The organism is Micromonospora sp. DT43, assembly GCF_049841645.1.
Classification (GTDB): Bacteria; Actinomycetota; Actinomycetes; order Mycobacteriales; family Micromonosporaceae; genus Micromonospora.
This window is the reverse complement of sequence record NZ_JBNCKR010000008.1, coordinates 1-115,343: the sequence shown is the minus strand read 5'-3', so window position 1 is coordinate 115,343 and position 115,343 is coordinate 1. Positions and strand designations below refer to the sequence as shown.

Here is a 115,343-nt window from a genome sequence, read left to right as displayed (position 1 = left end):
CGGGTAGGCGGGGTCGAGCGGCACGTAGGCAGCTCCCGCCTTGAGTACGCCCCACATCGCGACGAACAGGTCGAGGCCCCGGTCCAGACAGATCGCCACCCGGTCGCCGGGTTGGAGACCCGCGGCCCGCAACCGCCGGGCGACGCGGTTGGCCCGCACGTTCACGTCGCCGTAGCTCATCGTGTCGCCCCGGAACGTCAGCGCCGGCGCGTCGGGGGTGGCCGCGGCGTGCCGCTCGAACAGCTCATGGACCGTCGTCGCGTCCGGAACGGGCGCCGTGACGTCGTTCCAGTCGTGCAGGATCCGGTGCCGCTCCTCGGCGGTCAGCAGCGGCAGCCGTAGGACCTCGGTGCCGGGGTCGCTCGCGGCGGCGGCCAGCAGGGTGAGCAGATGGTCGGCCAGCGCCGCCACCCGTGGCTCGTCGAACAGTTCGGTGGCGTAGTCGATGGTCAGCAGCGGTCCGTCGGCCGGGAAGTCCAGGCCGACGGCGAGGTCCACCATGGTGGCGGCGGGCGCGACTTCTCCGGCGTACCGGACGGCCGTGCCCCGCGGCGCCGGGGTGTTGTGCACGGTGAGCATCACCGGGCTGAGACGGTTCCGGTTGCCGCTGCCGGGCCGCGCCAACGCGTCAACCAGGTCGGGCAGCGCGAGCGTCTGGTGGTCGAGGTCGGCCAGGACAGCGCCGCGGACCCGCGCGACCAACTGGGCGAACGTCGGCGCGCCGGCCACGTCGCCACGCATGGGCAGGATGTTGAGCAGCGGCCCGACCAGGGTGGCCTCGCCCGCCCCGGTACGCCCGGCGACCGGGGTCAGCACGGTCACGTCGGTTCGACCGGTGTAGCGGGCAAGGACCGTCTGCAGCCCGGCGAGCACCACCATGAACAGGCTCGCGCGCTCGCCTCGGCCGTACGCGCGCAGCCGCTCCAGCAGCGCGGGGTCGACGTGACGGGTCAGCCGCGCGGCAGCGAAGGACCGGGCCACCGGGCGCGGCCGGTCGGCGGGCAGTTCCAGGTCGAGGTCCGCGTCGACGAACCGCTGCCGCCAGTACTCCCGCAACTCCTCGTCGGAGCGGGCGGTTGTGTTCCGCGCCGCCAGATCGGGCAGCGCGACGGCAGGGGCCAGGTCGGGCTCCGTGCCGCTACGGGCGGCACGGTACAGCGCGGCCAACTCCTCCCCGACGACAGTGGCGGACCACCCGTCGAACACCAGATGGTGCACGACCAGAACCAGCTGCGTGCCGTCGGCGCCCAGGTACGCCCGCGCGAGTGGCCCGGCGGCGAGATCGAACTTCGCCGTGACCGGCTCCCCCCGCACCAGCTCGAGCCTGGCGTCGGAGCCGATCACCATCCGCGGTTCTGCACCGTCGTCGGGAAACCGGGCGCGCAGCAGTGGGTGTCGACGAGCCAGCGCCGTGAGGGCTCGAGCCAGCGCGGCGGGGTCGACCGGCTCGGCGAAGCGGTAGCGGATGCCAAGCGTGTGCGCGGGCAGGTCGGCGCAGACCTGTTCGGCGACCCAGAAGTCCCGCTGTAGTGAGCTCAGCGCCACCGGAACGCCCTCGGCCACGGCGACCGTCTCGGCCACCCCGCCGGCGTCGGCGCTCGTGACGAGGTTCGCCACCTCCGCCAGCGTGGGCGCCGCGTACAGCCGGCTCAGCGTCAGCTCCACGCCGTGCTCGTGCCGCAGGGCGCTGATCATCCGTACGGCGTCGAGTGAGTCGCCGCCGAGCGCGAGAAAGTCGTCGTCCTGGCGTACCTGCGCGATACCGAGCACTGCCGTCCAGATCCGGGCCACCGCGCGCTGCGCCGGGGTGAGACCGGTGTCCACGACCGGGCCGTCCGGGACGACCGTGGCCAGAGCCAGACGATCGACCTTGCCCTGCACGGTCAGCGGCAGCCGGTCGTGGCGCACCAGAGCTGCCGGGACAAGGTACGCGGGAAGCTCCTCGGCCAGGGCGGCGCGAACCGCGGTCAGGTCGATCCCGCGATCGGCCACCACGTGCCCGGTCAGCCGCCCCTGGTCGCCCCGATCACCGAGCACCACCACGGCGTCCTCGATGCCCGGCGCGGCCCGCAGCGCCGCCTCGACCTCCCCCGGCTCCACCCGGAAACCACGGATCTTCATCTGCTCGTCGAGGCGCCCCAGGAACTCCAGCGACCCGTCCGCGGCACGGCGCACCCGGTCCCCGGTGCGGTACTCGCGGCCGACGGGCCCCGGCCGGAACCGCTCGGTGGTCAGCTCCGGCCGGCGCAGGTACCCGGTGGCGACCTGAACTCCGCCGATCGCCAGCTCGCCGGCTTCACCGTCGAGGGCCTCGGCGCCGTCCGCGCCCAGTACGCGACAGGTGACGCCGGGCAGTGGGTGCCCGATCGGCACGGCGTCGCCGGCCCATCCGGTCAGGTCGGCGACGGTGGCGACGACAGTGGTCTCGGTCGGCCCGTAGGTGTTGAGCAGCCGTACCCCGGGACTGGCGGCGCGCTGCCACCGGCGCACCGCGTCGGGCCGCGCGGCTTCGCCCCCGATGATCGCCAGCCGGACCTCGGCGGGCAGTGTCGCCTCGGCACGGTCCAGGGCGGCGACCACCTCGTGCCAGTACGCGGTCGGCAGGTCCAGCACGGTGACGCCCAGCCTCGCGCAGCCGTCCAGGAACAGGTCGGGGCGACTGATCATGTCATCGTCGCGCAGCACCACGGCCGCCCCGCAGGTCAGTGCCGGGAAGATCTCCTCGACGCTGGCGTCGAAGCTCAGCGACGCGAACTGCAGGACGCGGTCGGCGGCGGTGAGCTCGTAGCGCTGCCGGGCGGCGGCGCAGAACGCGGCGAGCGCGGACATCGGCACGACCACGCCCTTGGGCCGCCCGGTCGATCCGGACGTGTACACGACGTACGCCGCTCCCGCGCCGGCCGCTGCGTACGCTTCCGCGCCGACCGGGATGTCCGTCGCGGCGACGCCGTCCGCGGTGATGACCGCCCGGGGCCTCGCGTCGGCGAGGATGAGCTCCTGACGGGCCGCCGGATAGGCCGGGTCGATGGGCACATAGCCCGCGCCCACCCGCAGGACCGCAAGCATCGCCACGACAGCGTCGCTGCTCCGCGGCATGCGCAGCGCCACCAGGTCGCCGCCGGACACCCCGACGACCGTCAACTCCGCCGCCCGCTCCTCGACGCGGGCAACCAGCTCCGCGTAGGTCAGGTCACCCCCGCCGTCGACCACCGCCGCAGCCGCGGGCCGGCGCCGGGCCTGCGCGACGACCTGCTGCCACAGTGGACCCTCCTCCACGGGCGGTGTGCGGATGTCGATGGCCTGACTCATGAAGGGCTCCCGGGTGTAGCGACAGCGAAAGGCGTGCCGGCGCAAGACCCTAGGGATCGACTGAGGTTCGCGGATGAACGCCGACCGACGCTCGGAAGGATCTTGATCACGGGCTCGTTCACCTGGTGAACGCCACGGCCCACCGGCCAACGATGCCGCCGCCTGCGGGAACATCGTTGACGCGCACCGGGATGCGATGAACAACGCGTGAACTCGACGACGTGGGAGTGGTCACCGCACGGCTCGGGGGCGGATTCCTTCTGGTCAGTCGGAATTCGCCGCGTCTCTCTACCTTGCCATCGGATCACTACCGAGAAGTAGCTGGTCCTTCGATCCTGACGAAATGAGGACTGATGGCAGTAAGCAAGCGAGTGGGCCTGGGTGCTGCGGTGGCCGCGCTGATCCTGACGCTGCCGGGCGCCGCGTCCGCAACCGAGCGGAGCACGTGGAACCGGGCGGAGTTGATCAAATTCGCGATGCTGCCGGCAGCGACCTTCGTTCCCGGTAGCGAACCGTCCGGCTCGTCACTCGGCACTGCCCCGATCAACGGCATCGTTCCGCCGTTCGTCGACCAGCCGGTCCAGGGATTCAGCGGCGTCCTACGCAACACCGACGGCACCTTCGACGTGTTGTCCGACAACGGTTTCGGCAACAAGGCCAACAGCGCCGACTTCCTGCTGCGTATCCAGCGGGTCGCGCCCAGCTTCGCCGACGGCGCCGTCGACGTTGTCGGCGGCATCAACCTGACCGACCCATACGCCAAGGTTCCGTTCGCTCTCACCCGCGCCGACCGCGTGCTCACCGGTGCCGACTTCGACGTCGAGTCGATCACTCGGACGGCCGACGGCACGTACTGGATCGGTGACGAATTCGGTCCCTCCCTGCTGCACTTCGACCGCGCGGGCCGACTGCTGCAGGCGCCGGTGCCACTGCCTGGGGTGTTCGCCCCCGAGAACCCGACCCGCGGTACGACCCCGGCCAACCTCGCCAGCAGCAAGGGCTTCGAGGGCATGGCCCAGTCACCGGACGGCGCCACGCTCTATCCGCTGCTCGAGGGCACGGTCGCGGGCGACCCGACGGGCACGCTCCGGCTCAACGAGTTCGACGTCAGGACCAACACCTACACGGGTCGGCGCTGGACCTACACGCTCGACGCTGCCGACCACTCGATCGGCGACGCGATCATGGTCGACCGCGACCGCTTCCTGATCATCGAACGGGACAACGGTCAGGGTGAGACGGCGACGGTGAAGAGGATCTACCTGGCCGACAAGCGCGACCGGAACCGGGACGGGCGCCTCGACAAGACGCTTGTCGCCGACCTGATGAACGTCGCCAACCCGCGCCACGTCGGCGGGTTCGGTAGCACCTTCACGTTCCCGTTCCAGACCATCGAGGACGTGGTGATCCTCGACGACCACACGATCGCCGTCCTCAACGACAACAACTTCCCGTCCTCCTCGGGCCGCACCGCCGGCCAAGCGGACAACAACGAGTTCATCGTGATCAGGCTGGACCGTGGCCTCGATGCCGACAAGCGCGTCCTGCGTCGCTACTGATCTGGACATCAGGGGTGGGTGGCCTGATCCGCCGCCCACCCCGTACCGGGCAACCGCAGTCACACTTCATCCCTGGCCGATTACGGATAGGCCCCGAGGACGGTCGTGATCAGCGCGGCGGAGACCGCCAGGCTCAGAGCTAGTAGCGCTCCGGTAAGGCGGTGATGGAAGGCCGGGTTACGGGCCAGCGGTTGCTGCAGCGCCGTCCACGTCGTCGCGCCGAACAGCGTCAGCGTGAGGACCACAATAATGATCATGGGCTGACCAAACGTCAGGGGAACCGGCCTCCTCGAACGTTCCACCGACGGCGAGGGAAAGCCTGCTCCCCGCAGGTGAACTTTGCGCAAACGAATGAATGTCGAGTGGATGTCCGGGCACCACCTGTGCGGACACTCAAGACGACGTGCGAGGTGCCTGATGACCGAACCCGAAGCCAGTGACGGTCTCGCTGACCCGGAGATCGCCCTGCAACGCCAGGTCGAGACGCTGAAACAACGATTCCCGGATGCTGACGAGAGCGAGATCTCCGCCCTCGTGCACGAAACGCACAAGCGCCTCAAGGACGGGGCGAGCATCGACTCACACCTGGTCGCCCTGACCGAGAAACAGGTGACTGAGGAACTGCGCAGCGGCGGTGGGACCGTTCACATCCGTAGCGACAACACGGCCTGAGGTTCCCGCAACGGTTCGCTGTGGTGGTGGACACGAAGCCGTTGTTTGACAGTCGCTCGCGGCCGTGCGCGACGTAGCGTTGAGGGCTGCCCAGGGCCGGTCGCATACGGCATGCCTGGTCGACGCCGATCCGCGAGACGAAAATGGTGAACGCCGGGTGCCCGTGACGAGTGAAACCCAGGTGGCCGCGCTACCGCCAGCTGCCGAACCGACGATCCCGGCGGTCTTCCGATCCGCCTCGGCCCCGGCCCGCCGCACGCTTGTCGACATTCTCGACGACTCCGTGCGCGCGCACGCCGACGCGGACGCGCTCGACAGCGGTGCCACCACATTGACGTACCGAGACCTGGCCGATGAGGTCGAGGCGGTCCGGAGGTCGCTGGCCGGGCACGGCATCGGTGTCGGCGACCGCGTGGGCGTCCGCATCTCATCCGGCACCGCCGAGCTGTACCTGGCGATCCTCGGCGTTCTCGCGACCGGCGCCGCCTACGTGCCGGTCGACGCGGACGATCCCGAGGAACGCGCCGACCTCGTCTTCGCCGAGGCGGGAGTCACGGCGGTGCTCGGGGACGGGTTGACGGTGTCGGTGCGTCGTACCCCCGTGGGTCGGGTCGGTCGGCCCGGCCCGGAAGACGACGCCTGGATCATCTTCACCTCCGGCTCGACGGGCACCCCGAAGGGGGTGGCGGTCAGCCACGGCGCGGCGGCGGCTTTCGTCGACGCCGAGGCGCGGCTGTTTCTCGTCGACGAGGCGAGCGAGGCGATCGGCCCACAGGATCGGGTACTGGCCGGGTTGTCGGTGGCGTTCGACGCGTCCTGCGAGGAGATGTGGTTGGCGTGGCGGCACGGCGCGTGTCTGGTGCCGGCCTCGCGGTCGCTGGTCCGCAGTGGCGTCGACCTCGGTCCGTGGTTGGCCGAGCAGCGCATCTCGGTCGTGTCTACGGTCCCGACGCTCGCCGCGCTGTGGCCGGTCGAGGCGTTGGAGGAGGTCCGGCTGCTGATCTTCGGTGGGGAGGCCTGCCCACCGGAGCTGGCGCAGCGCCTGGCCGTCGAGGGTCGCGAGGTCTGGAACACGTACGGACCGACCGAGGCGACAGTGGTGGCCTGCGCCGCGCGGATGACCGGTGAGGGACCGGTCCGCATCGGGTTGCCGCTGGCCGGCTGGGAACTCGCCGTGGTCGACGGGTCCGGCGTGCCGGTGGCGATGGGTGAGACCGGCGAGCTGGTCATCGGCGGGGTGGGGCTCGCCCGCTATCTGGATCCGGGCAAGGACGCCGAGAAGTTCGCGGCGCTGCCCGCGCTCGGCTGGCAGCGGGCGTACCGCAGCGGTGACATCGTCCGGGCGGAGCCCGAAGGGCTCCTGTTCGTCGGTCGCGGTGACGAACAGGTGAAGCTCGGCGGACGCCGAATCGAGCTGGGTGAGATCGACGCCGCGCTGCAGGCGCTGCCCGACGTCGCCGGTGCCGCCGCGGCGGTGCAGCGCACCGCCGCGGGCAACCAACTGCTGGTGGGGTACGTCGTTCCGCACGAGGGCGTCACATTCGATGCCGCGGCGGCGGCGCTGCGGATCCGTGAGCAGTTGCCGGCCGCGCTCGTGCCGCTGCTGGCCGTGGTGGATGCGCTGCCGACCCGGACGTCGGGCAAGGTGGACCGGGCCGCGCTGCCGTGGCCGCTGGCCACCCCCCAGGACACCGCGGGCGAGCTGACCGCGACTGAGGAATGGCTCGCCGGCGGTTGGGCGGAGATCCTTGGCGTACGTCCCACCGAGGCCGACGCGGACTTCTTCAATCACGGCGGCGGCAGCCTGAACGCGGCGCAACTGGTGGCATGGATCCGGCGCCGGCACCCGCGCGTGTCGGTGGCCGACATCTACCTGCACCCGAAACTGTCGCGGCTCGCGGCGGTGCTCGACGCGCTCGACACCACGGCGGCGACGCGCCGGGAGGTCCGGCCGACGCCGAGGCGCGCGGGGCTGATCCAGGCCGCGATGGTGGTGCCGATGCTGGCGCTGGTCGGGCTGCGCTGGCTGACCGTTCTGGCCGCCCTGGGCAACGTCCTCGCCCTGCTCGCGCCGGCACCCTGGGCACCTGTCGTCTCGTGGTGGTGGGTGGCGCTGGGCTGGCTTGTGCTGTTCAGCCCGCCCGGCCGGATCGCGGTGGCCGCCGCCGGCGCGCGACTGCTACTGCGCGGGGTACGCCCCGGCAGCTACCCACGCGGTGGCGGCGTGCACCTGCGGCTGTGGGCCGCCGAACGCCTCGCCGAGCTGACCGGCGCCACAAGCGTCGCCGGAGCATCCTGGATGATCACTTATGCCAGGGCGCTCGGCGCGTCCATCGCTCCCGACGTCGACCTGCACTCCGCGCCGCCGGTCACCGGCCTGCTGAAACTGGGCCGTGGCGCGGCGATCGAGCCAGAGGTCGATCTGGCCGGCCACTGGGTCGACGGCGATGTCGTCCATGTCGGCAGGGTCCGCGTCGGTGCGGGCGCCCGGGTGGGGTCCCGCAGCACCCTGATGCCGGGCGCTCGGATCGGCAAGGGCGCGCGCGTCGCCGCGGGCTCGACGGTGGCCGGCGCCGTGCCGGCCAACCAACACTGGGCTGGCTCACCGGCCGCAGCCGCAGTTGCGAAGGATTCCGACGGGTGGCCCGGGCAGCGTCCCCCCCGGTCGCGGACGAGTGCGCGCCTCTGGCCGCTCGCGTACGCGTTGACCTCCCAACTACTGGGACTGGTTCCGGTCGTAGCCGCCCTGCCGGCGCTCGTCCTGCTCGGCTGGACGCTCGCCATCCGACCAATGGTCGGCTCTGTGCTGGCCGCCGTCGCGGTGGCGACCGTCGCCTATGTCGTGGGCTACGCGCTGCTGGTGCTCGGGGCCGTCCGGGCGCTCAGCATCGGCCTGCGCGCCGGGTACCACCCGGTGCAGGGGCGGGTGGCGTGGCAGGTGTGGACGACCGAGCGGCTGATGGGGATGGCGCGGGTGGGGCTGTTCCCGCTCTACGCCAGCCTCTTCACGCCTGTGTGGTTGCGGCTGCTGGGCGCCAGGGTGGGGCGCGGGGTGGAGGTTTCCACAGTGCTCGCGGTGCCAGCGATGACCACGGTCGCCGACGGGGCCTTCCTGGCCGACGACACCATGGTCGCGACCTACGAGCTGAGCCACGGGTGGCTGCGCGTCGCTCCGGCCCGCATCGGTAAGCAGGCGTTCCTCGGCAACTCGGGAATGGCGGCGCCCGGACGCTCGGTGCCGAAGCGGGGCCTGGTCGGGGTGTTGTCGTCGGCGCCGTTCAAGGCGAAGAAGGGCTCGTCCTGGCTCGGTGCGCCGCCGATGCCGCTGCGCCGGACCGTGGAGGCGGCCGACACCAGCCGCACCTTCGACCCGCCTTTGCGGCTGAAGCTGGCCCGGGCGGCGATCGAGCTGTGCCGGATCGTTCCGGTGATGTGCGCCGGTGCCCTGGCGACCGGCGTCCTGGCCGTACTCGCGCTCGTGTGGCGGACCGGCGGGTGGTGGGCGGCCGCGCTTACCGCCGGGCCGGTGCTGCTCGGCGCGGCGATCATCGCCGCCGCCATCGCGACGGCCGCGAAGTGGCTGCTGGTCGGGCGCCTCCGGGTCACCGAGCGCGCGTTGTGGACCTCCTTCGTGTGGCGCAACGAGCTCGCGGACACGTTCGTCGAGGTCCTCGCCGCGCCGTGGCTGGTCCGTTTCGGGACCGGCACGCCACTGCTGGCGGCGTGGCTGCGCACGCTCGGTGCGAAGATCGGTCGGGGCGTCTGGCTGGAGACCTACTGGCTGCCCGAGTACGACCTGGTGCGCCTCGGCGACGGCGCGACGGTGAACCGCGGTTGTGTGGTCCAGACCCACCTGTTCCATGATCGTGTGATGAGCATGGACGAGGTGACACTGGGCGCGGGGGCCACACTGGGCCCGCACGGCATCGTTCTGCCGGGCGCGAGTATCGGCGCGCGGACCACCGTTGGGCCCGGTTCGCTGGTCACCCGCGGCGACGCCGTGCCCTGCGACAGCCGGTGGCGGGGTAACCCGATCACCACCTGGCCTGCGCCGGCTTCGCGGCCGGCATGAATCCGAAGGCGTCGACATCGCGCGGTGCCACGCCCGGCGCTGATCGCTCCGGCGACTCGTACCTGCCCGAGCACGGCAACGGCGGCTACCGGGTGCGGCACTACGACCTCGACCTCGACTACCGGGTCGCGTCGAACCGCCTCGGCGGCCGGGCGGACATCACCGCGGTGGCCGTCCAGTCGTTGTCCCGGTTCACTCTCGATCTCGGTCGGCTCCGCGTTCAGGACGTCCGGGTGGACGGGCGCCCGGCGAAGTACCTGCACCGGCCGGACAAACTGCAGATCAAGCCCGAGCGGCCGATCGGCGCCGGGGACACCTTCCGGGTGGAGATCCGGTACGCGGGAAAGCCGGTGCCCATCTCCGGTCGCTGGGGCGAGCTCGGATGGGAGGAACTCACCGACGGGGTGCTCGTGGCCAGCCAGCCCAACGGGTCCCCGTCGTGGTTTCCGTGCGATGACCAGCCCGGCGCCAAGGCCACCTTCCGGGTGGCGGTCACGACCCCTTCCCCGTACACCGTGCTGGTGACCGGCGATCCGGTCCTCCAGCGGCGGGGTGCGGGCGCCACGACCTGGGTGTACGAACGGCGCGAGCCCACCTCGCCGTACCTGATGAGCGTCCAGATCGGGCGCTACGAGCTTGTCGACCTGGCCGTCGGTGACGTGGTGCAGCGCGCGGCTGTCCCGCCCGCGCTGCGCCGCAACGCCGCCCACGACTTCGGCCGGCACGGTCAGATCATGTCGGCGCTGCAGCGGCTCTTCGGGCCGTACCCCTTCCGCGAGTACGTCGTCGTGGTCGCCGACGACGACCTCGACGATCCGGTCGAAGCGCAGGGCATGGCGGTCTTCGGGCGAAACCACGTCGACGGGCGGCGCACGCACGAGCGGCTGATCGTGCACGAGCTGGCCCACCAGTGGTTCGGCAACAGCCTCACGGTGGCCGACTGGCGCCACATCTGGCTCAACGAGGGCTTCGCCACGTACGCCGAGTGGTTGTGGTCCGGCGTCTGCGGCGACCTGCCGACGGACGCCCTGGCCGCGCGGTGGTACGCGTGGGTCGCGGCTCGCCCCCGCACCGTCGTCGTCGCGGATCCCGGCGTCGACCGGATGTTCGACCCGCTTGTCTACAAGCGGGGCGCGCTCGCGGTGCACGCCCTGCGCAAGAGGGTCGGCGAGCAGTCGTTCTTCGCGCTGCTGCGAGCCTGGGTCGCCGAGCACCCGCACGCGACGGTGACGACCGAGCAGTTCCGGCTGCACGCCCAGCGCTTCGCCCGCGAGCCGCTGGACGACCTGTTCGGTGCCTGGCTCGACAGCCCGACGCTGCCTCCCCCACCTCGCTGAACACGCCGGACGCGACCGCCTCCGGAAACCCGGTGCCGGTCCCGGCCGACCGACGCAGCCGTCTGCGGCTGGCCGGCAGTGCCGGGACCGGCACCTCGAAGGTCAGGGCCGGAGCCACCACGGGCTGGTGTAGGCCACGGCGAAGTCGTTACACGGGTGACCGGCTGGGCCGGGGGTGCCGTTGGGCAGGGACGGGTCGGAGATCCGGAGCACCACCCAGTCGCCGTCGGCGACGTCGAGCGGCACGGTGAAGTCGGTGACCTGACCGTTGACGGTGTCGACGACGTCGACGACTGTCGGCGCCGAGGTGCCCGGGCGGAGGACCTGGATCCGCAGGGGCTTGCCGTCCCAGGCCGAGCCGCGGTCCAGATCCAGCAGGAACCGGACGTCGCCCGAGGTCACGTTCAGCACCCCGCCCATGCGTACGCCATTGGCAGTGGCGTCCACCCGCAGCCCCGAGACGCGCGTGGCGAAGGAACGGCGGGCGGCCATCGCCTCGAACACCGCGGCGCGGGTGTTCTCGGCGACCCACAGCCCGCTGCGGCCCTTGCCCTCGTGGAAGCCCCAGGTGGTGCCGTGCTCGTCGGTGACGCCGGTCAGCGCCGGCCGCCAACCGGCGTTCAGGCACGCCACCAGCGGTGACGTCGCACCGGACGACCAGCCCTCGAAGAGGAAGTCGTCGGTCCGGTTGAACATCTCCAGCCCCACGAGCTGGTCGCGGGCGGCGGCGTTGAAGGAGAAGTTGTTGAACCGGCCCGCCTCCCGACCGGGGTGATTGAAGCTCGCCAGGCCCCCGGGCCGACCGGTGAGCCAGTTGTACAGGCTGCCGGGGCTGCCGGCCCGCAACAGGTCGGCGAAGTCGGACGTGTTCCAGACGTTGATGTGCCCCTGCAACGGGTGCGACCACTCGAACCCGCGGATCGCGGTGAACTGACCCGGGTCGTTTGCCGCGTTGGCCAGGTCACCTGTGGTCCGCCACTCCGACGAGCTGAGCCCGTCGATCGCGAAGAGCGTCGCATGATCGGTGAGCGCGGCGACGTCCAGACCGGCCTCACGCATCGAGGCGAACGCGGCCTCGGCGCTGCCGTCACCGTCCGACATGACCGTGTGGTTGTGCATGTCCGCATGGACCAACGTCGTGCCCTGGGTGATCCGTGATGACCGGCCGGCGCCGACCGTCGCGGTCGGAGCGCCGGCCATCGTCGTGTTGGCCGCCCGGGCCGCGCTTGGCAGCGCGGCCAGCATCAGCGTCCCGCCGGCACCGGCCAGAAGCGCCCGTCGGCCGAAGCCTGCGGGAACCTCAACCTGGCCGTACGGCACCTCGTCGTCGGATCCGTGGTCGTGATGGCAGTGGTGCGGGTGTTGTCCAGTCATAGCCATATCAATGTTGGTGGATCTGGCGGAGACGTCACACCGAGTCGTCGGTCAGGCGAACACTGCAGTACGCCTCGTCCCGCATCGGCCGGTCCTGCGCATGGCCCGACGACGGGAGCGTTCACTCACCATCGCGCGGTGCCGGCGCGAGCAGCCGCAACGGCGCGACATCGGCGAGTGGTTCAGCGTCGGGGCTGGGCACGGTGCGGGGCAGCAGCGCGGCCAGACCGGCGCGTGTGGCCAGCACGATCAGCCGGTCGGTGCGGACCAGTGGCCGACGTTCCGGCAACGACCAGATGGTCTGTCCCGTCCGACCGGTCCGCACCGCGATCACCCACACCGCGCCCGGCTCGTTGACACCGTGGCAGTACCGTCCCTCGAGTTCGGACCCGGCGCCAACGGGCAACTCAGCCACCAGCAGTACCCGGCGGCCGACCGAGATGGTGTCGATGACCTGCTGGCCCATCATGGCGGCTGCGAACGCAGGCGCTGCCAAGGATGAGACGCTACGTGACTCGTCGATTCTCAGGATGCGCTGTGTGCGCTGCGCGAAGCCGTCGTCGAACAGCCGTAACACCACCCGCAACGGGGGCCTGGTCGCTGCCGACCGTGCCCGGTCCGCCTCATGCGAGGACCGCCCGGACAGGGCGGTCTCCAGGTTTGTGACATCATCGTCGGTCAACACCACAAGCGCCCGGCAGGTGTGTACGGACGCGGCTCGCAGTGTCTCGGGGCGGGTCGCGTCGCCGACGATCACCGGCAGACCCAGCTCACGGGCGACACCGATGCCTCGAGCCGACTCCGTGCGGTCGACGGCGACCACGGAGATGCCGACGGAGTGCAGTTCTTCCAGGACCCTGGTGCCGATGTTGCCGAGTCCCACCAGTACGACGTGGCTGTCGATCGGCTCGATCATGCCGCCGGCGGCGACCGTCAGCCGGGCGCGCACCAGCGAGTCCACCACCAGGGCCGTGACGGTGGGAAGGAGCGCTACCCCGGTGGTCACCAGTACCAGTGCGGTCGCCTTCTCGGTGAGCGGTGCGGCGAGTTCGACCTCGGCGGCTCCCATCGCCGCCAGCAGCGTCAGGTAGGCCGCCTCGGCGAGGTTCACGCCGCGGATGTACGCCAGCAGAACGCTGGCCGCGGCGAGTATCGCGGCCGTGCCGACCAGGGCCAGTCGCAGATTGCGGCTGAACACCAAGCCGAGGGCCCGAAGCAGGCGCGGCCTTCGACGCGGCGGGTCCATTCGAGGCCGCTTGTATGCGCGGACAAGGACCAGGTCTGCCGAATCCTGCTCCGCTGGAAGGACGACCGGCTCCGAGCCGGTCGTGTCGGCCAGGCCGCAAACCACGTCCGCCCCGGCCGGGTCGACGGCGCTGCGTGTCGCGGTCCGCAGAAGCTCACCCTCGGGCAGCCGCAGGTACGTCGGCGTCGCGTCCCCGAGCGTGGCGGCAACGAACGCCGGCGCGGCAATCTCGGATCCGGAGAGTACGGCGCAGTCCCCGAGCATCGCGGCCACGCCCTCGCCGAGCACCGGGTTGAACAGTCTCACCACGAGCCGAACGTCGGGAGCCAGTTCCCTGGTGATCATGGCGCCGTCCACGTTTGTCACATCGTCGACACCGACGAAGGCCACGGCCGCAGCCTCCCGGACCCCAGCCTGATCGAGCACTTCCCCGGTCAGGCGACGGGCTAGGATAATCTCCGGCTGCCCCTCCGCCACGCTGATATCCCGAGCGAGGTCGGCGAAGTCGGGTACGTCGTGTTCGCTCGACGACGGTAGGACCACGGTGACCGCGACATCGTAGCGTTCTGCCAGTTCAGTGACCAGACGGCGAGCGACAGCACCATCCCCACAGACAACAAACCGCTGTCGTGCCGGCTCTCGGGCGGAGCTCCGTCTAGTGTCTCCGGACACAGTCGCATGGTAATCGACATGGCTCAGGATGGCGTTGACACATGCGCCGGCGGACCGCACCCAGTTGCCACCGAGTCACCTACCCGTCAGCCCGGCATGCGACGCTCAACCTCCGCGACCAACAGGCCACGCCGCGTGGCCCCGGCCACCACCGCCGTAGCCGCACATTTCCTGGCATGACAGGACGGCATCCCCCAACCCCACCCCTTGCCCGGAGGAACGCAGACCATGGACCACGCATCTCAGCTCATCCAGGAGCGGAGCGCCCCGGCGGCCACGCTGGTGATCTTCGGTGCCTCCGGTGACCTGACCCGGCGTAAGCTGCTGCCCGCAGTCGAGAGCCTGGCTCGGCACGAGCGGCTCCCGGACCAGTTCGCGCTGGTCGGCGTCGCCCGCACGTCGATGACCGACGAACAGTTCGCCGAGAGCGCCCTCGGCGAACGCACCCTCGCGAGCAAGCGCCAGATCCAGGGCGGCGTGCGGTACGTAGCCGGCGGCTACGACGACCCGGAAACCTACAAGCGGCTCGTGGAGACCCTCGACGAGCTGGACGCACAGCGGGGCACGTCCGGCAACCGGCTCTTCTACCTGTCCACGCCGGCCGGGGCCTTCGAGCCGGTGATCAACGGGCTGGCCGCTGTCGGGCTCAACCGGCCGCGCGAAGGCTCCTTCTCCCGCCTGGTCATCGAGAAGCCGTACGGGCGCGACCTGGTGACGGCCCGCGAGCTGGACGGCGTCGTGCACAGCGCGTTCGACGAGCACCAGGTCTTTCGGATCGATCACTATCTGGGCAAGGACACCGTTCAGAACGTGCTGGCGCTGCGCTTCGCGAACTCGATCTTCCAGCCCATCTGGGATCGCTCCTGGGTCGACCACGTGCAGATCACCGTCGCCGAGACCCTCGGCGTCGGCAGCCGCGGCGGCTTCTACGAGGACGCTGGCGCGATGCGGGACATCGTGCAGAACCACGTGCTCCAGGTCCTCGCACTGGCACTGATGGAACCACCGGCCTCATTCGAGGCTGAGGGCCTGCGCAACGAGAAGGTGAAGCTACTGCAGGCGATCCGGCTCCCCACCGACCGAGACATCGCCGAGGCCGCGGTCCGGGGGCAGTACACCCGGGGCGGCACCCGCGAGGACCTGATGGCCGGCTACCGCGAGGAGGCCGGCGTCGACCCCCTGTCGCGGACCGAGACCTACGCCGCCATGCGGCTCAACGTGGACAACTGGCGCTGGGCCGGCGTGCCGTTCTACGTACGCACCGGCAAGCGTCTGCCGGCCCGGCTCACGGAGGTGGCACTGCAGTTCCAGCGGCCGCCGCACCTGCCGATCCCGACCGACCAGCTCACCGGCCTCGATGCTGACGCGCTGATCCTGCGGATCCAGCCGAACGAGGGCATCTCGCTGCGCTTCGGTGCCAAAGTGCCGGGCCACTCCTTCCGGGTCCGCACCGCCACGATGGAGTTCTCCTACGACCAGACGTTCGTCGAGGAGTCCCCCGAGGCGTACGAGCGTCTGCTCCTGGACGCGCTGATCGGCGACGCGTCGCTTTTCATCCGCAGTGACGAGGTACAGCAGTGCTGGCGGATCGTTGACCCGATCATCGACAACTGGGAGAAGGACAAATCGCCGATCCCCACCTACGAGGCCGCCTCCTGGGGCCCGACCGACGCCGACCGGCTCATCGGCCGGCACGGCCGCAAGTGGCGAAATTCCGCGTGACCCTGCCACCACCATCTGGCGCATCCCGCGTCTTCCCGGCATTTCCCACCGCGCGGCATGCCTGCCAGCAGCCCGCCCTTGCGGTTACGCGCCTCCACGACCCGACGCGGTACGCCCTCATGCCGATGAGCGAATGTCTATGCCTGTGCGCTCTCCGACGGTTCGACGCGCTGCTGTGCTGGACGGCGACGCTGGCCGTCGGGTAGATCGGCCTGCCGATGGTCCGATCGAAACGACTCAACGGGACCGGTGCGTCGGTTGTTCGGTATCGCCTGGATGGGAACGGATGTCAGGCGGATCAGGGTGATGCTGTAGGCGACGATCCACACGACCCATATCAGCCAGCCGACAAGGCCGAGGAGACCGACCGTACCGGGGTCGTCGACGACCAGAGGGCTCAGCACGGCCGAGCCGAACTGGAGTGCGGCGGCAAGCAAACCGATCCCGCCGTGCCAGCGGCGGATCAGGCCGGCGCGTCGGCCGCTGATGGACAGGCCGGTCATGGCCAGTGCCAGGAAGGTGCCGTTGAAGACGAACAGCGCGTTGTGTAGTGCCCAGAGCCCGGCGATCGCGCTGCTGTCCTGCGCGGTAGTTGACGCGAGCGCGAGCCGGGTGGCCATCACTCCGGTGAAGGTGATGTTCTGCATGATCACCCCGGCGAACCCGACCAGGGACCAGGCTGCGCCGTGCTCGAGGTCGGTTCGCCACAGCACGGAGACCGCGCCGGCGCCGAACAGGGTGGCCAGCGCCCAGGCGATCGGGGCGAGCGCTGACGCGAGGCCGACGACGTTCTGGTGGGTGGTGAAAAACTGGACAACGTCGTTGGTCTCAGCGCCGGTGTGGGGCAGGCCGGCTGGCACCAGGAAGGCGTTGGTGGAGGCGATCAGGATGGCGAAGCCGAGTCCGGCGAGTCCGGCGATGCGCGAGAACGTCCAGGTGCTTCCGACACCAAGTTTACGCAACATATATTCAATATAAGGCACGAAAACTGAAGGAGACAAGCCATTGACCGCCGAGACAGGCAGGCGGAGGTACGAATCGCTGCGCCGGGTGGCGCAAGCGGCAGAGACGAGGGGTGAGATCGCCAGCGCCGCTCGTCGACTGTTCCTCTCCCGCGGCTGGGCGGCGACCACGGTACGTGACGTGGCACGGGAGGCGGGGGTCTCGGTGCCGACCGTCTACGCGGTGTACGGGAACAAGACCGGGCTGATCCAGGCCCTGGCCGACGCAGCAGACCTCGCCGCAAATCCATCGCAGTCGCTCGCCGAACTGGAAGGGGCCGAGGACGATCCGGTGCGGCAGCTCGCGGCGATGGCCGGCTACGACCGGCGGCTCTTCGAACGTGCCGGTGACGTCATCGCGCTCGTACGCGAGGCGGGCCGCACCGAGCCTGCGCTGGCGAGCGTCTACCGCGACGGCCGTCAGCGGGGGGACGAGACCAGGATCCAGGTGTTCTCGTCCTGGCCGAGCGGCGTTCTCCGGCAAGGACTAGACATACGGTCGGCCGTCGATATCTATGCGGCGATCTGCAACGTCGACGTCTACACCACACTGACCGGTGAACGCGGCTGGCAACCCGATCAGGTCGAACGCTGGTGGACCGAGGCCCTGGCCCGCGAACTCCTGACCTGAAGTGTCACGAGGCGCCTCATGACAGGCCGTCCTGGTACGGAAGATTAACGAGGTGGACGACGACCACGAAGGCCACGCCCACCTCGTCGCATGGGCACCGCATCCAAAGCCAGGCGGGTACTGGCCGCGACGGACCGTCGGCAAGCCGGTCGCACTGATCCGGTATCCGCTTCTGCGTTCCCTTGAACCATGACGGACCCCGTCAACTCCGGCAGCGGATGCGGCGACGTGGCCACCGAGCCCGCGCCCACCTGACGACCATGGTGCGGCGCGGTTTCCCGGGAGTAAACGGGGCACCCACACAGAACCCCGCCGGGTCTGATCGCCCCGCTCACCGTGCCGCGCCGCCTCCCCGCATGGGTGCCAAGCGAACCTGTGGCAACCCTCCTGTCCGCAGTGCGCTGGCCGAATCTGCACCTCGACACGGTCCACTTCGCCGTCCCCACCTTGTCCACAGCGTGGCCCCCGACCACTGGGTGGATCCGTCGCGGTCCTCCAGCCTGACGGCCGGATGTTCGAGTCTGAACTTTCTTGCACGTTTCGGTCCGTTTCCTGGCATCTCTAGATCCGAATGGCATACATATGGTTCGATGCGATCAGACGATGACGTGCCACCCCTGGACACCGCAGGCCGGCGAGCCTGAGGCGTCGGCTGCCACACCTTGACCGGTTGACTGGAGATCTCATGACCAGCCCTCGATCCGCTCCGCCTCGGCAGACTCCGGGAGTAGCCAGCCCGCGCCGTGCCCGCGTCAGGCCCACCGCGCTGAGCATGCTGTCGATCGCAGCGCTTGTCCTGACGTACGTGGTAGCCATGCCGGTCGCATCCACGCCAGTGGGCCTGACCATGGAAGCAGCCGTCACCTACGTCAAACTGGGCAACCGGACCACCGGCAAGTTCATCGACGGCATGGGCCGGACCACCAACGGCGCCGCGGTCGGCCAGTATTCCTCGTCGTCCAGCGACAACCAGCAGTGGGCGATCGATGCCGTCGGCGGCTACGTCCGGATCAGGAATCGGGCCACCGGCCTGTACCTGGACGGGATGGGCCGCACGACGGGCGGATCTATCTGCGGCCAGTGGAGTGACAGCGGCAGCACCAACCAGCAGTGGATCCGGGAGGACTCCGGCGGCTACGCCAAGTTCAGGAACCGGGCCAACGGGCTGTACCTGGATGGCGGGGGCAGCACGTCCGACGGCGCCAACCTCGTCCAGTACGCGAACAGCGGCAGCACCAACCAGCAGTGGATCGTCACCGACGTGTCGACTCCGGGATCGGGCACGATCACGGTGGACGGCAACAACATCCGCGCCGGCAACGTCAACGGGCTGACGTTCAAGGGCTTCGGTGCGCTCAGCGCCAACAGCACCAGCGAGTTGCTGATGGATTACAAGGCCCAGAGCCCGACCGCGTACGCGCAGCTGCTGCGGGTCCTCTTCGGTGGGGAGAGTCCGGTCTTCACCAACGTGAAGATCGAGATGGGCAACGACCGCAACAACTCCACCGGACCGGACCCCTCGACCATGCGTTGGGAGTCCGAGACCCCCAACGTCAAGCGTGCGCAGGGCTTCCAACTCGCGGCCGACGCGAAGAAGGTCAACCCGAACGTCAAGGTGACCCTGCTGCGCTGGAACTCCCCCGGCTGGGTGAACAGCAACGACAAGGTCTACACCTGGTTCAAGAAGACCATCCTGAGCGCGTACCGGACCTACGGGTTCATGGTCGACTACGTCAACCCGGGGCTCAACGAGCGCGGGGCGGACCTGAACTGGACCAAGACCTATGCCAACCGGGTCAGGACCGACAGTGCCGACTTCGCCAACTCGACAGAGCAATCCCGGTACAACCAGCTCAAGGTCGTCATCTCCGACGAGGTCGGTGTCGGGTCGTTCGGCGGCAGCATGATCAGCGACGCCGGCCTGCGCGACGTGGTGGCGGCGGCCGGCTACCACTACAGCCCCGACGACGACAGCGCCGGCAACTTCAAGCGCCTGGCGATGGACTACGACAAGGAGATCTGGAACAGCGAAGCACAGGCGACCTTCGGCAACTCCGCCTTCCGCCCCAACAACAACATGCGGTCCCCGTCGGTGGTCGGAACCGGCTTCGGCGGCACCAACAGTGCGCTGGAAATGGGAAACACCATCATCAAGGGATTCGTCAACTCGCGCCGGACCAACTTCATCTACCAACCGGCCATCGGGTCCTTCTACGAGGGTGGGCAGTACTCCTACAAGGAGGTCGTCAGCGCCCGTGATCCCTGGTCGGGCTGGCTGCACTACGACGCCGCCATCGACGTGCTGCGGCACTTCAGCTGGTTCGCCAAGACCGGCTGGGAGAACTCCAGCAACACGGCCGGTATCTGGCGCGCCGTCCCCGAATCCAGCTATACCGGAGCGACCGGGACGAACCCGGTGGTCGGACGCAACGGCACGCCCAGCTATCTCACGCTCGCCGCGCCCGACCGGCGCAACTTCTCCACGGTCTTCATGAACGACAGCGAGTACACCCAGACGTACCGCCTCCAGCCGGTGAACATGGCCTACTCCGGCACTCCGGCCCTACAGCTGTGGGAAACCCGCGCGGCCGAACCCGGCCAGGCGTTCAACGCCAACTACCTGAAGCACCTCGGCAGCGTCACCGCCGACGACGGCGGGGTGTACTCCGTGACGGTCAGGCCGAACTCGGTCGTCACCGTGACGACGCTGGCCAACCACACCAAGCCCGAGTACCTGGAACCCCTGCCGGTGGAGGGCCAGCGCACCGTGCTGGACACCGACATCTCCGGCGACGTGCAGAGCACAAGCGACAACATCCTCTACGCCGACGGCTTCGACTACTCCGGCAAGACGGTCCCGGTGATCGGCAGTGGCGGCACCATCACGGGCACGGAGGACTTCATCACCTCGCGTGGCGGCGCCAGGAGCGTCATCCCGCGCTACGCCAGCGACCGCAACGGCGCCTTCGAGGCGTACCAGCCGGACGGATCGACCAATTACGTGCTGCGCCAGCAGCTGGACAGCCCGAGCCAGGGCCTGGGCGGTGCCTGGAACGGGGGAGACGCGGTCACCAGGATCGGTGACAGTCGGTGGCTCAACTACAAGGCCAGCGTCGACGTCTCCTTCGAGAACAGCAGCACCCAGAACGGCGCCAACCACGCCCGGCTGGGCATCCGCGAGCAGCACGGTGACAACGGTGCGCCGTACTCGGTGAGGTTCACCTTCGACGGGGGCTGGCAGTTGCTGGTCAACAACAGCGCGGTCGCCAGCGGCAACGTGGTCAGCGGCGCCGGCGGCGTGCGGATCGCTGGGTTCAACACCGCGCACAACGCGTGGCACAACATCGCGCTGAAGGGCGCCGGAAGCACGGTGACCGCCTACCTCGACGGCGTCACACTGGCCAGCTACACCGACCCGAATCCCAAGCTGTCCGGCCGGATCACGCTGGGCAGCGGTTACTACTTCACCCGGTTTGACAACCTACGGGTGGAGACGGTCGACGGAAGCCCGCCGTACTACTCCGAGGTGCTGGACAACCTGGAGATGTCCGACCTGGCCAACCCGCCCGCCAGGAAGCTGGTGTACGGCGGGTCCTGGGCGCACGAAAACGGTAAGGGCATGTACAACGTTCAGCGGAGCCTGTCCACCAGCCAGGGAAGCGGCTCGACGCTGACCTACACCTTCGCCGGCACCGGACTGGACATCCTCGGGCCGAACAACGGCTCGGCCGTCCTGCAGGTCAGAGTGGACGGTACGGTGGTCAACTCCGCAGCGAGCACGCTCGCCTCTCCCGAGTTCTATCAGACGTACGCCCTGCGCAACCTCGGCGCCGGCACGCACACCGTGGAGATCATGGTGCGCAGCGGCAGTCTCGTCGTGGATGCCGTCGGGGTCGTCCGGCCGTGATGCCGGTCGCGCCGGACGGCCAGCAGGCCGTCCTCGGCGTAGTCCGTGCTTCGGCGATCGGTCACCACCACCGCGGCGGCGCCAACCAGCTGCCTCAACCGTGACTGAGGACAGTTGCCCAGCCAGCCCTGGTGGGGAATGAGGAAACCACCGCCGAACGTGCGCTGTCCCCCGGCATCAACGATGCCACCGCCGTACGCGCAGGAAGCATGTCGTTTCGCAGTTCACGTCTCGGGTCGGCACCCAACCGGCGGAACAGGACGGGATCACTCTCGCGACCAGCGCCCCACGGTGGAGACGCTCGTCGACGGCCTGCTCGTCGGATTGGGCGTCACCCTCGGAAAGAGCCAGCGCGTCATCCTCACGATCGCACTCACCCTGGAGGTCTTGTGCCTCGGTCTGTCGGTGAACGCCGCATTGACCAAGCGAGGCGAATGGGCATCGGGTGGATCCCGGGGCTGCGGATAGCCAGCGGGGTTGACCCGGGGGGATCACGTTCAGGTGAGGCGGTAGGTGTTGGCCCGGCCGGGGCTACCTCACTCGGAGGGTGAGCAGGGTGATCTCGCTCGGCGCGAAGATCCGGAATGGCGGGCCCCAGAAACCGGTCCCTCGGCTCGTGTAGAGCTGGGTCCGGCCATGCCGGCTGAGGCCCTGCACGACCGGCTGGTCGAGCCGGACCAGGTAGTGGAACGGCCACATCTGGCCGCCGTGGGTGTGCCCGGACAGTTGCAGATCCACGCCGGCCGCGACCGCGTCGTCGATCTGCTTTGGCTGGTGGGCCAGCAGCAGCACGGGCAGCCGCGGGTCGGTGCCGGCGAGCGCCGCGGCGTGGTCGGCGCGGTGACCGGCGACGCCGGACGAGGCGGCGGTCACGTCGTCCACCCCGGCGACGACGAGCCGGGCGCCGCCCCGCTCCACCACAAGGTGCCGGTTGTGCAGCGGCTCCCAGCCGAGGGTCCGCATGTGCTCGACCCAGCCCTCCGCCTCGCCGTAGTACTCGTGGTTACCCGTCACGTACACCCGGGCCAGCCGCGCCTGGACGGCTCCCAGCGGCGCGGCCTGCGCCCGGCGCTGGTCGACCGTACCGTCGGCGATGTCGCCGGTGTGACAGACGATGTCGGCAGCCAACCCGTTGACCACCTCGGTGGTCCGGGCGGACCAGCGGGCCCGGTTGATCGGTCCATAGTGGGTGTCCGTCAGCAGCACCACCCGGACCCCGTCGAGACCCGCACCCAGCCGATCCACGGTGACGTCCACCCGCCGGACCCGAGGCACTCGCATCGCCTCGGCGTACCCCCAGACGGCCAGGACGACCGAGACGACCGCTGCACCGACCGCCACAGCCCGGGACCGCGCCGGATCGGCGACCCCCGCGGCTGCCAGCGGGAGCCGGGCCACGTTGCCGAGTAGCGCCCAGACGAACAGGATCCAGACCAGGCCAAGGAGTGTGTCCCCCGCCCGGGCCGCCGCGTCCAGCCGGCGGCGGCCGTGCCCGAGATACATCAGAACGGGGAACGCGACCAGCGCGACGACGAACACGCTCGTGCTGGCCGCCACGACCGGCGCCGGCCACCGGGCCGCCACCGTCAACGTCCACCACGGCAGCCCGAACAGCAACGCCAGGAGCGCGACCAGCGTCGCCCCGGACACCAGCGGTCGCAGCGACCCTCGCGCCGGCCTCACCTGTACGGCATCGCCAGCAGCCATCGTCGTCCTCCGTTCGGGTCCGTGCAGCATGACACGGTCCGGGCCGGATCGACCACGCCGGAAACCGTGAGTTCCGGGGCCAGACGTCGCTCAATTCGGGCGCCAGCGAGATCTCATCGCTCTCGTGGTTCGTGATTTTCGGCGCCGACGCTGGTTGAGGGGGTTCCGCCTGACGCCGCCGGATCCTCAACTCACGCATGATGACGGCTCATGGGAGACCAGGCGATCGGGGTTTCAGTGACCCGGCGGCCGGACTCGGCAACCCACCGCGCCGCTTCACGAAGGATGCCTAGCTGTCGTAGCGTTGCTGGGCCTCGAGCATGGCGTCGGTGTGGGCGCCGAACCAGCTCAGCAACCCGCACAGCGGTGCGGCCAGACTCTCCCCGAGCGCGGTGAGGGAGTAGGTCACCTGCGGCGGTGTAGTCGGCTCGACGTGCCGATCGACCAGGCCCGAGCGGGCGAGGGACTTCAGGTTCTGCGACAGCATCTTCTGGCTTATGCCGCCGATGCGCTGGTGCAGCGCGGAGAAGCGGTGCGGGCCGGTGATCAGCGCCGCGATGATCAACGTACCCCAGCGGGTGGTCACCTGATCCGCGATTGCGCGGGAGGGGCACCGGCTGTCGAAGGTGTCACCGGCCAGCAGCCGATACGCCGACTGAAGCTGCGGACTCACTGTCATGCAAGCAGCTTACGAAAAAGTGCGTACTTACTGGAAGTGAGCAGCTTCCTTAATCTCAGCGGCATGACCGAGTTGCAGAACCGCACAGCCCTCGTAACCGGCGCCGCCAAGGGCATCGGGGCCCACCTCGCCTCCGCCCTCGCAACAGCGGGCGCGTCGGTGATCGTCAACTACCGCACCGACGCCACCGGCGCCGAACGCGTCGTCAAGGACATCATCACCGCAGGCGGACGCGCGATCGCCGTCCAAGGCGACGTCGGTAGCCGTGAAGACGTCCGAGCGCTGTTCGCCACCGCCCGAAAAGCATTTGGACCTGTCAACATCCTGGTAAACAACGCGGCCATTGCCATGTTTGCCCCCTTGTCCGTTGTCACCGACGAGGACTTCCACCGGCAGGTCGACACCAACTTCCTCGGCCCGGTGCTGACAATGCAGGCTTTCGCCGCTCAGGAGGACCTCGGCCCCTCGGCGTCCATCGTCAACGTCTCTACGGCCGGCACATCCAGCCACCCGACCTACAGCGCGGTGTACGTGGGCACCAAGAGCGCGTTGAACTCGATCACCCGGATCGTCGCCAAGGAACTGGCCCCGCGCGGCATCCGGGTCAACGCCGTGGCACCGAGCGCCTCGGACACCGACGGCACCCGGGCGGCGGGCTTCATCGGCTCGCCCGCTGCTGAGGCCGCCATCGCAGACATCCCGTTGGGTCGCTTGGGCACGCCGGAGGACTATGGGCCCGTGGTGACCTTCCTGGCCTCGGACGCCGCCCGCTGGATCACTGGGGAAGTGTTATTCGCCAGCGGTGGTCAGCGCTGACCGGCAGCAGCAGTTCGGGGACCGACCATCAACCTGCCCGAAAGCCCGACCCTGAGCACCATGCGCCGAAGCCCACGCCACCACACCCCTGGCCGACCACAGCCAGTCCCACCACAAGCCAACAAACCCGCGCCGTTCCATCCAGTGCCCTGAACACGCGATCGGCAGGCCAACCGTCGACAGGAAGGACGATGGCTCCCCCCGCAGCAGCGGACAGGCCCAACCGCGTCACCTCCAGGCGGGCAACCGACGACGCTCACACCGTCGGCGGCTCGAGAGTCGCAGCGCCGACGGCGACGACGGACACGACAAGCGGGGCAGCGGCGAAGCTCGGACCCTGGGAAGGACACCCGCAAGTACCTGTGAGCTCTTCGCCCCCACGGGCGGACCGCCGGCCAGAGATCGGAACGCTCCGCTCGAGCGCACCCTGAACGCCGATGCGGCCTCGTGGAGGAGGCAAGCGCCACCCGGGCCGCTGCTCCCATCCGCTACCGGCCATACCCCGCAGTTATCGTGTCCGATGTGAACCTCGCGGTTCGAACGTCGATTGGTGCAACGCACGTATTCATCAGCGGTCGTAGTCGTCCGCGTCCCGGCCACCAGTGTCGGCTCACAGCTTCGAGTGCAGCGTCGATTACACCACCGACTGAACGGCAGCTATCGACATCTACGGGTGCCGCTGCGGCTCGCCGCACCACTGGTTGACCGTCGCGTGGGGCATGGTGGCCCGGGCGGCCGCCATGCCCCACGATGAACGGTCTACCGGAAGTCGGCCGCATGGTCAGTGGCCCACTGCGCGAATGTCCGCGCGGGTCGGCCGGTCAGTCGCGGGACGATGTCTGCCCACGCCTGGTTCGTCGGGGCGGGGTCACGCGCGGATTCCGCCCACATGGCGAAGATCCAGTCGACGAACGTCTCCGGATAGCCGTTGCTGATCCACTCGGCTCGGGCCTGGGCCGGATCGAGTTCGTCGAATCGCACCGTGGCACCGATCGCCGTGCCGATCGCGTCGACCTGCGAGACGGTGGTGAGCGCGTCGGGGCCGGCGAAGGTGTAGGTCCGGCCGGCGTGGCCGTCCTCGACGAGCACCCTCGCGGCGACCGCGGCGATGTCCGCCTCATGGGTGGGCTGGGTCACCGCAGCCCCGTACGGCCGGCGGACCACCCGACCTTCCTTGATGGCCGGGGCCCAGTCCAGCCAGTTCGCGGCGAACTCCCCAGGCCGCACATGCGTCCACTCCAGACCGGAATCCTCGACCGCACGCTCGACCGCCAGGTATCCGTCCTCACGGTCATCGGTGTCGGCCAGCGCCCCGGACAGCACGACGATGCGCCGCACGCCGGCTCGCTTCGCGGCAGCGACGACGTCACGCGCTGTCAGTCCGACTGGGAACAGGTACATCCGCTCCACACCGTTCAACGACGGCTCCAGGGACGAGGGGTCCGTCAGATCGCCGCCGACGACCTCCACCCCGTCCGGAAGATTCGCCGCCGACGGCGTCCGCGTCAGTGCGCGGACCCGGTGGCCGGTCTTCACCAGTTCGGCGATGACGTGTCGGCCCACCATGCCGGTGGCACCCGTGACCAGAATCGTCATCGTGTCACCTGCGGCCGGAAGTCGGCGGCATGGTCGTTGGCCCACCGGGCGAACGTGCGCGGTAGTCGTCCCATCACCCGCAGATAGGTGTCCGTCGGCGGCAACGCGCCCGTCCCGTCGACCGCGTCGGCGAGCAGCGCGATCATCCAGTCGGCGGTCTCCTCATCGGAGCCGTCGCGCAGCCACTGCGTGCGCGCCTCGGCCGGATCGAGCTCCTCGAATCGCACGTGCACGCCGATGGCGGCCCCGATCGCGGTGACCTGCTCCGCCTGCGAGACCTTCGCCGAGCCGGTGACGGTGTGCGCGACACCGACGTGGTCGTCGGTCAGCAGTGCCGCGACCGCCACGTCGGCGACGTCAGCCTCATGGACCACCGGGTAGCCAGCGGCCGCGTACGGCCCGCGGACGACCTGTCCGGTCCGGATCTGATCGGCCCACCGCAGCGCGTTGGCGGCCAACAGGCCCGGCCGCACATGGGTCCACTCAGCGCCGCAGTCCTCCACCAGCAGTTCCAGTCCGCGGTGTGCTTCCCGCTCTTCGGCCAGGTGCCGCCCGAGGGTGCCGTCGCCTCCGGTTCCGGGTGCGAACCCGGCCGCCGCCGCAGAGTGCACGACGAACCGGGTGACGCCGGCCTTGACCGCCTCAGCGACGAACCCATGGTCGGTCGCGGCATACGCGAAGGGGAACAGGTACACCGACCGCACTCCGTCCAGAGCCGCTTGCCAGGTGTCGGGACGTTCGAAATCTCCCAGAACCACCTCGGCGCTGTCCGGCAGCCGGCTTGTCTGCGGCCGGCGGGTCATCGCCCGCACAGGTCGCCCGGCCTGGACCAGTTGGGCCACCACCTGGCGACCCACATTTCCGGTCGCTCCGGTTACTAGGATTGTCACGTTGCTCCTTTTCGAATACCTGGAGTGGGCAATAGACCGCCGCCGCGAATCCACGACCAATGGCGCGGCGGCGGTCACCACGCAGGCTAGGTCGAAATCCCGAAAGCCGCACATCGCACATATGTACGAGTACGCCTTCGTCGCAGTTCGGTTGCGCCGGTGTTCCGGATGGTGCAGGGCACCACGACGCGCGGCATTGCTCGCGGAGGTCAACATCGAAGTCGATCTCCTCAGAGGGCATTGGCCAAAGATCACCAAAAACGGAAGGGGCGGGCCAGACGCGGAGATCGACAGCCTCCGCGTCAGCGGGCCGTGATAGCACCTCGGCCGGGAGTGGAAGGTGTGGGCGGCCGCCCGGCGGGGGTGCATCGGAAGGCCCACTCCTGGCTCAACGCAAGAAGCGTCGAAGCGTCGTCAGCTAATAGCTACTCGCGGGTAGAAGTAGGGTGCGCCAGTTGCGGTACGGTCCCGGCCATGGAACCTCACAGGTACGGCAAGGTCATCCGACTCTCTCCCGGTGACTTGGTCACATGTCGCCCGCACGGCCACACCCGTTCGGTCGAAGATCTCACGGGCGAACCGGCGATCGTGGAGATCGACGGCTACCGGCACTGGAGGTGGCCGTGCGGAGAAGACGGCGAGTTCATCATGCCGGTCCTCGTAACGACCGCGCGGGAAGATGCCACCCACCTGCTCGACTGACGAGACGGGTCGACTGCTATCCCCGCCGGGGGCGCGTTCTTCGTCAGACCTGCACCACCCAGGCGAAGCCCTGGGCGGTCAGGGTGGCCATGCTGCTCTGGACTACTGGAACAACAATCGGTTGGCTCGGCTGAGGGAGACGGGAGCCGCAGGTCTTCCCCGGAAAGCCGACGGCCTACTGCTCATCACTGCCAGGGGCAGGCCGTTCACCCCGGCCGGGATCTCCACCCTGGTCCGTCGGCTCGCCCGGGTAGCCGGCCCACCCGCCGCCGACCAGGTACCCCGCACAGCCTGCGCCACTCGGCCGCCACCGCCGCTCGGGACGACGGCACCCCACTGCGCGATGTGCAGGACCTCCTCGGCCACGCCGATCCCCGCACCACCCGCCGCCACGACCGCAACCGCGGCAGCCTCGACCGCTCCCCCGTCCACCGACTCGCCGTGCTGTTCGGCGAATCAGGCCGTGCAGCTCCGCCAGGGGCACCGAACAGGACTGGTCTGCGACCGGGTTCCTGGGTATCGCGGTATTGTCCGTTGGCCCGGGTCGGCTCCAATGGACTCATGCCGTCGATGCAACGCGATCAGCCAAACACTGAAACTCGTCACCCTGGTGGTGTGCCCGCTCCTAGACGGCATTGGAAAGTCGCAGGGCAGTGCCCGGTCGAGCCGCAGGTGCTACGTCCTTCGCGGCCGGCGTCGACTCGGGTCGAACTCGTCCCGGCAGGGCCGATTGAGGTCAAACCCGACCCATGGCAGCGGTTCGTGGCCATCGGTGGACTCGTGACCGCGGTCGGCAGCATCCTGTCGGTGCTCTTCGTAGCCATCGGCCTGTACGTGACCAACGAGGCCAACCGAGACACCGACGAGGCCAACCGGGAGCAGCAGCGACTCACCGCCCAAGGGCAGATCACCGACCGGTTCACCAAGGCGATCGAGCAACTCGGACAGCCCGGCACGGAGAAGGTAGACGTACGTCTCGGCGCGATCTATGCCCTGGAGCGCATCATGCGCGACTCGGCCGTGGACCAACCCGCCGTCGTCGACATCCTCGCCGCATTCGTCCGCGTCCACGCGGCCACAGCCCCGTCGGCGGACTCCGTGACTCCGTCCCCACGCCCGCCGGTCGAGGTCGATATCCAAACCGCGCTCACTGTGCTGGGCCGACGCAATGCCACCCATACCGGCAGCAGCCCGGCCAGGCTCACGCCAAGCCCCGCCCCGCTCGACCTCAGCGACACCAGCCTGACCGGCGCGCACCTGCGCGAGGTAGACCTGACAGACGCGGACCTGACCCGCGCGGACCTGTACGACGCCGACCTGACAGACGCCGACCTGACCCGCGCCGACCTGACCCGCTCGGACCTGACCGACGCCGACCTGACCCGCGCGAACCTGACCGACGCCGACCTGGCCGACGCCGACCTGGCCCGCGCCTACCTGACCGACGCCGACCTGACCCGCGCGGACCTGACCCGCGCGGACCTGACCGGCGCCGACCTGAGCCTCGCGGACCTTCCCAACACCGACCTGACCGATGCCGACCTGATCCGCGCTGACCTGCCCGACGCGGACCTGACCCACGCGGACCTGACTGGCGCGAACCTGACTGACGCGAACCTGACCCGCGCGGACCTGACCGACGCCGACCTGACCCGCGCGAACCTGACCGACGCCGACCTGACCGACGCGAACCTAACCTGCGCCAGGACCGACGGCGACACCCTTCTACCCAAGGGGGTAGCCCGGCCGACACCGTGTTGAGAGAGAGCAAGATCGCTCACCTGCAGATGCGGATGCGGGAAAACACCGATCAGTACCTGAAGAACCTGCTCCAGTCGGAGAACAGCCGGCTGCGCGGCGTGGCGTCAGACGACGATGACTGTCTTGCCGAGCAGCCTGCCGTTGCTTGCATCCTGGTGGATGGTCGGCAGTTCCTCCAGCGGCCGGCGGTCGGCGATGTGCAGCTTGAGTACGCCGTTGTCGATGCGGGAGACGAGGTCGGCCAGGTGGGAGGCGTCGGGGCCGACCCACACGCCGGCCGTGCGTACCAAGCGTGCGTCGTCGGCCGGCACCGGGCCGGCGGAGCTGACGACGATGCCGCCGTCGGCCACGTAGGAGGTCAGCTTCGCGAGGTCCTCGGGAGCCAGGCGTACGTGGTTCACCACCACGTCGAAGGGACCACCGACAGGGGCCGGACCTGCGTCGAGGTCCAGCGGATCGACGACCTTCTCCGCACCGTAGCCGTTCAGGCGGTCGGCATGCTGAGGGCCGTCGACGGCGGTCACCTTAGCGCCGGCCTCGACGGCGAGCTGGACCACGAGGCTTCCCACCGCACCGCCTGCCCCGTTGACGAGAACGGTCTGGCCGGCCTTGATCCCGGCGAGTTCGACGGCTGCTTGGCGAGCGGCCAGCCCGGTCAGGGGTAGTGAGGCGGCGTCGGTTAGGGGGATGCTGCGGGGCGCGGCGGTCACCAGGTCGGCCGCCACGACCGCGTACTCGGCGGCTCCGCCGTGCTCATGCAGCGGGAACATGGCGATGATCGGGTCGCCGACCTGCAGTCCGCTGACTCCGGCGCCGAGCTCGGCAACGGTGCCCGCGACATCGAGGCCGGGGGTGATCGGCAGCGGGGTGGGGATCATCTCAGCGAGGACACCCAGCCGGATGTGGTCGTCGACGGGATTGAACGAGGTGGCCACCACCTTCACCAGCACTTGGCCGGCGCCGGGGACCGGACGCTCCACCTCCTCCTGGCGCAGGACCTCGGTGCTGCCGAACTCGTGGTAGCGAATTGCCTTCACTGCACTCTCCTCATGGTTTCGGGGTGTCGGGTCCGTGGCGATCGGGGAATCTCCGGACGCCGCGCCGCCGCCGCACTTGCCTGGGCAACTGTGAATGAGTGTGCTTGACTTGCCTAGGCAAGTCAAGGTGCGCGGCATCACAGAGACCGACCGGGTCAGTGCCTGCCTCTGAGCAGCGAAAGGCATCTGGGAGCCAGGGTTGCCCAGTCAAGTAAGCTGCGCGTATGACCGGCACTCCCCAATGGCTCGACGACGAGCAGCAAAAGCTCTGGCAGGACTTGCGCACCGTGGTCATCGCGCTGCCCACGCTGCTGGACCGCCAGCTGCAGCGGGACGAGGGCATCTCGAACTTCGAGTACAGCGTGATGGCTCGGCTGTCCATGACCGAGACGCACACGATGCGGCTCAGCGACCTTGCCGCGCAGTGCGACAGCACGCAACCACGGCTGTCCAAGCTGATGGTCCGTTTCGAGCAGCAGGGGTGGGTCACCCGGTACCCTGACCCGAACAACGGCCGGTACACCCTCGCGACCCTGACTGACGCCGGACTACATAAAGTCGAGGACAGCGCCCCAGCTCACGTCGAACGGGTCAGGCAACTGGTGTTCGACCCACTAAGCGCTGCACAGCAACGCCACCTCGCCGCCGCGCTCTCCCGCATCGCCGCTCTGATACGCGAGCAACTCGACGGCCGGTGAACGACGCCCACCGAACTGAGCTCGACACCTCAGCCCAGGCCCCCAGGGCTCCGTCTTGGCAACGGCGATATAAGCGCGAACGACCTCGCACACCCGCATCGCCCAACGATGCGCAGGGATGACGAGCCTGGTTGCCGACCCCGATAAATGGGGGTTTTCGGGGGGCAGTTCAAAACCCATAAACAAACTGAAAGCCCTGACCAACGTTTCCGCTGGTCAGGGCTTTTTGTCTGTCGGGACGGCCGGATTCGAACCGACGACCCCTTGACCCCCAGGACGATTTGCTAAGCGTTCCTGCACGTCACGCACGCTGTCCCCAAGATCAGGCCGTGTAGTCGACGGGAGACGTCGTCATCGTGAACAACACGCACGTGATGCACGGCCGACGCGGCTTCGCTGATCCGGCCCGGCGCATCCCGGTCCGGATGGGCTACCTCACGCCCGAGTCGGTCGGCCGATGGTGGCGCGAGCCGGCCGCCCTGGACCGCGTGCCGCCGGTCCGCTGATCGAGCAGGGCGCCGGGGTGCGAGAGCCGATGCCGGTAACTTACCCGTCCGTTGCCTGGCTGGGCGGATCATGTGATCAATACGGTTAAGGCAGCCGCGGCGGATCCACCGCCCAGATCGTTGTCGACATCGGCGGTCCAAAGGGGACAGAATGAAGGTACGGGAAGACTTTGAGGCGATCGTACGGGATCTGTCCGGGCTGGACCTGAACGGATTCCAGATCGATCCGCAGCGGCCGGAGCTGACGCTGACCACGCTCTCCATGTCGCCGGGAGTAAGCCTCGTGGATCCGTCGCTGACCACGAAGAGCTGCACGCTGGCTTGTGGCGGTCAGGGCTGCAAGTGCGTCTGTGACTCCGTCTGTCATGTGCACGAGGGCTGAGCTCGTCCGGCGGGTTCGCTGGGCGACCGTTCGGCCGGCCGGTCCTGAGGGCTGCCTGCGCGGCCGGGGCGCGGCGAGGACACCGGACGCGGACCTGGCAGTCCACCTCACCGCCTGACGTACGGGGGGTTGTCCGTCTGCCCGAACGGCAGGTCAGCCGTCCGGGCGCGGGCAGCGCGTCGGCCTCCGGGGTGTGGTGTGATGCGCCCCGCCCCGGAGGCCGGTGTCCATAAGGCAGACGTTGCGGTGTCCATGGTCTCCTGCCAGCGGGGTTCCTCCCGCAGGATGGCGCATTGCGGTGCAGCCACTCCTACGGAATGGCGAAGCCGTCAACGAGCGTCCGCATCTGCAGGCGCAGCTCGTTGAGCAGACCGTTCACCACGGCGGTTATCACCTTCGAGCGGGCCGGCGTAAGCGGCCGTGCTCCAGGAACCACCCCTTGTGGGCCTTGAAAACGCCGAGCGCGTACAGGTCGCGGACCCGGGAGAGCAGCGCCCGGACCGCCGGGTCGGCGGTGTCCTCGACGCCGGTGAAGAACGTCTCCAGGGTGACCCGGTCGACGTGCACGGCGGCAACGGCGAGGACGTGGTCCTGAACGTCGTTGATGTCGAAGGGACGGTCCTTCGTAATCGCCTGACGGAACCGCAATACCAACAACCCGCGCCTACGAAAGATCGTCCAGAGGGGCAAACGTTGCCTGACACGGCACCAGAAGCGGCTGAGGATGGGCTGGACAGTGCAAAGCTCTTGCGGGCACGCGCGATGAGAGTGGCGCGGGACCGGGCGGGAACCCGCCGGCGGCCGAGAGACCCGACCCGGGTGAACGGCGGCGGTCGGGGACCGCCCCCGAGAAACGAGATCTCCAGTATCGACGGTCATCGCAACCGTCACAACCGGCGGAGCGGCCACGGACGATCGGCCCAGTCCGGTTTGGCCAACTGCTTGCGTGACCTGGCCCGGGCAACCCTGTCGTAAACTGTGGGAGCGTGCCCACGCCGTTGGCAAGCACGGTGAGCGAAAGGGGCGTGATCGTCTGACTTGCCGAAGTCCGAACACCGTTCGCTCATCGACCCCTCGAACGACCCACCCAGGCCAGGACCACCGGCCGCACCCTCAAGGAGAACGCATGTCCCGCTCGACCGGCTCCACTGTCGCCCGACGCCGCCGGTGGTCTGCACTGTTCGCCGTCGGTGCCGCCACGGCGGCCATCGTCGGCACCGCCGCACCCGCGGCAGCCGGCCCGGTGAGCAGCGCTGCCGCCGCCCCGTGTCCGTTCAGCGCGACACTGTGTCTGTTCGACCAGACGTCGTTCGGCGGTGCGCGGACCGCCGTCACATCGTTGGTCCCTGGAGGCACGTGTGTCAGCCTGAACGACAGCGGCTGGGGAAATCGGGCACTCTCGGTGATCAACACCGCTGGCCGCAGCGCAGCCCTGTTCTCCAACGATGATTGCCTCGGCAACCCGTTCCAGGTGGCGCCGAACGCCAGTCTGCCAGACCTGGGTAGTTTCAGGCCGCAGAGCGTCTGGGTGTCGTAGCCATTCCCGTGACCCGGCCCGTGCGGTCGCGGTGCGCGCCGCCAACGCCGTGATCCCTGGCCGATGTTCCTGGTCACGCCCTCAGTGTTGCTACGCCGATAGCGGCGCAGGATCCGCGCCGCTACCGGCCTGTTCCGGCGCCTCGTCGCGACGGCCTGACCTCGGCCACTTCCTGATCCCGGCCGACGCGACGAGGCGCCGGTCGTGGCGCAACCAGATTTACCGCTACGGGCGCCCCCAGAAGCGACGACGATCGTCCAGAGCGTCCCTCGATCTGTTCGGCGCACGAGGCTGGCCAGGATCCGGTCGACGTCCTCGGCCAGCGCTGTAAAGCCGGCCGTCACCGCCTCATCGCGCATGACCTGCGCCCACCTGATGGCCTCGGTGCCGCGTTGGGCAGCGACCTCGACCCGCGCCAGCCCGAGACCGGCCGATCCGCCGCATCGGAATGCTCAGCCGCTCGCACAGCGCGTACGCCTCGCCGAACCGGCTTGCGCGTTGACAGCGGTGCAGATCGGCTTGATCTCGTGCCTGAGCGCGTCCCAGTACTTGCGGAAGAAGCCCGTCCGGGCCGGTCAGCGGCAGGCCCTATTCCTTGGCCGACCGGACCAGCTCAGCGGCGGCCTTCGCCTCCACCGACGACTCAGCCACGTCTCCCGTCCTGTCTGGTCGTTCAGTGTCGTGGTCATCACGGCACCCTCCTCACCTGGCACAACGCCCGGCAGGCCAGGCCGGAAACACCGTTAGATCCACAGAGCCGTCGCCAGCTGCCAAACAGCTCCCTGTCAACAGAGAGCCGAGAGCGACGCGGGGAAATCACGCCCTGTCTGTCCAAGATCGCCTGCCGTTTAGTGGACCAGCAGCGACTACACCACGCCGATGCGACGCGCCTACCAGGTGGTTCAGAGAGAAGCAGCCGAGATCGGCTCGCAAAACTACCCAAGTCAAGGGGGCCAGCGGCGCCTTACACGGCGACAGATTGCGCCAGACCGATATAAAAAGGGCTTCCGCAAGTCGTTGACCTGCGGAAACCCTCTCACTGTCGGGACGGCCGGATTCGAACCGACGACCCCTTGACCCCCAGTGAACTAGCAGGGCTGCCAGCAGCTGCCGAACATTACTGCCTTGTGCCGGAACTGCAGGTAACTGGCGATGTGAGGTTCGGACCACGCCAGACGCTGCCGGAGTTCACCGGGCCGTCCGTGAGACGGCTGTGAGATCTCACAGCCGTCCGGCTGGCGGAGAGGCGCCTGATGGAGACCAGCAGCCAGGGCCTCTCCGCCGGCTGTTGCACGTCCAACCGGCTACCGCGCCCCAGCTTCCCGGAAGAGCACATCTAAGGAATGTCGCGTAACCCTGGTGCCTGTCCGTTGGGGATGGTCGGACAGGATGCCGGGGTGCAGGTGGTGACGGCGGCCGACCCGGCTTGGATCTTCCCGCTCAACGGGCTGATCCGCCCAGTTCGGCAGACTGGTCCGGCTGGTCGCCGAGCGTGGCAGTGATGGCATCGCCGACGGCCGGCCACCGGGGTGCCGGACGGATAGATGGTGAGGAGCCGCACCGGCAGCCCCCGCCACGGCGGTCCGAGCAGGCTGTCCGCCGTGGTGGGGCCCAGCACGGCGAAGCCGTCGCCGAGCGCCAGCCTGCTAACCCGGCGCGGCCACCTGTACCAGGTCGAGTGGGACCAGGTGCGCGGCCTGAGCGGCATCGCCGACAACCCGGGTGCGGCCAACCTGCTCGTCCGTGCTGGACGTCGAGCAGGCGCGCATCGGGTGATCCCGGGACGAGGGTCCGCGGCTGGGGAAACATCGTCCTGACCACGCCGCCTCGCCGACCGCCGGCCATCAGGCCCCGCCGGTACCGGCTTGAACTCGAACCGTTCCACGAAACGCCCTACCCTGGAGATCGTCTGGACCGCTCGCCACACGGCGGAACATCGACCAAAAGCTCCTCTTCGATCTTCAGGGACGGTGCGGACCGAAGCGGGCGACCCTTCCCCCAAAGATCCTACGATCGATGTCGGTGGCGCCGGGGTAGTGCTGGACGAGATCACATGAGCTGTTTGAGCAGCCCAGAGAACTCACTCAGCTCGTTAACCTGCTGATCGCTGAGGGATTGCTCGTCGAAGTGGGCTATCTGGTTCCGTATCACCCTGACCCGGTTCAGATGGGCAACAAACTGAACCCGGTCAACGCCGCCCCAGCCCAGGGCTTGCCAGTTGCCGTCGGCATGCGGCCGCTGCTTCCAGTTCGACTGATGGCCATCCAACAATTTGACGTAATCGCCGAACATCAGTTTCGAGAAGTCTCCCGAGTGATTCGGACCCTTCAAGGCGCGGACCGGATCGCCGGTCAGCTTGGGCCCGAGGCACTTCCGTAGACGGAACTCGATCTCGCCGACGAGGAAGAAGGGTAACGCGAGCGTGTGGAAGCGCCCGGTGATGTCAGCGCCGGTGATGATCCCGACGAAGATGCCGTTGTAATCCCGCACCAGCAGATAACCGTGGTACGTGAGCTCCGGCAGGTGCGTGAAGAGTTCTTGGTGCACCTCGGCCATGGGGATCGAGTCCTGGACCATCGAGTTGGCGAGTGTCGGCGTCTGGCCCTGCTCGTAACGGGCGGCGATCGAACTCCACGTGACGACGCCCTTGAGTTCGGCGAGGCCGTCGATCACTGGCAGTTGGCAGAAGCGCTTCTGGCGCATCAGGTAGGTGGCGGCGCTGAGCAGGTTATTTGAGGTGACCGAGGTGATTCCTGAGCGGGCCGAGGGGATGTCGCCGATCTTGAACGACTGCTGCGGCAGCGTGCCGGGCTGGACTTCCTCTTCGGTCTCGCTTTCGGCTGCTGGCGCCTCATGCTGCGCGACAACCAGGATGTCGGTCATGATTCCACAAGTGGTGAAGGACGGCTGGGTGTCGAGCCCCACCTCCTGCAACGCCTCCTGGATCACCGGCACGGTCTGGTAGTTGCGTACCCGCGCGCCGAACATCGCGAGTAGCTCCGGGATCCGCAGGGTCTGCCCCTTCAGCGCGAGCAGTTCCTGACGAGTGGGACGTGGAGCATCAGTCATGGTCACCGGTCCATCTCGGCACGCGAGACGGTGCGCTTACCCATGGCCTCGGTTACCAGCTCGACGAGTCGCGCGGATCGATCGGCGTAGAAGGCTTCGAAGTCATCCTTGTGCAGGGCCGCCGGATCCATCACGTGGGTCGCCACCACGTCGTCGAACCATTCCGGCCGTGTGCTGGTCTCCCGGGCGAGCACCCGGAGGTAGCCCGAGGGTGCGCCAACCAGGCTTTTGCTCGCCCGGTACGACAGCGGGGTCTTGTTCACGATTGAGTTGCCCCGGTTGTCGTGGGGCCCGTGCCGGGCGAGCCAGGCCTTCGGAAACACCTGCCGGATCCCGACGGCATTCTGCAGAAGGGTGCCGGGGGTGAGCGGACCTTCGCTGTGGTACCAGTCGACCGCACCCTGCTTGACGAGGAGTGCGTAGATTCCCTTGTAGGCGGCGCTGTTGCGAGTGGTCAGGGTGTCCAGCCGATCGCCGAGGAAGGCCGCCTCAGTGATTGTGTCGGGTATGACGTTCGAGCCGCTCATCGCCCTGGCGACGAGTTGCTCGACGTCGCGGGTGAATCGACTCTCCGTGGCTCCGCCATACATCTCCCCCAGCACGCCGCACCAGTACCAGCGGGTGAGGAGATCCCGGTTTGCGGCCTCATCCGTCTGCTCGGCGAGGATCGCCCGCACCGCAGCCATGGGTACGAGCTGCGTCCGGTACGGAAGGTCTGTCTGGCGCACGATGAACTGCTCACCGAGGAACTCACCGACCCATTCGAAGGCGCTGGCCACCCGCGGCGCGAGCCGGATGAAGTCGTTCAACGGTAGGTTCAGCAGATCGCGTCTCTTGCACGAGACGGCCTTGGTGAGCCTCTCCTGCTTGCGTTCCCAGGTGTTGACGAGCGTGACGGCCTGCAGAAAGTCGCTGCGGCTCAGCCCGTCGTCGATTCCCTGCTCGATGCGCCCGAAGACCGGGTAGGAGGTAGCCAGGCTTTTCTTGATGTCCTGCCAGGCGTCCGGCAACCGGTAGTAGTCGCCGTGGGCCTTCTCGTACTCGTGGTCGCCTGCGTAGGTGGCGGTCAGGAGCTCGAAGACGTTCAACGGCACACCGCCGGTGTTCACCCTCTCGAACACGGAGCACACCGCGTCCTTGGTCGTCGAGGCGGCGAGCTTGATCATGGGGATCTGGAACGACCGGATGTTGTGCAGAATGCGCTGGTCGAACTTGGCCCACAGGCTCCAGTTGGCGTCGTCCATCAGGACGAACTCCTTCTGCCAAGCCGTTACCTGGTCGCCGTCGAACACGACGCTCAGCGGGAAGTGCCTCGCCTCGCACTCCAGCGTCCGGCTGCGGAGATCGAGTTCCACTGTACGGGCGAAGTTCGACCGCAGGACCCGGTCCTTCGGCACAGACACGATCGCGTCATCTCGATCAGCCGATGACCCCACGGCCTTGCGGATATCCACGTAATACCAGCGCTCGAGTTCCTTGTTGCGTTCGTCGACGGTCCGTACCGGCTGGTCGAGATGCAGGGCTTGGAACAGTGAGGTGAGCCGCTGTTGACCATCCAGCAGCAGCAGGTCGGGAGTGACGATTCGACCGGATTCGGCACCGGTGAGTGTGCGGGGTCGGAACGGCGTCTTGCCGCCGGTCTCCAGTGTCATGACAACGCCGAGCGGATAGTCGAGAGTGACCGTCGCGATCAGCTCCCGGATCCGCTGGTCGTCCCACTTCCACTCGCGCTGGAAGTCCGGCAACTGCAGTACTCCGGACTGCACATCTTGCAAGACCTTCTGAAGTTTTGGACTGTCAAGAGCCACCGAGCGGTCCCCCTGGGAGTTCGTCATGAGAGCGACCGGCCAGGGTATCGATGCATCTCGCTGACCGTCAAGGGCAGATTGCCAATGACCGATACGTCTAGTTACGCCAGGGATATTAGCGTTTTAGGTCACTTCCAACAATCTGCGGTCGGGACTCGACCTGGGGGTGCGGCGGTGCGGGATGAACACGGGGGTTCCGACGTGGAACGGGGCGCCCGATGTCGCCCGGGCCCCCTTCGCAGCGGGATCACCCCGACGTGCGCGGAGAGCAGCTCGGGGAAGGGGTGCGGAACCAATGGTGTGGACGGACTATTTAGGTTGTCTTCTACGCGACCGTGAACCGGCACAAGTCGGTCCGGATCACCATTCTGTCCCACGTGCGAAGAAGTCCGCAGCTTTTCAAGATCGCCTTCTCCAGCTCTAACTGCGCGACCTGCCCGCACAGCCACACCTAGGGCGCTGGGGCCTGGCTGACGTTCAAGAAAGACGATCTGTCAACAGCCCTCATCAATCGTGCCCTCGTCGACTACTACGCCGTCCTTGGCGTAGACCACGACAGCAGTCACATCGACAAGCTCGTCGCGCGCCCACACCCGGGCATTGCGACACATCCAGTCGCCTGACTCCCTACCGGACGCGCCACTGTCTACTGGCAGATATAGATTCAGCTCGTCATCGACTTGAGCGACCGCCCTCGGCTCCACCCATGAGGGCGGACATGGGTCCTTAACGCCGCCACAGATTGACGACCTGAATGACGCGGACAGCGACGGATCGTTGACCGGCGTCCTAGGCGTTGGGCTCGGCTCCTGCATGGGCCGTGCTGCTGAGGATGCCTGGGTACCTGCGATGCGGGTGCTGCTTGGGGTTGATGTCGGCAGCGAATCCGCGTCTGTCGACCTGGCCGAACTGCAGGCGGTTGTGGCAAGCGCAGCGATGAGGACGACAGCGGCGGATGGCCCGATTCTGGACATGAGTACTCTTCCTCAACACGTGCTCGCTGCCGGAACTGTGGCCCAGGATCCTATCCAGATCGCACCGCTCACCGAAGTCTTCGCCGTCCTGCCTGCCGTCGACCCGCTCTTCCGGAGCATGCCGGCACCCGGCCCGCCACGCCCACGGATCCGCACCGCTTCGCAACTAGCTGACGGGCCTACGGAGGTCTGCTCGGCTTGCCCAGGTCGACGGCGGACAGTGAGGATCCGCAGAGCGACCATCCGCGGAGCCGCTGGCCGAAGCTCGAAAAAGCTCTGGGCGGACCACCTCGGCCATCCGGTTTCCCTGCCAACTCGCGGTTCGCCTCGACAGTGCTCGCAACTGGATCCCGCGCGGCGCTGAAAGGTCGAAGATGCCGCCCAGGACCGGCTGATTGCACACTTTCGCGACCGTGGCTGGACTGCGCGGGGACGTCCGGTTCGGCACTCCCTACAACGCCATCGCCACCAGAAATGATCGAACGCTGCGGCTTGAGGCCAAGGTTACCGAGACCAGGGGTGCGACAGAGATCTTCTCACGACGCGGGGTGCAGTGGGCCCGGGAGCACCTCGCCGCCTGTGTGCTCGGCACATCGGACGACCTCGGGCAACGAAGTGAGGCACTCCCCTACAGAACGCATCCGCCATCCTGTCTGCCATCGACCCGCCCGCCGGGGAGCGGGCCGCCGCCCGGCCTGCCACCGCCTGCGGACCTCGACGGCTCGTACGGACGCTGGCGGGACGGGCGGCGGTCTGCTCGGCTTGCCCGGGTCGATGGCAGGCAGGATGGCCTACCGCCACCACCGCAGAGCCGGAGGCCGTGGACGGCCTCCGGCCATCCTGGAGCCGGAGCGCCCCCGCCGGAGGCGCAATGACCGCAAACCAAGGGTCGCGCGACTCGCCGACGCAGCCGAGGCCCCTCCCTCACATCGCGCATGGTCACACCGCCCCGCCCGGAGACCGCGCCCGACCACCGGGGCCGCACCCACGTAGTGCCGCCCGTCGTGCCACGCGAGGGCCGAAACACTGCTGACTCCGACTCGCGAAATCCCGGAATGCGTCCTCACCTCACATCTCGCCCTCTGCCTGGAGATTAGAACATCAGTACGCATTGGCTAGGCCATTGGCTTGCGCGTGTCGCTGGCATGAGGGCGGCGGGCGAGATATGTTGTGCGGCTCGCTGCTGGGCCGACCTTCGGCCCACCCCCATTCGTTATCCGGCACGAGACAAACGCGGCGACTGTCCACGGCCGGTATGCCGAAAGGGCTCTTTCGTGGTCGCCGAACACCCGTCGCAGCGTGTCCTGCTCACCTGGGCTGATATCACCGCCGCCGCCGCAGAACTTGAGCCGGATATGCGGGACCTACTTCTGGAGCTGATCAGGACCAAGAACCCGAATCTGGCGACGAGTGTCACCACCGCTGACGGGCCTTGGTACGTACGGAACGTGCATGTGCGGGGCCACATCGGAGTCGCCGAGGAAGCCGTCGAACTGCCTCTGAAGCCAACTGCCGGCCTCACGATCGTCACCGCGCGTAACGGCACCGGCAAGACGAGCATCGCCGACGGCGCCCGGCACACCCTGAGCAGCGGAACCAAGCGGTCCTATCAGGTACTGGCGAACAACATTCATTGCCCGCACCGCGATATCGTCGCCACAGTCAGCAACGGGCGACGCGACATAGAGATTTTCTGCGGGGCAGATGAGGTCGTTCAATGGCGCAACGCGGACGGTTCGGCCAGTACGCCGCCTAGCGAATGGACGGAGGCATTCGAACGCTACATGCCAGTACTGCTGTATCCGGAGATGTCCCAGGTCATTCAAGATCCGAGTAATCTGCACACGTTCCTAAAAGACGCGCTTGAGTTGACCGCACTCGAAGAACTGCAGGCCCTACTCAAAACTGACCGGGACAAGGGCGCGGCGGCCAGGCGCCTTGTGGAGGCCGCCCACACGAGTGCGCTGAACGGCATCGTCAAGGCGGGCCAGGAAGAACTGGCCAGGATGGTGCGGAACTGCGGCGCGTTCCCGGACGAGGAGGCCCAGGCTCGGATCATGGTGCTGACCGAGACCTTGCCGGAGACGGCGCCGCCGCCGCTGGGGCTACCCGACACCTGGGCGGTGGATGACGGGCTTCGCGTACGGGCCGTCAACGCGCTCGTCCGGCTGGAAAACGCCATCGGTTCGGATGCGGCCGGGGCAAACGCGCTCCTGGCGGTGCTTCAGAAGGCACTTGCCCTCGGAGACGCGCGGCTCGACGACCTCCGTGACCGGGACGTATGCCCGGTCTGCGGGACCGCCGGGCACGAGTGGGTACGGCGCGCCTCCGAGGATGCCGAACGGCTGAGGACGGCCACCCGGGAGCTGCGCAGTGCGACGGCCGCCGCGGCTACCGCACTGCGGGACCTTGGCAGGAGCTTCCCGACTGCACTGACCGAAACGCTGCTCCGGGCACTCACCCAATCAACGGATCCCGCCACTGAAATACGGATAAGGCAGTGGGACCGGCTCGTCCGCCTGGCTGCCGACTTCGCCACCATGGCGCCATCCGTGGCGTCGCTGACTGAGGCGCTCGACGAGAGCGCCGATCTAGTCAGCTGGTACGCGAAGGTCCGCGACGACCTTCTCGCCCGGCGTGACGACGTCATCGCCGCACAGGCGACTGTCCGCGCGCACATCGGATCGTGGATGGACGTCCGCAGCCAGGAACGGCCGGCACTAAAAAGGCTCGCTGTGGCCGAGCGGCTGGACCGCAAGGTCGACCGGTGGATCCGAACCGCGCGTGAGGACATCTTCGCACCCATCGGAAAGGAGGTGATGGAGTTGTGGTCCGTGCTCAACCCAGACGCGGACCTCAAGTTGACTGGCATCGCTCTCACCGGCGGTACGAAGATGCGGCGAAATGTGGCGTTGGACCTCGTCGACGGCGACGTCGCGCTGCCGGCCGGCAAGAACAGCTCCGCGGTCCTAAGTACCGGCCAGCGCAACGCACTCTCGCTGGCCACGTACCTGCCCCGTGCTACCCAGCCAGAAAGTCCGTTCGGATTCCTCATCCTCGACGACCCGATCCACGCGTTTGACACCTGGCGAGTGCGGTACCTGGCTCGGCACCTGATGACCCTCGCTGAGCGCTTCCAGGTCGTCGTGTTCACTCACGACGACCGCCTCTGGCGCGAGCTTCGTGGCCTGGGCGCGATGCCAACGCACATCCGGATGGACCGGCACGGTGACGGTCGGCCGCAGGTCCGAGTTAGGCACGTGGCTAGCCCCGGGATTCAGCGGCTTGACGAGATCCAGCGAATCCTCGGGGCGGAGAAGGGAGGATCCATCGGAACCCCCGCCGCCGTCACCGCAATGACGCTTGCCATTTGCCGGCAGGCCGTCGATACCGAAGTCGTCGCACAGATCGAGATGCTGGGCAGACAGGTCGGCTCGCCCGAGGCCACAGTCGTCGCCGACCTCCGAAGAGCGCGGAAGACTCTCGACCAGTTGGCGCTCCTAAACAACTATGCCCGCCGTGCGGGCCTGCGAGCCGTCGACGTCAACGGCTTCACCCCGACCGTGCACGCACTCAACGGCGCAGCGCACGGCCGCGCCCCTGAGGGAGACCCGCAGCTTTGGGTACGCCAAACTCGGAAGATCATTAAAGCCGTCCAGCAGATCGGGAGCTGAGATGGCCACCTACCCGGACGTCGAGCTAGCGGATCTCCAGGCCGCCTACCGAGGGTGGCCCGGCAGCCCGACCGAAAAGGCGGCGCTCGCGGCGCTGGTGCTCCGCGTTCGCATCGAGCGCGCAGCAGCCGGGCTGCCCAGCACAGTGATTGCTGCGAAGCCTGACATCTCCATGATCGAACGACGGCTGTACCTCAGCATCGGCGAGCCTGGGCTATCGCCAGCGGCCCAGCTCTGCCGCATGCAGACGATCGCCGGCGCGCTAGAGGCATACGTCGCGATCTGCGAGATCCTGCACGGGCGCAACCCAGATCCGGCACCTCCTCTGAGGGATATCGATGCATGGACTTCGGCCGTTGACGCACTTGAGGAAGACCTCTACCCGGCTCACGCAGTACCGCGGGAGCGCACGTTGCAGGACGCAGCCACTGGCGGATAAGTGGCAGTGACAGCTGGCCGACCGGTCACGGTCAGCGAGCGTAATGATCGATGGATTGAGACTCCAGGCAAGACAACAGGGACCAGGAGGCGCATAGGGTCTGGAGGGGATATCAGGAGAGCGCTCGGTCCCCTACGATAGGTGACGCATCAAGATCCAGTCTTCGCCGATCGATCGCATCACGCTGGACGAATCAGCCAAGGCCGGACCAATGGAAGAACCGTCAGCTCTGCTGCGGTCCCGGAGCATTCGGACCGTGCGGCGCGGCCTGCGACGGTGACGGTGAAGGTCGACAGTTAGGTAGTCGAGTGAGCGGCAATCAGGTTACGTCCGGCGCCCCGCCCTACGAGGCGGCCCCGGAAACACAGGTCCGCCAGGTACGGGATGCGTTGCTGCGAGAATTCGGGGATCTGATAGACGTCTCGGATCTCGCCAACAAACCACCCAACGAGCGCGAGCAGTCGCTTCTGTCACGCGCCCTGGCCGCCCTGGCGGTGCGCGACCTGACCGGCTGCGAATCGGCGGCCGCCGCCGAGGCGGTCATCGACGGCCGGGACGACATCGGCATTGACGCGGTAGCCACCGACGAGAGCGCGTCACATCTCTGGCTGGTGCAATCGAAGTGGAGCGACAAGGGCAGGGCACGGTTTGAGCTTGCCGACGCGCTCAAGTTCATCGAGGGCCTCCGGTACGTAGATGCTCGCAGGTTCGATCGCTTCAACATCCGCTTCCAGAATCTCGCCGACCAGGTCGCGGCCGTGCTCAGCAACCCGGGATCGAAGATCACCCTGGTGACCGCCGTGATGCGGACCGACCCTCTGGCGCGCGACGTCGCGCAACGGCTCTCAGACGCCCAGGATGAGTTCAACCAGCTCGGCAACATTCTCGACCAACGCAGCTACCTGGCCCGCGACATCTGGGAGGTAGTACGCAACGACTTCGCGGAGCCTCCCATCGCGCTGACCGTCAGGATGCAGGACTACGTCAAGATCACCGAGCCGTATGAGGCGTTTCAGGGTCTCGTCTCGGTGGCCGACATCGCCGCATGGTACGACGACCACGAAGACCGCCTGTTTGACCGTAATATTCGCAAGCCACTCGGCATCACGCAGGTCAACCAGGGTCTAACCGACACGTTGACCGACGAACCGCACAACTTCTGGTTCTTCAACAACGGCATCACCCTGCTCTGCAACACACTCGCCCCCGACTACTTCAGTCGGGCCACGCGGTCACCGGTCGCGCTCAAGCTGGACGGCGCTAGCGTGGTGAACGGCGCGCAGACCGTCCACGCGATACACAGGGCCTCCCGGAAGGACGCCGCAGCGATCGGCGATGGGTACGTGACCGTCCGGGTCATCTCGCTCACAAACTGCCCGGCGGGCTTCGCCGACGCGGTGACCACGGCCACAAACACCCAGAACCGGGTGGAACGGCGCGACTTCGTCGCTCTCGATCCCGTCCAGAAAGCGATTAGAGAGGACTTCCTCCTCTCGCTTCAGAAAACGTACGCGGTCAAGCGGGGAGAACCAGAACCGTCACCGGAAAGCGGTTGCTCAGTTGAGGCCGCAGCCACTGCTTTGGCCTGCGCGCACCGGAACTCTGATCTCGCCGTGCGGGCCAAGCGCGGCGTGGACCTGCTCTGGGAGCAGGGCGCTCAGGGCGCTTACCAGCTGTTGTTCAACGCGCAGGACCGGCCCTCCGCCCATCAGGTCTGGCGCAGTGTCCTCGTGCTGCGGGAGATCGATGCCACGCTCCATCGCACTGCGAAGGTCCGTCAGGCCCGAGCCGAAGCGATTGTGGAGCGCGGAGACCGACTCCTCACGCACATCGTCTTCCAGACTCTGGACCTCGACGGCATCGACGAACCCGACACCGACTGGGACGCCATCCTCACCCAGGTGCCGAACGCTGTCGAACGTGCCACAACCTGGCTCGTCCATCACGTTGATGCCGAGTTCGGCGCGAGTTCGATCGTGTCCAGCACTCTCGCCGACCCCGACCGCTGTCGCACCCTCGCGGGTCTGGTCATAGCGGACCTAGAGCGCGGCGTCCCGGTTCCCGACCTGCCGCCTGAATACCGGGTCGTGAGGATCCCGAAGCAACAGCGCCGGCCCAACGCCGTGCCCACACTGATCGATGCCAGAGCGCTGGCTGACGGCACGCCGTTGACCTATCGGGCAGCTGGCCGGCCCGAACGGGAAGCGATGGCTGCGTGGCTTGCGGAAGACCCAAGCCGGGGCAGCGCTACGTGGGTCAACCAACGGGTACGCCCGATCTTGTGGGCGGCCGACGGAAAGCGTTACTCCCCTTCCGGCCTCGTGCAGGAGATGTGGCGGTTAGCAGGATGGAGTAAGGCGCCGGTCGCCGCCCAAGGTCCGTCCCGGTGGTACGTATCTGGTGGAAAGTCCCTGTGGGCGCTAGCGCGGGAGACTCTGGCGTCCCTCAGTGATGACCCCGACGAGAGGGCGTGAAGCATAGCCAGCACGTGCCTTGCATCGTGCCGCGCATTCGTCAGTCGACGAGGTAGTGTGCTTCGATGTAGGCGACGGTGGAATCGTATGGCTCCCCCACCGGCTTCAACATGTACCGGCGGAAGACGGCTGCGGTGGCTCTGCGGACGCCTCGGTTGCGCGCGTCTGCGTTGTCCCATGATTGGGCGAGGGTTCGGGTGACCACCTGGTCGATCTCCTCGGCCAGGTTTCTCTCCGTGACAGTGAGACCGGCCGGTGCGTGGTCGTGAATGATTCGTGACAGGACGCCTATGTGGTCGTCGTCCAGCACAATGACCGCTTCGTCGGGATGCTTCTCGGCGTTCACGATGGCGCGTGCAATTCGGAGGGCTTCGGACAGGAAGTCCAGGGCGTCCTGGGCGTTCTGGATGATCCGGTCCCGCAGCAGCCTGATCCGCTCGGCGAGGGCGGTGTACCTCGCCGACCCTGGTTCGACCCCCTTGTCGAGCGCGGCCTTGATCTGGTCCAAGATCTCCGCCGCCGACGGGGGTTTCTGGTCCTCACCGTCGTCCTTGCCGGGCTTGGGGCGGACAAGGGCCATCAGCTCTTTGAGGATGGTGATGCCCTGAGCGTCCAGGACGAGGGCTTCCTCCTGGGAAGCAACCACCGAGAAGGAGTGGACGTGGGCGTTGATGATCTCCAGGACCATTGGTCCCAGCTCGCTCAGCCGTTCTTTCCTCTCCTCGTCGGAGGACTTCTTGAACAGGGTCGTGTACACGGACCCGAACAGCCCGAAGCCGTCCCTGTACTTGGCGACCCGCTTGTCAGCGCTGATGAGTGGGTACAGGCGGGCCAGGAGCCGGTAGTCCCTGGAGAACACTTCGGCGGCGCCCGGGTTGGCATCCAGGAAGACGTTGATGGCCCGCACAGACTCGTATCCGTGGACCGTGAGGTCCAGGTCGTCAACGTTCGCGAGGAGGTCTTCGATGCGGGCGAAGGTCGTGCGGAACTCGGCGACCAGCTCGGAAACATCGGTGACGAACCCGCCGCCCTTGCCGCTCCCCTCCGCGGTGGGGTCGACGACGGCCCGCTGCACCTCTTCGGCCAGGCCGATGTAGTCCACGACCACGCCGGAGGTCTTCACGAACCCCGTCGGGGACACCCAGGTGCGGTTCGGGCGGGTGATCGTCTGGAAAAGGGTGTGGGCCTTCAACGGCTTGTCCAGGTAGAGGACGCCCTCGTTGGGGGCGTCGAACCCGGTCATCAGCTTCGCGGTCACCACCAGGAAGCACAGCGGGTCGTCCGGGGTGAGGAACCGCCGCTTCTGTTCCTCCTCCTCGGCCTCCGAGAGGCGGTACGGCCGCATGGCCGGATCTTCGTCCTTCGAGTCCGAGACGGAGATGTTCACCTCGGCGGTGATCCGGTCGTGCTTCCCGACTTCGGCGAGCACCTGTGAGGCCTCGAAGCCGGCCAACAGCTCGTTGATCTTGTCCGTGTACACGACGGCCAGTTCGCGGTTGTAGGCGACTACCTGGGCCTTGAGGCCGTTGCGGTAGGCGCCGGCCAGGTAGTGGCCGACGATGTCCTGGCAGACCGTATGGATGCGGTCGGGGTTGGCGAACACCGAGGTGAGGCGTCCGAACTTGCGGGACAGGGCTTCACGGTCGGGGTCGTCGAGGTCGAAGTCGTCGGCAAACTGGTCGAACTCGGCCTGCAACTCCTGGTCGTTCATCTCGAACGAGATCGGGTGGGGGTCCAGCATGACCGGGACGGTCGCCTCGTCCTGCAGAGACCTCGACACGGAGTACCGGTGCAGCACCCTGCCCGGGTCGGTCTCCTCGCCGAAGAGGGCGAAGGTGTCGGTGGTGAGGTTCCTGAGAGGGGTGCCGGTCATCCCGAAGAACTTCGCGTTGGGCAGTGCCGCGCGCATCTGCTCGGCCAGGGTGGGCCTGCCGGCAAGTCGCCCCCGGTCCCGGCTGACGGCTTGGGTGCGATGCGCCTCGTCGACCAGCACGATGATGTTGTTCCGGGTCGACAGGTCCTTGCCGGCGTCGGCGAACTTGTGAACGGTCGTGGAGATGACGCCGCGCACGTCGTCGGCCAGCAGGGAACGCAACTCCTGGCTGGTGGCGGGCTGGTGGAAGTAGGCGTGGCCCATCGCGGAGGTGAACACCCCGGAGGTTTGCCGGACGAGCTGGGTACGGTCGGAGAGCAGGATGATCGTGGGTGACTCGGTGCGGGTGTCGGCCAGCAGCAGCGAGGCGGCGAACACCATCAGCAGCGTCTTCCCGCTGCCCTGGTGGTGCCAGATCAGGCCCTTCCGGCCGCTAGCAAGAACGCGTTGGTGGATCAGGTGGGCGGCTTCCATCTGCGGATAGCGGGGCAGGTACTTCTTGTCCACCCCGCCACCGGAGGTATCGAACAAGGCGAAGTTGGCCAGCATGTCCAGCACGGTGGCCGGGTTGAGCAGCAGCTCGACGGAGCGCTGCACGTCGGCCTGGCCGGCCAGGTTCTCGTCGTCGGCGGTGGACCGGAACGGCTGCCACAGGTTCGTGGGCGCACCTGCCGCACCGAATCGCAGCTTCAGCCCGTCGGAGGCAACGGCGAAGACGTTGGGGGTGAAGAACCACGGGTAATCGGTGGCGTACACGTCGTTGATCTCGCGGGCGGCGTCTGCCCACCCGGACTTCGCGGTCGGCGACTTCACCTCGACCACTACCAGGGGCAGCCCGTTGATCCAGTACACGAGGTCGAACCGGCGGGAGGTTTTACCGGGGACAGTGATGGTCACCTCGTCCGAGACAACCAGCGTGTTGGCGGTCGGGCACTCGACGTCAATGACCCTTAAGGCGTGCCACACGCCGTCGGCGTCCCGGAACTCCTTATGCCCGCGCAGCAGGTGCAGCACCTGCTCGTTGGCACGCACCAGCCCGCCTTCGACGGCGTTGACCGTGGCAATGATCTCTTCGACCACCGCGTCCACGTCGAACCCGTCAATCACCCCAGGGTTAAATCGGACGATGGCGTCCCGCAGCTGCCCGGCGACCACCGTCTGCGTCGTCTCACGCGGCAGCGACCTGCCCGCTGTAAAACGCCAGCCCATTGGGAGGGACCACTGGATCATCAGGTTCTGAAACTCGCGCTCCCGAATGCCCTTTGCCACCGCTCAGACCTCCAGCTTGGCGGACTCGATGTCGATCGTGCGATCCAGAAGCCCCGATAGCAGCCCGGCACGAACGCTGCGTAGGTGGTCAGCTTCGGCGCGGATCGCGGCGATCTTGGCGTCGATGGCCTGCACCGATTCAACCTGGAGCTCGCGCATCTCAGCGTGGGGCCAGGGAATCTCAAGAGTCTTCAGCCACCGAACTGCGAGATTCCCAAGCCCCGTGCTGCCGCTAGCAGATTCACTCATCTGGTGCTGGATTCTCGGACTGCGTAGCACGAGGTAGAGGTAGTCCCTTGCTTCGACATCGGCAGCATCCAGGATGAACTGAAACGCGGACACCGCCGCACCGTGCACTTCCTCCGGCGGGAGGTAGACGTTGCCGATCCGCTTGCGGTTTCCGTTGGTGCGGATCATGACCAAACTTGTCGGACCGATGACCTTCGTGCGAGCCGGCAGCCCCACCACGTAGGCCAGCTCGCTGAGGTCGATGGACCCATCGGGCCTCGTGTTGGTGATCTTCAGGACCGTCCACGCTTCTTTTGATGGAACCGACGACTCATCCTTGGCCGCCCAAGAGGGCCCAGAGCCGATCACGGGGCAAAGTTCCCCGAGCGGTTTCGTGTCGCTGGAAGCGGCACCGGTGAACTCATCCAACAGTCCACCCCGGACCCGCGTAGCCGCTTCAGCCTCACCCTCAAGTGCGGCGATCTGGTCGTCGACCGCGCCGATTACCTCGACGATCCGCTCCTGCACCGGCAGCGGCGGCAGGGTGATGGGAATTGTGCTGAACGCCTTGAAGGGTAGACTACGCCGGCGGTTTACGCTGCCCTGCGCATTGTTGGCGTACTCGGCCAGCATCCGAGGAGTACGGACCATCAGCTCTGCATACTCCGGCAGTGCAACCCCTTCACCCCGCCATCGGAGCGTGGTGTACATGGGGCTGATGACTCCGGTCTCACCCCGGTTGTTCCGAGCGATAGAACCTTCGTCGATGTGGATGGTGGAGTATGCCCATCCTCCCGGCTCAACGGTCTTGTAGCCGTCGAGCTTCTCCGACGCGATCCTCTTGTCGAAGTAATCGTCGGCACGAACGAACCCGTCGTACTTGGACAGGCTCATTACAGTCGGCTCGTCTGTGTGTGCCCCCAGCTTGGAGTTGTTTGCCAAATAGAGCCGTCCAAGTGTGGTCTGCAACCAATCACTCATCGAAGCCCTCGATTCCGGCGGCAGCGAGCACCGTCATCATGCGCTCTTCGGCAAGGCGTCGTTCGGCGCGGGCGACGTTGTAGGCGTCGATGAGGGTTCCAAGGACTTCGGTCTCGCTAGCTGCTTGCTTGATGTAACGGCCGATGTTCAGGTCGTACCCGTTCGCGGCGATCTCTGTCGTGGGAACGAAACGCGCGGCCAGGCCACCGTCTCCGTCAGGGTCGGCCGGGTTGCCGTCGATGTCGAAGCTCGAGTGGTAGGCCGTCACCACGTCGGCAATGTCCGCCTCGCCGAGCACATTGCGCTTCTTGGCGTGGGAAAAGCGCTTGGAGGCGTCGATGAGCAACAACCCGCCCTGCCGCTCCGGGGCCTTGGTGCCAGGGGCGCGAAAGACCAGGATGCAGGTCGGGATGCCAGTGTTGTAGAAGAGGTTGGCCGGCAGGCCGATTACCGCTTCGAGCAAGTCATCGGCCAGGACGCGCTGGCGAATGACTGCTTCCTGACCGCCTCGGAAGAGGACGCCGTGAGGCAAGACGACGCCGGCGCGCCCCTTCTTCGGGTCCATTGACGCGATCATGTGCTGCACGAACGCCCAGTCGGCCGACGACTGCGGGGCGACACCGCCGATGGCGCGCGGGTCCTTGGTCCAGGGCTTCCACTTCAGGCTGTAGGGCGGGTTGGCGACGATCACATCGAACTGCGCGATGGACCCGTCCGGCTTCTTGAAGCGGGGGTTGTTCAGGGTGTCGCCGACCTCGACCTGGAACTGGGTGAGGTTGTGCATGAAGAGGTTCATGCGTGCCACACCCGCGGTGTCCGGTACAGCCTCCTGCCCGTATAGATGGAGCGTGTAGCCACGCCCACCGCGGGCCTTCAGCAGGTTGGCGGAGGCGATGAGCATGCCGCCCGACCCGCAGGTCGGGTCGTACACCGACTCGAAGCCCTTCGGCTCGAGGACCTGGACGATCAGCTCGACGACCTCGCGCGGGGTGAAGAACTGGCCGGCACGGGTGCCGGACCCGTCGGAGAAACGCTTGAGCAGGTACTCGTACGCCCCGCCGAGCACGTCGTGGGACATGTTGCCCTCGTGCATTTTCGGGGTGCGGTCCATCGCCTGCATGACCGCCGCCAACACCTCACCTGGAAGCACCTCTTCAGAGGTCCAAGTCATGGACCCGAACAGGCGGGAGAACTTGTCAGGGTTGGCAGTCTCGATGGCTTGCAGGGAAGCGCGGACCCGCTGGCCGAGGCCGGGCTGAGTAATGGTGGCGAGGATGGATGACCAGGAGGCGCGACGCTGCTGGACGGTGCCGTGGTGGATGAACGGGATCTCGAACGACTGGTAGTCGCGGTACTCGATCTCGTGGGCTTCCTCGGCGGAGAGGCCGTCCAGGCCCTCGTTGTCGGCCAGGAATTCCTGGTGGTGGTGCTCCCAGGTGTCCGACAGGTACTTCCAGAACATCAGCGGGAAGACGACCGAGGAGTATTGCGCCTCAGGCATCGCAACGCGCAGCTCGTCGGCGGCGTCCCACAACCGGTTCTCGATCTCCTGCTGGGTCACTGCCATCAGTCGGGGTGTCCTTGCTCGTCAAAGGGTGGCGACCGGAAGGCATCAGTGTGCCTGCTGGTCACCCTATTTCGAGCGCGCCAGGTGATGCACACTGGGCGTGTCCTGCTGGGTAAACACAGGCGGGACAGCTCCATCAGCGTGTCGCACGCCTCCAAGGGCGCCAGGGGATGCAAGGCAGTCACCTACTTCAGCACTACCGATATCGGCGCCATGTGGCTCCAAAATCGTCCGCGAAGAGCGATCGCAGCCTGTGGGCCAGCTCGATGGCGACTTCAGGGCGGCCAGCGAGTGCATCAATAGTGCTGGTGACGAGCTGCAGCTCCCGGATCCGGCGCAGGACCGTCCAGCCGGCCCAAGCCATGAGGTCAACGCCATAGGCATCGACAAAGACTTCGTAGTCGGTCCGTGACCGCCCAAACCGGGCGGCTCCGTGGGCGGTTGGTACGAGATCCCACTCCCGCGGGCCGATGCACATTCCGTCTAAGTCACAGAGAAGAGGATCAGGCCGAGCGGTGGCACCACCACCCGATGCCGCCAGAAGGATGTTCCCGGTGTGTGCGTCGCCGTGAATCACGCCTGGTGGCAGCTGCCAGGCGACCCGATCCAGATCCTCTTCCGCCTTGTCGCAGCGGCGGTGAAGATCGCCTAGCAGGCAGCTGGTTCGAACCCCGAACTCTGCCCCCGACCATCGCTCCAGCTCGTTGGCTTCCTGATGTGGTAATGCAGCGGCAGCGTTAAGACGCCGGCGGAACTTCTCGATCGGCGACCAGCGTGGCAGCGCCACATCGAGCTCATCAAGGCTGTGAAGCGCTCGGAGCGGTGCAGCGAGGTCGACTGGCTTGGGCTCGTCGCCGACCGTGGGAACGTACTGCCATGCCGTGGCAACCCAGTCCCCACTGAAGATCGGCTCAGACGCAACACCGGCGGCAAGCCGCACGGTCGGCATGCCGGCCTTCTCAAGGCACTCCGCGACCGACACCACCCTGCGTGCGAGCGTCGCGGCATGGGGACCGGCAGCAAGTCGGATCACGAACGGCGGTGCCACGAAGACTGCGTTCATCGTGTACTTGACGAGCCTGGCACCGTCCGGATCCACGCCGATCTGCGCACAGACATCACTCAGATGGTCATGGAGCTCAGCGGCGACAGCATCGCTGAGTGCGGTGGTCATCAGTCCGCCTGTAGCTCCGCGATCCGGCTGCCGAGAACAGCAAGCGCCGGTTCCCGCGCGGCCTGCGGCGCGGCAAGCTCCCACAGTGCGTTAAGACGATCGTTCACACGAGCTGATCGCATCCCATCCGCCACCAGGCCCACCGCCTTCATCCCGTACTCGCCAGCGGTTGCGAGATCACCGGCCAGAGTACTCGCCGTGGCGACCGAGATCGTGTCGAAGATGAACGACCGACGATCTTGCGGGCGGCGCAGCCGCACTGCCTGATGCGAGTGCTCGGCAGCACGGTCGACGTACCGCACATGCTCTGGGTGACGGGCCAGGGCGGAATAGACGACAGCGGACATTCCATGGACGTCAGCCTCGGCCAGCGCGAAGTGAGTCCAGGCCGGCGCGGTGTCCAGGTCTGCCTGATCGAGTTCGCGTCGTGCGCGGGCCAGACTGTCGACGACCTGGCGATCAGCGCCGAGGAGCGCGTAGGCCCAAGCGGTGTTGGCGTGCAGCATGGCGACGCTGGCATGACAGGCGGCTTGCTGCGCCGCGAGCTGTCCAAGGCCGAAGAGTTGCAACGCTTCCGCCGGCTGTTCCTGGTGCAGACTGACCCGCCCGAGGCGATACAGCGTGTTGGCCAGCAGCGGTAGCGAGTCAGTCCGTCGGGCTAGGACGAGGCTCTGGGTGAGGTGCCGGCGTGCCATGTCGTGATCGTCGAGATCGTGCGCCACCCAGCCGACGAGGTTGTGCAGTTCGGCGAGTGCGTCGTGCAGGTCGGCAGCCACCACCTCGGTGCACCTCACCTGCAGTAGTTGCGTCGCCCATGCCACGTACCCACGTGCGGACTGCAGGCACCGGCCTCCCCCGGCGGCAGCGTCGAGCCGGCGGTGAAAGGCGGTCACGGCTCGAACGGTGGCGACCTCGTCATGGCCGACCGCACCAGGGACGGCGACATCGTGGGAGCTGGGCAAATACCGCTCCACGTCGGCGGGTATGGCGCCTACCACGATGCTCGCGACGACGCCGAGCAACTCGCGAGGATCGAGTGGGGCAACGACACCGACCGGCTCGATCGACGCTCTCTGCCGGTAGTGATGAGCGTGGTCGTCGAGGGCGAGCCCCATGTAGTGGCGCGGGATCAGCAGCCCTTCGGCGATGCGCTCCAGTACGGCGTAGTCGTTGACGATGCGCCGGCCTGCGGCGATTTCTGAAACTCGGCTGGCACCCAGGCCCGTCGCGGCCGCGACCGAGGACCAGCTGAAGCCCCGTTCCTTGAGAAAGCCGAAGACGGCTCCGATGTCGTGGCGGGCGAGGTGTACGCGCATGGCGACGCCGCGATAGGTGCCCTCGTGCCACCACTGCGGTCTGACGACCCGCTGCATGGTTACCACCTCCTCCCGCTGCGGATACTGCGCAGAGTAGTCGGCTCCTGTCAGGATGTCCGCCCTGCCGCAGAGGCTACGGCCGGCCATCTCACGGTGAGATGCCCACCGTGGGGCGCTCACCAGTGGCTAGCTGGTAACAGTCAGCATCGGCGAAGGTCGTTGCCATGCCAGTCAGACGCCACCGTCAACTCCGGGTTCCCGCTCAGAGTTTGGCGACCGGAGCGGACCAGTCTCCGTTCGGTGAAGACGGCGGTCACGAGGCTGGCCAGGACGGGTTCGGGGTGGGTGCTGTGCAGGCGGCCCGCTCGCCTCGGACCAGCGCGCGGCAGGAGAGCACGCAGGCGTTTACGCGAGACGTCGGCAGCTCTCCCGCCCGCGTACACCGGAGGTCTGTGCTGCTCGGGATCGTCGTCCCCCGTGCGATCCCGCGCCGGACCACTGGTGCCGTGGTGGCGTGCCGATGCCGTCGTGCGCCGGCACGCCACCACGGATCACTCCCCACACAACCACTTCCAGGGGCCGGCAGCCCACCCGCGGCCGTGCACCGATCCCGGACAGGAGCGGTTCATGATCGGCGATCAAATCGCGGTTCCCCGTCGGTTCGCCTTGGTGGGCTACTCGGACGGCGATGACAGCCCAATGGTCATCGCGTGGGGTATCGAACTGCCCGACGGTTCCGCCATCTCGCTGAGCCTCGACAGCCAGGCGGTCGCGCTCTGTAGCAAAGCCACGCACTGCGAGCGCATCCACGGCGCCGAGCTGGTCTGGATCGATGGCGAGCTCGGCAACTTCGAGAAGGAGAGGCCGTCGTGAAGACGTCCGGCGTTGCCAGGAGCCATGCCGCGCAGGCCTCGCCGGACAGCGAATTCCGTGCGACCGCGAGGGTTGTCCTGGGCATCCATCGAGACGACGACGGCTTCTGTCTCGGCTGTTACGTCTACTTCCACCAGCTCAAGCCTTTCCCCTGCGAGTACTACTTCTGGGCGGCTCGAGTCATCGCCACGTATCCCGGCCCTGCACTCCTGGCTGGCGGAACCCCTCCTGCGGATCGACTTTCCTCGTACGCCCGGACCGCCCCAGCCCTCCGGCTCGTGCCGGCGTCGACCGTCTCGGCCACCGACGACACGGTGGTCCTGCGCCTGAGCTGACGCTCTCGACCTCCGCCGGTAGCGGCGACCGTTCAAGAAGTACGGACGCCGAGCTGACCGACGACGGCTGCGGCAGTACCTGCACCTCATTCACCACCAACGTCGCCTGATCAACGGGCTCAGCAAGGCCGGCCAGCACCGCCACAACCGTCGGTGCCGGTCGGGCGCCCCTGTCATGCCGAGGTGATCATGTGAGCCGGTCCGTTCAGTCCCCCGCCTACCGGTCAATGACCAACGCACTTGTCCGCGCCGTCGCGCACCCGGCGGTCGACCTGCCGCCGTGGCCAGACCTGACCGAATCTCGCCCCGACCTCGTGCCGTCCTGGGTCGGCTGGCTACGGCAGGTCTGGGCCATCGACGCTGTGGTCGAGGCGGTCACGCTCTCGAGCCCGGTGCTCGCGGCGAAGGTCAGCAAGCTCTGTGCGGGTGAGTCTGCTTCGGTACGCGAGACACGGCGGACGGTCCACACCGTCGCCCGGTACGCGCAGCGCCTACTGGGTCGACCCACGCCGTTCGAACTGCTCGCCGGCGTGGCGCCGGCCGTATTCGGCTCGAAAGCACCTACCCGCTGGGGCACAAACCACCAGGCTATCGCCCAGGCAGGTGCCGGCTGGCTCACCGACGTGATCGCCCATCTCGAACGCTGCCCGGAGCTGCTCTCCCGACTACCCGTGGTCGCGAACAACACGCTGACTGTCCGCGACGACCGGCTCATCTTCCCCTACCAGCCGAGCCCTGGGCTCAACGGCCAAGTGGGATCGGCGGAGGTATCCCTGCGCCATTCAGCACCGGTACAGGCTGCCATCGAGGCAGCCCACAGCCCGATCCGGCTGGAGGTCCTCGCCTCGCAGCTCCGTAGAGCGTTTCCACAAACATCCGCGGCGGACGTCACGGCGATGCTCAACCAGCTGATCGCGCAGCACGCCCTCATCACGAGCCTGCACGCTCCCAGCACAGAGCCCGACGCCCTCGGGTACCTGCTGCGCCAGCTCGACGAGGCCGGCGCCGAAATCGGCACGTCCGTCGCTGACGTCGTTGGCGCTTTGCGAGAGATCCATGCTGGGCTGCACCGCCACAACAGGGCGCAGCCGGGCGATGCCCCAGCGGCCCGGCGGCTGGTGGCCTTGCAGATGCGGAGTCTCGCGATCTCCGAGCGGGAGCCGCTGGCGGTGGATCTCCGGTTGGACGCCTCGGTGACGCTCCCCGATGAGGTAGCTAGGGAGGTGGAGCGTGCCGCGCTGGCGCTGACGCGGTTGAGCGCAGACCCGTACGGCACCGCCGCTTGGCGGACCTACCACCAGCGCTTCTACGAACGCTATGGGATCGGTTCGCTGGTGCCGGTACGCGAAGTGATTGACTCGGACAGCGGCATCGGCCTGCCGGACGGCTATGTAGGAAGTTCTGCCCCCGAGCCTCGCTCACCGATGTCCTGCCGCGACGAGGTGCTTCTCAGCATGGCGCAACGCGCGGCACTCGACGGCGCGATCGAGGTGGCCCTCGACGACGCGCTTATCGCGCAGTTAGACCTAGGACCGCCGCGGCTACGCCTACCTCCGCACCTCGAAGCGTGCGTGCGCGTTCAGGCCGCCGACGACAAGGACCTGACGCGCGGCAGATTCACTGTCGAGGTGACCTCCGTGTCCCGGGCCGCCGGCGGACTCACCGGACGCTTCCTCGGCGTGCTGCGGCCGAGCGAAGCAGGAAGGTTCGTCGCCAGCTTGGCCGCTCTACCCGCCAGCGACCGAGCCACCAAACCGGCCCAGGTGTCATTCCCGCCGCTCGACCCCGAAGCCGTGCACGTCACGCGCGCAAGCCAGGTGCTGCCAACGGTGATCAGCCTAGCCGAGCACCGATGGCCGAGTCGCTCGGTGCTCACCATCGACGACCTGGCGGTGGGATGCGACGGCCGACGTATGTACCTCGCGGTGCCCGACCGCGGCCACCGGATCGAGGCCGTCGGCATGCACGCGCTGAACCTGCGCACCCACACTCCTCCGCTGGCCCGGTTCCTCATCGAGCTCGGACGCGCCCACTGCGCGCAGGTCACGGCTTTCAATTGGGGTGCCGCCGCCCGGGCGAAGCTGCCCTTCCTCCCCCGGGTGCGGTACGGCCGAGCGATCCTGGCCCCGGCCACCTGGCGCCTGGGGGCAGCCGAGCTACCCGACCGACACCAACCCTGGTACGCCTGGGACGACACCTTCGACGAATGGCGGGCACGCCGGCGGCTGCCGCGCCTGGTGCACCTGATCGAGGCCGACCGACGCCTGCCCCTGGATCTCGACGAGTCGGCGCACCGCGTCCTGCTGCGCACCCACCTACTCACCGCACCGCGAGCGGTCCTCGTGGAGGCACCCACGCCGGAGGACCTCGGTTGGTGCGGCGGCCGCCCGCACGAGGCCATCGTCGCGCTGCACGCCGCCGAACCACCACCTTGGCCACCGCTGCCCACACCGACCCCGGCTCGCGTCATCGGGCGCGACCAGGGACAGACACCTCGGGACGCCCCCGCGCATGACTCGGATGGTTCGCTTGAGGCGATAAATGCCGTCGCGGCGAAGGATTTTTCATAGTGCTTCTTGTCGATATGCCCTACGGTGCTGATCGTGAAGTTGCGCCGAGTAACCGTTGCGGGACTGGTTGCTGCCGGCGTTGCCGCAGTGACGCTGATGATCGGCCTGGCGACTAACGCCGCCTCGAATCAGCAGCGGTGGCCCGGCTGGTTGTCTCTGGTGCAGCGGTACCCGTGGCAGTCGTTCCTGTTGCTTGCGGTCGTTGCCGTGGTCCTCGCCGCATTGCTGCCGGGCCTGACTGAGCCGGACCAGGTCGGCATACGGATGGCTGCCGACGAGCCCGTGTCGTCGATGGGGTCGGCCGCGGTCTTGCGAACTCTGCCGCGCGACGTGGCCGGCTTCACCAACCGGAAGGACGAAATCCAACAGATCTTGGACGAGGCGTCGACGGATCAGTCGATCATGCCTGTCCGGACCATCGACGGCATGCCTGGCGTCGGCAAGACCGCCTTCGCCATCCACGTCGGCCATCTGCTTGCACCAAAGTTCCCGGACGGTCAGCTTTTCCTGAACCTCAACGGGCACACGCCTGGACGCGAGCCGGTCGGACCGGCCGAGGCACTCGCGTCGCTGCTGCTCGCCGACGGCGTCGCCCCGCAGAAGATCCCGAACAGCGACGATCAGTGGGCGATGACCGAGGCCCGCGCCGCACTGTGGCGCACTCGGGTGGCTGATCGGCGGATGCTGCTCATCCTCGACAACGCCGCCACGTATGCGCAGGTGGAGCAGTTGCTGCCGGGCGCGGCCGGCAGCCTCGTGTTGGTCACCAGCCGTCGTCGGCTAGCCGCACCGGACGCGACGAGTCTGCAGATGAGCGCGTTGTCGGCGACGGACGCCGCCGCGTTGTTCATGCGTCTGGCCGGTCGTAGTCGGCTCCGCAAGGAATCGGTTGGTGAGCTCGTCGCTGTCTGCGGTTACCTGCCGTTGGCGGTTGCCCTGCTTGCGGCGAGGCTGCGGCACCACCCGTCCTGGAGCGTCGAGGATCTCAAGGATCGCTTGTTGTCGACGCAGCACCGCCTGGTGGAGATGCAGGCGGGCGAGCGCGCCGTCGCAGCCGCATTCGACCTGTCGTACCAGGATCTGCCGGGTGAACGGCAGCGGTTCTTCCGTCGACTCAGCCGGTTCCCCGGGCTCGACGTCGATGAAGAGGCCGCCGCGGCGCTGGCTTCGGTCTCCCGGAAGGTGGCGCGGTCCGAGCTTGAGGCGCTCTATGGAAATCACCTGCTGGATGAAACCGAGCACGGACGGTACCGGTTCCATGACCTGGTCAGGGACTATGGACGCAGCCTCGGGGAAGACGGGCAGGACGGGACGATGTCGATCAAGAAGCTTGCGGGACACTACCTGGAGACCATCAGCGCGGCGAATACCCACATCAGCCGTGGATCCACGACCACTACAGTCCGATTCGATTCGCCGGCCACGGCTTCGGCGTGGCTTGATGCTGAGCGCGCGAACGTTCTCGCCTGCGTCGAGGAGTGCGTGCGCCGCGAGCAGCACGCCCTGGTCGTGGGGCTCGCCGCCGCGATGGCGCCGTACCTGCGCCAGGCGGGTCCGTGGGACCAGGCCGCCGAGCTGCACCGCACCGCGGTCGTGGCGGCACGCCGCACGGGTGACCGGAAGGCAGAGGCCGACGCATTGGCGAACCTCGGCATGGTGTCCCGCCTCATGGCCCGCTACCGGGCAGCGGTGGAGACCCTGGACGAGTCGCTCGCGATCTACCGGGCTCTCAGCGATCTGAATGGGCAGGCGTCGGTGCTCAACCAGCTCGGCATCGTGCACTACCTGACCGCTACGTACGACGAGGCGGCCCGAACCCAGACGGAAGCGTTGGAGATCTGCCGAGAGACCGGTGACATGCTCGGCCAGGCGAACGCACTTGCCGACCTGGGCATGGTGCGGCGCATGACCGGTGACCTGGGGCCTTCCGCCGACGCTTCGACGGAAGCGCTGGAGATCTACCGACTGATCGGTGATCGTTTCGGCGAGGCCAACGCGCTCCGCGACCTCGGACTGGTCCGATCCCTGACGGGCGACTACGCCGAGGCCGAGCACAACGCCCGCGAGGCGCTGGCGATCTACACCAGGATCGGTGATCCGGTGCATCAGGCGTACGCGCTCAACGAGCTGGGCGTCGCCCGTCGCCTGACGGGAGACCTCGACGGTGCGACCGAATCGCACGAACAGGCACTGGCCAAGTACGCCGAACTCGGTGACCGATTCGGCGAGGCCAACGCCATCCGGCACCTCGGGGTGCTGCACCGGCTCCGAGGGGACCAGGCAGCCGCGATCGCGGCCCAGGAGCGGGCCGTGACCATCTACGCCCAATTGGAGAGTCGGGGTGGGTTGGCCGCCGCCACGGCCGAGATGGGCGTCCTGCATCGCCTCGAAGGCAACCTCGTCGGTGCCAGGAGCGCGCTGGACAGCGCTGCCGGGTGGTACGCCGAGCTCGGAGACCGTACTGGTCAACTAGAAGTGCACAACCACATTGGCGCGTTGCACCTCGACGCCGGTGAACTCAACCGGGCGAATGACCGATACGAGCTCGCACTGTCCCTCGCCCGCGAACTGGGCGTGCCGCTGCAGGAGGCGCATGCGCTGGACGGCCTCGCGCGCTGCGAACTTGCTCTGGGGCGACCTGAGCGAGCGGCCGACCTCCACAGTGCCGCCCATATGCTCCACGAACGGCTCAGAAATCAACCTACGTAACTTCACTGCGTCCCGGTATCGTCACCGTCAGACATGAAGGAGGCGACCATGCAGCAGTCGACGACGTCGAAAGTGCAGCCGGTGCTGGCGACGGTGGTCCAGAGGGTCCAGGCCCGGATAGCGGCCGAGCAGGCCAAGCCCGAGGCTGTTCGAGCCGCGCACGCAGCGTCGATTCCCGCGCAATCCTGAGCACGCGCGGAGCGCGGGCATGCCACCACTGCGAACCTTCATCCTCAAGGTGGTCAACCGCTGCAACATCAACTGCGACTACTGCTATGTCTTCAACGGGCCAGACCAGTCCTGGCGGGGCCTGCCCGTACGGATGAGCGTCGAGGTGGCCCACGCCGTCGCGCAGCGAATCGCCGAGCACGCCACCGCCCACGACCTCGACCACGTAGACGTCGTGCTGCATGGTGGCGAGCCCTTGCTCGCCGGGCCGCGCCACCTCGGCGCCATCCTGCAGATACTTCACGACCGAGTGCCGTCCGTCCGCTTCGAGTTGCAAACCAACGGCATGCTGCTCAACGACGACTGGCTGGACCTCTTCGATCGGTTCGACGTCCGGGTCGGCGTGAGCATCGACGGCCGGCCCACGGCGAATGACCGCCACCGGGTCAGCCACCGCGGTCGGTCGACGTCGGATGCGGCGGTCCGCGGTATCGAACTGCTCCGCAATCGGCCCCACCTGTTTGCCGGTGTGCTGGCCGTGGTCGACCTCCGCAACGACCCCGCCGACGTTCACGACTATCTCGCGTCACTCGGGCCGGCGGTCATCGACTTCAACCTGCCGCACGCCACGCACGACGCCCCACCGGGACGCACCAATCCCGCTGAGCCGGAGTACGGCCGCTGGCTGAGCCGCGTCTACGACGCATGGACCAGCGCCGACTCCTACACGCACTCGGTGCGCATACTCGAAGACATCGTCGCCCTCAGCCTCGGTGCGAAAGGTTCCGTCGAATCGCTCGGACTCGCACCGGCCGACATCGTCGTGGTCGAGTCCGACGGCTCGATCGAGAACGTCGACACACTCAAAGCCGCCGCCCCGGGCGCCGCAAGCCTCGGCCTTGACGTCTTCGACCACAGCTTCGACGAGGTGGCGAACCACCCGGCGATCCGGCGACGGCAGGTCGGCGTGGCGGCCCTGGCAGAAGAGTGCCAGCGCTGCCCCCTGGTGTCCGTCTGTGGCGGCGGATATTTGCCGCATCGGTTGAGCGCTGAGCGCGGATACCGCAACCCGTCCGTCTACTGTCAGGACCTCGCGCACCTCATCCGGCACGTCCAAGCCACGCTTCCGGCCTGAAGGAGAAGCACAGTGCAGCACCTCGTCGTCCGCCCAGCCGAGCCCGGCGACGCCAAGACCGTCGCCGCAATGATCGAGGAGATCGAGCGGTACTACGGCGCCACGTCGATCCAGCCGTTCGATGAACGACTGGCACAGGTCGAAGCCGCGCTGTTCGGGACGCCACCCCTGGCGTACTGCGTGCTCGCACTGAGCGGCGACGACGTGATCGGGCTGGCGGCGTACTCCTTCTTATGGCCGGCAGCCGGATCGACGCACTCACTGTTCATCAAGGAGCTGTACGTGCGGCCGGACGGCCGGCGGCTGGGCACCGGAACGCGGCTCATGCAGGAGATGCAGTCAATTGCGGCCGCCGCGCCGGGGTGCAGTCGAGTGGAGTGGATGACCGACCGGGACAACGATGGCGCACGTGCCTTCTATCAACGACTCGGATTCGAGGAATTTGAGGGGAAGGTGAACTACCGCGTCGGGTCCGACATCCCGGGGCCACTCGGTTGAGTCGACATGCCAGACTCCGGCACGGAGTCTGGCAGGCAACAGTAGCGACCGCTTCGGTGCGGTCGATGTCAGAACGACCTCCGCACCGCCGCAACACCGCAGGCCACCAAGAACGTGACCGCGATCAGTCCGATCCGCAGCCAGGGCACATCCCGGCTCGGCCGTACGCCGATCGACACCGCCAACGCCAGCTGCGCCAGCAGAGCCAGGCAGATGACGACGCTGAGCGACCGGTACGTGTTTCCAATATCGGACCAGAACACCCAGGTGCCGTAAATGGTCGGGTCACAAACAGCAGGCTCAGACCGATCAACGGGACGGCCAGCCGCCATCGCATGCTGGTGCTCACCGCTGCTCCTCCCGGCCCTCGCTGGCGGGACTGTCCAGGGTCTCCACCTCGACGGTCAGCTCTGCCCCCACCTCACGAAGCTCTGCACTGCGGTTGCGGTGGCCGTCGTGGTTCTTGCCACCCAACCTTTCAGTGTTGTCGGCCGGCCCGTGGTGGGCTGGGTGAGCGGTCCCGCTCGTGTTCATCGACGTTCAAGGCACCGTCTGCCCGACGTCACCACCATGCCAGCGGCCGCCGGCGTCTTCGCTCTGCTTACCGTCGACGCAGTCATCACCGGGATCGATGGAATCGCCTATTCGGTGCGGCGGTCTGCGCGCCAGCACTACTACGCTGTTCGTCAGCATGGGCCTGGTCTTGCGCAGTCGCGCGGCACGGGCCTGGGCGACGCCAAGCTAATCCTGTCGGTGACCGCGCTGTTGGGGTGATGGGGCTGGGGCACCGCGATCGGCGCGGTGTTCCTGGGGCTTCCTGGGTGCGGGGGTCGTAGGGATCGTGCTGTTAGCCAGCAGGCGTGTGCCTCGTGGGGCCCACATACCGGTCGGACCGTGCTTCATTGCTAGCGCGGTGCAGATGCTCGCGCTCATGGGTTGAGCACTGCCCGGGTCACCGGACCAACCCGGCCGGAGATGCAGAGGGTGAATCGACCACCGTCTAGACAGTCGAGACGCACCTGTTCGCGGAGGGCTTGGCGTTGGGGCCATTGTCGACTGTCCGACAACCGCCATGCTCGTTGCCGCTCCGCGCGTGCTCCAACCGGCTGATCATCGGAGCCTTCTCGTAGGAACCGAGTTGCCCTGCCTGAACTCATCCCATAGCCCAGCGCATGACCTGCCACGCGGCCTGCAGTTCCGAGCGCTCCGCCGGGTCACTCAACCCGACGCAGAGCCGTGTCAACCGAGCATCCGGCCGTAGAATCGCCTGCGCCCCGCACAGCACCCGTCCGCCGGCGCAATAAATGTCGCCCGGCACCATAGGATGCTTCTTCTATGACGACCCTGGATGAGAAGCACGCCCGTATGCGGCGCATCTTCCGCGGCGAAGAAACCTACGGGGAAGGTACCCCCGCCGAGCAGACGCAGAGGTTCCGGCTCACGGAGATCTACGACGAGGCCGTCGAGGTAGCTCGGCGCAACTCCATAGACGTCGAGTGCCCGCCGGTGGATCTGTTGATCAGCTTGTCCGGCTTTTCGCCGGAGACGACCCTCCTAGCCTTCGCCCTCACCTGTCCAGCCAAGCTATTGATCATCTCGTCAGCGAACACGGAGGCAACGACTAACGCCATCTGGGAGAAGCTCGTAGGGAAGATCGAGTTTGCCGGCGTCCGGCACGTGTCCTGCGACCCGGTGAATCCGACGAGCATCTACGAGATCGTTCGGAAGGAGGTCAGCTCGCTACGTAGCGGCGATCGGCCGCTGAGCGCCATGATCGACATAACGGGCGGCAAGAAGGTTATGAGCGCTGGGGCAGCACTCGCGGCATCGCAACTTGACCTCCCCATGTGTTACATAGACAGCACCTTCGATCCGGAGATGCGGCAGGCGCTGCCGGGCAGTGAAAAACTTTGCGTGCTGCCGAACCCAACAGCCCTGTTCGGCGACAAGGACATGGACGCCGCGATGGCGATGTTCCGCAGCGGGGTGTACACCGGTGCACGACAGCGATTTGAGGAGTTGAGCGGCTCGGTGTCAGAGCCGGTCCGCGTGCGCTTCCTGCGCGACCTCGCCGCACTCTACGAAGCTTGGTGCGACCTAAATGTCGACGGACTCCCCGAACACGTAGGCCGTGTCCGAGACCACCTCCGGGACAACAGGCCCGGTCTCGACGCCGCAATGGCCCAGCGACTTAGTAGGCAGCTGGAGTTCGCCGAGTCGCTCGCCAGGCGCTCCGGTCCGGAGATGCTGCTCAACTTCTTCCTGCTCGGCGATCACTACCAGGACCTAGGGCGCTATGACTTCGCCGCCCTTCTGTATTACCGCAGCATCGAGAAGGCCTTCGAGGAGCGCCTGTCGGACACTTTCGGTCTAGACCTGGAGAATCCGGACTACTCGAAGCTCGGCGACCCGATCGAACTAAATAGCAGGTATGGGACGTTGACAGACGCCATATACGGCGCACCGACACCAGCGCTACCCCGCAAGGTCGCCTTGATGGATGCAATGATCCTGCTTTACTTGGTGGACGACACCATGCTAATCGCGCTCAAGTGGAACAAGCTCGCCGCTGTGCAGAGCATGCGCGGAGTCGTCGATACACGAAACCGGTCGGTTCTAGCGCATGGCATCGATTCCGTGTCGCACGAGCAGAGTGCAGGGCTACGCGGCAGGGCACTCGCGCTGTTGAGGGCATTTTGGAGCGAGCGTTCCCCCGACCAGAACATCAGTCATCTGATCGAGGCGCTACGGTTCGTCCGCGAAGTCTGATGAAGACACCTCTACTCCAACCTGAGCACCCTCGCTCCGATGGCCCGCCTCCGATGAAGATCGGGGAGCTGGTGCTGTCGACGCCACAGCGCCTGTCGCTGCCGCCTGGGGTTACGCTGCAAGAAGTTGCCGATGACTTGACCGGCGGCGTGTGGATCGCCCGATATCGCTCGTCGGGGCAATCCAGATTTCAGGCCTATCGGATCGGCGGCATGCGTTTTGAAGCAAGGGTACGGCGACGCAGAGCCATACACACCAACGCCTGGCTGGCAGAGCTCACTTTCATCGATGAGGCATCCTCGATGGAGCGGCGGGTGGATCGCATCGTCCCAAGAGCGGTGTCATTCGAGCCCAACTACCGCGAAGTTCCATTCGACATGGATGATCTGCTGGCTCAGGCTAAACAGTGGCGAAGTGCGTACCAGGCACGTGTTCCGGCGCAGGCGTCCCTTCGACTACAACGCTCAGTGAACAAGGAGTACGACCGACTGAGACGCCTCCTAGGGATCGCCGAACAGCGCCCCGAGGCCGCCGAGCGAACCATCACGGGCACCGTGATCAGCATCGAGGACCTTGAAGATGGTCGGGGCGCAGTGGTTGTGGAGGCGGAGCCGGGCTCGGACCTAACAGACCTAGACCGCAGACGGGTAATGGTGACCGCTCCCGGCGGGCTGACGGTGAACAGCACCGTGCAGCGGGTAAGAAGCGGGCGGCTAGCCATCCGTCAACCACCACACTGGACACCGGGGATCGGCATAGCGGTCATCATCAACCTGGTGAAGCCGTTCGGGATGCGGCAGAACGCTTCTGCCTTGCAGGACTTCCTCAACGGCGAGGTGGAGGGGACTTGGGACGACCTCGCTCGTCTTCTGTGCCGGCCTGACGCTCTGACCGCCGCAACCAACTCGTTCATCCCTCCCGAACATTTCTTCTGTGACGATGATCCGGCCAGTGTGCCGTTGAATGAAGAGCAGCGTCGGGCCGTCACCGGTGCGGTCTCGTCGCCGCACGCATTCCTGGTGCAGGGCCCACCGGGAACGGGGAAGACCGAGGTCATCTGCGAGGTCGCGAGACAGCTGACCGCGCGAGGTGAGCGAGTGCTGATGCTGGCGCCAAGCCACGTCGCCGTCGATGAGGTGCTGAGCCGGATTGGCCGCAAACCCGGTATCCGGCCGCTTCGGATTACATGGAACGACGACCGGGTTCAAGAGGCCGTGCATGACTTTCTCGAGCCCAACGTCGGTGGTGAGCTCGCTGGCCGAGTCCTCAAACCCGAGAACGGTGGCCAAGACTTACGGTGGGCCCGAGAACTGCAAGAAGTCGAAGAACTCATCCGCGCCGCCGGACAGGCAAAGTCAGCGATCAGCCACAAGCGCCGTCAGACGAATGTCACGGCACAGGCGCGTGTAGCGCTGGCAGCCAGCATGGACAACTGGAACCGGGCTCGGATCCAGGCTGAACAGGAGTCGGGTTTGCTTCAGGCCGCAGCAGAGCGGGCTGTCGCCCGGCTCGCGGCGGCGGAGGAGTCACTGGCGCGCGTGGTACAGCAGTACGCTGGCCTCCTCCATCAGGCCCAGCCTGTGCTCGTGCCGCTGCCACCGCTAGCCAGGCGCTGTATCACCGCGATGGATAGTCTGGCGATGGCGGATGCCGCCTCGGCCTCCGCCGATGCCGGCTGGCGGCGGAGGGTAGGTGAGCTGAGCGCAGCGGTGCGACGAGTAGAGCAAGCCGTCACCCAAACGGCCGCAGAGTTGCGCACCGCTCGGGCGATGCTGTCTAGGGAGGAGGCGGCTCTTGAGCAGGCTCGCCAGCAGCTCAACGACGCCGTCACCCATAAGACAGGGCTCGGACGGATACTCACCGCTATGCATTTGGGCGGAATCACAGCGGCGCGACGTCAGGTCGCCGAGAGTACCGACCGAACAGCTCGGTTGAGAGTGCGATTGTTCCGCGTTACTGCCCGAAATGGCGAGGCAGAACGAGATCTCGCAATTGCCAGGGCCGCTCACACCGCCGGAGATCAGCAGGCACGGGAGCGGGTCGGCAACGCGCGCCGGCAGAGGGCGGAGGCAGATCGGCAGGCCGAACTGCAGTGGATGCGTCTCGCAAAGATCGTCGATCGTAGCGGCGCACAAACAACGGAGATCACCGCTCCTGAAGAACGCCGCCGGATCGCGTTCTACTTGGCCAAGGTGATCCCGCCACTGCTGGTAACGGAAGCGCCAGTCACCCCGGACCCCCGCTGTCCCGCGCCGCTAGGTCCGATAGCGGACCTCGTCGATCAGCTGTCCACGGCGCTGAACGAAGTCACGAGGGTCCGCGAGGAACACCGGGACGCCGAGCACGATCAGACGTGGAGTGCACGTGACTGGGAGATCGGCCGGGACCGCGTCGAGCGGAAGCTTACCGACACCGACGACGAACGCAAGGCTGCGCAAGCACGGTTCGGCCTCGCCTTGCGGCGTCTGGAGGAAATTGGTGAGACGCTGGCTGGACAGTCCGAGGATCCGGGCGATCACGACGCGGCCATCCGACAATACGTGCGACGTCGCGGGGTTCTGCAGCGGCTACCGGAGTTGCACCGGCGATGGTGCGAACTGGCTGCCGAGCAGTCGGACGAGCGCCTCGCTGCCGACATTCGGCAGTCGCTGGTACGGTCCGCGAATCTCGTCTGCGCGACCACCAAGGGAATCGTTGGGCGAGGCAGCGAGGTGGTACGGTACGCTGACTACGACACACTGATCGTCGATGAGGCCAGCCGAGTCACCGAAAGCGAATTCCTCATCGGAGCTACGCGGGCACGGCGTTGGGTCTTGGTCGGCGATGAGCATCAGTTGCCTCCGCACGTCGACCAGCGTGACGAGTACTTCCTCCACGCACTGACCGCCCTGCACCGCTTTGGCCGTGGCGCCGACGAGACTGTCGAGGCAGCAGTGCGGCACCTGGCGCAGGCCTGGGCCGAGGACGAGGAACTGCATAAGTTCCGGACCCAGAGCGTGCGAGAGGTCGCCGAGGAACTAGTGGCTGACGGTTCTTGGGAAAGCACTTTCCGCGACCAGTTCTCTGCGGCATACAGTCAGATCGTGAGCTCGGCCTCCAGCGATGACGCGGACCGTCGAGTACTGGAGGCCATGCTGCGTCACCTGGTGCAAAGCCTCTTTCAAAGAGCGGTAGTCCGATGTCCCGAGCTACTGCGCCAGGAACTCGTCTGGCAACGCCGCATGATCGAGCCGCTCGCCCGCATCGTCGATCAACCTGTGTATCAGGGGCGATACCAGACGCCGCCAGCAACGGACCTCGAACGTATAGGCGTCACGCCGCTGGTGCTCACCGAAACGCTCACCAAGCCGGTAATCTTCGTCGACACGAGCCACTACCAGGACGCCGGCGATGAGCCCCTAGACCACGGTTTCGTCAACAAATTGGAGCAGGTCCTCGTCGAGCGTCTCTGCCGCCTCTACGACGAGGGGCTCGGACGGGCGGGTGCCGTCCCGATCACCGTCAGTGTTCTCGCCTTCTACCGCGCCCAAGCCCAGCAACTGGCAGCCCAGCTGCGCGCGTCTGACCTGCCGCACTTGAAGTGGGAGGTCATCGATGTCATCGACCGCATTCAGGGCCAGCAAAGCGACCTCGTCATCATCAGCTTCACCAGGGCTCGCACCCCGGGACGAATCGGCCCCAACTACGGGCAGTGGCTACAGGACATCCGGCGCCTCAACGTCGCGTTCACCCGGGCGCGCCGCGCGCTCGTGATCGTCGGTCATGGCCTCACCCTGCGGGCGCTTGGCGATCCCGGCGAGGGCGGCGTGCCCGGCCAGGCGCGGATCTTCTACGAAAACCTGTTCCACCTCGTCGACCAAGACGCCGACTTTATGCGGATCCGCCGACTATGACGGTTCGGTTCACCTTCCAACCGGCGCGAGAGATCGATTCCAAGTCCACCGTGGTCGTACAAGAAACTCTCCTCGCCGTCGAAATTTGGCCGGACGTACCGATGACACGCAAGATCGAGGAGAGCCTTACCGTCCTCGATCGCCTGATCATCGAGGCGGCGATCGCGCTCGACCCTGCCTACCCGATCGACATCGAGGAAATTACCGGCATTCCGCAGTCGGCGATCGTCGCGATCTTCGGCAGGCTGGTACGCCTCGGTCTGCTTGAGCCGCGCGAGGCTGAGGCGATCGCGACCGAATCGGCGCATGTGGCAGTGAAGCAAACAGCGGTTGCGCGGCTCCGCCCCACCCAGGTAACGCTTCTGTATCTCGCGGACACCGACGAACTCATCGCCCTTCCCCAGAACTCGGGCCGGCGGGCACCGAGACTGAACCGGGCAGAGCCGGCCGGATACGTCGACGTCGACCGTGGTGCCGGCCTGACCCCCCGACACGAGATCATCGCCGACCGCATCAGCCGCCAGACGATCCTGGGCCTGGCGAAAGACATCGTGGCAGCGGTTCCCACAGATGATCTCGTCCCAGCCTACAGCCCGCAGTATCGCTCTAGCGGGCACGTGGAGACAGACGGCGACGGAACGCATCGGGCGCGCTTAAAGGTCGAGGTAGGTGCCACGAAGACTGTAAACCTCCTTGTCCCCCACGCAGACAACCTGGCGAGGCGTTGGGCGGAGCTGGCTGAGCAGGCGGCGTACGCCGCCGACGTCTGGGGGCCGGCCGCGGCAGAGCACACCGGCCGGGTTTGGCGATATGAGCTAGGCCATGAGGCGGCCGTTGCCGCAGCGACCAGCGGGATCCGTCTCGGCCATCCCGGCGGCCTGCTGATACAGGGAGACCGGGACGTCGTCTACGTCGACGTCGAGTTCACCCCAGGCGACAGCCGCGCCGCACACACCTTCGCGCTCCAGCACGCGATGGCGGAGGTCGCAATGAAACCCGCCGCCGAAGCCACCTCCCAACGGTTGGTATCGATCGTGGAAGCCAGCGCGACCCGCTACGGAGTGGCCCCAGGAGAGTTGACCCCGGCCCACGTCCGCAGCGCGCTCTGGACCGCCCGGCACTACCAGCATGTCTACGCATTGCGGCGCGAGGAGGACTTCCCCTTTGAGTGACATCGACCTGGGGCTGCGCACGCTCAAGGGCGGCTACTTCCTCAAACGCGAGGATGCGCCGCAACGAACATCCTTCGTGTCACAGCACGCTGGACAGGTGACGGGCTACCGCCATTGCCTGACCTATGCCGGCGGCGGTTCGACAATCCGGGAGGAGCTCATCGACCTGATCGACTCGGCAAAAAAGCGGGTCTTCGTCGCAACGCTGTTCCTAGGTGACGAGGATGTCCGGCACGCCCTCGAGCGGGCTGCGAACCGCCTCCAAGGCGGTGTCTATGTCGTCTCGGCGCTCGACGACCGCGGCCTGAACCGGGCCATCAACGATGCATCAGACACAATGGACATCGATACGCAGATCGAATACCGCAACTTCACCCGTCTGACGACCAGCGGCATCTACGTCCGCGGCTACCCGGGCCTGCACGCAAAGTTCGTCGTCGTAGACGATGCGCGCGCGCTGGTGTCCAGCGCAAACCTAGTCACCCGCTCGTTCAACACCGTGGCCGAGAATGGCCTCGTCTTCGAGGACGTCGAGGAGGTCGCCGTACTGGCTTGGGTTTTCCGGCGGCTGTGGCGACACAGTGCTTGGGACATGCCTCCGGCACCCACGCATCACTCTGTGCATGACCGGATCCCCGACGACGACGTCCTACCCGGCAGCCATAACGGCAGCCGAATCCTCTGGACTTGGCAGGAGCAACATCGGATTCTCGATTCAATTAGGCGCACCATTGACCAGGCCGTCGAAGAACTGATCTTGGCGACGTTCAGCATCGGCAACATGACCTTCGGCCTGCCAAAGCAACCGGCACGGCCGGAGTTGCTGTACGAGCCGGTGTGCCGTGCGCTAGATCGCGGAGTCCGGGTCAGAATGTTACTTCGTGGCCGAAACATCTCCGAGGCCTCACGTGCGGAGGCATCGGCGTTCCAAAAAGCAGGGGTGGAAATCTACGCCGATCGACTGACTCACGCCAAGGGATGCATTGCGGATAGACGAACTGGTTCCGTATTCTCCGCAAATCTGATGACGGCGATGGGTCTAACCGGGGGAATGGAACTTGGCACCCAGCTAGACGGGACGGGTGCGCTTGAGGACGCGTGGCTCTACTTCCAACACTGCATGACCGAGTCGGATCTGGAGTTCAAACTCGATCCTCCTGCCCGCGAGGCAAGCGATCGGCTACTGGCGGATTCGTTGCGCAGCTGGCCACGCGCTCCGCAGGGCTTCGTCACCTGCAGTGACCAGACCTGGCTTCAATTGAGCTCACATACCGGGCCCGCACTATTCCAACAGGACGGCGAGGATTTTTCGATCTTGAGCGGATCACGCTGCTACCGACTGTCCGGTGATCGGACGCGGTGGCTGATTGAGCCAGCTTTGGGTCCTTCGGGATCTCAAGCCAGCGGACGCGTACTCGAAAGCTGGATCTCCCCACGCCGGAGCGAGTCCCCGCCAACCATCGGGCACCGCGGCATCTTTGCGCCTATGATCAGCCGCGAAAGAGCCACCTGAGTAGTCCGATCTTCGTCAACTACGCTAGCCGTACAGCAGATGGGCCTCACCGCCGCGTTGGCCTGCGGATGGCAGCAACCTGCCGGCTCCAGTTACTGATGGCCACGACCTTCACGACATCGCCGGTCTTCGGTGCCTGGACGAGGTACTGGCTGCCGATCCAGTCGGTTCCGATGTACATGCCGACATGGCCCGGGCGAGCCATCGTGCTATCTGAGCCGGGGATGAAGATCAGGTCGCCGGGTCTCATTGCCGGCAGTGAAAGCATGGCAACTCCGGTGTGGACCTGGTTGACGGTGACCCGGGGAATCTGCACGCCACCTCTAGCCCAGGCGGCCATCATCAGCCCCGAACAGTCGTAGCTGTCCGGCCCTTTGGCGCCCCAGACGTAGGGCTTGCGCCTCTGCGCAAGTGCGAAGGAGATGACTGCCCGCAGCTGCGGGTCAGCCGGCAGCAGGAAGCCGTCGGGCAAGCCAGCGTGGTCCAGAGGCGGCAACCCGTCCCCGCCGTCGCTGGTGCAGACGATGTTCATGCCCTCGCTGATCAGGGCGACGAGCTGCTGCGCCTCGGGCTGCCACTTCGAGTAGACATCGGGAAAGGCTGACCGCTGCACAGCCTGCGCGGCCTGGGTGAGCGGCATGCTCCGCCAGCCGTCGACCTCGACCAGGCGCTCGTAGAACTTCTCGCGGACTAGCGGGGTTCCAGGATCTGCTCGGCGGTACCCCAGCCCTGACTAGGTCGCTGCTGGAACAGTCCGAGCGAGTCGTGGTCGTTGTCCGCCCCGAGGTGGCCGAGGTTGCGCAGGGTGGATTCCTGCATGGCTGGCCTCACGTTCCCGTTCGCCGGCCTTGTTCTGGATGCCGACGGCGGCCCAGCGGGCGCCGGCCTCGCCGACGGTCGCCATCGTCGCCAGCCCTTGCAAGAACTGTTGGTGGGTCTCGGCGATCGGGTCCTCGTGTTGCTGCGGCTGCGCCATGTGCACCTCCCTTGCCTGCTCAGCGGCCGCGCGAGGTACGCCGACCGCCTCCCATTGTCGGTGCAGGTGTTGACCTCCGAGTTAGCGGCAGCGTTACCGCCCGTTGCCAGCCACCAGCTACCACCCGCAGGGCGTCGGCCGCGGCCCGGGCCGCCTCGGCCTGATGCAAGCGATGCTGGGCGCTCCGCAGCTGCCCCAGACTGTCGGCGAGCCGCGCCAAGTCCATCACCAACGCAAGGGCTACGATGGCGTCGTCCTCTCCGGAGAGGCGGCCCATGAGCGCTACCAGACGCGACATGGTGGGCATCTTCCGGGAACGACCGGTGGATTTCTGGACCCGTCCGTAGAGGTCCCGGGCCGCTCGGTCGAACACCTCGGCTGCCCGGTGCAGCGGCCCGCGCCGGTCACCCTCCACCGTGTAGGCCAGGCTGGTGAGCAGGTCCGCTGCGGCGACCGCAGTGGCCTGCGCCCGTCCGGGCGCGGCATGCGCATCGCGACGGATGTCGGCGGCGGCCGCGCTGACCACCTTGGCGGCCTGACGCATCGCATCGACCCGCTCGGCTCGGCCGACCGTCGGCGATGCCGGCAACCGCGTCGGGGCATCCCACCGCAGCCTCAGCTTCGGCAGGGGGCGCCAACCGGCCCCCGCCGAAGTACACCGGTTGCCCGCCGGCGGTGCGTGCGCCAGGAAGCGCCACCGCGTACCCGGTGATCTGCCGGGGATCGGTGCTGCTGTGCCGCAGCCGGACCAGAATCCCTGCCTCGCGTAGCCGGGCGAAGAACTCCTCCTGCGAACCGGCCGCAGCCACGGCCGTGCGTACCCGCCGGCGCAGCTCCTCGCGGGGCGTCTGGGCGCGGCCGGTGCGACGGGCTTTGCTGACCTCAGCGGGGTGAGGGCGGCGGTGCGCGGTGCGGTCAGCCGGCGGGACCCGGCGGCGCAGGTTGTACCGGCGGGCGACGTCGTAGGTGGCCTTGACGCAGCGCGGGTAGTCATTGCGCAGCCAGTTGGTACGGCCGTCCTCGCGCACCAGCGTGGCGACGATGTGTATGTGGTCGTCGGCGTGGCGCATGGCGATCCACCGCAGGCCCGGGTCGGTGGCGGTGGTGGCGACGCCGACCTCGGTGAGCATCTGAACCGCTATGTTCGCCCACGTCGAGTCACTAACGCTGCGCTGCCGATCCTCGGGGGCGAGCCGCATGCTGGCGTGCCAAACGAACTGGGTCGGCGGACGGTAGCCGACGCGGACCGGCTGCTCCAGCATCGCCGTCAGCGCGCGGAGGTCCCGCTTACCGCTGGCGTTGACTCCGGGTTCTAGGTCGGTCAGAGGGCCTGCGCCGTCCCAGGCAGCCACCAGATGCGGGTTTACGTGCTCTTCCGCCTTGCCTGGGCCCCACAGGTAGCACAGCAGCCGGCCGACCCGCGAGCCTCGCCGGTGCACCCGCGTGATCACCGCAGCTTCCTGTCGATCCGGGAGATCACCTCATCAAGCCGGGCCACCGCCGCCTCGCAGAGCCGGACGGCCTCGGCGGCCCAGTCGGGCAGTTGGCCGGTGGCGTTGAACGCTGCGGCGGCCTGGTTGACGTTGTTGCCGAACATCACCACGGCGCGGCGGGCCGCAAACAACTCGTGCTGCAGGTCGCGCAGATCGCCGACCGTCCCACAGGGTGCCTGAGCGGCGGACGCGGCGGCGACTGCGGCCTTCGCCGCGTAGCCGGCCGAGGTCAGCTGCGCCATCGCCGCGGCCGTGTCGATGGCGGCCTTTTCCGTCGGACAGCCTGAGCAACACGGCGTGTGGGCGACCCGGTCGATTGTGGGCACCATGGCGGGCCTTGCCGCGCGGGTCAGGCTGCTCACTGTTCATTGACGCCACTGTGGGCCCAGGGTGTTGCCGTCGACGTCAGCGCCGGCAGCTACCGGGGTCGGCCAGGCCCACGCGGCGAGCTCCGCCCGCTCCCCGTTGCCGATCTGCGACCGCGCCCGGTCGCAGATTGATAAGCAATGGCCATATCTTGCTCATCTACTCTTCCTTGCCGCCGGCGGCGCGTTCCGGGTGGTCGGTGTCGTAGATGTTGTCCTCGATCAGCCGGCTGGCCAGCCGCCGCGGCTGCGAGAACTGCTTGGTGCCGGCCGCAGAATGGGAGTCAGCGCGTACGCACGAGGGCTGCGCTGCCATAGCAGGCTCGAGGCTGAGACCTTGCTGAGATCACCTCAATATGAGTCTGGGAGGCACGGTTGATGCGAGCATGCCGGGCTATAGCTTGAACACGGTGTTGGGGTCCTCCATGGCGCGCCGGAGTTCGCCGAGGTTACCGAGGTCCGCCAGGGGTGAGGTGCGGGCCAGGTCGACGATTCCGCCGACGACGGTTTGAAGCGCGGCGTTGTCGCCGGTTTTCAGCGCCTGGTCGAGACCGGCGAACAGCAACTGGTGGTTCTCTCGCCGCTCGGTGTAGACCCGGTCGAAGTAGTCCCGCAGGATCCGTTCGGTGGCTCTGATCTGTTCGATCTGCGTCTCACGCTGGGTTCGCAGCTGTTCGCGTTTCGTGCTTTCCGTCTGGTGGGTCTGGACCGCGTCGCGGACGGTGCGGATGAACAGATTGAACGCCTCGTACGCGGCTTGCGCGTTGAATCCGCCGTCGGCCTTCGGCAAGGTGGTGCCGCTCAGTACGGTGTCTTTGTCAGGCATCCGGGTTCTCCTTACTCGCGTTGCGGTATTTGAAGACGATTTGTTCGGTGTGCGGGTCGAGGTTGCCATCGGCGTCGATGAGGGGCGCGTCGACGATCTGAGCGACGCCGGAGGCGAGGATCAGCGCCGCCTGCAGACGCGGGCCGTGAACCTCCATGTCGAACGGTTCGGACTCCAGGAGGTCCAGGGCGTCCACGGCGGGTGGGATCAGCTGGTTGAGGATGTCGTCGAGTTCGTACGCGCGTAGCCTGACCCAGCGGCTGCGCTGGTCGTACTGGTCGAGTTCCAGGATCGCGTCGTCGGTGGCCTGGCGATCCTTCTCGGCGTCGGCCTGCGCGAGCGACCCCGCGATTTTGACGCCGGCGCCGCCGGTGAGCACGGCAACTCCGGCAGCGACTACGTAGGGGATCTTTCCTCCGAAGGCTTCTCCGAGGCCACCTGTTTCGATGCTCCCGCCGGCGAACGCGGCTCGCAAGGCGCTCTGCCTGGCGGCGCCGTGCAACTGCCGGATCGGTCTGCCGGTACTGGCTGTTCCGAAGCGGGCCATGCCTTCGCGCAGCACCGTCAACGTGGTCCGGCCGACGGCGGCTGAACCGACGATGCCGGCGGCCCAGGCCGCGATCTGCGGGTTGAGCTTTGTCATGCCCGTGGTGTCGGTGGTGTCCGAGTCGGTGACCCCGTCGTAGACGTGGCGTTCGCCTTCGAGGACCTGTTTGCCATTCTGGATGAGGAACTCTTCCATCCGTATGATCACGTCGTGGATGGCGCGTTCCTGTGTCTTGCCGAGGGCACGCGTCGTGGCCTTGAGGCGTTCGACTTCCGTAAGGTGCTCGGTGTTTCGGTCGGCGAGCCGGTTCTCCTGCCGCTGTCGCTGGGAGTTGGCTCGGGCGATCTGCAGGGCACCGGCGGTTCCGGCGACCACGCCGGTGGTTCCTGCGACGCCTGCGGCAGCGAGCACGACGATCGGGCGGGCCGGCAGAGGCATCGCAGGTTCCTCCATCGTCGGTGGTGAGGCGGAGGTTCCGCGTTCGTCTCGAACGCGTATGTTATCTGCCCGGGTCCGGACATTCGCCCGCTCGGATGACGCGTGTCGCCGCGTCGCATCGTGCCGGCCACGGACCGTGACGCGCTTCGGCGGCGGCCGGCGCGGCGAGGAGGAACTCGCTCTTAAGGAAGACGCGGGTCGGCTAGTCAGTTGATCGCCGGCCAGCGCTACCGCGCCTTCTCGGGGTGGCGGTAGCTTTCGGTCAAAGGCCTTACCAGGCGTTTGGCGCCTGCGCGAGCTGCGGGGTCATCGGGAGAGACCGCCGGGCGGCTTGGCTGCTAGCGTTCGCCGCCATGTGGACCGAGGAGATCGTGGCCGGGCGACCGGCATGGCGGCATGTTCCGTCGGGGGTCGTGTTCCGGGAGGTTCCGGGCGGCACGTTCCGGATGGGACTGTCCGAGGCGGAGCTGGACGCGGTACGTGCGATCGAGCGAAGCGGTGGAGTCGAGGACACCATTGACCCGTTCCTCGCCAGTGCCAGAGACGCGCAGCCGGTACGCGAGGTGCGGGTCGAGCCGTTCCTGCTCGCCCGGCACCCGCTGACCGTGGCGCAGGTCCAGCATTGGCTGCCCGAGTACGAAGACGGCTACGCCGAGGCGGACACCGGCACGGCCCGGCTCGAAGGCGACCTGGACGACCTGCTCAAGCTGTTGCCGTTCCAGCTGCCCAGCGAGGCGCAGTGGGAATACGCGGCGCGAGCCGGCACCACCACGCTGACGTACCGCGGCGACGGGAAACCCGACGAGGACCAACTGCTCGACGACTTCGGCGACGAGACGCGGACGGCCGCCGGCGATAACGCCTTCGGTCTGGCGGCGATGGGCTCGGCGAACGAGCTCTGCGCAGACGTGTGGATCCCCGGGTTCAACGGCGCACCGGCAGACGCGCGACCACGGATCGGCGACGGTCCTCGCACTGTGCGCGGCGGAGCAGCCGACCTCTACCCGTGGCAGGGCTGTGACGAGTGGCTGCCATTGCTCTCCGCCACCCGGTACGAGCACGCCGATTTCACGGCGGTACGCCCGGCCGCACCACTGCCACCCCAGTGGTGGTCCAAGCGGATCTCTCGCGAGCCGGTAAGCAGGCCGACGGTCGCCGAACAGGGATGCGGGGTCGCCCGTCGGCCCCACCGCCCGCACAGCCGCCAGTCGGGTCGATGTGGCCTGATAGGAGCCTGAAGCACCCCCTGGATTTCTACCCGCGTTCCCACGCACACCTGTGCGGCGTCGCGCCGATCCCGGCCTCGTCCGGCAAACCAACCGGCACCGGCTCAACCGAGACACCAACCGCGCCCTCTGCGTCCTGGCCCTGGGCCGGCTCAGCTACGACGAACGCACCCGCGCCTACCCGGCCCGACGCATCGCCGAGGGAAAGACCAAACGCGAGATCATCCGCTGCCTCAAGCGCTACCTCGCCCACGAAGTCTTCTGGGCACTCACCGCCGACGGACAGACCGCCGCGCGGTCAGCCGGAGCGTCCGACCTTGCGCATGAGCATCGCACAGACGCCGTACCCGGACTCGACATCCCCGGTGATCGCGCCTGCGGCGGATCCCATGATCAGCGCGTTGGCGCAATCCGGGCAGACCTTCCGACCGGTGATCGTCTTCGCGAACGGTTCAGGAATCTTGCGACCGCGGTCAGGGCAGTCCCGGCCTGACAGCCCCACCGTTCACTTCACGCTGTCTATCGGTTGGCCTTCGCGCCGTCGGCGGTCAGTCACGAGGATGGCCACCGCAACAGGGGCCATGGCCACTACGCCCACTAATGCCTTGACTCCGGTAGGCGCGTCCCAGACGAATCCCACGACCACCAGCGCAAGAAGAATCAACAGGTAGACGACATTCAGATAGCGCGGCATGCCGTCACCGTAGCAAGCGGGAACATCGACGACGATCTCGTCGCTTGGATGGCCACGGGACGATGGCCAACCGGGAGATCGGTCGATCTGCCGATCGACTTGACCCATAGGAGCATCGGTAGTCCGGCCGACACCTGCCCGCCGGACACGACTCTGTTGGACGAGTCAACGCGATCGAGGCGTATCCCGAGCTCGACAGGGTCCTCGCTACGCAACCTCAACGAGAAGTGATCCATCGATCGCCAGCACACTGGCGCGCCGATCCGAGAGAACGGCGTAGCCGCGCCGTGCGGCCTCGTAGACCACCTGGGCAAGACCGATGTCCCCGCTGGCCGCCGGCAGGAGAGCCGCGACCGCGTCACTGTCAGCGGCGGCGAGTTTCGCAAACCACGTGTTCGGCTCCTGACACAGATCCACGAGACGGTCGTGCTGCTCGGGTACTGCCTGCATCGCCACAGCGAGACTCGTGTCGCAGATCAGCACCGTCTGCCCGCGCCGACGGCACGATGCGACCAGGGCGCTGACGAACATGTCCGACCTCGCGAACGCCACCAGAGCGCCAACATCGAGCACCCAACCTCCCTGAGCGTCGAGACCCATGTCGGGCGCAGCATCGTCGCGCCAACTGCATCCAAACCCGCCGTCGACGCGCTTCGTCATCCCGTCTCCTCCACCGGTGGCAGCCCGTTGGCTACCGCACCGGCGTCAGGTTTCAGACGAGGCGTTTCCGACCGCTGCCAAGCGGCGTCACGCCGGCACCCGGCCCGTTGGCTGCTGTTTCCGAGGAACGCGCCCCAGGAGTTCCGACGCCAGCGGTGGCGGTCTGATGCCTTCCGCGGCCCGTACGCGGCGTCAGCGCCATTCGGAATCGTCGCCGGATTCACGAAGCAAGACGGCTAAGGGCCAGGGACAGAACGGCGAGGAAACACGGCCCGACCTTGGGGCGCAAGCCGTGTTACCGGCGCTCCCGGGAACGCCGCTACCAGGAACGGGTAGCGCTACGAGCAACGCCCGAACCGGATGGTCGTGTCGAGGTCTGCCAGACCGTGCCTCTCCAGCCAGACGCCCCTGGCGTCCGCTCCCCTCGACCGAAGGAGCAGGGTGATGACCACCAGCAGTTTCAACCAGGACGAGCTACTGCAACTTCCTGCGATGATCGACCTGGCGACCGCCGCCCGCGCTCTCGGAGTTGGCCGCACAAAGGCTTACGACCTGGCAAAGAGCAACGCCTTCCCCTGCCCGGTACTTCGGATTGGAACCTCGTACCGCGTGCGCACGGCAGATTTACTCCGGCTCGTCGGCGTCGACCGCCAGCCCACGACTGTCCGTGATGATCGTCCGGAACAGACAGAGCGGCGCTACGCCGATCACTGAGGTCCATCGTCTGGCGCAGTGGCAGCCCATGCCGGCCGGTACCGACCGGTGAGCACATCGTCAACGAGCAAGGCGACGATCCCGGGCGGGGTCAGGTCGGGCCGCAGCACACCCAACTTCTCCATTTCCGACGGCGTCAGCCTGATCTTGACCTGCTGATCCCGCTTCTCCCGCGCCGGCAACGGCGGCAGGTTGTCAGCGACAGGGCGCTGTCGCGGCATACCTCAACTCCTCGGGAAGCAGATCGAACGGCCGCATGACGAGTCGAGGGTCCCACATCTCACATCGCCTATCGCCATTCGCCATGAGTCGGACGCCGGGGCCGGAATTTGGTACCAATTTTCGGTACCATTCGAAGACGCATCGTCCCCGTCGCAGGCCCCGACGAAGACCCCCTCCACGAAAGGCGCAGCAGCAGAATGAGCACCTCGGACCCGATCAAGAAGATCACGCTTCGAAGCGGCAAGACCCGTTACCGGTTCGTCCTCGACGTCGGACGCAAGCCGGACGGACGTCGGGACCAGCGGACGTACACCTTCGACACCAGGAAGGAGGCCAAGGCGGAGTACGCCCGGATCAAGCACGAGACTGACCGCGGCACGTACGTCAAACCCGGCAAGATCAGGGTCAACGACTTTCTCGATGAATGGCTGACGTCCGCCACCCGCGATGTCGAGAAGGCCACCGCCGCCAACTACCGCGATGCGCTGTTGCCGGTCCGCGTCCGACTTGGCAGCAAGCCACTCCAGGACGTCACCGAGGCCGACATCGAGGCTCTGATCGACTGGATGCTGACGGAGGGCCGGAAACGTGGTGGCAAGCCGGGAACGGGGCTCGGTGTCCGGTCAGTGCGCCTGACGCTCGGCCGCCTTCGAACCGCGCTGAACGTGGCGGTTCGGCGTCAGCTCGTGGTCCGCAACGTCGCTGCGTTCGTCGCCATCCCCAGAGCAGCCACGAAGGCCGCAGCCGAGGCGCAGGCTGAGCGCAAGCCCTGGACCCAAGAGGAGGTGAAGGCGTTCCTGACCGGCATCACGGGCGAACGCCTCTACGCAGCCTGTCTGCTGTCGCTGATGGGCCTCCGACCGGCCGAGGTGTGCGGGCTGCGTTGGTCCGATGTCGACTTCGAGGCCGGCACGATCGCGGCCGGGGACAACACCCGGACGCTCGTCGACGGTGAGATCGAGGAGAAGGAAGCCAAGTCGGCGGCTGGCAAGCGCGGTCTGCCGATGCCCGCGACGGTAACGAAGGCGCTCAAGGCGTTCCACACCCTGCAGAAGAAGGAGCGCCTGAAGGCCGGTAACGCCTACGTCGACAGCGGCTACGTCCTGGTCAACGAACTCGGCCAGCCGCAGCGCACCGACTGGCTCCGCCGCCGGGTGTACGAGTTGATGGCCAAGGTCGGGATCCGGAAGGTCCGGCCGTACGACGCGCGGCACGCCTGCCTGACCTACCTCGCCGGCGCCGGAGTACCCGATGTCGTGCTGGCGGCCTGGGCCGGCCACGCCGACGGCGGCACGCTCGCCAAACGGGTCTACGTCCACCCCGACAGCAGCCACCTCAAGGTGGCGGCAGAGCACCTCGAATCAGGCCTGTTCGGGTGACTCGAACGGCCTGAAATTCAGCAGTACGTGCGTACGTGAGAAGTTGTGAGACGAAACGGCAAAAGGCCCCGACTCACCGAAGTGAATCAAGGCCCCTGACCTGCCGATACTCTGTCGGGACGGCCGGATTCGAACCGACGACCCCTTGACCCCCAGTCAAGTGCGCTACCAAGCTGCGCCACGTCCCGCCCCCGCGCGGTTTCCCCCGCGACAGCCGCTAAAGCTTAGCGCAGCACCTGCCGGCCGTCCGCACAGGCCCCACCCGGGTCGTGCGAGGCGCGAACCACCGCACACCCCCTACAGCGTCCTAGGAGGGTGGGGTGAAGAAATGCCGGATGGACCGCGATGGCCCATCCGGCATTTCAACAAGCAGAACAGGTCAGCCGTGCGCCTTGCCACGGCCGCCGGGGCCGAGCTTCTTGCGGGGACGTACGGAGATCTCGATGGGGCTGCCCTCGTACCCGAACTCCTCGCGGAGCTTGCGCTCGACGAAGCGCTGGTAGCCGGCGTCCAGCGGGCCGGTGGTGAAGAGCACGAACCGCGGCGGCGCCACCCCGGCCTGCGTGGCGAACAGGATGCGCGGCGCGCGACCACCGCGCACCGGGTGCGGGGTGGCCTGCACCAGCGCGGTCAGCCACTGGTTGAGGTGCGCGGTCGGCACCCGGGTCTCCCAGCTGGCGAGGGCCTTGTTCAGGGCCGGGGCCAGCTTGTCCACCGCGCGGCCGGTCATCGCCGACAGGTTCAGCCGGATCGCCCAGGGGATGCGGCGCAACTCCCGGTCGATCTCCTTGTCCAGGTAGTACCGGCGGTCGGCGTCGACCAGGTCCCACTTGTTGAACGCGATGACGAGCGCCCGGCCCGCCTCGGTCACCATCGTCAGGATCCGCTGGTCCTGCTCGCTGATCGGCTCGCTGGCGTCCAGCAGCACCACGGCCACCTCGGCGGCCTCGATCGCGCCTGCGGTACGGAGGCTGGCGTAGTACTCGGTGCCGCTGGCCTTGCCGACCCGCTTGCGCAGGCCGGCCGTGTCGACGAGTTGCCAGGTCTGACCGCCGATGTCGACGAGGCTGTCCACCGGGTCCACAGTGGTGCCGGCGACCGAGTCGACGACTGCCCGCTCCTCGCCGGAGAACCTGTTGAGGAGGCTGGACTTGCCCACGTTCGGCCGACCGACAAGCGCCACCCGGCGCGGCCCGCGCGGCCGGTTCTCCACGATCGCCGGGGCCTCCGGCAACGCAGCGAGGATGGCGTCCAGCAGGTCACCGGAGCCACGTCCGTGCAGCGCGGACACCGGGAACGGCTCACCGAGGCCGAGCGACCACAGCGAGGTCGCCTCCATCTCGATGGAGGTGTTGTCGGCCTTGTTCGCCACCAGGATCACCGGCTTGGCGCTGCGCCGCAGCATCTTCACCGCGGCCTCGTCCACGTCGGTGGAGCCCACCATCGAGTCGACCACGAAGAGGACCACGTCGGCGGTGACCACCGCCGTCTCGGCCTGCGCCGCGATGGCCGCGGCGCGGTCCTTCGCGTCCGGTTCCCAACCGCCGGTGTCCACGACTGTGAACGACCGGCCGTTCCACTGCGCGTCGTACGGCACCCGGTCCCGGGTCACACCGGGGACGTCCTCGACGACCGCCTGCCGACGACCGATGATGCGGTTGACAAGTGTGGACTTGCCCACGTTGGGGCGGCCCACCACTGCCACCACCGGCTGCGGGCCGGTCGGCTCCTCAACGATGACGTCGGGCTCGCGCAGCTCGACCCAGCCACCACCATCGTTGCTCATGCCGCTCCTCCGCTTCGCTCCGGACCGCCATGAGACACAACCGCGCTGAGCCCGATGACTCGCTCGCTACGCTCGCTCATGCCGCTCCTCCGCTTCGCTCCGGACCGCCATGAGGCACAACCGCGCTGAGCCCGATGATTCGCTCGCTACGCTCGCTCATGCCACTCCCCGCTCGGTGAGCAGGTCACGCAGCCGGGCGACGACCTCGTCGATGCCCAGCTCGGTGGTGTCCAGCACGACGGCGTCCGGCGCCTGGGCCAGCGGGTTGACCTTGCGGGTCGAGTCGAGCCGGTCCCGGCGGGCCAGGTCGGCGGCCGTGGCCGCCACGTCGGCGGCGTCCTCGGCGCTGCGCCGGGCGGCACGCGCCGCCTCGGAGGCGGTGAGGAAGACCTTCAGGTCGGCGTCCGGAGCCACGACCGAGCCGATGTCGCGGCCCTCGACCACCATCCGACCGGCGTTGGCGATCATCTCGCGCTGCCGGGCAACCAGCAGCTCACGGACCGCCGGCACGGCGGCCACGGCGGAGACCGCCCCGGTCACCTCCGGGCCCCGGATGTGCGCGTCCACGCCCACGCCGTCGACGGTCACGGCGTACCCCTGCGGGTGGGTGCCGATGTGCAGCTTGACCTCGCCGGCCACCTTCGCCACCGACGCGGTGTCGGTCAGGTCCACGCCGGAGCGCAGCACGGCCCACGTGATCGCCCGGTACATTGCCCCGGTGTCCAGGTAGCGCGCACCGATCCCGACGGCGAGCCGCCGTGACACGGTGGACTTACCCGAACCGGACGGCCCGTCCACAGCGACCACACATCGCCTGGCCCGTACGTTTTCCTCCACCGTGTCCTCCTCAGCCCGTACCTCACGGATCGCCCGGTGCTCTGGCGCCGCAAGCGGTTTGTCAATCGTCATCAATCATGCCCGGGGTCCGTGGCGGACCCACGCGCGACGCCGCCCGAGGCGACCCACGCCACCTTCGGCGGCCGCGTACCCGGCCGTCGCGAGCCTACCGGCAGCCGTACCCCGAACTCGGGGGTCAGTCACCCACCGCGTGGAACAGGGCGGCGACCTCCGCGTTGGTCAGCCGCCGGATCCGCCCGGTGCGCAGTTCACCCAGCCGGATCGGCCCGATCGCGGTACGCACCAGCCGGGTGACGGGGTGTCCGACCTCCTCCATCAGCCGTCGGACGATGTGCTTGCGCCCCTCGTGCAGGCTCAGCTCCACCTGGGCGGATTTACCAAGCGTGTCCACCACCCTGAACGAGTCGACCTTGACCGGCCCGTCCTCCAGCTCGACGCCGGCCAGCAGCCGCTTGCTCAGGTTGCGCGGGATGGGCCCGACCACCTCGGCGAGGTAGGTCTTGAGCACCTCGTACGAGGGGTGCATGAGCTTGTGCGCGAGAGTGCCGTCGTTGGTGAGCAGCAGCAGGCCCTCGCTGTCCGCGTCGAGCCGCCCGACGTGGTAGACCCGCTGCTCCACCCGGTTGCCGATGAACTCGGCCAGCTCGTTGCGGCCCTTGTCGTCCGCCATGGAGGTGACCACGCCGCGCGGCTTGTTCATCGCCACGTAGACCAGGCGGATGTCGACCTGGAGGCGCTCCCCGTCCACGTGGATCACCGAGGTGGCCGGGTCGACCTTGTCGCCGAGCTTGGCGACACGCCCGTCCACCGTCACACGGCGCCGGAAGATCAGGTCCTCGCAGGCACGCCGGGAACCCACGCCGGCGGCGGCGAGCACCTTCTGCAGGCGCTCCGCCCCCTCGTAGACGGGGGCGTCGGACTTCGGGGAACGGTTATCGGGTCGCATCAGCAAGCTCTTCTACGTCGTCGGGCAGGAAGGGTGCGAGGGGTGGCAGCTCGTCGACGGTGTTCAGCCCGAGCTTCTCCAGGAACAGCGTGGTGGTCCGGTAGAGGAACGCCCCGCTGTCCGGTTCGGCGCCGCACTCCTCGACGAGGCCGCGAGTGACAAGCGTACGGATGACGCCGTCGCAGTTGACACCCCGGATGGCCGAGATCCGCGACCGGGTCACCGGCTGCTTGTACGCGACCACGGCCAGAGTCTCCAACGCCGCCTGGGTCAGCCGCACGGACTGCCCGTCCAGGACGAACCGCTCGACGTACGTAGCGTATTCCGGCCGCGTGTACAACCGCCAACCGCCCGCCGCCCGGCGCAGCTCGAAGCCGTGCCCGGCCGCCGTGTAGCCGGCGGCGATCTCGTCGAGCATCGGCCCGATCCGCTCGGCGGGCTGCTCCAGCACCTGGGCCAGGACCAGTTCGCTTACCGGTTCGTCCACCACCAGCAGGATCGCCTCCAGCGCGCCGCGCAGCTCGGCGTCGGGCAGGTCGGGCGCGGGCTCCGGCGCAACCGTCACCCGCCGCCGCCCCACACCCTCCCGCCGGGGTACGCCCCCAGCCCGCGGCTCCCCCACTCCAGCCCCAGCCCCAGCCGACCCGACCGCCGCACCGGCCTCGTCAAGCTCACCGGGCTCAAGCGATTCGATCGACTCCTCAGAGATCTTGGACGATTTCGGCCCCTGGAGGGGCAGTTTGCTACCAAGATCTCTGGGGGCCGACGGTGGAGCGGCGACGGGGGAGAGTGTCGGCCGGTCGGCCTCGGGGGCCTCGGGAGCCGTGGCGGTGGGGGCTGGCGGGCGGGCGCGGTTCCATGGGGGGACCCAGGCGGCGGCCTGGTCGGCCAGGGAGTCCCCGCGTTCCTCGTCACTCATCCCGCTCACCCTCCGTCGTTCCCGTCCCGCCCGCCCCTCGGGCCTCCCCCGCCGATTCCGGTCGGACCACCACCGACTCAGGCTCGTCTGACACCGGCTCCGACCCGACCACCGCCGACTCCGAGCCGTCGGACACCGACCCCGGGACCGATCCCGGCACCGGCACCGGCACCGGCTCGGGGTCGGCGGGGGTGCCGGCGTACTCGTCGACGTGCAGGTCGGTTTCGCCGTCGACCGGGCCGGTCCAGCGCACGGTCAGCTCCTCCAGGGCCTGCTCCTGCACGAAGGCCACCAGACCCTCCCGGTACAGCTCCAGCAGCGCCAGGAACCGCGCCACCACCTCCAGGGTGGCCTCGCAGTCCGCGCAGAGCAGGGAGAACGTCGCCGTGCCGGCCCGGCGCAGCCGGGCGGCGAGGATCGCCGCGTGTTCGCGGACGCTGACCCGGACCATGTGCACGTGGGCGATGGACACCTCCGGCACGGGCTTCGGCGTCATCGCCCGCACGGCCAGCTTCAGCAGCCGCTGCGGGCCGATGCCGAGCACGAGGTCGGGCAGCGCCTCGGCGTAGCGGGGCTCCAGGCTGACCGCCCGGGGGTACCGGCGACCGCCGACCGCCTCCAGCTCGGCGATGTGGGAGGCCGCCTCCTTGTACGCCTTGTACTGCAGGAGCCGGGCGAAGAGCAGGTCGCGTGCCTCCAGCAGGGCCAGGTCCGCCTCGTCCTCCACCTCGGCGGCGGGCAGCAGCCGGGCCGCTTTCAGGTCGAGCAGGGTCGCGGCGATGAGCAGGAACTCGCTTGCCTCGTCGAGGTCCCAGTTGTCGCCCATGGCCCGGATGTAGGCGATGAACTCGTCGGTGACCGTGTGCAGGGCCACCTCGGTGACGTCGAGCTTGTGCTTGCCGATCAGTTGCAGCAGCAGGTCGAACGGGCCGGTGAAGTTGGCCAGCCGCACCGTGAAGCCGGACGTCTCGGCGGGGGGCGCGGCGTCGGTGAGCGCCGCCTCGGTCGTCAGCACGCCGTCGACCTCCGCGGCCAGCTCGGCGGCCACCGTCGGAGCGGCGACCTCGTGCGGCCCGGCCAGCGGGTCGAGGGGTGGCGCGGTCACCGGACGACCGTAGTCCACGAGGCGGGCACCTGACGTTCCGGCTACCGCTCCGACTGGGCGGCGATCACCTCGCGGGCCAGCTGACGGTAGTTGCGCGCCCCGGAGGACGCCGGGTCCATCGTCGTGATCGGCGCACCGGCCACGGTGGACTCGGGGAACTTCACCGTCTTGGTGATGACCGTCTGGTAGACCTTGTCGCCGAACGCCTCGACCACCCGCTGGAGCACCTGGCGGCAGTGGGTGGTGCGGCTGTCGTACATGGTGGCGAGGATGCCTTCGAGTTCCAGGTCGAAGTTGAGCCGTTCGCGCACCTTGTCGATGGTGTCCAGCAGCAGCGCCACGCCGCGCAGGCTGAAGAACTCGCATTCGAGCGGGATGAGCACGCCGTGCGCGACGGTCAGCGCGTTGATCGCCAGCAGGCCCAGTGAGGGCTGGCAGTCGATCAGGATGTAGTCGTACTCCTTGCGGACCGTGCGCAGGACCCGGGCCAGGGCCATCTCCCGGGCGACCTCGTTGACGAGCTGGATCTCGGCGGCGGAGAGGTCGATGTTTGCCGGCAGCAGGTGCAGCCCCGCGACGTCGGTCTTGATGACGACGTCCTCGGCGATGATGTCGTCCTGCATGAGCAGGTTGTAGATGGACAGGTCGAGGTTGTGCGGGTTGACCCCCAGGCCCACCGAGAGCGCGCCCTGCGGGTCGAAGTCGACGAGCAGCACCTTGCGGCCGTACTCGGCGAGCGCCGCGCCCAGGTTGATGGTGGTGGTGGTCTTGCCGACGCCACCCTTCTGGTTGGCCATCGCGATGATGCGCGCCGGGCCGTGCCGATCGGTGGGCATCGGCTCGGGGATCGGCTTGCGCATCGTGTAGGCCGCCGGGTCCGCCGGACCCAGGTCCGCGCCGAGCGTGGCCTGCTGCTCGCGGAGCTCCGACGTCCAGGTCTCGGCACGGTCACCGTTGCCAGCCATGTCCTCGTTGCCCCCTCCCGACGACCCACCCGGCGTCGGAGCCGTCCGACGTCCTTCGCGGCGCCGCTGCGCACCCCGGTCGTGTCGCCCCAGGAGGTCCGCGCCGATGCCGACTGTACGCCACCGACCAGCAGGGCGTTCGGCACCGGCCCGGCGTGTCGGAGCCGACGGCCGCCGGGGTTCAGCCGAGGGCACGTGGGTGGGCTGTCGCGTACACCTCGCGCAGCCGCTCGACGGTGACGAGGGTGTAGACCTGGGTGGTGGTCACCGAGGCGTGGCCGAGCAGTTCCTGCACGACCCGCACGTCGGCGCCGCCGTCGAGCAGGTGGGTGGCGTACGAGTGGCGCAGGGTGTGCGGGGAGACCGCGGCGGCGCCCTCGATCGGCAGGCCGGCCCGCCCGGCGGCGCGGCGCAGGATGGCCCAGGCGCCCTGCCGGGACAGCGCACCGCCGCGCGCGTTGAGAAACACCGCGGGGGTGCCCCTGCCGCCGGCGGCGAGCCCGGGGCGGGCCCGGACCAGGTAGGCGCGGACGGCGTCGACCGCGTACCCGCCGATCGGCACCAGCCGCACCCGACCGCCCTTGCCGCGCAGCAGGACGGTGCCCTCGTCGGTGTCGAGGTCGTCGATCGCGGCGCCGATCGCCTCGGAGATCCGCGCGCCGGTGCCGTACAGGAACTCCAGCAGCGCCCGGTCGCGCAGCGCGAGCGGCGCGTCCTCGCCGGTCGCGGTGATCGGGCCCGCGGTCTCCAGGAGCCGGACCACGTCGTCGACTCCCAGCGCGCGGGGCAGCCGGCGCGGCGGGGTGGGCGGCCGGACGTCGCGGCTGGGGTCGGCGCCGGCCAGCCCCTCGCGCAGCGCGAAGCGGTGCAGGCCACGGACCGCGCTGGCCGCGCGGGCCGCGGAGGACACGGCAAGGGGCGGATGGTCGTCGTCGCCGGCGCGCAGTCGGGTCAGGTGCGATTCGACGACGCCGGCGCCTACCGACGCGAGGTCGGCGACGCCGGCGTCGGCCAGGGTCGTGAGATAACGATCCAGATCCCGGCGGTACGAGGCGAGGGTGTTCGCGGACAGGCCGCGTTCGACGGTCAGGTGGTCGAGGTAGCCGCGGACGGCACGGCGCAGGGCCGGCGCGGGCTCCGCGCCCACGCCGGCCTGCTGCGCGACCCCGCTCAGACCGCCACCCCGCCTCAGGCCAGGACGTCGGCCAGCGGGAGCACGCTCATGCCGTGCGCCTCGGCGACCGGGCCGTAGGTGACCTGGCCGTCGTGGGTGTTCAGGCCCAGGGCGAGGGCCGGGTCGCGGCGCAGCGCCTCGCGCCAGCCGTGGTTGGCCAGCTCCAGGGCGTACGGCAGCGTGACGTTGGTAAGCGCGTAGGTGCTGGTGTTCGGCACCGCGCCGGGCATGTTCGCCACGCAGTAGAAGATCGACTCGTGCACCTTGTAGACCGGGTCGGCGTGCGTGGTGGGGTGCGAGTCCTCGAAGCAGCCGCCCTGGTCGATGGCGATGTCGACGAGCACGCTGCCCGGCTTCATCCGCGAGACCAGCTCGTTGGAGATGAGCGTCGGGGCCTTCGCGCCGGGCACCAGCACCGCGCCGATGACCAGGTCGGCGTCGAGCACGGCCCGCTCGACCTCGTACGCGTTCGAGGCGATGGTCTGCAGGTGACCCCGGTAGATGGCGTCGGCCTGGCGCAGCCGGGCGACGTTCTTGTCCAGCAGCAGCACCTCGGACTGCAGGCCCAGCGCGATGGCGGCGGCGTTCATGCCGGAGACGCCGGCGCCGATGACCACGGTCTTCGCCGCGTAGACGCCGGAGACGCCGCCGGGCAGGACACCACGCCCGCCGCCGGTACGCATCATGTAGAAGGCGCCGACCTGTGGGGCGAGCCGGCCGGCCACCTCGGACATCGGGGCGAGCAGCGGCAACGACCGGTCGGGCAGCTCGACGGTCTCGTACGCGATGCCGGTGACCCTGCGGTCGACGAGCGCGTCAGTGGTCTCCTTGGAGGCGGCCAGGTGCAGGTAGGTGAAGAGCACCTGCCCCTCGCGCATCCGGTGGTACTCCTCGGCGATCGGCTCCTTGACCTTGAGCACCAGCTCGGCGGTGTCCCACACCTCGTCGGCGGTGGCCAGGATCGTGGCGCCCGCCGCGGCGAACTCCTCATCGGTGATGCTGGAGCCGACGCCGGCGCCGGACTCGACGAAGACCTGGTGGCCGCTGCGGGTGAACTCGTTGACGCCCGCCGGCGTGATCGCCACGCGGTACTCGTGGTTCTTGACCTCGCGTGGGATTCCGACCTTCACGATGCAGACACCTCTCTTCGGGGGCTGCTTCCCCCCGACTGCTCGGTGCCACGACGGCCCCGTTGCCGTCGCGGTCCACCGGTCCCGCCGGCGGCAGTCTAGGCGCGCCCGGCCCCGCCGGGAGCCAGCACAGTGGCATCCGGTGCCCGGGTGACCTGACGGAGTGTCAGGGCGCCGAACCGGCCGGCGGTGGGACGTCACCTCATCCGTCAGGACAGTGTTCGCCCATTATCGTCCCATCTGCCGTGTGGCGGTACGGACAGCGGGCGAGTGGATCACTAGTGTGTCCGCCCATGACCACTCCTCCTTACCAGCAGCCCGGGTACGCCCCGGGTTACTCCGACAAGAGCAAGGTCGTCGCGGGCATCCTCGGCATCCTGCTCGGCACCTTCGGGGCCGGTCGGTTCTACACCGGACACACCAAGATCGCCGTTCTTCAGCTCGTCGTGAGCATCGTGACCTGCGGTGTCGGCGCGCTCTGGGGCGTTATCGACGGCATTCTGATCCTGGTCAACGGCGGCACGGACGCGCAGGGCCGGCCGCTGCGCGACTGATAGACCAGACACGGCGAAGGGGCCCCGCGGTTGACCGCGGGGCCCCTTTCGTCGTACACCCTGCCGATGCTGGACCGGCGGCGGCGCTCAGCGCGGCAGCGGCGCGTCCGCCCGGCGCAGAGACGTGAAACCGGTGTCCCGGGCGCGGGCGGCGGCGAGCAGACCGGCCACCGCGGACGCGTTGGTGATCTCCCCGGCCAGGACCATGTCGACCGCCTCGTCCAGGGCCATCCGGACGACCTGCAGGTCGGCCTCCTCGTCGTGGCGCTCGTGGCGCTCGGACACCGGCACGTCGGCCAGGTCCCGGGCCAGGTAGACCCGGACCAGCTCGTTTGTGAAACCCGGCGAGCTGTGCAGGTCGACAAGCGCGTCGATCCGCCCGGCCGTGAGATCGGCCTCCTCGGCCAACTCCCGCAACGCGGCCGCCGGCAACTCCTCACCGGAGACGTCCATCAGCCCGGCCGGCAGCTCCCACAGGTGCCGGCCGACCGGGTGCCGGTACTGCCGGATCAGCACCACCTGACCGGCGTCGTCGAGGGCCACCACGGCCACCGCCCCGACATGCCGGACGAGGTCACGCTGCGCGGTCCCGCCGCCCGGCATGGTCACCTCCTCGCTGACCACGTCGAAGATCCGGCCCCGGTAGCGCTCCTCGCGGGAACGCACCTCGTAGCGGTGCTCCAGGTTGCTCACGACGCGGACGTCGCCTTCGTGGCGGCGCCGTTGCGGGCGGCCTTGCGCGTCGACGGGGCCTCCGAAGCGGCCTCCAGGTCGACAGGCAACTGGTCGGCCTGCGAGTACGCCACGGCGGCCTTGACGAACGACGCGAACAGCGGGTGCGGGCGGGTGGGGCGGCTCTTCAGCTCCGGGTGCGCCTGGGTGGCCACGAAGAACGGGTGCAGATCCCGGTCCAGCTCGATGAACTCGACCAGCCGGCCGTCCGGGGAGGTGCCGGAGATGTGCAGGCCCGCCTTGGTCAGCGCGTCCCGGTAGGCGTTGTTGACCTCGTAGCGGTGCCGGTGCCGCTCGCTGATGTCGGTGCTGCCGTACGCCTCGGCGACGATCGAACCCTCGGTCAACGTCGCCGGGTACGCCCCGAGCCGCATGGTGCCGCCCAGGTCGCCCTTGCCGGCGACGATGTCCTCCTGGTCGGCCATGGTGGCGATGACCGGGTGCGCGGCCTGCTCGTCGAACTCCAGCGAGTTGGCGCCGTCCAGGCCCGCCAGGTGCCGGGCCACCTCGATCGTCATGCACTGCAGGCCCAGGCAGAGACCGAGCAGGGGGATGCCGTTCTCCCGGGCGTACCGGGCCGTGCCGATCTTGCCCTCGATGCCGCGCACCCCGAACCCGCCCGGGATGAGGATGCCGTCCACGCCGGCCAGGGCCGCCGCGGCGCCGGCCGGGGTGACGCACTCGTCACTGGGCACCCAGCGCAGCTGCACCCGCGCCCGGTGACCGAAACCGGCCGCCCGGATCGCCTCGCTCACCGACAGGTACGCGTCCGGTAGGTCGACGTACTTGCCGACCACGGCGACGGTGACCGTGTGCCGGGGCCGGTGCACCCGCTCCAGCAGGTCGTCCCAGCTCGCCCAGTCCACGTCCCGGAACGAGAGGTTGAGCCGGCGCACCACGTACGCGTCGAGCCCCTCGCGGTGCAGCACCTTCGGGATGTCGTAGATGCTCGGGGCGTCCGGGGCCGCCACGACCGCCTCGGTGTCGACGTCGCAGTACAGCGACAGCTTCTCCTTGAGCTTCACCGGGATCTCCCGGTCGCAGCGCAGCACGATGGCGTCCGGTTGGATGCCGATGTTGCGCAGCTGCGCCACCGAGTGCTGGGTCGGCTTGGTCTTCAGCTCGCCCGACGGCGCCAGGTACGGCACCAGCGACACGTGCAGGTAGAAGCAGTTGTCCCGGCCCAGGTCGTGGCGGACCTGGCGGATCGCCTCCAGGAACGGCAGCGACTCGATGTCGCCGACGGTGCCACCGACCTCGGTGATGACCACGTCGGGCAGGACGCCGTCGTCGTCCGGGTCGGCCATCGCCAGGATCCGCGACTTGATCTCGTTGGTGATGTGCGGGATGACCTGGACCGTGTCGCCCAGGTACTCCCCCCGGCGCTCCTTGGCGATCACGTCGGAGTAGATCTGGCCGGTGGTGACGTTCGCCTTGCCAGACAGCGCCCGGTCCAGGAAACGCTCGTAGTGCCCGACGTCGAGGTCGGTCTCGGCGCCGTCCTCGGTGACGAAGACCTCGCCGTGCTGGAACGGGTTCATCGTCCCGGGGTCGACGTTGAGGTAGGGGTCGAGCTTCTGCATCACCACGCGCAGCCCGCGCGCGGTCAACAGGTTGCCGAGGCTGGAGGCGGTGAGGCCCTTACCCAGCGAGGAGGCGACGCCCCCGGTGACGAAAATGTGCCTGGTCGTCCGTGCTGATGGGGCCAAGGCCTGCTCCCGTGTCGTCTGTCGCGGTCATGCAGACCGCCGTGCTCGATCAGCAAAGTGATCACGCGATCCACGGGATTCCACGGTAACACCTCCCCGGCGGGTACTCGCAGGCCGCACCCCGGGCGGGACAGCGCCTGACCACCGGGACGACGCCCGGCGGTCAGGAGGCGGAAACCTCGGTCGATGGCCGGGTGACCGACGTGTCCGGTCTGTCCGTCGGGCGCCGCTGCGCCGGCGCGGGAGACGTACCGGCCGCCGCGCCCGTCGCCGGGCGCCCCGGAGGCGGCTGCGCGGGCCCGTCGGCCACCGGAGGGGCCGCGGGCGCGTCGTCGGGGCCCGAGGGCAGCACGACAGCTCGTGGAGGCGCGGTGGGTGGACCGCCGATCGGCCGGGGATGACCCGCGCCCAGCGGACCACCACCACCGGTCGGGCCGTCACCCCCACCGGCCGGACCGTCGCCCCCGGAGCCCGAGTCGTCGTCGGCCTCGTTCTCCCGGGCGCGGCCCGTGCCCGGCCGGGTGCGGTCGGCGGCGTGCCCGAGGACCCGCAGCGACGCCAGCGTGGCCATCGGCACCACCAGGGCGGCAGCCGCGCCCGCCACGTCCAGTGCCGCGCCGTCGAGCACGCCACCGAGCACCGCCGCGACCGCCGTGCCGCCCAGCGCGGCCCGCATCGCCGGGTAGATGCCGAACAGCCGCATCAGCCCGCCCCACGGCTGCAGCAGGACGAACCACACCAGCAGCCCACCGGCCAGCGCCAACACGGTCAACGGGCTGTTCACCAACGTCTCGAAGTTCGCCGTGCTGGACCGGTGCACGGTGAACCCGCCGGTGCCGTCGCCCATCGCGGACAGGAACCGGCCCAGGCTCCCCCGCTCGGCCGCCGGCCGCCGCAGGTCCACCACGGCGAAGCCGATGCCGACAGCCAGGGCGGCCATGGTCGCCCAGGCCAGTCGGGTGATGGTCAGCCAGCCGCCGGCGCTGATGGCCGCGGCCACGCTCAGCCCGGCGGTCAAGGCGATCGCGCCGACCGGGTCCGCGCCCAGGTACGGGCTGCCGACCACCACCACTGCCAGGCCACCCACGGCGACCATCACTGCGGGCCGCCAGCGGCGGTGCACCCGCTGGGCGAACCACCCGCCGGTCACCAGCGCGCCGGCGAGGAACACCCCCAACCCGACGGTGCTCAGCCCGGCGTACCGGCCACCCTGCAACGCCGAGTAGCCGATGACGCTGTTGAGCTGGAGGCCCGACCCGGTGAGCACGTCCAGCCCGACGGCCAGGGTCGTGAGGCCGGCCACCGCGCCGAACGGACCGAGGGTGCTCGCGTACCCGGGGGCGAACCGGACCGCCGCGGTGCCCCCCGCGACAAGCAGCACGGTGACACCGCCGAAGATCCATCCGGGGTGCTCGCCCCGCCACCAGGGAACGGCATCGGCGAGCAGCGCGGCGGGGACTGTCAACGCGACCGCCACCAGCAGCAACTCCGCCACCGCCACGACGCGGGCGGACACCGGGGACGGGCCGGTCGGTCCTGCGTGCGGTCGGGCTCGGCGCAGCAACGGCAGTACCGCCAGGGCCAGCAGCACCTGCAGCCCGGCGAGCAGGGCGAAGAACCGGCCGGAGACGGCCCGCTGGGCGGCCGCCTCCCGGTCGGCATCCGCAGGCGCGTTCGTCGCCTCCATCAGGTCGGCCGGGCGGCCGCCGGTGCTGACCGCCGGCCGGCCGAGGAACAGCCGCTCGGGCATCGGTCGGCCCAGCGCGGCAAGCGCCGTCGGCGCGAGGTCGACAAGTTGCAGGTAACCGTCGCGGCCGGTGCTGGCCGAGGTGAGCCAACCCCGCTCCCAGCCCGGCCCGTCGGCGACCGCCACGTGCAGCCGCGACGGCTGCTCGGTGTCGGAGATCCCGGCGACCAGCACCAACGACCGCTGCGGCCGGGCGGCCAGCACCCGGGCCAACTGGGCGTCGGCCTCCCGCGCCTGCACGGCACGTTCCGCCGGGTCGGTCCCCTCGACCGTGCCGAGGTCGACGATGCTCAGCACGCACGAGCCGAGCAGCCTGCGCGGATCGGCGGGCAGACCCGCGGCGTACCTGTCGACCCGGCCGAACGGGCGGGCCGCGGCCACGGCGGCGCCCGGACCCACGGCGACCGAACAGCGCACCGACTCCGACAGCGACCCGGGCATGGTGCCCCAGGGCAGCCGCTGCTGGTTGTACTGGACCACGCTCTCCTGGTCGGGCAGGTTCGCGCCGATCCCGTCCGGTTGCTCCACGGCCACGCCTGCCGGCGGGCAGCCACCGGCGGGCCGGGTGCCGTTCCACGCGGCGAAGCTGCCCGCGCCGAGGGTCAGCCACCCGTCCACCGGACAGGTGGGCCGGTGCGCGGACCGCACCGACAGGGAGCCGATCGAGCCGTCCTGGGCCATCCGCCACAACGTCGGGGTGCTCTGCTGGTCGACGTCCTCCCAGCGCAGCCCGGCGATCCCGACCAGCACCACGAAGTCGGCGGTGCGCTGCGGAGTGCCCTGGGGCGGCCGGGCGGCCAACGCGGTGACGCCCAACACCACCACGAGCACTGTCAACAGGGCAGGAGCGAGTCGACGCAGCATCACCGGTGTCCCGTCATCGGCGCGTCGGAGCCCGGAGCCGCCGGACCGATCGGTCGGGCGGCCAGCTCGGCGTAGAGGGCCGCCAGCACTCCCACCGTGTCCGTCTCCGTGGGCCACGTCGCCGCCCTCTCGGCGCCGCGCCGACCCAGCTCGGCCCGTGCCGCCGGGTCGTCCAGCAGCGCGCGCACCGCCGCGTCGGCCGCGTCCACGTCGCCGGCGGGGATCAGCACGGCGGCGTCACCGACCAGCTCCGGCAGGCCACCCACCGCGGTCGCCACCAGCGGTACGCCGGCCCGCATCGCCTCCTGGGCGAACAACTGCCGGGCCTCCCAGTCGCTGGTGACCACCGCCAGGTCGGCGCCGGCGAGCAGGTCGGCCACGTCGGTGCGGTGCCCCAGCAGGGTCACCGGTGCGCGGGCCGCGGAGGTCCGCGCGGCCAGCGGCAGGTACGCCGGGCCACTCCCCGCGATCACCACGACCGGCGGTGGGGTACGCGTACGCCAGCGGGCCGCCGCGTCGATCAGCACGTCGTAGCGCTTCTGCGGGTGCAGCCGTCCCACCGAGAGGATCAACGGCTGCTCCGGTCGTACGCCGAACTCGGCGCGGACGGCGGCGCGGCGTCGACGCGGAGCGGGCAACGTCGGGGCGGCGACCGGGGCGAGTCGGGCGTCGACGGCGCCCAGCGCGGCGGCCCGCTCGACCAGGTCGGTGGACGCGCCGAGAGCCACTCGTGCGCCCCGGGCGACCACCCGCTCGACGAGTCGCGAGACGCCGCCGCGCAGGCCGCCCGCGAGGACCGCGTTGTGCCAGGTCACGACCACCGGGGCGGAGGGACGGGCCAGCACGGCGACGAGACCGGCGCGCAGACCGTGCGCGTGCACCACGTCGACACGCGCGGCGGCGAGCGCCCGCCGCAGGGCGAGCACCGCCCGCGCGTCGGCCGGGGTCGGGCTGGCCGGGATCTCCACCGGCTGGAAACGCGCGCCGACACCTGTGAAGTCGAACTGCTCCTGCGTGGACGCCGGCCCGCAGACCAGCACCGTGGCACCGGACGCGACGAGCCCGCGCGCCACCGAGCGGACGTGCTGGCCGACCCCGCCGGTGCTGGACGCCAGCAGCAGCGCCACCGAACCTCGCCAACCGCTGGTTTCCGTCATTCCGGCCACCGCCGGTTCCCGTTGACAACGCTCACCGAACCGCCGTCTCCTTCCCGTCGCCCCGCTCCGGGGGGACCGCGCCCGGCGTCGACGTGCCGGCCCGGCCCCGCGGCCCTCGCCGGCCGAGGCGGCGTACCACCCCGGTCAGTAGCGGCCGTACGTCCCGCCGGTCGACGAACCAGACCACGACGAGGAACACGACACCGACCACAACCCCGGACAGCATGCCCTGACCGAGTGCCGCGAGCGTCGTCGGGGTGCCGCCGTCCAACCTGTCGAGCCAGCGGCTCACGCCCAGACCGGCGAGCGCGGCGAGCAGCCCGGCGAGGCCACCGGCCGCGCCGGCCCGGGCCGCGCCGGCCAGCGCCGATCGGCCGGCGCTGCGCAGCACCGCCGTGACGAGCAACACGCCGAGCACCAGCATGCCCACCGAGTTGGCGGACGTCACGGCGAGCACCCGGTCGCGCAACGGCAGGATCGCACCGAGCGCCAGGACGGCGGGCGGCACCACCAGGAAGCCGACGGCGGTCGCGGCGGTCGCCGCCCGGGTCTCGCCCCGGGCGTAGAGCGCCCGGGTGAGGATCGCGAACAGTCCGTAGCCGACCAGGCCCGGGGCGTACCCGGTGATCGCGGCGGCGGCGGTGGACGCCGTGGACGCGGGGAAGAAGAAGTGCCCGACCGGCCCCGCGGTCCCGACCAGCGCGGCCGCGCCGAGACAACTGAACAGCAGCACTCCCCGTACGGCCGGGGCCAGGGTCGCCCGGTAGCCGTCCTCGTCGCCGGCCGACCGCGCCGCCGCCAGGGTCGGATAGGCGGCGACGGCCAGCGGCACCGCCAGCACCGCCCACGGCAGCAGGTAGACGGTCTGCGCCAGGTTGTAGACGCCCGGGTTGCTGCGCGCGCCCGCGGTGACCTGGTTCAGGCTGACGATCAGGGCGATCTGCTGCGTGGTCACGGTGACCGCGCCCGCCACCGCCAACCCGCCGACCCGGGCCCGCGCGTCGGCGGGGAACCCGAACCCGGGCCGCAACCCCAGGCGCAGCCGGCGGACCGGGATGAGCAGCGACAGCGACAGCACCACCACACCGAGGGTGGTGCCGCCGGAGAGCAGCACCTCGCCGCCGGGGCTCACCCCGGCGACGGTGGCGTACCGCCCCTGCGTGGCGGTGAACCCCAGGTAGACGACGACCACGGTGAGGCTGGACAGCAGCGGGGCGAGCACCGGCCAGGCGAAGCGCCGGTGCGCCTGGAGCACCCCGGTGAGCACGATGCCGACGCCGTACAGCGGCAGTTGCGGCGCGAAGACCCGCAGCATCCGTACGCCGCTCTGCTGCTGGGCGGCGGTCAGGTGGTGGCCCAGCGACTCCACCACCGGGCCGGCGAACAGCACCACGAGCAGCGCGAGCGGCACCAGCAGGGCGAGGGTCCAGCTCAGCAGCGCGCCGGTGGTCCGGGCGATCGCCGCACGGTCGCCGGCCTCGACCGCCCCGGCCAGCAGCGGTACGACGAGGCTGGCCAGCGCTCCCCCGGCGACGATCTCGAAGATGAAGTTCGGGACCGCGTTGGCCACCACGTAGGCGCCGCCGAGGTCGGTCGGGGCGAGGCTCCAGGTGAACACGGCGGTACGGCCGAAGCCGGCGAGCCGGCTGAGCACGGTGAGGACGGCGATGAGCGCGGCTGCCCCGGCCAGCCGGCCGGCGCCGGCGAGGGGTGCCGGTCTGGTCACGTCGTCAGTCGGCGCGTCGGCCCAGTGCGTCGAGCTGCCGCAGGCCCGGGGTCCGCTGGATCACCGCCGTGAAGCTGACCTTCTCGCTGGCGGCGGTCAGCCCGGTGAGCACGGCGAGCAGACCGGCTCGGCCGAGCGGGCCGCTGCGGGCGGCGAGCGCCACGCCGAGCAGGGCGCCGAGCGCGTTCGCGCCGCTGTCGCCGAGCATCACGTCCTCGGACAGGTCGTCGCGGAGCAGGCCCGCCGCCGCGCCGACCGCGCCGGCGGCGATCCCGCCGTGCGGGCCGCCGGCCAGCGGCACGCCCAGCAGCAGCCCGGACTTGATGGCCCGACCGGGCCGCAGGTCGAGCAGGTTGAGCAGGTTGGCGGTGCCGGCGATCACCCCGGCGCCGAGCAGCACGTCGATACCCCGGCCGAGGGCGCCGTGGCGCTGGCGGCGCGGGTGCGCGGCGACCCGGGGGTCGGCGGCGAGCAGCGCTGCCGCGCCCAGCCCGGCGGCGCCCACCCCGATGACCTTGACCAGCCCGGCGGTGACCCGACCCTCCCGCAGCGCGGCGAGGTGCCCGGCGAAGCCCTTGGCCGCCTTCTGCTCCGGGCGGGCCCCGACCACGTCGTCGTAGAGCCCGACACCCCCGGCGCCCAGGCCCGCGACCAGGGCAGCGCCACCGGAGGCGGCGCTGGTGGCGCCGAACACGCCCGCGGCGGTCGCACCGGCGGCGAGCGCCGGCCCGGCGGCGAGCGTCACCGTCCGGCCTCGGAAGTTGGTGCGCTCCAGCGCCGGCCCCACCGGGGCGGTCCGCACCTCGCGCAGCGCGTACCGGGCGGCGGCCGCGCCGGCGCCGGCGATCAACAGCCGGCCCAGCATCCTCACGCCGCCACCTCGCTCGGGCGCAGGGTCGCGTCGGTTCCGGACACGGGGGTACGTCGTTCGCTCACTGGGGCAGTCTAGGCAGCAGGGACGCGGCGTTGTCGCCGACGCCGTACTGACCGGCCTTCTTCTCGACGAGCTGCTGCACCAGGGCGAGGCTGGTGACCAGTTGGCCCTGCACCGTGTTGGCGTTGTCGACGGTGGAGATGGTCTGCGACAGCACCGGGTCACCGCGGACCACGGACACCAGGTTGCCGCCGGCCGAGCCGTTGCCGCCCACCACGATCGACCCGGTCCGGTCGAACTGCTCGGCGATCTTGACGACCGACTCGTCGCGCTTCTCGGAGTCCTTGTCGACGTACGGCTGACCGCTGACGACGACGACCGCCTCGGCCGACCCGGTCACCTTGTTGTCGTCGGTGGTGAGGTAGCCCGCGTTGTTGTAGGCGGCGAGCACCGCCCGTCGGTCGGCGTCGCTGACCGGCGCGACGCCCTGGGCCCGGTCCAGCAGGACACTGGCCAGCAGCGCGCTGGAAGTCTCCACGCCGTGGCCGTTGCCCGGCAGGCCGGTGGTCTGCGCGGTCGGGCGGGCGGCGGTGACGGCCAGCTCCAGCAGGTTGGAGTTGTTGTCCGGGTTGATGAACTTGTCCTGCAGGTCGACCCGGCCGGTGATGGTGGCACCGGCGAGCTGGAGCTTCTTGAGGACGCCCTCGGTGTGGTCACGGCCGTTGGGCAGGCTGAGCACCACCACCCGGCGGCCGGTCAGGGTGCCCGGCAGGACGACCTGGGACACCTGCTCGGCGAACTCCTCCTCCAGGCCGAGCTGCTTCTCCATGCTGTTGACCTGCTGCCGCAACTGCTGGTTGTCCTTACGCAGCCCGGTGACCTGCTGCTTGAGCGAGTCGGCGACCGGGCCGTTGAGGGCGGCTGTGCCGACCACCAGGCCGATCGCCAGAGCCAGGAAGACCGCGGTGAGGGACACCACGTGGTAGCGGAAGTTGATCACGCTTGCAGCCTCTTGATCGGTCGGGAACTAGAAGAGCCGGTAAAGCTGGAACACGAAATTGTCCCACCACTCGGCGACCACGCCCAGGTACGCCTTCCCGACGGTGGAGACGGCCACCGCGGAGGCCATCGCCGCGATCGCCGAGAGCACCAGCAGCAGCAGCGACGAGCCGGAGATGCTCTGCCGGTAGAGCCGGCTCACACCCTTGGCGTCGACGAGCTTGCCCCCGACCTTCAACCGGGTCAGGAACGTCGAGGCCATCCCGCCGCGCCCCTTGTCCAGGAACTCGACGAGCGTGGCGTGGGTGCCGACGGCGACGAGGAGGGACGCGCCCTTCTCGTCGGCCAGCAGCATCGCCAGGTCCTCGCTTGTCGCCGCGGCCGGGAAGGTGATGGCCGGGACGCCGAGACCGTTGACCCGGGGCAGGCCGGGCGCCCGCCCGTCCGGGTAGGCGTGCACGATCACCTCGGCGCCGCAGCGCAGCACGTCGTCGGTGACCGAATCCATGTCCCCGATGATCATGTCGGGGGTGTAGCCGGCCTCGACCAGCGCGTCCGCGCCGCCGTCCACGCCGATCAGGACCGGCTTGAACTCCCGGATGTACGGGCGCAGCACGTCCAGGTCGGCCTTGTAGTCGTAGCCACGCACCACGATCAGGCAGTGCCGACCCTGGATCTGGGTCTGGATGTCGGGGACGCCCACGCCGTCGAGCAGCAGGTCGCGTTCCTGGCGCAGGTAGTCCATCGTGTTGGCGGCGAACGCCTCCAACTGCACCGACAGTCCCTCCCGGGCGTCGGACATCGCCTTGGCGACCGACTCGGCGTCCTGCAGGGTGCCGTGCGCCACCGGCTCCTCGCCGGCGAACACCGTGTTGCCCTCGATCCGCACCTGGTCGCCCTCGCGGATCCGCTCGAAGACGCCCTCCCCGAGATCGTCCAGCAGCGGGATGCCGGCGGCGATCAGCACCTCCGGCCCGAGGTTGGGGTAGCGGCCGGAGACCGACGGCTTGGCGTTGAGCACCGCCGCGACACCGACAGCGACCAACGAGTCGGCCGCCACCCGGTCCAGGTCGACGTGGTCGATGACCGCGATGTCACCGGGGCGTAGCCGACCGACCAGGCGTTTTGTCCGACGATCAAGGCGCGCGGTGCCGAGGACTCTGCCCGGCTCCGCGTTTCGGTTCCGGCGCAACGTGGGTAGACGCATCGTGACCATCCTGGCATGTGAGGCAGGCATTTCTGTCGCGACATGCCTGAGCAGGGCCGCCTATCCAGGGAAGCACACCACGGCACAAGCCGGTGTGCTTGCGCTCACAATACGCGGCGTCACAACCGCCTTTCCTTGGCGGCGACGGCCAGAAGCTCCTCGGCATGAGCGATACCCAGATCCGAATCGGGCAAACCGGCCAGCATCCGGGCCAGTTCCCGGGCGCGTTCGGTGTCCTCCACGACCCGCACCCCACTGGTGGTCACCGCGCCGCCAGTGTCCTTCGCCACCACCAGATGCCGGTCGGCGAACGCGGCGACCTGCGGCAGGTGGGTGACGACCAACACCTGGTGGCTGCGGGCCAGCCGGGCCAGCCGACGGCCGATCTCCACCGCGGCCTGGCCGCCGACGCCCGCGTCCACCTCGTCGAAGACAAGCGTGGGCGGGCCGCCCGAGCCGGCGAAGACCACCTCGATGGCGAGCATCACCCGGGACAGCTCACCTCCGGAGGCGCCGCGCTGCAACGGCAACGACGGCGCGCCCGGGTGGGCCAGCAACCGCAGCTCCACCTCGTCGCCGCCGTCCGCGGCGACACCCGCCTCCACGCCGTTGACCGTCAGCGTCGGCTCGGCCCGCCCGGCCGGTCGGGGCAGCACCGCCACCTCGATCCGGGCGTGCGGCATGGCCAGACCGGCCAACTCCACGGTGACCTGGTCGGCGAAGCGGACCGCCGCCTCCTGCCGGGACGCCGACACGCGGGAGGCCAGGTCGGCCACCTCACCGGCCAGCCGCTGCCCCTCGCGGTCCAGCTCGTCGAGCAGGTCGTCGGACGTGTCCAGGTCGGACAGTCGGGTGCGGGCCCGGTCGGCCCAGGCGATCACCCCGTCGACGTCGTCGGCGTACTTGCGGGTCAACGCCCGCAGCGCGGCCCGCCGTTCGTAGACGTGCTGCAACCGGGCCGGGTCGGCATCGAGGGTCGCCAGGTACGCCGACAGCTCCGCGGAGACGTCGGTCACCAGCGTGGCCGCCTCCTCCAGGCGGGCCGCCAGCTCGCCCAGCGCCGGGTCGGTGCCGGACTGCGCCTCCAGGGTGCGTCGGGCCGTGCCGAGCAGCGCCGTAGCGTCCGGTGTCTCGTCGGCCGCCTCCGCGCCGCCAGCCACGCACTGCTGGGCCACCTGAGCGGCCGTCCGCAGGCCCTCGGCGTGCTCCAGCCGCTGCGCCTCGGTCTTCAACTCGTCGTCCTCGCCGGGCTGCGGGTCGACGCGGGTGATCTCGTCGAGGCCCAGCCGCAGCAGGTCGGCCTCCTGGTTGCGCTCGCGGGCGTTGCGCCGCCTGTCGGCCAGGTCGTCGACGACCCGCCGCCACCCCGTGTACGCCTCACGCAGCGCGTCGAGCAGCTTCTCGTGCGCCGGCCCGGCGAACCGGTCCAGAGCGGCCCGCTGCTCGGCCGGGCGCAGCAGCCGCAACTGGTCGGACTGGCCGTGCACGGCCACCGCCTGCTCGCCGACCTCGCCCAGCATCGACACGGGCATGCTCCGGCCGCCGACGTGGGCCCGGGAGCGGCCCTCCACCGTCACCGTGCGGCTCAGCAGCAGCGAGCCGTCCTCGTCGGGCTCGCCACCGGCGTCGCTGATCCGGGCGTGCACCGTGTCGGCGACCCGGCCGGAGAGCCGTAGACGCCCCTCGACCACCGCCCGGCCCGGTTGGGCACGGACCCGCCCGGCGTCGGCCCGGCCGCCGAAGAGCAGGCCGAGGCCGGTCACCACCATCGTCTTGCCGGCACCGGTCTCGCCGGTGATGACGTTCATCCCGCCGGTCAACGGCAGCGTGGTGTCCTCGATGACGCCGAGTCCGGTGATGCGCAGCTCTTCCAGCACAGCACCCGACAGTAGACGCGAGGGCCGACAGTTGACCAGCCGACGGGCCCCACGACCCGGGCCCCGGTGCGGCCCGCACCCCGCCGACGTACAGTCTTGCCCCGTGTTGGACGTGATCGGCCTGACCCCCGCCGAGGAGGAGCTCTACCGCTGCCTGCTCCAGCTCACCACGGCCCGGGTGGACGAGCTGGTCCACCGGCTGCACCGGCCCCGGGCGCAGGTCGTCCAGCAGGTCGAGGCGTTGCGGGCCAAGGGTCTGGTGCAGCCCACCGACAGCGACCCGGACGCCCCGCTGCGCCCCAGAGCACCTGACGTCGCCCTGGGCGCGACGCTGCTGCGCCACCAGGAGGACCTGGAGGCGGCCCGGCGCCGGGTCACCCAACTGGCCGAGGATTACCGCTCCGGGCTGCGCCGCCACCACGTGGACCACCTGGTCGAGGTGATCCGGGGCGGCCGGGTGCTGCGCGAACGGCTGCGCGACCTGCAGAACTCGGCCCGCAGCGAAGTGCTGTGGTTCTGCCGGGCGAACCCGCTGGCCATGGCCGGCCCGGAGAACGTCGAGGAGTTCGACGCGCTGGCGCGCGGGGTGACCTACCGGGCCATCTACGAGCGGGACCTGCTGCTGGAGCCGGGCGCCCTCGCGGACCTGGCCAAGGGGGTCGCCGCCGGTGAGCAGGCCCGGGTGCTGGACCGGCTGCCGGTCCGACTGGCCATCGTGGACGCCCGTACCGCGATCTGCCCGCTGGTGCCCGACCGCGACCTCGGCGAGCCGAGCGCCGCGGTGATCGGCCGCAGCCAACTGCTCGACGCGCTGCTCGCCCTCTTCGAGAGCCACTGGCGGGTGGCCACCCGGCTTCGACTCGACGACCCGCTCGCCGCCACCGCGACCGAGAGCCGGCGCGACGAGACCGACGACCGCCCGGTCGACGGCTACCAGCCCGACGCCGACGAGGCCCGGCTGCTGTCGCTGTTCGTGGCCGGCGTACCGGACAAGTCCATCGCCTCCCAGCTCGGGGTGAGCCGCCGGACGGTGCAGCGTCGCCTCGCCGACCTGATGGACGCCGCAGGCGTGGACACCCGACCCGGGCTGGCGTTCCAGGTCGCCCGGCGCGGCTGGCTCTGAACCGTGGCGGGGCCCGCCGTCGGAGCGGCGGCGGGCCCCACTTGTCACGCCCCGGTCAGCGCAGCCCGTACGCCCGCAGCACCGTCTGGTCGACGGAGTTCCCGGCCCGGTCGGTGGCGTGCACCCGCAGCGACACGGTGCCGCGCCCGGCCAGGACGGTCGCCGTCCAGCGGGTCCCCGATCCTCTGGTCGGCGCGGCCCGCCAGGTGACGCCCTCGTCGAAGGAGACCTCCACCCGCAGGCTGGTGCCCGTCGGCGCGGCGACCCCCCTCGGCTGGCGCAGGGTCAGCCCCAGCTGGTGCGGCCGGTGGCCCGGGACGGCGCCGAGCAGGTCCGCAGGCACCCGGTAGTCCACCTGCAACAGCGACAGCGGCACGACCGCGTCACCCGCCGGCCGGGCCGAGGTGAACTGCCACGCCGTGTCGGTACGGGTGGCGTAGCGCCACTCGTCCGAGGCCCGCCGGGTCGTCACGTCGAGGCGGTAGCGGGCCGCTGCGGCGGTGGTCGACACCGGCGCCCAGCCGTCGGACAGGTCGGCGATCTGCTGCCCGTCGCGGCTGAGGCGAGCCTCGACGGTGTCCGACTCCTCGCTGTTGCCCGCCACGCTGTAGTGCCCGTCTGCGTCGACGAACTCGGGCACCCGCACGTCCAGGCTGTCGCCCGTACGCGTGGGCACCGGCGCCCCGCTGGCCGGTACGGCCGGACGGACCACCGGGGCGTGCCAGGTCTCGGCCTCCCGGTCGTCGGCGGCGTAGCGTCGGGGCTCCTGGGTCAGCCCACCTGTCAACTGCCCCCACTGCATGAACATCTCCTTGTGCAGCACCCGGTGCTGCCACCAGGAGTCCCCGGCGCTGACGAACTCCTGCCGGGTGGTCCCGTTGCGGACCAGGCGCTGGTCGTCGTTCCAGGAGTACTCCTGCCACGGACGCCAGCCGAACCGCTCCTCGGTGGCCCAGCCCGCGCCCGTGTCGCCGTAGCTGGCGGTCACCTCGGCGGTGTTCCGCGCGGTCACCGTGTGCACGATCCGCTCCGGCACCCGGCCCTTCGACACCTGCCACACGTCGTACAGGTAGGGGCTGTCCACGGTCAACGTCAGGTCGAGCGTCGCCCGGCCCCTGCGCGCCGCCGCGATCAACCGTTGGCCGTCGTCGTAGGCGACGACAAGCGCCGGGACCGGCAGCCGCTCCCCGGCCGGCCGCCAGACCGTCCACGCGCTCTGGTCCTCCGGCCGGACGATCAGCACCACCGCCGCCCCGGCCGCCGCGGCGGCGGCCACCTGCTCGTCCTCGCTCCGGTTCGGGTCGGCGGCGAGCAGCACGGCAGCGCCCCGCGCCCGCGCCAGCTCGGCCGGGGTGCCGACACCGGCCCAGACCAGCGGCAGCTTCCGCCGGCCCGTCGGCGCCGGCGACGCGCCCAGCAGGTTGATGTCCGACGGACCGGACACCCCGCTGATCGTCGCGTCCACCATCGGCGCGACGAGCTGCCAGCGCGAGGCGAACTCGAACTCGCCGTGGCGTACCGGGCGCGTCGGCGTGACGTTGACCTGCTGCACGGTGCTGTACGCCATCACGCCGTGGTCGATCTGCCGGCCGTTGCCGAGCACCCGGTGCACGTAGTAGCTGAGCGTGGCCCGCTGCTCGCTGGGCTTCGGCGTCTCGATCCGCACCGGCGTGCCCTTTCGGGCGTCGAGCACCACTGTCAGGTCCCGGTCGACTGTCAGCTCCGGCTCGACGGCCTCGGTCAGCTGTTCGTCCAGGGGAGCGCCGTGCTCGATCAGCGCGGTCAGCAGGTACGTGCCCTCCTCGACCTGCAGGGTGCCCTCGCCCGGCCACCAGCCCCAGAAGTCCGACTCGGGCTGCTCACCGTAGAGGGTGAGCCCCGGCGAGAGGGTCAGCCGACCCTGCCGGTCCAGCACCTTCACGGTGACCTGGTGCAGCGGGCCGCTGACGGTGAGCCCCACAGGCGTGCGGACGGCTACACCGTCGGCGCCGGTCGCGACCAGCCAGCCGCCGTGCGGGCCCCGGGCCAGCTTCGCCGGGTCGGCGCGCAGCGGCACGGCCACGCTGCCGCCCGCCGGCACGGTCACCTCGCCGGACGCGACGGCGACCCCGTCGGTCTCGGCCGCCCCGCTGTCGAGGTTGCGCAGCTCCAGGGCCAGCCGCAGGGTCTGCGACCCCGCCGTGTCGTTGGTGTACGTTACGCTCCGCTGCACCGCCGCGCCGCCCGTGGTGATCCGGCCGAAGTCGACGGTGGCCGACGCGTACACCCGCTGGGTGAGCGCCCGCGCCACGTCGACCCGACCGCCGCCCTGCTCGAAGACGGTAAGCGCCGGGTTCGCCCTCGTGGTGCTGACCAGCGCGTCCTTCAGCTTCCCGGCGGACCAGTCCGGGTGGTCCTGGGCGAGGATCGCCGCCGCGCCCGCCACGTGCGGGGTGGCCATCGAGGTTCCGGACGCGGCCGTGTAGGCGTCGCCCACCGGCGTACCCATTGTGGTGCCGGCGGCCCGCGCGGCGATGATGCCGGCGCCCGGCGCGGTGATCTCGGGCTTCAGGCCGTTGTCGCCCAGGCGCGGCCCGCGGCTGGAGAACTCCGCCAGGTTGTCGTCGCGGTCCACCGCGCCCACGGTGAGCGCCGCGGCGGCCGCGCCCGGCGAGCCGACGGTACGCGCCGCGCCCGCGTTGCCGGCGGCGACCACGAAGAGCGCGCCGGTCTCGGCGGTCAGGTCGTTCACCGCCTGGCTCATCGGGTCGGTGCCGTCGGTCGGGTCGCCGCCGAGGCTCATGCTGACCACCTTCGCGCCGGAGTGGGCGGCCCACTCCATGCCGGCGATGATTGCCGAGTCGTAGCCGGAGCCGTTGTCGTCGAGCACCTTGCCGACCAGCAGTCGCGCGCCGGGCGCGACGCCCTTGCGCAGCCCTGCCGACGCGGCGCCGCTGCCCGCGATCGTGGCCGCGACGTGCGTGCCGTGGCCGTGGCCGTCCCGGGCGCTGCCGCTGCCGGAGAAGTCCTGCGCCTCGGCGATCCGCCCGGCCAGGTCGGGGTGGGTGGCGTCGACGCCGGTGTCGAGCACCGCGACCTGCACGCCGCTGCCGTCGCGGCCGGCGGCCCACGCCGTCGGAGCGCCGATCTGCGGGACGCTGTGCTCCAGCGTCGGGTGCACCCGCCCGTCCAGCCAGACGTGGGCGACACCGCCGCCCAGCCGGGGCGCGGCGGTCGTGGCGCGGGCCGTCGGCGTGCCGGCGAGGGTGCTCCACACGCCACCGAGGTCGGCCTTGCCGACCCGCAACGCGGCGCCGTTGATGCTCCGCAGGGGGCGGGCGTCGGTGACGCCGCCGAGCGGCCTGACCCGGCCGGCTGCCGGCTCCTGGTAGCGCACGATCAGCGGCAGCGCGCCCTGCGTGGCGTCGCCGTAGCCCTCGGCGGCCAACTCCTGCACGTCGAACAGGTTGGCGTCGAGGACACCGCTGGAGACGAACGGCAGGGCGTCGCTGGGCAGCACCCGCAGCCCGCCGTCGACCTCCAGGGTCTGGAAGACGACCCGCTCCCGCCCGGGCCCCGGGCGTACGGTGGCGGCGACCCGGCCCGGCGCGGCCGGTGCCAGCTCGACCTGGTCGCCGGTGATGAGGGTGATGCGGACGGGCGCGGCGCCCGGGGCGGACGTGCCCAGGCTCGGGCCGGTGGGCCGGACGGGCGGCTCGGCGGACGCCGGTGCGGCGAGGCCGACCACCAGCGCGCCTACCGCGCCGGCGCTGAGCCAGCGGGGGGACCAGTGCATGCGATGCGCTCCTCTACTCCTGTGGGCCCGCCATCCGTAGATGAGGACCGATCGGAGTCTGCGACGCAGCAACAACCAGGTCACTAGCGTTCAGCCGCCGCAGCGGCGACATGTCGTCAGGTGGACAACCGCCGGACACCGACGGTGTGCGTCACCGTCACCGGCGGCTGCCCCGCCAGCCGTGCACCGGCAGGCCGAACTTGGCGACCAGCCGGTCGGTGAACGGACGGGCCCGTAGCCGGACGATGCGCACCGGCAGGGCGCCCCGACGCACCGTCACCCGGGCGCCCGGCGGCAGGTCGTAGACCCGCCGACCGTCGCAGGCGAGCACGGCGAGGGTGGTGAACGGGTCGACGGTGATGACGAACGTCGACGTGGGCGCGGTGACCAGGGGGCGACTGAACAAGGCGTGCGCGCTGATCGGCACCAGCAGCAGGGCCTCCACCTCCGGCCAGACCACCGGACCGCCGCCGGAGAACGCGTACGCGGTGGAGCCGGTGGGGGTGGCGCAGACCACGCCGTCGCAGCCGTAGCGGGACAGCGGCCGGCCGTCCACGTCGACGAGGAGCTCGAGCATCTGCGCCCGCTCCCCCTTCTCGACGCTGATCTCGTTGAGCGCCCAGGACTCGATCGTCGGGCCACCGTCGAACTCGGCCGTGACGTCGAGCGTGAGCCGCTCGTGCACCGTGTAGTTGCGCTCGACGACGTCCCGGACCGCGGTGTCCAGGTCGTTGATCTCCGCCTCGGCGAGGAAGCCCACCTTGCCGAGGTTGATGCCGAGCAGCGGCGCCTTCGCCGGGCGGGCCAGCTCAGCCGCGCGCAGGAAGGTGCCGTCCCCGCCGAGCGCGAAGACGATCTCGGCGCCCTCGGCGGCCTCCGGGCCGGCTACCGGAACCGTCCCGGGCAGGTCGAGGTCGTCGGCCTCCTCGGCGACCACCCGCACCTCGAAGTCCGCCGCGATGAGGTCGGCGGCGACCGACCGGGCGTGCTCGGTGCTGCGTCGACGGCCGGTGTGGGTCACCAGCAGCGCCGTGCGGCTCATCGGAGCGGCCGCCCGTCCGCCATCGGACCGCACACCGTCATCGCCGCCGCACCCGCACTACCGCGTGCCGTCGTGCGCCGCTCGCTGTTCGCGTTCACCCTGCGACCTCCTCCGCCGCCACGTCCGGCACGTCGCCGGCCGTCGTCGGACCGTCCGGCCCGGCCTCCACCACGGCCCGCACCCGCTGCGGGTCGGCCGGTGGTGCGCCCCGGCGCAACCATACGAAGAACTCGACGTTGCCGCTGGGCCCGGGCAGCGGGCTGGCGGCCACGTCGGCCAACCCGAGGCCGAGCTGAGCCGCCACGGCGGCCACGTCGAGCACCGCCTCGGCGCGCAGTGCCGGGTCGCGGACCACCCCGCCGGCGCCGACCCGCTGCTTGCCCACCTCGAACTGCGGCTTCACCATCAGCGCCAGGTCACCGTCGTCGCGGGTGCAGCCGGCCAGGGCCGGCAGCACCAGCCGCAACGAGATGAACGACAGGTCGGCCACCGTCAGATCGACAGGTCCGCCGATCGCGTCCGCGACGAGGGTACGGACGTTTGTGCGTTCCAGGACGCGGACGCGCTCGTCGGTGCGTAGCGACCAGGCGAGCTGCCCGTAGCCGACGTCCACGGCCACCACCTCGGCGGCGTCGGCGCGCAGCAGCACGTCGGTGAAGCCCCCCGTCGACGCGCCGGCGTCCAGGCAGCGCCGTCCGGCGACGCGCAGCCCTCCCGGCCCGAACGCGGCAAGCGCCCCGGCGAGTTTGTGCCCGCCCCGGGAGACGTACTCCTGGGTCGGGTCCGCGCCGGTGACCAGCAGCGGATCGGCGGGGTCGACCATCGCGGCGGCCTTACGCGCGGGCACTCCGCGCAGCTGGACCCGGCCGGCCTCGACCAGCGCGGCGGCCTGCTCACGGGAGCGGGCCAGCCCGCGGCGGACGAGTTCGGCGTCCAGCCGGTTGCGACGTGCCATGGGTGGTTCTCCGGATCTGTCCGACCTGGTCGTCCTGCTCAGGTCTGGTCGATGGTGGCGAGCGTCTCGCGCAGCGTCTCGTAGGCCGCCTCGTACTGCGCGATCTGGTCGGCCGGGGCGAGCGTCGCCGCGTTGTCCATGGCCCGCACGGCCGCGTCCACCGCGGGGTGGCGGGCCGTGTCGTCGCCGACGTCCTCGGGCGGCGGGCCCGGGCGGACGCCCACCGGTGGGCCCGGTCGGGCGGCGAACGACCCGGCCTGCGGCGGCCCGGGCCGGAAGCCTCCGGGAGGGCCGGGGCGGATGCCGGGCGGCGGGCCCGGACGGGCGGCGTCGCTCACGAGTCACCGGCCGGGCGGCGCTTGCGGACGGCCTTCTTCGCCGGCATGACGGCAGGTGTCGGGATGTCGTCGTGGGCCGAGGGAGCCGCCGACGTCGAGGTCTCGTCCCCGACCGGCACGGCCTCGGGCGTCGGGGTGTCGTCCCTGCCCGGCGCGGCGGCCGGCGCCGGGGTTTCGTCGGCGGTTCGGCTGATCGTCGCCGGCGGCTTCTTCGCGATGGCCTTTTTCGCGACGGCCTTCTTCGCGACCGGAGCGGAGACCGGCGCGCCCGCCGGGGCGTTCGACGGCGCGAGGCCGGTGCCGGGCTGTGCGGCGCGGGTCGGGTCGGGCTGCGGTGCCGGGCCGCCGGGCCGTTCGGCAGCCGGCTCGCCGGTCGGCGCCGTACGCGGCTCGGTGGCGCGCGCCTCGCGTAGTTGCCGTTCCAGGTCACGCACGCGTCGCGTCAGCTCGGCCACCTCGTCGGCGGTGGCGAGACCGACCGCGCCGAGGGCCCGGTCGACCTCGAAGCGGACCAGCTTGGTCAGCGCCTCCCGGTTGGCGGCGCCGGTGGTGACCAGCTCCTCGCCGAGGGCCTGGAGCTGGGCGGCCGTCGCGCCGCCGGAGCCGACGAGGCGACGCACCGCGTCCTGGGCCTTCTTCCGGGGCGCCTCCGCCAGGCCCATGGCCAGTTCGAGGTAGGCGCGCCACGCGTCCTGCATGCCTGAGTCCTTCCATCCGGCGCCGGTCTGCAGGTGTCACGCTACCGGGCACCCCCGACTGTCCCGTGCGGTACGGTGCCGGGGACGGCGTGGCGATCGGCGAGGGGGAGATGTGGCCAGCGTGGACGAGTGCCGGCAGGCGTTGCAGGAGCTGGCCGCCCGGTTGGACCGCAACGCCGAGACGGTCCGCGAACGGATCGACCTGGAACGGACGTTGGCCTGCCGGATCACCGACCTGGACACGGCGTTCCACGGGCGGATCAGCGGTGGCCGGCTTGTCGAGCTGACCGACGGTGACGACCCGAAGGCCAAGATCGCGCTGAGCACGTCCAGCGACGACCTGCTCGCCCTGGTCCGTGGCGACCTGGACGTCACCAGGGCGGTCACGTCCCGTCGGGTGTCGATCAAGGCCAACCCGTTCGACCTGATGAAGCTGCGCAAGCTGCTCTGACGAGCGCGCTCGACGGCGTCACCCGTCGGCGGCCAGCCCGAAGCTCTCCAGCGCGGCAGCCGCGTCCGGGCCCGCCGGGCGGATCACGGGCGGCGCCGAAGCCGCCCAGGCCGCCGCGCAGAGCGCCGCGAGGGCATCCAGCGGCCGGCCCGCGCCGGCCAGTTCCAGCGTCCCCGCACGGTCCGTGACGGACCAGCCGCCGGCGTCCGCCGAGCCGGGGACCCGCACGGCCGCCGCCGGGTCGAAGAGCCCCGCCAGGTCCCGCGCGACGTACGTGGGACGCCGCCGTGGCTCGGCCGCGAGCAGCTCGGGTACGTCGCTGACGCCGGTGAGCACGAGCAGGCTGTCCAGCCCCGCTCGGCGGGCGCCCTCGATGTCGGTGTCCAGCCGGTCCCCGACTACCAGGACCTGGCCGCCGTCGCCGCGCCGGGCGGCGGTTTCGAACAGCGCCGACTCCGGCTTGCCGACCACCAGGTCCGGGTCCCGCTCCAGCGCGGTCCTCAGCACCGCGACGAGTGACCCGTTGCCCGGCAGCGGGCCCCTGGCGCTGGGCAGCGTCCGGTCGGTGTTGGTGGCGACCCAGATCGCCCCGGCCCGTACGGCGAGCGACGCCTCGGCCAGCTCGGCCCAGCCGACCTGCGGACCGTAGCCCTGCACCACCGCGGCCGGCTTCTCGTCGGCGCGGCTGACCGGGGTCAGCCCGACCGCGCGCAGTTCGGCGCGCAGCGCCTCCGCGCCGACCACCAGCACCGGCGCGCCGGCCGGCAGCCGGTCCCGCAGCAGCTCCGCCGACGCGGCGGCGGAGGTGAGGACCTCCTCCGGCCGCGCCGGCACGCCCATCCCGGTCAGCAGGTCGGCGACATCGCTGGAACGACGTGAGGCGTTGTTGGTGGCGTACGCCACCGCCCGCCCCTCGGCGTGCAGCCGGGCCACCGCGTCGACCGCGCCGGGAATCGGCCGGTCGATCAGGTAGATCACCCCGTCCAGGTCGAAGACCACCAGGGTGTACCCGTCGATCAGCCGCTTCCCGGCGTCCACGCTCATCGCTGCGTCGACTCCGACTCGTCACCCCGGATGGGGGCGGTCCCGCCGCCATCGACCGTGTCATCGCTCACCGTGTCGCCGCTCACCGTGTCGTCCGCGCGGCTGTCGTCGCTGGCGGGCGTGGCCGGGCCGGTGGCGGTTGCCGGGGAGGTGCCGCTCGCGTCCGCGTGGCGGTCCTCGTCCTCGCCGTCGACGTCCACGCCGCCCGAGCGGCCGGAGACGCCGTCCTCGTCGTCGTCGAAGTCCTCGTCCTCGTCGCCGAGGTCGTCCTCGTCGTCGTCGCCCTCGTCGTCGTCGCCCTCGTCGTCGGCCTCGGCGTCGACCTCGCGGTCGGATGTGTCGGCGTCGCGGTCGTCGCCTGCGGTCAGGTCGGTGTCCGGCTGGGCCGGCACCGAGCCGGGCGCACCCGGGCCCGCGGCGATCTCCTCGGCCTCGTCCTCGTCATCTCCCTCGATGAGGACGCCGTCGAGTTCGAGCAACCGCTCCGCGGCGTCGGTCTCGCCCTCGGTGTCCACGTCGGCGGCGCGGGAGAACCACTCGCGGGCCTCCTCGCGTCGACCCACCGCGAGCAGCGCGTCGGCGTAGGCGTACCGCAGTCGTGCCGTCCACGGCACCGTCACCTCGCTGGTGAGGTCCGGCACCTGGAGCATCGCGACAGCGGCGTCCTTCTGGCCGAGATCACCCCGTGCCCCGGCCGCGACGATCAGCAGCTCGATCGCGACGGCCTGGTCCAGCTTCGCCTGGTCGGCGCCGCGGAACAGGTCGATGGCCCGCTCCGGCCGGCCCAGCGCGCGCTCGCAGTCGGCGAGCACGGCCAGGTGACTCTGCAGGCCGGTCATCCGGTGGTACGTCCGCAGCTCGGCGATCGCCGTCTGCCACTCCCCCGCGTGGTACGCGGCCAGGCCGACCGCCTCACGGACCGCGGAGATGCGCGACGCGAGCCGTCGGGCGGCCAGCGCGTGTGCCAACGCCTCGGCCGGGTCCTCGTCGATCAGCTGACCGGTGGCGACCAGGTGCCGCGCCACCGTCTCGGCGACCGGCTTGTTCAGCGAGAGCAGCTCGGCGCGGACGTCCTTGTCGAGGTCGGTCGCGACGATGTCGTCCGGCAACACCGGGGCCAGACTGCGCCCGCCCTCGGACGACTCGGAGCCCGCGCCACGGTCGTCGCGGCGGAAGTCCCCCTCGCGACGTGGCCGCTCGTCGGCGCGGAACCCACCGTCGCGGTCCCCGCCGCTGCGGAAGCCGCCCTCACGGGACGCGCCGCCCTCACGACGGTCACCGCCCCGGAAGCCACCCTCACGGCCGCCGTCGCGGGGCGCACCCGGGCGGGAGCCGCCACGCTCGCCGCCGCGGAAGCCACCTTCGCGGTCGCCACCGCGGAAGCCACCCTCACGGCGGTCTCCGCCGCGGAAGCCGCCCTCGCGGTCGCCACCACGGAAACCACCCTCGCGGGGCGGGCCGGAACGGCCACGGTCGCCGCCGCCCTGGTAACCACCCTCACGGCGGTCACCACCACGGAAACCACCCTCACGCGGCGCACCATCGCGGTCGCCACCGCGGAAACCACCCTCACGGGGCGCACCATCGCGGTCGCCGCCACGGAAGCCACCCTCACGGCGGTCACCACCGCGGAAACCACCCTCGCGGGGCGGACCGGAACGGCCACGGTCGCCGCCGCCCTGGTAACCACCCTCACGGCGGTCACCACCACGGAAACCACCGTCACGGTCACCACCGCGGAAACCACCCTCACG

90 protein-coding genes, 1 tRNA gene and 4 pseudogenes (1 of these 95 running past the window's edge) are annotated in these 115,343 nt (G+C 69.2%); 40 read left to right on the top strand and 55 right to left on the bottom strand.

Annotated features, from left to right (window positions below; all coding sequences use genetic code 11):
• Nucleotides 1-3,309, bottom strand: partial view of an amino acid adenylation domain-containing protein gene (locus tag ACLQ26_RS20310; RefSeq protein ID WP_425745919.1) — the beginning only. The gene continues 3,633 nt to the left of window position 1, outside the view; only the first 3,309 of its 6,942 coding nucleotides appear in the window; its start codon is at nucleotides 3,307-3,309; its stop codon lies off the left edge, out of view.
• Between the two features lie 353 nt (nucleotides 3,310-3,662).
• Here ACLQ26_RS20310 and ACLQ26_RS20305 point away from each other — a divergent pair, with 353 nt between their 5' ends.
• The gene (locus ACLQ26_RS20305) at nucleotides 3,663-4,868 is read left to right on the top strand and encodes an esterase-like activity of phytase family protein (RefSeq protein WP_425745918.1); all 1,206 of its coding nucleotides are present in this window, start codon (nucleotides 3,663-3,665) and stop codon (nucleotides 4,866-4,868) included.
• Between the two features lie 80 nt (nucleotides 4,869-4,948).
• Here the strand turns inward: ACLQ26_RS20305 and ACLQ26_RS20300 are convergent, their stop codons facing one another.
• A complete protein-coding gene (locus ACLQ26_RS20300) occupies nucleotides 4,949-5,125 on the bottom strand; it encodes a hypothetical protein (protein ID WP_425745916.1) in 177 nt (58 codons plus the stop codon).
• Between the two features lie 160 nt (nucleotides 5,126-5,285).
• Between ACLQ26_RS20300 and ACLQ26_RS20295 the strand changes: the two genes are divergently transcribed.
• From ACLQ26_RS20295 to ACLQ26_RS20285, 3 genes are all read left to right on the top strand, one after another.
• Nucleotides 5,286-5,540, top strand: coding sequence for a three-helix bundle dimerization domain-containing protein (locus ACLQ26_RS20295; protein ID WP_425745914.1), 255 nt, complete (start codon nucleotides 5,286-5,288; stop codon nucleotides 5,538-5,540).
• 157 nt (nucleotides 5,541-5,697) lie between these two features.
• The gene (locus tag ACLQ26_RS20290; protein WP_425745913.1) at nucleotides 5,698-9,612 is read left to right on the top strand and encodes a Pls/PosA family non-ribosomal peptide synthetase; all 3,915 of its coding nucleotides are present in this window, start codon (nucleotides 5,698-5,700) and stop codon (nucleotides 9,610-9,612) included.
• Nucleotides 9,609-10,949, top strand: a complete 1,341-nt coding sequence (locus ACLQ26_RS20285; protein WP_425745912.1) for a M1 family metallopeptidase — start codon at nucleotides 9,609-9,611, stop codon at nucleotides 10,947-10,949. The genes ACLQ26_RS20290 and ACLQ26_RS20285 overlap by 4 nt, the downstream gene beginning before the upstream one ends.
• A 102-nt stretch (nucleotides 10,950-11,051) precedes the next feature.
• Here the strand turns inward: ACLQ26_RS20285 and ACLQ26_RS20280 are convergent, their stop codons facing one another.
• A complete protein-coding gene (locus ACLQ26_RS20280) occupies nucleotides 11,052-12,323 on the bottom strand; it encodes a CehA/McbA family metallohydrolase (RefSeq protein ID WP_425745911.1) in 1,272 nt (423 codons plus the stop codon).
• Nucleotides 12,324-12,444: 121 nt separating this feature from the next.
• Nucleotides 12,445-14,301 (bottom strand): NAD-binding protein, encoded by a 1,857-nt coding sequence (locus ACLQ26_RS20275; protein ID WP_425745910.1) that lies wholly within the window; start codon nucleotides 14,299-14,301, stop codon nucleotides 12,445-12,447.
• Nucleotides 14,302-14,469: 168 nt separating this feature from the next.
• On the opposite strand from ACLQ26_RS20275, the gene zwf reads away from it, so the two are divergent.
• Nucleotides 14,470-15,963, top strand: a complete 1,494-nt coding sequence (gene zwf, locus ACLQ26_RS20270) for a glucose-6-phosphate dehydrogenase (RefSeq protein WP_425745908.1) — start codon at nucleotides 14,470-14,472, stop codon at nucleotides 15,961-15,963.
• 137 nt (nucleotides 15,964-16,100) lie between these two features.
• On the opposite strand, the gene ACLQ26_RS20265 is transcribed toward zwf, so the two are convergent.
• Nucleotides 16,101-16,946, bottom strand: coding sequence for a hypothetical protein (locus ACLQ26_RS20265; protein ID WP_425745907.1), 846 nt, complete (start codon nucleotides 16,944-16,946; stop codon nucleotides 16,101-16,103).
• Between the two features lie 22 nt (nucleotides 16,947-16,968).
• Here ACLQ26_RS20265 and ACLQ26_RS20260 point away from each other — a divergent pair, with 22 nt between their 5' ends.
• The 3 genes from ACLQ26_RS20260 to ACLQ26_RS20250 all read left to right on the top strand — a co-directional run bounded on the left by ACLQ26_RS20260 (nucleotide 16,969) and on the right by ACLQ26_RS20250 (nucleotide 21,970).
• Nucleotides 16,969-17,595 carry a TetR/AcrR family transcriptional regulator gene (locus ACLQ26_RS20260; RefSeq protein WP_425745906.1) on the top strand — a complete coding sequence of 209 codons (627 nt, stop codon included), beginning with the start codon at nucleotides 16,969-16,971 and terminating at the stop codon, nucleotides 17,593-17,595.
• A 772-nt stretch (nucleotides 17,596-18,367) separates the two neighbouring features.
• On the top strand, nucleotides 18,368-21,502 hold the full coding sequence (locus tag ACLQ26_RS20255) for an RICIN domain-containing protein (RefSeq protein ID WP_425745904.1): 3,135 nt from the start codon (nucleotides 18,368-18,370) through the stop codon (nucleotides 21,500-21,502).
• A 291-nt stretch (nucleotides 21,503-21,793) separates the two neighbouring features.
• Nucleotides 21,794-21,970 carry a hypothetical protein gene (locus ACLQ26_RS20250; protein WP_425745903.1) on the top strand — a complete coding sequence of 59 codons (177 nt, stop codon included), beginning with the start codon at nucleotides 21,794-21,796 and terminating at the stop codon, nucleotides 21,968-21,970.
• 63 nt (nucleotides 21,971-22,033) lie between these two features.
• Here ACLQ26_RS20250 and ACLQ26_RS20245 read toward each other — a convergent pair whose 3' ends face one another.
• The gene (locus ACLQ26_RS20245) at nucleotides 22,034-23,209 is read right to left on the bottom strand and encodes a metallophosphoesterase (protein ID WP_425745902.1); all 1,176 of its coding nucleotides are present in this window, start codon (nucleotides 23,207-23,209) and stop codon (nucleotides 22,034-22,036) included.
• A 289-nt stretch (nucleotides 23,210-23,498) separates the two neighbouring features.
• Nucleotides 23,499-23,888 carry a winged helix-turn-helix transcriptional regulator gene (locus tag ACLQ26_RS20240; protein ID WP_358105454.1) on the bottom strand — a complete coding sequence of 130 codons (390 nt, stop codon included), beginning with the start codon at nucleotides 23,886-23,888 and terminating at the stop codon, nucleotides 23,499-23,501.
• Nucleotides 23,889-23,951: 63 nt separating this feature from the next.
• Between ACLQ26_RS20240 and ACLQ26_RS20235 the strand changes: the two genes are divergently transcribed.
• Nucleotides 23,952-24,704 carry an SDR family NAD(P)-dependent oxidoreductase gene (locus ACLQ26_RS20235; RefSeq protein WP_425745901.1) on the top strand — a complete coding sequence of 251 codons (753 nt, stop codon included), beginning with the start codon at nucleotides 23,952-23,954 and terminating at the stop codon, nucleotides 24,702-24,704.
• A 759-nt stretch (nucleotides 24,705-25,463) separates the two neighbouring features.
• On the opposite strand, the gene ACLQ26_RS20230 is transcribed toward ACLQ26_RS20235, so the two are convergent.
• Together ACLQ26_RS20230 and ACLQ26_RS20225 are read right to left on the bottom strand one after the other, a co-directional pair.
• Nucleotides 25,464-26,300 carry an NAD(P)H-binding protein gene (locus tag ACLQ26_RS20230; RefSeq protein ID WP_425745900.1) on the bottom strand — a complete coding sequence of 279 codons (837 nt, stop codon included), beginning with the start codon at nucleotides 26,298-26,300 and terminating at the stop codon, nucleotides 25,464-25,466.
• Nucleotides 26,297-27,406 (bottom strand): NAD(P)H-binding protein, encoded by a 1,110-nt coding sequence (locus ACLQ26_RS20225; protein ID WP_425745899.1) that lies wholly within the window; start codon nucleotides 27,404-27,406, stop codon nucleotides 26,297-26,299. The genes ACLQ26_RS20230 and ACLQ26_RS20225 overlap by 4 nt, the downstream gene beginning before the upstream one ends.
• Nucleotides 27,407-27,664: 258 nt before the next feature.
• On the opposite strand from ACLQ26_RS20225, the gene ACLQ26_RS20220 reads away from it, so the two are divergent.
• The 3 genes and pseudogenes from ACLQ26_RS20220 to ACLQ26_RS20210 all read left to right on the top strand — a co-directional run bounded on the left by ACLQ26_RS20220 (nucleotide 27,665) and on the right by ACLQ26_RS20210 (nucleotide 29,653).
• Complete coding sequence (locus tag ACLQ26_RS20220) at nucleotides 27,665-27,892, top strand: hypothetical protein (protein WP_425745898.1); 228 nt, start codon at nucleotides 27,665-27,667, stop codon at nucleotides 27,890-27,892.
• A gap of 18 nt (nucleotides 27,893-27,910) precedes the next feature.
• Nucleotides 27,911-28,231 (top strand): annotated as a pseudogene (locus ACLQ26_RS20215) (hypothetical protein); the annotation flags it as partial.
• A gap of 195 nt (nucleotides 28,232-28,426) precedes the next feature.
• Complete coding sequence (locus tag ACLQ26_RS20210) at nucleotides 28,427-29,653, top strand: pentapeptide repeat-containing protein (protein ID WP_425745896.1); 1,227 nt, start codon at nucleotides 28,427-28,429, stop codon at nucleotides 29,651-29,653.
• 104 nt (nucleotides 29,654-29,757) lie between these two features.
• Here ACLQ26_RS20210 and ACLQ26_RS20205 read toward each other — a convergent pair whose 3' ends face one another.
• A complete protein-coding gene (locus tag ACLQ26_RS20205; RefSeq protein WP_425745895.1) occupies nucleotides 29,758-30,690 on the bottom strand; it encodes an NADP-dependent oxidoreductase in 933 nt (310 codons plus the stop codon).
• Nucleotides 30,691-30,914: 224 nt separating this feature from the next.
• Here ACLQ26_RS20205 and ACLQ26_RS20200 point away from each other — a divergent pair, with 224 nt between their 5' ends.
• From ACLQ26_RS20200 to ACLQ26_RS20190, 3 genes are all read left to right on the top strand, one after another.
• Complete coding sequence (locus tag ACLQ26_RS20200; protein ID WP_425745894.1) at nucleotides 30,915-31,388, top strand: MarR family winged helix-turn-helix transcriptional regulator; 474 nt, start codon at nucleotides 30,915-30,917, stop codon at nucleotides 31,386-31,388.
• 356 nt (nucleotides 31,389-31,744) lie between these two features.
• Complete coding sequence (locus ACLQ26_RS20195) at nucleotides 31,745-31,894, top strand: hypothetical protein (protein ID WP_425745893.1); 150 nt, start codon at nucleotides 31,745-31,747, stop codon at nucleotides 31,892-31,894.
• 151 nt (nucleotides 31,895-32,045) lie between these two features.
• Complete coding sequence (locus ACLQ26_RS20190; protein WP_425745892.1) at nucleotides 32,046-32,276, top strand: hypothetical protein; 231 nt, start codon at nucleotides 32,046-32,048, stop codon at nucleotides 32,274-32,276.
• A 390-nt stretch (nucleotides 32,277-32,666) separates the two neighbouring features.
• Here ACLQ26_RS20190 and ACLQ26_RS20185 read toward each other — a convergent pair whose 3' ends face one another.
• Nucleotides 32,667-32,924, bottom strand: coding sequence for an acyl-CoA dehydrogenase (locus ACLQ26_RS20185; RefSeq protein WP_425745891.1), 258 nt, complete (start codon nucleotides 32,922-32,924; stop codon nucleotides 32,667-32,669).
• Between the two features lie 478 nt (nucleotides 32,925-33,402).
• Between ACLQ26_RS20185 and ACLQ26_RS20180 the strand changes: the two genes are divergently transcribed.
• Together ACLQ26_RS20180 and ACLQ26_RS20175 are read left to right on the top strand one after the other, a co-directional pair.
• Complete coding sequence (locus ACLQ26_RS20180; protein ID WP_425745890.1) at nucleotides 33,403-33,813, top strand: peptidase inhibitor family I36 protein; 411 nt, start codon at nucleotides 33,403-33,405, stop codon at nucleotides 33,811-33,813.
• Nucleotides 33,814-35,210: 1,397 nt separating this feature from the next.
• Nucleotides 35,211-35,337 (top strand): annotated as a pseudogene (locus tag ACLQ26_RS20175) (IS5/IS1182 family transposase); the annotation flags it as partial.
• A 525-nt stretch (nucleotides 35,338-35,862) separates the two neighbouring features.
• Here the strand turns inward: ACLQ26_RS20175 and ACLQ26_RS20170 are convergent.
• Together ACLQ26_RS20170 and ACLQ26_RS20165 are read right to left on the bottom strand one after the other, a co-directional pair.
• A complete protein-coding gene (locus ACLQ26_RS20170) occupies nucleotides 35,863-36,882 on the bottom strand; it encodes a CBS domain-containing protein (protein ID WP_425746053.1) in 1,020 nt (339 codons plus the stop codon).
• Nucleotides 36,883-36,884: 2 nt separating this feature from the next.
• Entirely contained in the window at nucleotides 36,885-38,717 is a 1,833-nt protein-coding gene (locus tag ACLQ26_RS20165) for a GmrSD restriction endonuclease domain-containing protein (RefSeq protein ID WP_425745889.1), read from the bottom strand.
• Between the two features lie 2,221 nt (nucleotides 38,718-40,938).
• Between ACLQ26_RS20165 and ACLQ26_RS20160 the strand changes: the two genes are divergently transcribed.
• The 3 genes from ACLQ26_RS20160 to ACLQ26_RS20150 all read left to right on the top strand — a co-directional run bounded on the left by ACLQ26_RS20160 (nucleotide 40,939) and on the right by ACLQ26_RS20150 (nucleotide 46,251).
• Nucleotides 40,939-43,338, top strand: a complete 2,400-nt coding sequence (locus ACLQ26_RS20160; RefSeq protein WP_425745888.1) for a hypothetical protein — start codon at nucleotides 40,939-40,941, stop codon at nucleotides 43,336-43,338.
• Nucleotide 43,339: 1 nt separating this feature from the next.
• A complete protein-coding gene (locus tag ACLQ26_RS20155; protein ID WP_425745887.1) occupies nucleotides 43,340-43,777 on the top strand; it encodes a hypothetical protein in 438 nt (145 codons plus the stop codon).
• Nucleotides 43,778-44,085: 308 nt separating this feature from the next.
• Complete coding sequence (locus ACLQ26_RS20150; RefSeq protein WP_425745885.1) at nucleotides 44,086-46,251, top strand: AIPR family protein; 2,166 nt, start codon at nucleotides 44,086-44,088, stop codon at nucleotides 46,249-46,251.
• A gap of 40 nt (nucleotides 46,252-46,291) precedes the next feature.
• Here ACLQ26_RS20150 and ACLQ26_RS20145 read toward each other — a convergent pair whose 3' ends face one another.
• The 5 genes from ACLQ26_RS20145 to ACLQ26_RS20125 all read right to left on the bottom strand — a co-directional run bounded on the left by ACLQ26_RS20145 (nucleotide 46,292) and on the right by ACLQ26_RS20125 (nucleotide 54,716).
• On the bottom strand, nucleotides 46,292-49,393 hold the full coding sequence (locus ACLQ26_RS20145; protein ID WP_425745884.1) for a type I restriction endonuclease subunit R: 3,102 nt from the start codon (nucleotides 49,391-49,393) through the stop codon (nucleotides 46,292-46,294).
• 3 nt (nucleotides 49,394-49,396) lie between these two features.
• The gene (locus tag ACLQ26_RS20140) at nucleotides 49,397-50,602 is read right to left on the bottom strand and encodes a hypothetical protein (RefSeq protein ID WP_425745883.1); all 1,206 of its coding nucleotides are present in this window, start codon (nucleotides 50,600-50,602) and stop codon (nucleotides 49,397-49,399) included.
• Nucleotides 50,595-52,169 carry an N-6 DNA methylase gene (locus tag ACLQ26_RS20135; RefSeq protein WP_425745882.1) on the bottom strand — a complete coding sequence of 525 codons (1,575 nt, stop codon included), beginning with the start codon at nucleotides 52,167-52,169 and terminating at the stop codon, nucleotides 50,595-50,597. Before ACLQ26_RS20135 ends, ACLQ26_RS20140 begins: the two co-directional genes overlap by 8 nt.
• Nucleotides 52,170-52,365: 196 nt before the next feature.
• The gene (locus ACLQ26_RS20130; RefSeq protein ID WP_425745881.1) at nucleotides 52,366-53,343 is read right to left on the bottom strand and encodes a phosphotransferase family protein; all 978 of its coding nucleotides are present in this window, start codon (nucleotides 53,341-53,343) and stop codon (nucleotides 52,366-52,368) included.
• Nucleotides 53,343-54,716 (bottom strand): tetratricopeptide repeat protein, encoded by a 1,374-nt coding sequence (locus ACLQ26_RS20125; protein ID WP_425745880.1) that lies wholly within the window; start codon nucleotides 54,714-54,716, stop codon nucleotides 53,343-53,345. Before ACLQ26_RS20125 ends, ACLQ26_RS20130 begins: the two co-directional genes overlap by 1 nt.
• Before the next feature lie 570 nt (nucleotides 54,717-55,286).
• Here ACLQ26_RS20125 and ACLQ26_RS20120 point away from each other — a divergent pair.
• From ACLQ26_RS20120 to ACLQ26_RS20090, 7 genes are all read left to right on the top strand, one after another.
• Complete coding sequence (locus ACLQ26_RS20120; RefSeq protein WP_425745879.1) at nucleotides 55,287-55,532, top strand: hypothetical protein; 246 nt, start codon at nucleotides 55,287-55,289, stop codon at nucleotides 55,530-55,532.
• The gene (locus tag ACLQ26_RS20115; protein ID WP_425745878.1) at nucleotides 55,529-55,867 is read left to right on the top strand and encodes a hypothetical protein; all 339 of its coding nucleotides are present in this window, start codon (nucleotides 55,529-55,531) and stop codon (nucleotides 55,865-55,867) included. Before ACLQ26_RS20120 ends, ACLQ26_RS20115 begins: the two co-directional genes overlap by 4 nt.
• A gap of 362 nt (nucleotides 55,868-56,229) precedes the next feature.
• Nucleotides 56,230-58,437, top strand: coding sequence for a lantibiotic dehydratase family protein (locus tag ACLQ26_RS20110; protein ID WP_425745877.1), 2,208 nt, complete (start codon nucleotides 56,230-56,232; stop codon nucleotides 58,435-58,437).
• Nucleotides 58,438-58,470: 33 nt separating this feature from the next.
• Nucleotides 58,471-61,146, top strand: a complete 2,676-nt coding sequence (gene haaT / locus ACLQ26_RS20105) for a cyclophane-containing RiPP biosynthesis TPR protein HaaT (RefSeq protein ID WP_425745876.1) — start codon at nucleotides 58,471-58,473, stop codon at nucleotides 61,144-61,146.
• A 48-nt stretch (nucleotides 61,147-61,194) separates the two neighbouring features.
• Nucleotides 61,195-61,335, top strand: a complete 141-nt coding sequence (locus ACLQ26_RS20100; protein WP_425745875.1) for a hypothetical protein — start codon at nucleotides 61,195-61,197, stop codon at nucleotides 61,333-61,335.
• Between the two features lie 19 nt (nucleotides 61,336-61,354).
• On the top strand, nucleotides 61,355-62,449 hold the full coding sequence (locus ACLQ26_RS20095) for an FxsB family cyclophane-forming radical SAM/SPASM peptide maturase (RefSeq protein ID WP_425745874.1): 1,095 nt from the start codon (nucleotides 61,355-61,357) through the stop codon (nucleotides 62,447-62,449).
• Between the two features lie 12 nt (nucleotides 62,450-62,461).
• Nucleotides 62,462-62,947, top strand: a complete 486-nt coding sequence (locus tag ACLQ26_RS20090) for a GNAT family N-acetyltransferase (RefSeq protein ID WP_425745873.1) — start codon at nucleotides 62,462-62,464, stop codon at nucleotides 62,945-62,947.
• A gap of 68 nt (nucleotides 62,948-63,015) precedes the next feature.
• Here the strand turns inward: ACLQ26_RS20090 and ACLQ26_RS20085 are convergent, their stop codons facing one another.
• Together ACLQ26_RS20085 and ACLQ26_RS20080 are read right to left on the bottom strand one after the other, a co-directional pair.
• Nucleotides 63,016-63,279, bottom strand: a complete 264-nt coding sequence (locus ACLQ26_RS20085) for a hypothetical protein (protein WP_425745872.1) — start codon at nucleotides 63,277-63,279, stop codon at nucleotides 63,016-63,018.
• A 13-nt stretch (nucleotides 63,280-63,292) separates the two neighbouring features.
• Nucleotides 63,293-63,421: a hypothetical protein gene (locus ACLQ26_RS20080; RefSeq protein ID WP_425745871.1), complete on the bottom strand. Its 129-nt coding sequence runs from the start codon at nucleotides 63,419-63,421 to the stop codon at nucleotides 63,293-63,295.
• A 36-nt stretch (nucleotides 63,422-63,457) separates the two neighbouring features.
• On the opposite strand from ACLQ26_RS20080, the gene ACLQ26_RS20075 reads away from it, so the two are divergent.
• From ACLQ26_RS20075 to ACLQ26_RS20055, 5 genes are all read left to right on the top strand, one after another.
• Nucleotides 63,458-63,721: a hypothetical protein gene (locus ACLQ26_RS20075; protein WP_425745870.1), complete on the top strand. Its 264-nt coding sequence runs from the start codon at nucleotides 63,458-63,460 to the stop codon at nucleotides 63,719-63,721.
• A 561-nt stretch (nucleotides 63,722-64,282) separates the two neighbouring features.
• Nucleotides 64,283-65,716: a hypothetical protein gene (locus ACLQ26_RS20070; RefSeq protein WP_425745869.1), complete on the top strand. Its 1,434-nt coding sequence runs from the start codon at nucleotides 64,283-64,285 to the stop codon at nucleotides 65,714-65,716.
• A 53-nt stretch (nucleotides 65,717-65,769) separates the two neighbouring features.
• Entirely contained in the window at nucleotides 65,770-69,609 is a 3,840-nt protein-coding gene (locus tag ACLQ26_RS20065; protein ID WP_425745868.1) for an AAA domain-containing protein, read from the top strand.
• Nucleotides 69,606-70,781, top strand: coding sequence for a MarR family transcriptional regulator (locus ACLQ26_RS20060; protein WP_425745867.1), 1,176 nt, complete (start codon nucleotides 69,606-69,608; stop codon nucleotides 70,779-70,781). Before ACLQ26_RS20065 ends, ACLQ26_RS20060 begins: the two co-directional genes overlap by 4 nt.
• Nucleotides 70,774-72,294 (top strand): phospholipase D-like domain-containing protein, encoded by a 1,521-nt coding sequence (locus tag ACLQ26_RS20055; RefSeq protein WP_425745866.1) that lies wholly within the window; start codon nucleotides 70,774-70,776, stop codon nucleotides 72,292-72,294. The genes ACLQ26_RS20060 and ACLQ26_RS20055 overlap by 8 nt, the downstream gene beginning before the upstream one ends.
• 46 nt (nucleotides 72,295-72,340) lie before the next feature.
• On the opposite strand, the gene ACLQ26_RS20050 is transcribed toward ACLQ26_RS20055, so the two are convergent.
• The 7 genes from ACLQ26_RS20050 to ACLQ26_RS20020 all read right to left on the bottom strand — a co-directional run bounded on the left by ACLQ26_RS20050 (nucleotide 72,341) and on the right by ACLQ26_RS20020 (nucleotide 76,939).
• The gene (locus ACLQ26_RS20050; RefSeq protein ID WP_425745865.1) at nucleotides 72,341-72,934 is read right to left on the bottom strand and encodes a C40 family peptidase; all 594 of its coding nucleotides are present in this window, start codon (nucleotides 72,932-72,934) and stop codon (nucleotides 72,341-72,343) included.
• A 50-nt stretch (nucleotides 72,935-72,984) separates the two neighbouring features.
• The gene (locus ACLQ26_RS20045) at nucleotides 72,985-73,113 is read right to left on the bottom strand and encodes a hypothetical protein (protein WP_425745864.1); all 129 of its coding nucleotides are present in this window, start codon (nucleotides 73,111-73,113) and stop codon (nucleotides 72,985-72,987) included.
• Nucleotides 73,114-73,674: 561 nt separating this feature from the next.
• Nucleotides 73,675-74,721 (bottom strand): hypothetical protein, encoded by a 1,047-nt coding sequence (locus ACLQ26_RS20040; protein WP_425745863.1) that lies wholly within the window; start codon nucleotides 74,719-74,721, stop codon nucleotides 73,675-73,677.
• A complete protein-coding gene (locus tag ACLQ26_RS20035) occupies nucleotides 74,718-75,005 on the bottom strand; it encodes a hypothetical protein (protein WP_425745862.1) in 288 nt (95 codons plus the stop codon). The genes ACLQ26_RS20040 and ACLQ26_RS20035 overlap by 4 nt, the downstream gene beginning before the upstream one ends.
• A gap of 283 nt (nucleotides 75,006-75,288) precedes the next feature.
• Entirely contained in the window at nucleotides 75,289-75,444 is a 156-nt protein-coding gene (locus ACLQ26_RS20030; protein WP_425745861.1) for a hypothetical protein, read from the bottom strand.
• Between the two features lie 78 nt (nucleotides 75,445-75,522).
• Nucleotides 75,523-75,954 carry a hypothetical protein gene (locus tag ACLQ26_RS20025; RefSeq protein WP_328383782.1) on the bottom strand — a complete coding sequence of 144 codons (432 nt, stop codon included), beginning with the start codon at nucleotides 75,952-75,954 and terminating at the stop codon, nucleotides 75,523-75,525.
• On the bottom strand, nucleotides 75,947-76,939 hold the full coding sequence (locus tag ACLQ26_RS20020; RefSeq protein WP_425745860.1) for a hypothetical protein: 993 nt from the start codon (nucleotides 76,937-76,939) through the stop codon (nucleotides 75,947-75,949). The genes ACLQ26_RS20025 and ACLQ26_RS20020 overlap by 8 nt, the downstream gene beginning before the upstream one ends.
• A gap of 353 nt (nucleotides 76,940-77,292) precedes the next feature.
• On the opposite strand from ACLQ26_RS20020, the gene ACLQ26_RS20015 reads away from it, so the two are divergent.
• Together ACLQ26_RS20015 and ACLQ26_RS20010 are read left to right on the top strand one after the other, a co-directional pair.
• Entirely contained in the window at nucleotides 77,293-78,177 is an 885-nt protein-coding gene (locus ACLQ26_RS20015; RefSeq protein WP_425745859.1) for a formylglycine-generating enzyme family protein, read from the top strand.
• A 32-nt stretch (nucleotides 78,178-78,209) separates the two neighbouring features.
• Nucleotides 78,210-78,439, top strand: a pseudogene (locus tag ACLQ26_RS20010) (IS110 family transposase); the annotation flags it as partial.
• A gap of 231 nt (nucleotides 78,440-78,670) precedes the next feature.
• On the opposite strand, the gene ACLQ26_RS20005 reads toward ACLQ26_RS20010, so the two are convergent.
• On the bottom strand, nucleotides 78,671-78,859 hold the full coding sequence (locus tag ACLQ26_RS20005; protein ID WP_425745858.1) for a hypothetical protein: 189 nt from the start codon (nucleotides 78,857-78,859) through the stop codon (nucleotides 78,671-78,673).
• Between the two features lie 207 nt (nucleotides 78,860-79,066).
• Nucleotides 79,067-79,519: a hypothetical protein gene (locus ACLQ26_RS20000; RefSeq protein ID WP_425745856.1), complete on the bottom strand. Its 453-nt coding sequence runs from the start codon at nucleotides 79,517-79,519 to the stop codon at nucleotides 79,067-79,069.
• A gap of 444 nt (nucleotides 79,520-79,963) precedes the next feature.
• Between ACLQ26_RS20000 and ACLQ26_RS19995 the strand changes: the two genes are divergently transcribed.
• Nucleotides 79,964-80,233: a helix-turn-helix transcriptional regulator gene (locus ACLQ26_RS19995; protein WP_425745855.1), complete on the top strand. Its 270-nt coding sequence runs from the start codon at nucleotides 79,964-79,966 to the stop codon at nucleotides 80,231-80,233.
• Here ACLQ26_RS19995 and ACLQ26_RS19990 read toward each other — a convergent pair.
• A complete protein-coding gene (locus ACLQ26_RS19990; RefSeq protein ID WP_425745854.1) occupies nucleotides 80,227-80,454 on the bottom strand; it encodes a hypothetical protein in 228 nt (75 codons plus the stop codon). The two genes, ACLQ26_RS19995 and ACLQ26_RS19990, sit on opposite strands and share 7 nt — an antisense overlap.
• Nucleotides 80,455-80,562: 108 nt before the next feature.
• Between ACLQ26_RS19990 and ACLQ26_RS19985 the strand changes: the two genes are divergently transcribed.
• A complete protein-coding gene (locus tag ACLQ26_RS19985; RefSeq protein ID WP_425745853.1) occupies nucleotides 80,563-81,834 on the top strand; it encodes a tyrosine-type recombinase/integrase in 1,272 nt (423 codons plus the stop codon).
• Between the two features lie 114 nt (nucleotides 81,835-81,948).
• Here the strand turns inward: ACLQ26_RS19985 and ACLQ26_RS19980 are convergent.
• The 9 genes from ACLQ26_RS19980 to ald all read right to left on the bottom strand — a co-directional run bounded on the left by ACLQ26_RS19980 (nucleotide 81,949) and on the right by ald (nucleotide 90,717).
• A tRNA-Pro gene (locus ACLQ26_RS19980) sits at nucleotides 81,949-82,022 on the bottom strand.
• A 191-nt stretch (nucleotides 82,023-82,213) separates the two neighbouring features.
• Nucleotides 82,214-83,620 carry a ribosome biogenesis GTPase Der gene (gene der / locus ACLQ26_RS19975; protein ID WP_425745852.1) on the bottom strand — a complete coding sequence of 469 codons (1,407 nt, stop codon included), beginning with the start codon at nucleotides 83,618-83,620 and terminating at the stop codon, nucleotides 82,214-82,216.
• A gap of 156 nt (nucleotides 83,621-83,776) precedes the next feature.
• A complete protein-coding gene (gene cmk / locus ACLQ26_RS19970; protein ID WP_425745851.1) occupies nucleotides 83,777-84,457 on the bottom strand; it encodes a (d)CMP kinase in 681 nt (226 codons plus the stop codon).
• Nucleotides 84,458-84,653: 196 nt separating this feature from the next.
• On the bottom strand, nucleotides 84,654-85,424 hold the full coding sequence (locus tag ACLQ26_RS19965) for a pseudouridine synthase (RefSeq protein ID WP_393301336.1): 771 nt from the start codon (nucleotides 85,422-85,424) through the stop codon (nucleotides 84,654-84,656).
• Complete coding sequence (gene scpB, locus ACLQ26_RS19960) at nucleotides 85,411-86,343, bottom strand: SMC-Scp complex subunit ScpB (RefSeq protein ID WP_425745850.1); 933 nt, start codon at nucleotides 86,341-86,343, stop codon at nucleotides 85,411-85,413. The genes ACLQ26_RS19965 and scpB overlap by 14 nt, the downstream gene beginning before the upstream one ends.
• A complete protein-coding gene (locus ACLQ26_RS19955) occupies nucleotides 86,336-87,448 on the bottom strand; it encodes a segregation and condensation protein A (RefSeq protein ID WP_425745849.1) in 1,113 nt (370 codons plus the stop codon). The genes scpB and ACLQ26_RS19955 overlap by 8 nt, the downstream gene beginning before the upstream one ends.
• Nucleotides 87,449-87,489: 41 nt before the next feature.
• The gene (locus ACLQ26_RS19950; protein ID WP_030487987.1) at nucleotides 87,490-88,413 is read right to left on the bottom strand and encodes a ParA family protein; all 924 of its coding nucleotides are present in this window, start codon (nucleotides 88,411-88,413) and stop codon (nucleotides 87,490-87,492) included.
• 181 nt (nucleotides 88,414-88,594) lie between these two features.
• A complete protein-coding gene (locus tag ACLQ26_RS19945; RefSeq protein ID WP_425746052.1) occupies nucleotides 88,595-89,587 on the bottom strand; it encodes a site-specific tyrosine recombinase XerD in 993 nt (330 codons plus the stop codon).
• 14 nt (nucleotides 89,588-89,601) lie between these two features.
• Nucleotides 89,602-90,717, bottom strand: a complete 1,116-nt coding sequence (gene ald, locus ACLQ26_RS19940) for an alanine dehydrogenase (protein WP_425745848.1) — start codon at nucleotides 90,715-90,717, stop codon at nucleotides 89,602-89,604.
• 245 nt (nucleotides 90,718-90,962) lie between these two features.
• Here ald and ACLQ26_RS19935 point away from each other — a divergent pair, with 245 nt between their 5' ends.
• Entirely contained in the window at nucleotides 90,963-91,271 is a 309-nt protein-coding gene (locus ACLQ26_RS19935; protein WP_425745847.1) for a TM2 domain-containing protein, read from the top strand.
• 87 nt (nucleotides 91,272-91,358) lie between these two features.
• On the opposite strand, the gene ACLQ26_RS19930 is transcribed toward ACLQ26_RS19935, so the two are convergent.
• The 9 genes from ACLQ26_RS19930 to recN form a co-directional block, all read right to left on the bottom strand.
• A complete protein-coding gene (locus ACLQ26_RS19930) occupies nucleotides 91,359-91,964 on the bottom strand; it encodes an NUDIX domain-containing protein (RefSeq protein WP_425745846.1) in 606 nt (201 codons plus the stop codon).
• Complete coding sequence (locus ACLQ26_RS19925) at nucleotides 91,961-93,712, bottom strand: CTP synthase (RefSeq protein WP_425745845.1); 1,752 nt, start codon at nucleotides 93,710-93,712, stop codon at nucleotides 91,961-91,963. The genes ACLQ26_RS19930 and ACLQ26_RS19925 overlap by 4 nt, the downstream gene beginning before the upstream one ends.
• 163 nt (nucleotides 93,713-93,875) lie before the next feature.
• Nucleotides 93,876-96,323, bottom strand: a complete 2,448-nt coding sequence (locus ACLQ26_RS19920; RefSeq protein ID WP_425745844.1) for a hypothetical protein — start codon at nucleotides 96,321-96,323, stop codon at nucleotides 93,876-93,878.
• The gene (locus ACLQ26_RS19915; RefSeq protein WP_425745843.1) at nucleotides 96,323-97,480 is read right to left on the bottom strand and encodes a glycosyltransferase family 4 protein; all 1,158 of its coding nucleotides are present in this window, start codon (nucleotides 97,478-97,480) and stop codon (nucleotides 96,323-96,325) included. The genes ACLQ26_RS19920 and ACLQ26_RS19915 overlap by 1 nt, the downstream gene beginning before the upstream one ends.
• A gap of 31 nt (nucleotides 97,481-97,511) precedes the next feature.
• The gene (murJ, locus tag ACLQ26_RS19910) at nucleotides 97,512-99,206 is read right to left on the bottom strand and encodes a murein biosynthesis integral membrane protein MurJ (protein ID WP_425745842.1); all 1,695 of its coding nucleotides are present in this window, start codon (nucleotides 99,204-99,206) and stop codon (nucleotides 97,512-97,514) included.
• A 4-nt stretch (nucleotides 99,207-99,210) separates the two neighbouring features.
• Nucleotides 99,211-100,077: a hypothetical protein gene (locus ACLQ26_RS19905; protein ID WP_425745841.1), complete on the bottom strand. Its 867-nt coding sequence runs from the start codon at nucleotides 100,075-100,077 to the stop codon at nucleotides 99,211-99,213.
• Nucleotides 100,078-100,138: 61 nt separating this feature from the next.
• Nucleotides 100,139-101,080 carry a copper transporter gene (locus ACLQ26_RS19900; protein WP_425745840.1) on the bottom strand — a complete coding sequence of 314 codons (942 nt, stop codon included), beginning with the start codon at nucleotides 101,078-101,080 and terminating at the stop codon, nucleotides 100,139-100,141.
• 27 nt (nucleotides 101,081-101,107) lie between these two features.
• The gene (gene steA, locus ACLQ26_RS19895) at nucleotides 101,108-102,286 is read right to left on the bottom strand and encodes a putative cytokinetic ring protein SteA (protein WP_234591007.1); all 1,179 of its coding nucleotides are present in this window, start codon (nucleotides 102,284-102,286) and stop codon (nucleotides 101,108-101,110) included.
• 119 nt (nucleotides 102,287-102,405) lie between these two features.
• Entirely contained in the window at nucleotides 102,406-104,163 is a 1,758-nt protein-coding gene (gene recN, locus ACLQ26_RS19890) for a DNA repair protein RecN (RefSeq protein WP_425745839.1), read from the bottom strand.
• A 103-nt stretch (nucleotides 104,164-104,266) separates the two neighbouring features.
• Between recN and ACLQ26_RS19885 the strand changes: the two genes are divergently transcribed.
• Nucleotides 104,267-105,286 (top strand): helix-turn-helix domain-containing protein, encoded by a 1,020-nt coding sequence (locus ACLQ26_RS19885; protein WP_425745838.1) that lies wholly within the window; start codon nucleotides 104,267-104,269, stop codon nucleotides 105,284-105,286.
• A gap of 55 nt (nucleotides 105,287-105,341) precedes the next feature.
• Here ACLQ26_RS19885 and ACLQ26_RS19880 read toward each other — a convergent pair whose 3' ends face one another.
• The 5 genes from ACLQ26_RS19880 to ACLQ26_RS19860 form a co-directional block, all read right to left on the bottom strand.
• A complete protein-coding gene (locus ACLQ26_RS19880) occupies nucleotides 105,342-109,061 on the bottom strand; it encodes a S8 family serine peptidase (RefSeq protein ID WP_425745837.1) in 3,720 nt (1,239 codons plus the stop codon).
• A gap of 157 nt (nucleotides 109,062-109,218) precedes the next feature.
• Nucleotides 109,219-110,103: an NAD kinase gene (locus ACLQ26_RS19875; protein ID WP_363689065.1), complete on the bottom strand. Its 885-nt coding sequence runs from the start codon at nucleotides 110,101-110,103 to the stop codon at nucleotides 109,219-109,221.
• A gap of 94 nt (nucleotides 110,104-110,197) precedes the next feature.
• Complete coding sequence (locus tag ACLQ26_RS19870) at nucleotides 110,198-111,058, bottom strand: TlyA family RNA methyltransferase (RefSeq protein WP_425745836.1); 861 nt, start codon at nucleotides 111,056-111,058, stop codon at nucleotides 110,198-110,200.
• Nucleotides 111,059-111,096: 38 nt separating this feature from the next.
• Nucleotides 111,097-111,396, bottom strand: coding sequence for a hypothetical protein (locus tag ACLQ26_RS19865; protein ID WP_425745835.1), 300 nt, complete (start codon nucleotides 111,394-111,396; stop codon nucleotides 111,097-111,099).
• Nucleotides 111,393-112,094: a hypothetical protein gene (locus ACLQ26_RS19860; protein ID WP_425745833.1), complete on the bottom strand. Its 702-nt coding sequence runs from the start codon at nucleotides 112,092-112,094 to the stop codon at nucleotides 111,393-111,395. Before ACLQ26_RS19860 ends, ACLQ26_RS19865 begins: the two co-directional genes overlap by 4 nt.
• 112 nt (nucleotides 112,095-112,206) lie before the next feature.
• Between ACLQ26_RS19860 and ACLQ26_RS19855 the strand changes: the two genes are divergently transcribed.
• Nucleotides 112,207-112,545, top strand: coding sequence for an SCP2 sterol-binding domain-containing protein (locus tag ACLQ26_RS19855; RefSeq protein WP_363689057.1), 339 nt, complete (start codon nucleotides 112,207-112,209; stop codon nucleotides 112,543-112,545).
• An 18-nt stretch (nucleotides 112,546-112,563) separates the two neighbouring features.
• Here the strand turns inward: ACLQ26_RS19855 and ACLQ26_RS19850 are convergent, their stop codons facing one another.
• Together ACLQ26_RS19850 and ACLQ26_RS19845 are read right to left on the bottom strand one after the other, a co-directional pair.
• Nucleotides 112,564-113,589: an HAD-IIA family hydrolase gene (locus tag ACLQ26_RS19850; RefSeq protein ID WP_425745832.1), complete on the bottom strand. Its 1,026-nt coding sequence runs from the start codon at nucleotides 113,587-113,589 to the stop codon at nucleotides 112,564-112,566.
• Entirely contained in the window at nucleotides 113,586-114,614 is a 1,029-nt protein-coding gene (locus tag ACLQ26_RS19845; protein WP_425746051.1) for a hypothetical protein, read from the bottom strand. The genes ACLQ26_RS19850 and ACLQ26_RS19845 overlap by 4 nt, the downstream gene beginning before the upstream one ends.
• On the opposite strand from ACLQ26_RS19845, the pseudogene ACLQ26_RS19840 reads away from it, so the two are divergent.
• A pseudogene (locus tag ACLQ26_RS19840) lies at nucleotides 114,603-115,343 on the top strand (hypothetical protein); the annotation flags it as partial. The gene ACLQ26_RS19845 and the pseudogene ACLQ26_RS19840 sit on opposite strands and share 12 nt — an antisense overlap.

What these genes read in the sequence shown, in the direction of transcription:
- ACLQ26_RS20305 (WP_425745918.1), top strand. Translation starts at nt 3,663, where the DNA reads ATGGCAGTAAGCAAGCGAGTGGGCCTGGGTGCTGCGGTGGCCGCGCTG.
- ACLQ26_RS20300 (WP_425745916.1), bottom strand. Translation starts at nt 5,125, where the DNA reads ATGATCATTATTGTGGTCCTCACGCTGACGCTGTTCGGCGCGACGACG.
- ACLQ26_RS20295 (WP_425745914.1), top strand. Translation starts at nt 5,286, where the DNA reads ATGACCGAACCCGAAGCCAGTGACGGTCTCGCTGACCCGGAGATCGCC.
- ACLQ26_RS20285 (WP_425745912.1), top strand. Translation starts at nt 9,609, where the DNA reads ATGAATCCGAAGGCGTCGACATCGCGCGGTGCCACGCCCGGCGCTGAT.
- ACLQ26_RS20280 (WP_425745911.1), bottom strand. Translation starts at nt 12,323, where the DNA reads ATGACTGGACAACACCCGCACCACTGCCATCACGACCACGGATCCGAC.
- zwf (WP_425745908.1), top strand. Translation starts at nt 14,470, where the DNA reads ATGGACCACGCATCTCAGCTCATCCAGGAGCGGAGCGCCCCGGCGGCC.
- ACLQ26_RS20255 (WP_425745904.1), top strand. Translation starts at nt 18,368, where the DNA reads ATGCTGTCGATCGCAGCGCTTGTCCTGACGTACGTGGTAGCCATGCCG.
- ACLQ26_RS20245 (WP_425745902.1), bottom strand. Translation starts at nt 23,209, where the DNA reads ATGGCTGCTGGCGATGCCGTACAGGTGAGGCCGGCGCGAGGGTCGCTG.
- ACLQ26_RS20240 (WP_358105454.1), bottom strand. Translation starts at nt 23,888, where the DNA reads ATGACAGTGAGTCCGCAGCTTCAGTCGGCGTATCGGCTGCTGGCCGGT.
- ACLQ26_RS20235 (WP_425745901.1), top strand. Translation starts at nt 23,952, where the DNA reads ATGACCGAGTTGCAGAACCGCACAGCCCTCGTAACCGGCGCCGCCAAG.
- ACLQ26_RS20230 (WP_425745900.1), bottom strand. Translation starts at nt 26,300, where the DNA reads ATGACGATTCTGGTCACGGGTGCCACCGGCATGGTGGGCCGACACGTC.
- ACLQ26_RS20225 (WP_425745899.1), bottom strand. Translation starts at nt 27,406, where the DNA reads ATGTTGACCTCCGCGAGCAATGCCGCGCGTCGTGGTGCCCTGCACCAT.
- ACLQ26_RS20220 (WP_425745898.1), top strand. Translation starts at nt 27,665, where the DNA reads ATGGAACCTCACAGGTACGGCAAGGTCATCCGACTCTCTCCCGGTGAC.
- ACLQ26_RS20200 (WP_425745894.1), top strand. Translation starts at nt 30,915, where the DNA reads ATGACCGGCACTCCCCAATGGCTCGACGACGAGCAGCAAAAGCTCTGG.
- ACLQ26_RS20190 (WP_425745892.1), top strand. Translation starts at nt 32,046, where the DNA reads ATGAAGGTACGGGAAGACTTTGAGGCGATCGTACGGGATCTGTCCGGG.
- ACLQ26_RS20180 (WP_425745890.1), top strand. Translation starts at nt 33,403, where the DNA reads ATGTCCCGCTCGACCGGCTCCACTGTCGCCCGACGCCGCCGGTGGTCT.
- ACLQ26_RS20170 (WP_425746053.1), bottom strand. Translation starts at nt 36,882, where the DNA reads ATGACTGATGCTCCACGTCCCACTCGTCAGGAACTGCTCGCGCTGAAG.
- ACLQ26_RS20165 (WP_425745889.1), bottom strand. Translation starts at nt 38,717, where the DNA reads ATGACGAACTCCCAGGGGGACCGCTCGGTGGCTCTTGACAGTCCAAAA.
- ACLQ26_RS20155 (WP_425745887.1), top strand. Translation starts at nt 43,340, where the DNA reads ATGGCCACCTACCCGGACGTCGAGCTAGCGGATCTCCAGGCCGCCTAC.
- ACLQ26_RS20140 (WP_425745883.1), bottom strand. Translation starts at nt 50,602, where the DNA reads ATGAGTGATTGGTTGCAGACCACACTTGGACGGCTCTATTTGGCAAAC.
- ACLQ26_RS20135 (WP_425745882.1), bottom strand. Translation starts at nt 52,169, where the DNA reads ATGGCAGTGACCCAGCAGGAGATCGAGAACCGGTTGTGGGACGCCGCC.
- ACLQ26_RS20130 (WP_425745881.1), bottom strand. Translation starts at nt 53,343, where the DNA reads ATGACCACCGCACTCAGCGATGCTGTCGCCGCTGAGCTCCATGACCAT.
- ACLQ26_RS20125 (WP_425745880.1), bottom strand. Translation starts at nt 54,716, where the DNA reads ATGCAGCGGGTCGTCAGACCGCAGTGGTGGCACGAGGGCACCTATCGC.
- ACLQ26_RS20120 (WP_425745879.1), top strand. Translation starts at nt 55,287, where the DNA reads ATGATCGGCGATCAAATCGCGGTTCCCCGTCGGTTCGCCTTGGTGGGC.
- ACLQ26_RS20100 (WP_425745875.1), top strand. Translation starts at nt 61,195, where the DNA reads ATGCAGCAGTCGACGACGTCGAAAGTGCAGCCGGTGCTGGCGACGGTG.
- ACLQ26_RS20095 (WP_425745874.1), top strand. Translation starts at nt 61,355, where the DNA reads ATGCCACCACTGCGAACCTTCATCCTCAAGGTGGTCAACCGCTGCAAC.
- ACLQ26_RS20085 (WP_425745872.1), bottom strand. Translation starts at nt 63,279, where the DNA reads ATGGCGGCTGGCCGTCCCGTTGATCGGTCTGAGCCTGCTGTTTGTGAC.
- ACLQ26_RS20070 (WP_425745869.1), top strand. Translation starts at nt 64,283, where the DNA reads ATGACGACCCTGGATGAGAAGCACGCCCGTATGCGGCGCATCTTCCGC.
- ACLQ26_RS20065 (WP_425745868.1), top strand. Translation starts at nt 65,770, where the DNA reads ATGAAGATCGGGGAGCTGGTGCTGTCGACGCCACAGCGCCTGTCGCTG.
- ACLQ26_RS20060 (WP_425745867.1), top strand. Translation starts at nt 69,606, where the DNA reads ATGACGGTTCGGTTCACCTTCCAACCGGCGCGAGAGATCGATTCCAAG.
- ACLQ26_RS20050 (WP_425745865.1), bottom strand. Translation starts at nt 72,934, where the DNA reads ATGCCGCTCACCCAGGCCGCGCAGGCTGTGCAGCGGTCAGCCTTTCCC.
- ACLQ26_RS20045 (WP_425745864.1), bottom strand. Translation starts at nt 73,113, where the DNA reads ATGCAGGAATCCACCCTGCGCAACCTCGGCCACCTCGGGGCGGACAAC.
- ACLQ26_RS20035 (WP_425745862.1), bottom strand. Translation starts at nt 75,005, where the DNA reads ATGGCGCAGCTGACCTCGGCCGGCTACGCGGCGAAGGCCGCAGTCGCC.
- ACLQ26_RS20030 (WP_425745861.1), bottom strand. Translation starts at nt 75,444, where the DNA reads ATGGCAGCGCAGCCCTCGTGCGTACGCGCTGACTCCCATTCTGCGGCC.
- ACLQ26_RS20025 (WP_328383782.1), bottom strand. Translation starts at nt 75,954, where the DNA reads ATGCCTGACAAAGACACCGTACTGAGCGGCACCACCTTGCCGAAGGCC.
- ACLQ26_RS20020 (WP_425745860.1), bottom strand. Translation starts at nt 76,939, where the DNA reads ATGCCTCTGCCGGCCCGCCCGATCGTCGTGCTCGCTGCCGCAGGCGTC.
- ACLQ26_RS20015 (WP_425745859.1), top strand. Translation starts at nt 77,293, where the DNA reads ATGTGGACCGAGGAGATCGTGGCCGGGCGACCGGCATGGCGGCATGTT.
- ACLQ26_RS20005 (WP_425745858.1), bottom strand. Translation starts at nt 78,859, where the DNA reads ATGCCGCGCTATCTGAATGTCGTCTACCTGTTGATTCTTCTTGCGCTG.
- ACLQ26_RS20000 (WP_425745856.1), bottom strand. Translation starts at nt 79,519, where the DNA reads ATGACGAAGCGCGTCGACGGCGGGTTTGGATGCAGTTGGCGCGACGAT.
- ACLQ26_RS19995 (WP_425745855.1), top strand. Translation starts at nt 79,964, where the DNA reads ATGACCACCAGCAGTTTCAACCAGGACGAGCTACTGCAACTTCCTGCG.
- ACLQ26_RS19990 (WP_425745854.1), bottom strand. Translation starts at nt 80,454, where the DNA reads ATGCCGCGACAGCGCCCTGTCGCTGACAACCTGCCGCCGTTGCCGGCG.
- der (WP_425745852.1), bottom strand. Translation starts at nt 83,620, where the DNA reads ATGAGCAACGATGGTGGTGGCTGGGTCGAGCTGCGCGAGCCCGACGTC.
- ACLQ26_RS19965 (WP_393301336.1), bottom strand. Translation starts at nt 85,424, where the DNA reads ATGCGACCCGATAACCGTTCCCCGAAGTCCGACGCCCCCGTCTACGAG.
- scpB (WP_425745850.1), bottom strand. Translation starts at nt 86,343, where the DNA reads ATGAGTGACGAGGAACGCGGGGACTCCCTGGCCGACCAGGCCGCCGCC.
- ACLQ26_RS19950 (WP_030487987.1), bottom strand. Translation starts at nt 88,413, where the DNA reads ATGGCTGGCAACGGTGACCGTGCCGAGACCTGGACGTCGGAGCTCCGC.
- ACLQ26_RS19920 (WP_425745844.1), bottom strand. Translation starts at nt 96,323, where the DNA reads ATGCTGCGTCGACTCGCTCCTGCCCTGTTGACAGTGCTCGTGGTGGTG.
- ACLQ26_RS19915 (WP_425745843.1), bottom strand. Translation starts at nt 97,480, where the DNA reads ATGACGGAAACCAGCGGTTGGCGAGGTTCGGTGGCGCTGCTGCTGGCG.
- steA (WP_234591007.1), bottom strand. Translation starts at nt 102,286, where the DNA reads ATGCGTCTACCCACGTTGCGCCGGAACCGAAACGCGGAGCCGGGCAGA.
- ACLQ26_RS19880 (WP_425745837.1), bottom strand. Translation starts at nt 109,061, where the DNA reads ATGCACTGGTCCCCCCGCTGGCTCAGCGCCGGCGCGGTAGGCGCGCTG.
- ACLQ26_RS19875 (WP_363689065.1), bottom strand. Translation starts at nt 110,103, where the DNA reads ATGAGCCGCACGGCGCTGCTGGTGACCCACACCGGCCGTCGACGCAGC.
- ACLQ26_RS19870 (WP_425745836.1), bottom strand. Translation starts at nt 111,058, where the DNA reads ATGGCACGTCGCAACCGGCTGGACGCCGAACTCGTCCGCCGCGGGCTG.
- ACLQ26_RS19860 (WP_425745833.1), bottom strand. Translation starts at nt 112,094, where the DNA reads ATGCAGGACGCGTGGCGCGCCTACCTCGAACTGGCCATGGGCCTGGCG.
- ACLQ26_RS19850 (WP_425745832.1), bottom strand. Translation starts at nt 113,589, where the DNA reads ATGAGCGTGGACGCCGGGAAGCGGCTGATCGACGGGTACACCCTGGTG.